The organism is Ruminobacter amylophilus (assembly GCF_900115655.1).
GTDB classification, from domain to species: Bacteria; Pseudomonadota; Gammaproteobacteria; order Enterobacterales; family Succinivibrionaceae; genus Ruminobacter; species Ruminobacter amylophilus.
The window spans coordinates 1-103,159 of record NZ_FOXF01000006.1 but is presented as its reverse complement, the minus strand read 5'-3'; the positions used below and the strand labels follow the sequence as shown (position 1 = coordinate 103,159).

General features: G+C 44.4%; 76 protein-coding genes and 2 tRNA genes. 41 read left to right on the top strand and 37 right to left on the bottom strand.

What is annotated here, in order from left to right:
• Window positions 1-671 precede the first annotated feature (671 nt).
• Both BMY80_RS03055 and BMY80_RS12535 read right to left on the bottom strand, forming a co-directional pair.
• Window positions 672-1,103: a DUF7698 family protein gene (locus BMY80_RS03055; protein ID WP_093140803.1), complete on the bottom strand. Its 432-nt coding sequence runs from the start codon at window positions 1,101-1,103 to the stop codon at window positions 672-674.
• 99 nt (window positions 1,104-1,202) lie between these two features.
• Window positions 1,203-1,550, bottom strand: a complete 348-nt coding sequence (locus BMY80_RS12535; RefSeq protein ID WP_245730027.1) for a hypothetical protein — start codon at window positions 1,548-1,550, stop codon at window positions 1,203-1,205.
• 183 nt (window positions 1,551-1,733) lie between these two features.
• Between BMY80_RS12535 and BMY80_RS03045 the strand changes: the two genes are divergently transcribed.
• The 3 genes from BMY80_RS03045 to BMY80_RS12675 all read left to right on the top strand — a co-directional run bounded on the left by BMY80_RS03045 (window position 1,734) and on the right by BMY80_RS12675 (window position 2,574).
• Complete coding sequence (locus BMY80_RS03045) at window positions 1,734-1,922, top strand: hypothetical protein (protein ID WP_143066439.1); 189 nt, start codon at window positions 1,734-1,736, stop codon at window positions 1,920-1,922.
• Between the two features lie 137 nt (window positions 1,923-2,059).
• Window positions 2,060-2,374, top strand: coding sequence for a hypothetical protein (locus BMY80_RS03040; RefSeq protein WP_093140797.1), 315 nt, complete (start codon window positions 2,060-2,062; stop codon window positions 2,372-2,374).
• 50 nt (window positions 2,375-2,424) lie between these two features.
• A complete protein-coding gene (locus BMY80_RS12675) occupies window positions 2,425-2,574 on the top strand; it encodes a flagellin (protein ID WP_281242264.1) in 150 nt (49 codons plus the stop codon).
• An 85-nt stretch (window positions 2,575-2,659) separates the two neighbouring features.
• On the opposite strand, the gene BMY80_RS03035 is transcribed toward BMY80_RS12675, so the two are convergent.
• Both BMY80_RS03035 and rlmD read right to left on the bottom strand, forming a co-directional pair.
• The gene (locus BMY80_RS03035) at window positions 2,660-3,244 is read right to left on the bottom strand and encodes a DUF1349 domain-containing protein (protein ID WP_157617815.1); all 585 of its coding nucleotides are present in this window, start codon (window positions 3,242-3,244) and stop codon (window positions 2,660-2,662) included.
• Window positions 3,245-3,565: 321 nt separating this feature from the next.
• A complete protein-coding gene (gene rlmD, locus BMY80_RS03030; RefSeq protein WP_093140795.1) occupies window positions 3,566-4,915 on the bottom strand; it encodes a 23S rRNA (uracil(1939)-C(5))-methyltransferase RlmD in 1,350 nt (449 codons plus the stop codon).
• A gap of 311 nt (window positions 4,916-5,226) precedes the next feature.
• Between rlmD and BMY80_RS03025 the strand changes: the two genes are divergently transcribed.
• Window positions 5,227-5,616, top strand: coding sequence for a (deoxy)nucleoside triphosphate pyrophosphohydrolase (locus tag BMY80_RS03025; protein WP_093140793.1), 390 nt, complete (start codon window positions 5,227-5,229; stop codon window positions 5,614-5,616).
• A gap of 110 nt (window positions 5,617-5,726) precedes the next feature.
• Here BMY80_RS03025 and BMY80_RS03020 read toward each other — a convergent pair whose 3' ends face one another.
• The gene (locus BMY80_RS03020) at window positions 5,727-7,181 is read right to left on the bottom strand and encodes an SEL1-like repeat protein (protein ID WP_093140791.1); all 1,455 of its coding nucleotides are present in this window, start codon (window positions 7,179-7,181) and stop codon (window positions 5,727-5,729) included.
• 743 nt (window positions 7,182-7,924) lie between these two features.
• On the opposite strand from BMY80_RS03020, the gene BMY80_RS03015 reads away from it, so the two are divergent.
• The 4 genes from BMY80_RS03015 (at window position 7,925) to BMY80_RS03000 (ending at window position 15,844) form a co-directional block, all read left to right on the top strand.
• Window positions 7,925-8,803, top strand: a complete 879-nt coding sequence (locus BMY80_RS03015; protein ID WP_031578013.1) for an NAD(+) kinase — start codon at window positions 7,925-7,927, stop codon at window positions 8,801-8,803.
• Between the two features lie 330 nt (window positions 8,804-9,133).
• Window positions 9,134-10,807, top strand: coding sequence for a DNA repair protein RecN (gene recN, locus BMY80_RS03010; protein WP_093140786.1), 1,674 nt, complete (start codon window positions 9,134-9,136; stop codon window positions 10,805-10,807).
• Window positions 10,808-12,875: 2,068 nt separating this feature from the next.
• Window positions 12,876-13,364: a hypothetical protein gene (locus BMY80_RS03005; protein ID WP_093140783.1), complete on the top strand. Its 489-nt coding sequence runs from the start codon at window positions 12,876-12,878 to the stop codon at window positions 13,362-13,364.
• 143 nt (window positions 13,365-13,507) lie between these two features.
• The gene (locus tag BMY80_RS03000; protein WP_143066437.1) at window positions 13,508-15,844 is read left to right on the top strand and encodes a S8 family serine peptidase; all 2,337 of its coding nucleotides are present in this window, start codon (window positions 13,508-13,510) and stop codon (window positions 15,842-15,844) included.
• A gap of 132 nt (window positions 15,845-15,976) precedes the next feature.
• Here BMY80_RS03000 and BMY80_RS02995 read toward each other — a convergent pair whose 3' ends face one another.
• The 3 genes from BMY80_RS02995 to BMY80_RS02985 form a co-directional block, all read right to left on the bottom strand.
• Window positions 15,977-17,467, bottom strand: coding sequence for a hypothetical protein (locus tag BMY80_RS02995; RefSeq protein ID WP_093140778.1), 1,491 nt, complete (start codon window positions 17,465-17,467; stop codon window positions 15,977-15,979).
• Between the two features lie 354 nt (window positions 17,468-17,821).
• Window positions 17,822-19,117, bottom strand: a complete 1,296-nt coding sequence (locus tag BMY80_RS02990; protein WP_093140775.1) for a TerB family tellurite resistance protein — start codon at window positions 19,115-19,117, stop codon at window positions 17,822-17,824.
• Between the two features lie 459 nt (window positions 19,118-19,576).
• On the bottom strand, window positions 19,577-22,516 hold the full coding sequence (locus BMY80_RS02985) for a sulfatase-like hydrolase/transferase (RefSeq protein ID WP_093140773.1): 2,940 nt from the start codon (window positions 22,514-22,516) through the stop codon (window positions 19,577-19,579).
• Between the two features lie 154 nt (window positions 22,517-22,670).
• On the opposite strand from BMY80_RS02985, the gene BMY80_RS12195 reads away from it, so the two are divergent.
• The 12 genes from BMY80_RS12195 to BMY80_RS12525 all read left to right on the top strand — a co-directional run bounded on the left by BMY80_RS12195 (window position 22,671) and on the right by BMY80_RS12525 (window position 39,287).
• On the top strand, window positions 22,671-22,817 hold the full coding sequence (locus BMY80_RS12195) for a hypothetical protein (RefSeq protein WP_177178480.1): 147 nt from the start codon (window positions 22,671-22,673) through the stop codon (window positions 22,815-22,817).
• A 610-nt stretch (window positions 22,818-23,427) separates the two neighbouring features.
• Complete coding sequence (locus BMY80_RS02980) at window positions 23,428-26,679, top strand: protein kinase domain-containing protein (protein ID WP_093140770.1); 3,252 nt, start codon at window positions 23,428-23,430, stop codon at window positions 26,677-26,679.
• 207 nt (window positions 26,680-26,886) lie between these two features.
• The gene (locus BMY80_RS02975) at window positions 26,887-28,614 is read left to right on the top strand and encodes a coiled-coil domain-containing protein (protein WP_093140768.1); all 1,728 of its coding nucleotides are present in this window, start codon (window positions 26,887-26,889) and stop codon (window positions 28,612-28,614) included.
• A 153-nt stretch (window positions 28,615-28,767) separates the two neighbouring features.
• The gene (locus BMY80_RS02970; RefSeq protein ID WP_177178479.1) at window positions 28,768-29,538 is read left to right on the top strand and encodes an FHA domain-containing protein; all 771 of its coding nucleotides are present in this window, start codon (window positions 28,768-28,770) and stop codon (window positions 29,536-29,538) included.
• The gene (locus BMY80_RS02965; protein ID WP_093140763.1) at window positions 29,535-30,143 is read left to right on the top strand and encodes a 4Fe-4S single cluster domain-containing protein; all 609 of its coding nucleotides are present in this window, start codon (window positions 29,535-29,537) and stop codon (window positions 30,141-30,143) included. The genes BMY80_RS02970 and BMY80_RS02965 overlap by 4 nt, the downstream gene beginning before the upstream one ends.
• Before the next feature lie 2 nt (window positions 30,144-30,145).
• Window positions 30,146-32,065, top strand: coding sequence for an AAA family ATPase (locus BMY80_RS02960; RefSeq protein WP_093140760.1), 1,920 nt, complete (start codon window positions 30,146-30,148; stop codon window positions 32,063-32,065).
• Window positions 32,062-32,817, top strand: coding sequence for a PP2C family protein-serine/threonine phosphatase (locus BMY80_RS02955; protein ID WP_093140757.1), 756 nt, complete (start codon window positions 32,062-32,064; stop codon window positions 32,815-32,817). The genes BMY80_RS02960 and BMY80_RS02955 overlap by 4 nt, the downstream gene beginning before the upstream one ends.
• A 301-nt stretch (window positions 32,818-33,118) precedes the next feature.
• Window positions 33,119-33,685 (top strand): hypothetical protein, encoded by a 567-nt coding sequence (locus BMY80_RS02945; protein WP_093140752.1) that lies wholly within the window; start codon window positions 33,119-33,121, stop codon window positions 33,683-33,685.
• Window positions 33,686-34,750: 1,065 nt separating this feature from the next.
• Window positions 34,751-35,347 (top strand): hypothetical protein, encoded by a 597-nt coding sequence (locus BMY80_RS02940; protein WP_093140749.1) that lies wholly within the window; start codon window positions 34,751-34,753, stop codon window positions 35,345-35,347.
• A 328-nt stretch (window positions 35,348-35,675) separates the two neighbouring features.
• Window positions 35,676-37,013 (top strand): Na+/H+ antiporter NhaC family protein, encoded by a 1,338-nt coding sequence (locus BMY80_RS02935; protein ID WP_093140747.1) that lies wholly within the window; start codon window positions 35,676-35,678, stop codon window positions 37,011-37,013.
• 593 nt (window positions 37,014-37,606) lie between these two features.
• Window positions 37,607-38,977, top strand: a complete 1,371-nt coding sequence (locus tag BMY80_RS02930) for an AAA family ATPase (protein WP_245730026.1) — start codon at window positions 37,607-37,609, stop codon at window positions 38,975-38,977.
• Between the two features lie 25 nt (window positions 38,978-39,002).
• On the top strand, window positions 39,003-39,287 hold the full coding sequence (locus tag BMY80_RS12525; protein ID WP_245730025.1) for a PD-(D/E)XK nuclease domain-containing protein: 285 nt from the start codon (window positions 39,003-39,005) through the stop codon (window positions 39,285-39,287).
• A 346-nt stretch (window positions 39,288-39,633) separates the two neighbouring features.
• Here BMY80_RS12525 and BMY80_RS02925 read toward each other — a convergent pair whose 3' ends face one another.
• The 8 genes from BMY80_RS02925 to aroG form a co-directional block, all read right to left on the bottom strand.
• Window positions 39,634-40,989, bottom strand: a complete 1,356-nt coding sequence (locus BMY80_RS02925; RefSeq protein ID WP_093140744.1) for an NAD(P)/FAD-dependent oxidoreductase — start codon at window positions 40,987-40,989, stop codon at window positions 39,634-39,636.
• Window positions 40,990-41,323: 334 nt separating this feature from the next.
• Window positions 41,324-42,640, bottom strand: coding sequence for a zinc ribbon domain-containing protein (locus tag BMY80_RS02920; RefSeq protein WP_093140742.1), 1,317 nt, complete (start codon window positions 42,638-42,640; stop codon window positions 41,324-41,326).
• A gap of 462 nt (window positions 42,641-43,102) precedes the next feature.
• Complete coding sequence (gene traN, locus BMY80_RS02915) at window positions 43,103-45,568, bottom strand: conjugal transfer protein TraN (protein ID WP_093140739.1); 2,466 nt, start codon at window positions 45,566-45,568, stop codon at window positions 43,103-43,105.
• Window positions 45,569-46,333: 765 nt separating this feature from the next.
• Entirely contained in the window at window positions 46,334-46,867 is a 534-nt protein-coding gene (locus BMY80_RS02910; RefSeq protein ID WP_093140737.1) for a flavodoxin family protein, read from the bottom strand.
• A gap of 61 nt (window positions 46,868-46,928) precedes the next feature.
• On the bottom strand, window positions 46,929-47,456 hold the full coding sequence (locus BMY80_RS02905) for an O-acetyl-ADP-ribose deacetylase (RefSeq protein WP_031578034.1): 528 nt from the start codon (window positions 47,454-47,456) through the stop codon (window positions 46,929-46,931).
• Between the two features lie 78 nt (window positions 47,457-47,534).
• Window positions 47,535-48,155, bottom strand: coding sequence for a DNA-3-methyladenine glycosylase I (locus BMY80_RS02900; RefSeq protein ID WP_093140734.1), 621 nt, complete (start codon window positions 48,153-48,155; stop codon window positions 47,535-47,537).
• 205 nt (window positions 48,156-48,360) lie between these two features.
• Entirely contained in the window at window positions 48,361-49,593 is a 1,233-nt protein-coding gene (gene serA, locus BMY80_RS02895) for a phosphoglycerate dehydrogenase (protein ID WP_093140731.1), read from the bottom strand.
• Window positions 49,594-49,689: 96 nt separating this feature from the next.
• Complete coding sequence (gene aroG / locus BMY80_RS02890; protein ID WP_093140729.1) at window positions 49,690-50,760, bottom strand: 3-deoxy-7-phosphoheptulonate synthase AroG; 1,071 nt, start codon at window positions 50,758-50,760, stop codon at window positions 49,690-49,692.
• A 731-nt stretch (window positions 50,761-51,491) separates the two neighbouring features.
• Here aroG and BMY80_RS02885 point away from each other — a divergent pair.
• Window positions 51,492-53,276 carry an ABC transporter ATP-binding protein gene (locus BMY80_RS02885; protein WP_093140726.1) on the top strand — a complete coding sequence of 595 codons (1,785 nt, stop codon included), beginning with the start codon at window positions 51,492-51,494 and terminating at the stop codon, window positions 53,274-53,276.
• Window positions 53,277-53,409: 133 nt separating this feature from the next.
• Complete coding sequence (locus BMY80_RS02880) at window positions 53,410-55,284, top strand: peptidase U32 family protein (protein ID WP_093140723.1); 1,875 nt, start codon at window positions 53,410-53,412, stop codon at window positions 55,282-55,284.
• A gap of 63 nt (window positions 55,285-55,347) precedes the next feature.
• Here BMY80_RS02880 and BMY80_RS02875 read toward each other — a convergent pair whose 3' ends face one another.
• Complete coding sequence (locus tag BMY80_RS02875; RefSeq protein ID WP_031578040.1) at window positions 55,348-55,731, bottom strand: VOC family protein; 384 nt, start codon at window positions 55,729-55,731, stop codon at window positions 55,348-55,350.
• A gap of 315 nt (window positions 55,732-56,046) precedes the next feature.
• Between BMY80_RS02875 and BMY80_RS02870 the strand changes: the two genes are divergently transcribed.
• Window positions 56,047-57,498, top strand: a complete 1,452-nt coding sequence (locus tag BMY80_RS02870; RefSeq protein ID WP_093140805.1) for an NCS2 family permease — start codon at window positions 56,047-56,049, stop codon at window positions 57,496-57,498.
• Between the two features lie 233 nt (window positions 57,499-57,731).
• On the opposite strand, the gene BMY80_RS02865 is transcribed toward BMY80_RS02870, so the two are convergent.
• Window positions 57,732-57,819, bottom strand: a tRNA-Ser gene (locus tag BMY80_RS02865).
• A 1,123-nt stretch (window positions 57,820-58,942) separates the two neighbouring features.
• Entirely contained in the window at window positions 58,943-59,770 is an 828-nt protein-coding gene (locus BMY80_RS02860) for a vWA domain-containing protein (RefSeq protein WP_245730024.1), read from the bottom strand.
• Window positions 59,771-60,172: 402 nt separating this feature from the next.
• Here BMY80_RS02860 and cmk point away from each other — a divergent pair, with 402 nt between their 5' ends.
• Window positions 60,173-60,853: a (d)CMP kinase gene (gene cmk / locus BMY80_RS02855; RefSeq protein WP_093140718.1), complete on the top strand. Its 681-nt coding sequence runs from the start codon at window positions 60,173-60,175 to the stop codon at window positions 60,851-60,853.
• A gap of 121 nt (window positions 60,854-60,974) precedes the next feature.
• Complete coding sequence (locus tag BMY80_RS02850) at window positions 60,975-61,301, top strand: TusE/DsrC/DsvC family sulfur relay protein (RefSeq protein WP_031578044.1); 327 nt, start codon at window positions 60,975-60,977, stop codon at window positions 61,299-61,301.
• A gap of 236 nt (window positions 61,302-61,537) precedes the next feature.
• On the opposite strand, the gene BMY80_RS12190 is transcribed toward BMY80_RS02850, so the two are convergent.
• The 3 genes from BMY80_RS12190 to BMY80_RS02840 all read right to left on the bottom strand — a co-directional run bounded on the left by BMY80_RS12190 (window position 61,538) and on the right by BMY80_RS02840 (window position 64,453).
• Window positions 61,538-61,678, bottom strand: coding sequence for a hypothetical protein (locus BMY80_RS12190; RefSeq protein ID WP_177178478.1), 141 nt, complete (start codon window positions 61,676-61,678; stop codon window positions 61,538-61,540).
• A gap of 204 nt (window positions 61,679-61,882) precedes the next feature.
• Window positions 61,883-64,228: a ferrous iron transport protein B gene (gene feoB / locus BMY80_RS02845; RefSeq protein WP_093140716.1), complete on the bottom strand. Its 2,346-nt coding sequence runs from the start codon at window positions 64,226-64,228 to the stop codon at window positions 61,883-61,885.
• Window positions 64,229-64,453, bottom strand: coding sequence for a FeoA family protein (locus BMY80_RS02840; protein WP_031578046.1), 225 nt, complete (start codon window positions 64,451-64,453; stop codon window positions 64,229-64,231).
• Window positions 64,454-64,999: 546 nt separating this feature from the next.
• Here BMY80_RS02840 and BMY80_RS02835 point away from each other — a divergent pair.
• A tRNA-Ser gene (locus BMY80_RS02835) sits at window positions 65,000-65,090 on the top strand.
• A gap of 633 nt (window positions 65,091-65,723) precedes the next feature.
• Here the strand turns inward: BMY80_RS02835 and pdxR are convergent.
• Window positions 65,724-67,142, bottom strand: a complete 1,419-nt coding sequence (gene pdxR / locus BMY80_RS02830) for a MocR-like pyridoxine biosynthesis transcription factor PdxR (RefSeq protein WP_093140713.1) — start codon at window positions 67,140-67,142, stop codon at window positions 65,724-65,726.
• Between the two features lie 303 nt (window positions 67,143-67,445).
• Here pdxR and pdxS point away from each other — a divergent pair, with 303 nt between their 5' ends.
• Together pdxS and pdxT are read left to right on the top strand one after the other, a co-directional pair.
• Window positions 67,446-68,351, top strand: a complete 906-nt coding sequence (gene pdxS / locus BMY80_RS02825) for a pyridoxal 5'-phosphate synthase lyase subunit PdxS (RefSeq protein WP_093140711.1) — start codon at window positions 67,446-67,448, stop codon at window positions 68,349-68,351.
• Between the two features lies 1 nt (window position 68,352).
• Window positions 68,353-68,940 (top strand): pyridoxal 5'-phosphate synthase glutaminase subunit PdxT, encoded by a 588-nt coding sequence (gene pdxT, locus BMY80_RS02820; protein ID WP_031578049.1) that lies wholly within the window; start codon window positions 68,353-68,355, stop codon window positions 68,938-68,940.
• Between the two features lie 231 nt (window positions 68,941-69,171).
• Here pdxT and BMY80_RS02815 read toward each other — a convergent pair whose 3' ends face one another.
• A complete protein-coding gene (locus tag BMY80_RS02815; protein WP_093140708.1) occupies window positions 69,172-69,690 on the bottom strand; it encodes a hypothetical protein in 519 nt (172 codons plus the stop codon).
• A 301-nt stretch (window positions 69,691-69,991) separates the two neighbouring features.
• A complete protein-coding gene (locus BMY80_RS02810) occupies window positions 69,992-70,630 on the bottom strand; it encodes a metal-dependent hydrolase (protein ID WP_031578051.1) in 639 nt (212 codons plus the stop codon).
• Window positions 70,631-70,958: 328 nt separating this feature from the next.
• On the opposite strand from BMY80_RS02810, the gene BMY80_RS02805 reads away from it, so the two are divergent.
• Both BMY80_RS02805 and BMY80_RS02800 read left to right on the top strand, forming a co-directional pair.
• Entirely contained in the window at window positions 70,959-71,531 is a 573-nt protein-coding gene (locus BMY80_RS02805; RefSeq protein WP_093140706.1) for a BspA family leucine-rich repeat surface protein, read from the top strand.
• A 155-nt stretch (window positions 71,532-71,686) separates the two neighbouring features.
• Window positions 71,687-72,970: a MalY/PatB family protein gene (locus tag BMY80_RS02800; RefSeq protein ID WP_093140703.1), complete on the top strand. Its 1,284-nt coding sequence runs from the start codon at window positions 71,687-71,689 to the stop codon at window positions 72,968-72,970.
• Window positions 72,971-73,068: 98 nt separating this feature from the next.
• On the opposite strand, the gene BMY80_RS02795 is transcribed toward BMY80_RS02800, so the two are convergent.
• From BMY80_RS02795 to BMY80_RS02775, 5 genes are all read right to left on the bottom strand, one after another.
• Window positions 73,069-73,293, bottom strand: coding sequence for a hypothetical protein (locus BMY80_RS02795; protein ID WP_093140701.1), 225 nt, complete (start codon window positions 73,291-73,293; stop codon window positions 73,069-73,071).
• A gap of 294 nt (window positions 73,294-73,587) precedes the next feature.
• Window positions 73,588-76,272: a conjugal transfer protein TraG N-terminal domain-containing protein gene (locus BMY80_RS02790; RefSeq protein WP_093140698.1), complete on the bottom strand. Its 2,685-nt coding sequence runs from the start codon at window positions 76,270-76,272 to the stop codon at window positions 73,588-73,590.
• 199 nt (window positions 76,273-76,471) lie between these two features.
• Window positions 76,472-77,560 (bottom strand): chorismate synthase, encoded by a 1,089-nt coding sequence (gene aroC, locus BMY80_RS02785; protein ID WP_031578056.1) that lies wholly within the window; start codon window positions 77,558-77,560, stop codon window positions 76,472-76,474.
• On the bottom strand, window positions 77,560-78,558 hold the full coding sequence (gene prmB, locus BMY80_RS02780) for a 50S ribosomal protein L3 N(5)-glutamine methyltransferase (RefSeq protein WP_093140696.1): 999 nt from the start codon (window positions 78,556-78,558) through the stop codon (window positions 77,560-77,562). The genes aroC and prmB overlap by 1 nt, the downstream gene beginning before the upstream one ends.
• A gap of 481 nt (window positions 78,559-79,039) precedes the next feature.
• A complete protein-coding gene (locus tag BMY80_RS02775; protein ID WP_031578058.1) occupies window positions 79,040-79,237 on the bottom strand; it encodes a DUF1107 domain-containing protein in 198 nt (65 codons plus the stop codon).
• An 835-nt stretch (window positions 79,238-80,072) separates the two neighbouring features.
• Here BMY80_RS02775 and BMY80_RS02770 point away from each other — a divergent pair.
• The 10 genes from BMY80_RS02770 (at window position 80,073) to BMY80_RS02725 (ending at window position 91,038) form a co-directional block, all read left to right on the top strand.
• Entirely contained in the window at window positions 80,073-81,032 is a 960-nt protein-coding gene (locus BMY80_RS02770) for an AAA family ATPase (RefSeq protein WP_031578060.1), read from the top strand.
• A 93-nt stretch (window positions 81,033-81,125) separates the two neighbouring features.
• Entirely contained in the window at window positions 81,126-82,019 is an 894-nt protein-coding gene (locus BMY80_RS02765) for a DUF58 domain-containing protein (protein WP_031578061.1), read from the top strand.
• A 3-nt stretch (window positions 82,020-82,022) separates the two neighbouring features.
• Window positions 82,023-82,478, top strand: coding sequence for a DUF4381 domain-containing protein (locus tag BMY80_RS02760; protein WP_093140693.1), 456 nt, complete (start codon window positions 82,023-82,025; stop codon window positions 82,476-82,478).
• On the top strand, window positions 82,466-83,461 hold the full coding sequence (locus BMY80_RS02755) for a vWA domain-containing protein (protein ID WP_093140691.1): 996 nt from the start codon (window positions 82,466-82,468) through the stop codon (window positions 83,459-83,461). The genes BMY80_RS02760 and BMY80_RS02755 overlap by 13 nt, the downstream gene beginning before the upstream one ends.
• Window positions 83,454-85,115 carry a vWA domain-containing protein gene (locus BMY80_RS02750; protein ID WP_093140688.1) on the top strand — a complete coding sequence of 554 codons (1,662 nt, stop codon included), beginning with the start codon at window positions 83,454-83,456 and terminating at the stop codon, window positions 85,113-85,115. The genes BMY80_RS02755 and BMY80_RS02750 overlap by 8 nt, the downstream gene beginning before the upstream one ends.
• Window positions 85,109-86,755: a BatD family protein gene (locus BMY80_RS02745; protein WP_093140686.1), complete on the top strand. Its 1,647-nt coding sequence runs from the start codon at window positions 85,109-85,111 to the stop codon at window positions 86,753-86,755. The genes BMY80_RS02750 and BMY80_RS02745 overlap by 7 nt, the downstream gene beginning before the upstream one ends.
• Window positions 86,756-87,093: 338 nt before the next feature.
• Window positions 87,094-87,513: an H-NS histone family protein gene (locus BMY80_RS02740; RefSeq protein WP_093140683.1), complete on the top strand. Its 420-nt coding sequence runs from the start codon at window positions 87,094-87,096 to the stop codon at window positions 87,511-87,513.
• A gap of 232 nt (window positions 87,514-87,745) precedes the next feature.
• Window positions 87,746-88,042, top strand: coding sequence for a hypothetical protein (locus tag BMY80_RS02735; protein ID WP_093140680.1), 297 nt, complete (start codon window positions 87,746-87,748; stop codon window positions 88,040-88,042).
• 526 nt (window positions 88,043-88,568) lie between these two features.
• Window positions 88,569-89,234, top strand: a complete 666-nt coding sequence (locus BMY80_RS02730; protein ID WP_093140677.1) for a rhomboid family protein — start codon at window positions 88,569-88,571, stop codon at window positions 89,232-89,234.
• Between the two features lie 187 nt (window positions 89,235-89,421).
• Entirely contained in the window at window positions 89,422-91,038 is a 1,617-nt protein-coding gene (locus BMY80_RS02725; RefSeq protein ID WP_093140675.1) for a HAMP domain-containing methyl-accepting chemotaxis protein, read from the top strand.
• A 107-nt stretch (window positions 91,039-91,145) separates the two neighbouring features.
• On the opposite strand, the gene pyrF is transcribed toward BMY80_RS02725, so the two are convergent.
• The 6 genes from pyrF to BMY80_RS02695 form a co-directional block, all read right to left on the bottom strand.
• A complete protein-coding gene (gene pyrF / locus BMY80_RS02720; protein ID WP_031578070.1) occupies window positions 91,146-91,856 on the bottom strand; it encodes an orotidine-5'-phosphate decarboxylase in 711 nt (236 codons plus the stop codon).
• Window positions 91,857-91,929: 73 nt separating this feature from the next.
• Window positions 91,930-93,144 (bottom strand): tetratricopeptide repeat protein, encoded by a 1,215-nt coding sequence (locus BMY80_RS02715; protein WP_093140672.1) that lies wholly within the window; start codon window positions 93,142-93,144, stop codon window positions 91,930-91,932.
• A 25-nt stretch (window positions 93,145-93,169) separates the two neighbouring features.
• A complete protein-coding gene (locus BMY80_RS02710; protein WP_031578073.1) occupies window positions 93,170-93,508 on the bottom strand; it encodes a lipopolysaccharide assembly protein LapA domain-containing protein in 339 nt (112 codons plus the stop codon).
• 182 nt (window positions 93,509-93,690) lie between these two features.
• On the bottom strand, window positions 93,691-95,355 hold the full coding sequence (gene rpsA / locus BMY80_RS02705; RefSeq protein WP_093140670.1) for a 30S ribosomal protein S1: 1,665 nt from the start codon (window positions 95,353-95,355) through the stop codon (window positions 93,691-93,693).
• A 269-nt stretch (window positions 95,356-95,624) separates the two neighbouring features.
• Window positions 95,625-99,560, bottom strand: coding sequence for an ATP-dependent RNA helicase HrpA (gene hrpA, locus BMY80_RS02700; protein ID WP_093140667.1), 3,936 nt, complete (start codon window positions 99,558-99,560; stop codon window positions 95,625-95,627).
• Between the two features lie 204 nt (window positions 99,561-99,764).
• Window positions 99,765-100,412 carry a flavodoxin gene (locus tag BMY80_RS02695; protein ID WP_093140665.1) on the bottom strand — a complete coding sequence of 216 codons (648 nt, stop codon included), beginning with the start codon at window positions 100,410-100,412 and terminating at the stop codon, window positions 99,765-99,767.
• Between the two features lie 414 nt (window positions 100,413-100,826).
• On the opposite strand from BMY80_RS02695, the gene BMY80_RS02690 reads away from it, so the two are divergent.
• A complete protein-coding gene (locus BMY80_RS02690; RefSeq protein WP_177178477.1) occupies window positions 100,827-102,521 on the top strand; it encodes an alpha-amylase family glycosyl hydrolase in 1,695 nt (564 codons plus the stop codon).
• Between the two features lie 64 nt (window positions 102,522-102,585).
• Here BMY80_RS02690 and BMY80_RS02685 read toward each other — a convergent pair.
• On the bottom strand, window positions 102,586-103,159 hold a 574-nt coding region (locus BMY80_RS02685), incomplete at its 5' end, for a transposase (protein WP_143066436.1).

The window sequence follows — 103,159 nt, the reverse complement described above, 5'->3', positions numbered from 1 at the left end:
AAGCAACCAAAAAATGGACCATGCCTCTAAGAAACTGGGGAGTAATCTACGGTGAATTTCAGATAATGTATGAAGGCCGATTACCAGACTGATTTCCGGTATGAACAAAAGACGGAAGCTGAAACTTCCGTCTAGGAATTATTTTGTTTTTTAATAAAAATAGTTAAATTTCAATAGAAATAATTGACTATTTTATTTATAAAACATAAATCTTGACTTATAAAAACAAACAGGTAATATTAATAACACCAAAGCAGTAACCGGAAGGTCACTGCTTTAAAAAATTCTCAGGATGTTTTTCTATTTACAGAAAGATTTTCACATACTCATTTTTTATTCCATCATATTGGTCACCTGTTATGCCATGATGTTTGCAGCGCTGATCTTCTTTGTATTTTTGGTGTTGTGGCGGTAATATGCCCTAAACATGCAAAGATATGCTTCCAAGTACTCCACTTGGTGGTCAGCACGGCTCTGCCTACCCTGGGTCATTCCGCCGGAATTTCAGAAAGAACATCTTGAACCAGTCCCACTCTGAAATCAACGTTGGAAACACCGTTTAACAGGTCATTTTTCCCTGCATTATCAATAGCCTCAGGAAACACACTCGACACCAAATACAAAAAAAAGGAGGCCGTCAGACCTCCCTGAACTCTCAATTTGCCGTCATCCTACACTCTGAAAAGGTAGCCGTGGGCTTTCTCGTGCTCATCGCTGTCCCACTTGGTGAAATGGCTGTTGATCTCAACCAGTCCCTCAAGGGTGCATCCGGCCTCCTTGAAAAGCCATGCGGTTTCCACTGCGTGACTCCATCCGGAGGAAAAGGTGAACCTTTCGATTCCGTTCTGCCTCATGGCTTCAATCAGCTTTGCCGCTTCGTTGTCCCAGACCACTTCGCTTATGTCGAGGTAATCGTTGCCGCTGTCCCGTGAAACTTCGTACTCGTTAAAAAGGCGGCAGGCAGCGTTGCCAAGTTCCTTGAGTTCATCCCATACTGCCTTGTAGGCGGATCTTGCAGCGTTCTTCTCATCCTCGTTCTTTGCTATGTCGTAGGCGTTCTTTGCATCCCTGATGCGGTTGTAAAAGTTCTCGAAAGCGTTCATGTTTAACTCCTTGAAAAATGTACCTTCGTGTTCGTTTTGTTGTGTTCATATTCGCTCTGAAGGTACACTATAGCAAGTCAATAAACCCAGTATTTTCAACTATTTACAAGGTTTTTTGCCGAGCTTTTCATGAATGATTTCGAGAACTTTTTCCTGCTCTTCGGGAGAGATTCCGATGGCTTCAAGTGACTCTCTGGTACCGCAGTCCGGGCAGATTGGAGTATTGTCATCCTTTCGGGAAAGAGCCGGAACTTCGGTGTAGGTTTTGCCGCAGAGCGGGCATACTTTCGGTTCGTTCTTATCAGTCTTCATGCTGTTATCCTTTATGATGAAATTCAAATCTTTAACCCCGGCGGTGCGGAAGTTTTGCGGCTTACCGTCATCCGCCTTACGGTGTTCATATTTGCTCTTAATGCACACCTTATCAAGCAACTTAACGAATGGCATCGGAACACTCGTTGCCAGGTTCCTAACAAACACGGTATTTTAATCAGATGTCCCGATTGTAACAAATGCTCAGCCTGTCCTTTTGGTGTAAAACCAGAAGCTAGGCAGTTAACCGTAGTCAACTATGGCGAGCCGGAAGAACTGACTGGTGGCATCTCTGAAATGGATGACATTGAAACTGGAATGGATCTAGAAGTCATCTCTAAGGAGATTAACAGTAAGGATCCTAAAGCTGGCAGAGTGTTTGATCTGTGCGCCCGCCAAGGATACTCATTGGATGACATCGCAATAATGGAAGGCTTGACTGAACGACAGATGCGCTACATCAAGAATAAGATTAAACAATTCGGGGTAAGTATGACGACCGTATAAGTTGTTCTTCCGGAATATAATTCATTCTCGAAAGTGGTGCTGCGGTTTGGAACTGCGGCACCGCTGTTTTATTAACTTGCTATACCTTCCACATAGAGCGTATATGTTAACAGCAAAACAATAGAGGATTACGCGCTATGTTCTACATTGATTTCACTACCCCGGAAGGCAAAACCTACCGTATTGATGTTTCCAAGAATCCTGTTCTCTACAAATGTCCTATCTGTGGAGAGATTTCAATCTACAAGTTTGATCCGACCAGTGAAGACTGTTGCATTCCCTGCACAAACAACAGGAAGCGTATAAAACTGGAGGAATTTAGGGAATTGGAGAAAAAGAGGGAGGAAGATGAATTTAGGAGGAAGTGGCTTCGCACCCATTCGACAAAATTACGCAATCATGGAGAGATGCACAAGGTTACCAGGATAGAAAAGCCAAAACGCCTGTCTTAGTCTCCAAGGAAAGTTTGAGAAACATCTGCGGTGTCATCACCAGCTAGCCGGTGAATCAGAATTTCAGTTTTACCCATAAAGCGGGTCTCACAGAAAATGCTGAAATGACAAGGCAGAACATTCTCCAACAGGTATCAACGAGCATTTTAGTCAATGCCAATCAAAAGAATGAGATTGTACTGTCTCTGTTGCAAAAATAAGAGTCCCTAACTTCTTCTAATTTTATAGGCTCGTAGGATCCTTATTAACTTAGTCGCAGTAAGGAACTACGGCACTGCCTTATTTTTAATCAGGCTGTTGGCCATCGTGAGCTTTCCACGCACACTCTGTTATCTGCATATTCGTAAATACTGCTTTGAAACAGGAATTCTCCGGACTGCAGGCATATATACCAAAGGAGATCTTTCCTCCTCCTTTCCACATGTGGCAGATCCTCATTTGTGAGTAATTATTGCCATCTGTAGAGCATTCGATGCAATAGTCATCCTCCCTGCGGCTGAATCTGTACCACATAGTCTTCACATCTGCAGAAATTGTCGTTGTCGCCCAATCAGAATATCCGTGATTAGTGACAACGGAGCCGAGATGCTGAAAGTTTTCATTTTCATATTCCACGGAGCCTTTCAGCCAATTCTCAGAATCAAGGTACATCACGATACCGCACTGATCAAAGCGATGTTTACTTCCTGTAAATTCTGTCTTTACGATAAATGAAAAGAACTTTTCCTCGGTCTCTACTTGAAGCACAGGTGCATTATCATTACGAAAATGATAATAGGTCTGTTGCCATAAATCCGTGTTTGGAATTGTCGTGATTTCAATTCTGTCGGATTCAATCTTGTATTCCTTCGGCTCTCTTGTCCATTTCATATTTTCTAACCGAATATCCAACACTTGCTCCTTAGGAAACTTGAACTCCGTGTTCTTAACACACCTATGCGATACCTCGTTATCTAAAGTACCGATGACAGAGACATTCGCAGTCAACTTGCTCTCCCTATCAGGAGAGTTTCACATTGTACTCCGAAAAAAGTAAAACCGTAGCCACAACCCTACCGCAATAATAAAACCGTAGCCACAACCTCTGTATCTCTTGGCTAAAGTGTATTTTCAGATACAGCCCAAAATGCCTTTTTACCCTCTTTTGTTCAAAAACACAAAACTCGCCAACCCCTTGATTTTACGGGCTTTTCAGCCGTTCTGTTTTTCCCTTGACAGTAACACCACCGTCTCGACGTGCAATGTATGCGGGAACATATCCACGGCTATAAGTTTATCGATCTTATAACCGCAGGCTGAAGCCTCCGCCATATCTCTGCACTGTGTTTTAGGATTGCATGAAATATATGCGATTCTGTCAATTCCTGCAGATGAAAGAGCTTTAAAAACCCCCGGGGCACACCCTTTTCTTGCCGGATCCAGAACGGCTTTTGTCAGTCTGTGTCCCTCTGAAATAATTTCAGGGAGTACCTTTTCTACAAGCCCCACTCTGAAATCTACATTGCTGATACCGTTGGCTTTTGCATTACTATTGGCATTGTCGATGGCTTCCTTTACACATTCCACGCCGTAAACCATGCGACATTTTCCGGCAAGATAAAGAGAAATAGTTCCTATACCGCAGTACAGATCAAGGATTTCATCATCTGTTTCAGGTTCAAGCAGATCAACGGCCAGAGTATAGAGTTTTTCAGTCTGTTCGATATTGATCTGCAGAAATGAATAAGGATTTACCACAAACTTAAGATTCAGAAGTTCGGCACTTATGCAGTCTGAACCGGACAGAACTTCCATTGAATCGCCAAGTATTCTGTTACCTGAACTGTCGTTCACGGATACCAGAACATTCCTGATTCCAATGGAATTCAGTGTATTCATCAGTATTTCAACTTCTCTGAATTTTCTGTATACCACCAGCACGGCCAGCTTTTCACCGTCATCCGTACCTCTGAAAAACACATAGCGAAGTGTTCTGTCATTCTCTTCCCCTGTCTCTCTTCTGAAAGATTCGGAATTAAGAGTGTTTCTGAGGCTGGTTCTGGCAATATTTATCCATTCAGGTTCCACGGCACATTCATTTACGGAAATAATATCATGAGAATTGCGCCTGTAGAGCCCTACCTGATATTCATCATTAATTTTTTCGACTGCATAAATCGCCTTGTTTCTGTACCTGAAAGGATTATCCATTCCGACGAATCCCTGATACATTTTTTTCTCAAAAAGATTTCCCGGCAGATTTTCATACAGATCCAGCAGTTTTTTTTCCTTAAATGATATTTCGCTTTCATACCCGATATTCGTGTACGAACATGAACCGCACTGATTTGTACAGAACGGAGTACATCTCGGCACGGTCTGTTCAACAACCTGCTGCAGTCTGCCCTGAGCATATTTTTCCTTAACGTCGTAAAGTTCAGCCTTCACGACTTCGTTCGGGTAGGCTCCCCTGATAAATACTTTCAGACCTGACGGAGAATAGGCAATACCTTCACCTTCTTCAGTAAGATCCTTTACCATAAGCTGTAAAACTTCACCCATTTCTCTTTCCGTCCTAATTCTGTCCAGGGGAAACAAAACCGTTCATGCCGTAAATAATAATGATATATGCGGAATTATTCCGGTACACCGTATTCTTTTTCCGGAAGATTATAACCTCTTTACCGATTTTTCTGAAAACATCCTGCATAATTATATATAATAACGTCGCGGATAAATGTCGGCACTCTTCAGATACGATGTCCGGCAACAGTAAATGAATACTGCGACACTTTCAGTCATTCCGCAGAATTTCCGGAACCGCGGAATCTCTCCGTAATCTCCGGAACCGATAAACACAACCGGGAATATCAATGAAAACCATTAATGTAGTGGCTGCTGTTATCATAAAGGATCACAGAATTTTTGCAACACAAAGAAGTTACGGCGAATTCAAGGATGGCTGGGAGTTCCCCGGCGGAAAAATAGAATCAGGAGAACTTCCTGAAGATGCCCTCAAACGTGAGATCAGGGAAGAACTGGAAGCGGAAATCAATATTCATAACCTGCTTGATACCGTGGAATACGACTATCCGGCATTTCATCTTTCAATGAAGACGTATATCTGCTCTCTGGCCGGAAAACATCTCTCCCTGCTTGAACACAGCGATGCCAGATGGCTGTCTCCGGATGAACTGGATTCTGTAAACTGGCTCCCCGCAGACCTGAGCCTTATTGAAAAACTGAAACAGATTTCAGTTTAATCAGATTAAACCGCGGCATCCATTAAACAACCTTTCACAGGTACTATGTACCGATTCAACAAAAAAATAAGGGAGCCTCCGGCTCCCTATGTTTTTTCATATAATGACTTTTACTTAAGATTAAGCAGCTCGCTCACCTTAGCCTTCTTTTCATTGAAGTCGGTGATACCAAGACTGTCGGCCTTGCTCTTCCAGAAAGTTGCCTTACTGTTGTCCTTGTCAACACCAATACCCTTTGAGTACATTACGGAGATTGCAACTACTGCCAGTGGATAATCATTGTAGGCAGCCTGTTCAACCCAGTAGAAAGCCTTGCTCATATCCTTGGTTTCACCGCGGCCGTTTGCCACCATAACACCGATATTGAACTGAGCCGCGGCTACATCTACATCAGCGGCTTCCTTGTACCACTGGTAAGCCTTACCGTAATCCTGCTTGACACCGAGTCCGTTTTCATAGGCGTATGCCAGAGAATTCTTTGCATCGGCACTGTCATGTTCCTCGATGGCCTTCTTGAGCCATTCGATACCTTCTTCCCTTACATCAGGGGAATTGCCGGTCTTAACATAGATTTCACCGAGCTTTGACTGAGCCTTGATATGATCATGTTCAGCGGCAAGCTTGTACAGGGTAATCGCCTTTACGTTATCCTTCGGTACACCGAGACCCTGATCATACATGGTAGCCTGAATATACTGAGCTTCCAGCATATTGGCTCCTGCAGCCTTGCTGATGTAATGGAATGCGAGATTGAAATTCTTTTCTATACCTGCGGAAGGTTCGCCGTAGAGATAGATCTTACCGAGCTCAAACTGAGCCAGATGATTGTCATTGTCTGCAGCCTTCTTCAGATTTTCAACACCCTGGGCAGGATTTCTTAAGATACCGTTGCCCTGAATTCGCATCATACCGATATAGTATTCACACTCAGGATTGCCCTGAAGCATCCCCTTTTCAAACCAGGAAAGAGCATTCTGATAATCACCCTTTTCATAAAGGAGAGTACCGTAAAGCGCCTGCCCCGGAGCATAATCAGTGAAGGCAACCTTTCTTGCAAGATTGTATCCTTCCTGCTGCTGAGAAGGATCCTTCTGATTCAGCAGCCACTTGGAATATTCATACATGCTCTTAGGATCTTCCTTTTCGGCACCGATCTGGAATTCTCTGACTTCATGGTATTTATCAAGGTAGCGGAGGGCTCTTTCCTCCTTCCATACGGCAGCCTTGTCAAAATATCTGTAGCCTTCATCGAATTTTCCCTGATTAATCAGGAACAGACCCCATTCATATTCAGCATCGGTTCTTTCAGCATCCGCCGCCATGTGCAGATAACCGAGAGATTCATCAAGAGACATGATTTCCGGATTGGTGTCACCAAGCTTGTATAATGCAAACATCGCATCATCATCCTGCTTTGATTCAACCAGCTTAACCCAGATTTCCTTTGCCTCCTCAGGCCTGCCTTCCTTCAATGCCTTTACACCTTCTTCATAGGTCTTTGAAAAACATCCTGTAAGTACAAGCGAAGACAAAAGTATTAAAGAAGCAAGAGATTTAACTTTCATTTCTACGATCCCAATCCTAAATCGTTAAATATTTTATCGTAACTATCTTATTATTCTATTTTTGCACCTGTTCCTTCTTTATCCGGATGACGTCAGGATACGCATATCCATTCTGAAACAGAAAAATCAGTATTTTGCAAAAATCAGCAGTTTTACATGAAAAACATATTAATGTAACTGTACAAAACATAAAAGAATGAATATGGCATTTTGCTACCTCATCGACATTGTTGGCTCACAAATTTCTTAAAATGCGGATTCCGTGGACAAAAAGCAACCTGTTTTTCATATTTCTGCACTGCTAAAACGTATTCTCCGTGAATGATTTGAACCTCTTCACCAGCTGAATTATTTTCTGCTGAATGATGGCTGATAAAAACATCAGTTTTTCAACCGTATTACCCTGAATATTTAGGTAAATGAGACACAATATTCAATTCACGGCAGTTTTAATGTAAAACATTATACATTTTTTTAACATTTTATAAAATTATAAAATTTTTTTTGTTTTTCTGTTAAATTCAGTTTTTATCAGGCCGCAATTTATACAATCTTCAGACATAACAGGCCATAACTCTCTGAAGGAGTGCATCCGGCCGGTAAAATTAAACAAGGTTCCGTGATTTTGTGTTAAACTACATAAGGATTGGCAGACGTCTGTTTCCTTATATATGGATGACTCTGCCGTCCGGCTGTTTTTTCTCAGCAACACCGATACCAGCATAACACGAGAGATTTTCGTCATGTCAAAAGAAATCAAATCAGTGATTATTTACAGTCGCATCAATGATGAATCTGTAGTTTTTACCCTGATAGATCTCGTAAACTTTCTTGTTGAGCAGAAAATAAACGTCATTATTGAACAGTCTACCAATGACAAGCTCAGACTGAGCATGCCTACCCTTAAATTCGCAGACATGAAGGATCAGGCGGATCTGATGATCATAGTCGGCGGTGACGGCTCCATGATCAGCGCCGGCAGAAAAATAGCCATGGTTGGCGTACCGGTTCTTGGTATCAACCGCGGACATCTGGGCTTTCTGACCGATCTTGCCCCAAAAGACATACGAAAGGCTCTTTACAGCATTCTCAAGGGAGAATACGTACTTGAAGAACGTTTTCTGCTCTCAACCACCATCAAAGGCCCCAAGTGTCAGCACGCACTGGCTCTTAACGAAGCTGTAATCCACGGTGTTAAGACGGCTCACATGATTGATTTCTCAATCTTCGTTAACAACAAGTTCATGTATTCCCAGAAAGCCGACGGACTTATCGTAAGTACCCCTACCGGTTCAACGGCATACAACCTTTCCGCAGGCGGTCCGATTATCGAACCGTCTCTCAATGTTCTTTCCCTGGTACCGATGTTTCCTCATTCCATGAATCTCAGACCATGCATTCTTAGCGGTGACAGCAGCATAAAAATCTGCTTCAGAAGCAGAATCACTCCCGAGGAAATCACGGTAAGCTGCGACGGTCAGATTATCATGACTGCGGATGACCGCTGTGAAATCTGCATCGAAAAGAATGAAGTACCAATTAAAATATGTCATCCTCATACCTATGACTATTTCAAGGTACTCAGATCAAAGCTCGGCTTCGGTTCAAAACTCGTGGACTAACGTTCTGAAAGACTGACGGCCGTCCGTCATTCATTTCAATGTTTTTCACTCCCGCTCGCGACATGTTCCTTATACCTATATATATAACCGAACATCTTCACGAATAATGCGTAAAGCCTGAGATAAATCATGTCATGACGAAAGCCGCGTAACCTGCAGTGCCGTCCGTAACCGGATTCACTGAACCAAAATAACACATATAGTAATTATTTTTACCTTGTCTGATGATATTCGGAAAATTAATTGTATAATTCTCCTTAAACAGCGGCGAAAAAAACAAACGCCGGATAATCAGTATATATGTCTGAACTAATGAATTTGGGTGATTAAATGCTTGAGTCTCTCTCAATAGAAAACTATGCCGTAGTCAAGAAAGCCACTCTGGACCTTCACAGGGGAATGAGTGCCATTACAGGTGAGACCGGTGCCGGTAAATCCATTTCGGTTGACGCGCTTGAACTGGTCATGGGAGGCAGGGCCGACAGCAAATCAGTACGCAACGGTGCCAATGCCACCACCATCTGCGCCACCTTCGACCTTTCAGATTCTCCTAGAGCCCTGGGACTGCTGAAGGAATACGAACTGCTTTCCGAAGACAACGAACTGTGCATCATCAGAAGAACGATTACCAGAGACGGACGCTCAAAAGCATTTGTCAACGACATACACGTGAACACCAATATTCTCAGGGAACTTTCCGCCAGACTCCTGAACATTCATGGTCAGCACGACGGACAGCTGCTGCTCAAAAGCGAACATCAGATAGAATATCTGGACGCCTTTGCGGAGCTCGGAGATCTGCTGAGTGAGGTTGAGTCCCTGTACTACACCTATTCAAACGGGAGAGACGAGGTTAACCGTCTCGGTGAACTGCAGAAGGACATGGTTTCTGAATACAAGCTTACCATGTACCAGACGGCTGAACTCAGCAGACTTGCTCCTAAAGAAAATGAATTTGCGGAACTGTCAAATGAATATGACAGATTAAGCAATGTCCATACCCTTCTGCAGAACAGCATGAACATTCACGGACAGCTTACAGATGATGAAAACGGCATTCTGACATCCCTGAACACTCTCGTAAACAGCATGAGCGGACTGGTAAAAATGGACAGAAGTCTGAGTCCCCTGCTTCAGAATATTGAAAATGCCAGAATCCAGCTGGAAGACGCCGCCGGAGAAATCAGTCAGTACAGTTCCACTCTCGAAGCGGATCCTGAAAGACTTTCCTTTATTAATGAACGCATGACTCTTTACACCGACATGGCTCATAAATATTCCGTGACTCCGGATGAACTGTATAAGGTTCTGGAGGAGCTTCACGACAAATCCACCAGATTCACCTCCATAAAGGATGAGATTCAGGCAAGAACCGCGGAAGTTGTGGCCGCCAAGAAAGCTTTTATGGAAAAAGCTCATGAGCTGAGTGACAGACGCAGGGAAATGTCCGTGGAATTCTGCAGAAAGATCACTGAAATGCTTCATGAACTGTCCATGCCAAACGCCATGTTTGAAGTTGAGTTTTCCGAAACACAGCCTCATCCAAACGGAATTGACAGTGTATGCTTCAAATTCAATGCCAATGCCGGCATGACTCCGGATCTAATCTCCAAAACAGCCTCCGGCGGTGAAATCAGCCGTATTGCCCTGGCCATTCTGGTTCTGACCGCAAACAAGATATCGGCTCCGACTCTGATTTTTGATGAAATTGATACCGGCATAAGCGGTTTTACCGCGGCCACCACCGGCAAGCTTCTGCGCCGGCTTGCAAAGACATCACAGGTAATAACGGTTACCCACCTGCCGCAGGTTGCGGCATCAGCGCACAATCAGTACGAAGTACTCAAGAAGGATATCGATAACGAGACCTTTACTTCCATAACTGAACTTGACGACGAAGGACGTGTTCAGGAAATTGCCCGTCTTCTCGGAGGTTCGGCTATCTCTGATTCTGCTCTCGCCAACGCCAGGGAACTGCTCAGCACTCAGTCGGCTGAACAGTAATGTAACAGAGGCGGTCCGTCCGCCTTTTTCCATGAATACAGAGCCTGTTTCCGACATATTTTATCCATCAGGCAAGCCCGTTTCAGAGCATGATTTCCATCTTTTTCATTCGCACCGCTTTTTTCAGCCGCAAAAATACATTCATCCCTTATTTTTTTGTATGTATATATAGTGATTTATATCACATTATCTTGTGTTTTTATGTAATTTAATTACATGTTAATTTGATGTAAATCAAATATTATTTTTTACAATTAAACATAATCAGTATTTCTGTATACTATTTCACAGTTCAAGCAGTAACCTGACAACGTTTTCATACACATGAAAATATTTTCATGTAATTTTTTTAGGATTTTTTCAAAAAAATCTTGTATAAAATATCATCGGTAACTATCATGAGCTCCGTGAACAGGGAAATATACAGTTCACATTCAAACAAGAATAAATAATCATTAACATTTTAAGGAAAAAATAAAAATGAGATATTTTATAAAGAAAGCAAGTAACGCTACTTTAGCTCCAGTAACCCGTGAATATAACTTCAGTTACGTTAAGCAGAACTACTAATTCATCAACTTTAATTAACTGATGACTGAATTTTAATAATCCACACACACATAAAATTCATTCAATTGGTTGGCTCAAAAATTTAAACTACTCAAAACAGATTTTTAAGCAATTAGTATTTTACAAGGACGTAAACAATGAAGTATTTCATCAGGAAATCAGATTTCAGAGCTCTGGCTCCGGTAACCCGTGAATACCACTTCAGCTACGTTAAGTAACTGCAGAGGTTAAGCGATAAGGAACAGACAGTTCTCTAATCGAAAACACATTTAGGCTGTTGCAGACACCATATTGACATAAAAGGATAACTCCCCCCGGGGAGCATAATAAAAAAACAATTGATCAAACAGAAAAACGGTCTGCAATCATCAACATAACACAGAGGATAAAACTTATGACCAGTTCAATCAGTTAACCATCAGCACGCCGATGTTGTTAACCGCACTGAATAACTGAAGACGGGGAACCGGAAAGGATGCCGGTTACGGTTTTTGAGTCAATGCGGGAAATCGGTAACTTCAGGTCCTGCCTACTTATTTACCGCTGTAGACAACCGGACCTCGCATAACCCAGACGGCACACGGGCACATTGCCAGCTTTTTAATATTTCCTTCATGGGATGTGTTCTCCGTGAGATGACAATCCGGAACGCCGTTAAAAGTCCTCAAACCATTTATGCGAAGACCGTGGAATCTATTCGTTAAAGAGTCTCTGCCTCATTTCCGGACATCCTCAAGGTCCGTTAATCAGGCGGAGAGGTATGCAGGTTTTCATTAACATCAGGCTGTGCCGTACGGCAGTAAAAGGATTTACGCCTGCCGCACAGCCGCAGAGGATTATTAAGATGATACTCCCGGAAAATAACAAACTCAGAAGACCGGAGATTCCGCTGCCAAAGCACTCTCCGAACGGTACGGGTGCCCATAACATTTAACGTTAACCGTTGAATAAGGGGGTTTTCCCAGAAAACATCTTACCTTAAAACTTTATTATTTCTAAATTAGCACTTTTTTCTAAAACTCAGTTTTTTAGCTTGTGGCTGAGTTTTAGTTTTTTGCCGCTGTTATCCGGTATCTCCTTTTCCGGAAAATACGCTCCGCACAGACCTTCCATTCATGGAATGCCAACCTGTCTCTCCAGGCTTTGATAATAAAAGTCCCGCAGTCATTTATCCATTAAAAAATTATTATAATTGTTCGCATTTTTAATAATTTCAGATATAAACATCATAAAAATGTTGTGTTTTTAGACAATTTTTCAGTTATTCCTGATGAAGATTTAATCATTTTTTTGATACAGTTCTAAAAAACAGCGGAAGACACATCTCAATCTGTATCAATAACGGTCAACTTATTTTAAACTCGGTCACGTTGTCTGTAATCATCAACATTACTGATAACTAAGTTGAATATTTCATTCAGGGACGCATGCATTTTCATGCCTGCGTCAATATATTGAACATATTCATTTACAATAAATATTAAGAGAATTATGAAAAATGAAAAATAAATTAATCTCAGCTTTATCAGTGGCATCAGTACTTGCCTGTGCAGGTGCATATGCTGATGAGTTTGAAAGTAACGGACTCACCATTATTACTGATAACTTCAAAGTCGAAGATAATTTAGCCTCCAGCGGCGATAAAACAGATCAATCATTACTTATTGTCAGAGCAGAAAATGAAATAGCCTCACTCGGCGACAAAAAGGTTGTTTACGGAGAAAAGAATCCGGAACACCTGGCTTTCGTAAAAGATGAGAATGATCATAACTACATCATCACCAATAAACTTCTCGTTCAGTGCAACAAAGATGTTTACTGCATTCCTGCAGGTCTTGAAGTTTCACAAATCAGCAGCAGTATCTACGAGATTACCGTAAGAGATTACGAACAGTGGTCTGCTCTCAGGGAAGAACTGGGTAATACTGCAGGTGTCCGCAGTGTTTCACCTTCCTATGATTACGGTCTTGAACCTTCATTGAAATAGTCAGGCTCATTCCGGAATCATCCTTAACTTCAATTATTTAATATCCGGGCTTTACCAGACGGCCTTTTCTGCTGAATTATTTCAACGGAAGACCTTTTGTGCTGATAAATTCCGGAATAACAGAACAGGATTCATGTAAACAAATGAAAAATATTAAACCGAAACTCTATTTAACTTTTTTCAATGCACTGCTCATAAGTTCCCTGGCGACACTGACAGCCTGCGGCGGCAGTTCCGGCTCTGATTCAGGTTCACCAGTCAGCGATACCCAGGCCGGTGATTCATCAGCAAATGACGGCTCAGCCGGAGACGATACCGGTTCATCAGAAAATCAGAATGATGAGATTGAACTGGAACTCGGAAAGAACGATGCGGTTTCCGACACAAAGGCTGCGGCATCAGACAGTTTCACGCTGTCCCTTCTTGAATACGGAGACATGTTCACCGGAAAACCGTACATTCTGAAATACACGGTAACATCGTCTAACGGCTCAAATGTCGCCTCCGATAATTTCAGCATCACCGCCCAGTACGGTCGGTTCAGCAGAATTCATCCGCAGACCGGCAGGACCGCACCGTCCGGCCAGATCTACTATTACGTACCGGAAAGCGTACTCGGTACCACCGATAACTATTATTACTTCACCGAAAGCATCTCTCTGACGACTTCAGCGGGAAAGACTCAGAAATACCGTATGAGCGTGGGTGCAAACACTGCGGCAGGAGACACGCTGTTTACCGATCAGTGGCACATCAAAAACATCGGACAGAATCCGTTCAGCGTCAGACGCGCCCCGGTTGCCGGTATAGATCTCAATGTTATCCCCGCCTGGCATCTTACTGACAGCAGCAGCGAGCTGATTTCCGGCAGGAACGTAAAAGTCGCTGTCTGGGATACCACTGTTGATTTCAACCATGAGGATCTCGCCTCCAGGAAATACGCCCCGTCCTCAAAAGCATCATTCATTAACGGCACTCTGTCCCTCAGTGAGGTCAGACAGGACAGCGGCATTCTGCACGGAACCATGGTTTCAGGTATTATCGGTGCTGAAGCAGCAAACGGCAAAGGCGTAAGAGGTATCGCATATAACTCGAAACTTGCCTCCTACGAAGCAAACAGAACCAATGTTGCCTACCTTGCCAGAAAGAACGACCTGGATATCGCCAATGCAAGTCTCGGTCTTGACAACAGTTACGCCTACGAACCGACTCTGGAAATGTACTACCAGAGTATGTTCGAAAACGGCATTCCTCTCATCAAGGCTGCAGGGAATGAATTCGGCCGCGTAACTTTCAGTAACAGCTCCTATTACCCGCAGAAGTGCGTGAATCTGGGAATCAGCTGTCAGCTTAACCAGACATCTTCATTCAACCGCGGCAGATATCTCATCAACGTAGGCGCCATAAACTCCCTTGGTAAAAAATCCTCATATTCAACCATTGGTGCACACCTGTGGGTTTCAGGCACCGGCGGTGAATTCGGTTATACAGGTACAAGTGATTCCTCAGCGGCAATCGTAACCACCAAGTACAGCTACGATCCTTCAGACTACGACGAAGGATTCGAAAGCAGGACTCCGTGGAGGACCGCCGGCAGCACCTACAACGCCAGAAAGAACTACACTCACGTGATGAACGGTACCTCTTCAGCCACTCCATCCGTTACCGGCGTATCCTCTCTGGTTATTCAGGCCAAGCCGGACATCTCCGTTCCACAGCTGAGATATATTCTGGCCACCACCGCCAGCAACGACACCACATCCGGCTGGAGTACCCTGAAGTATTCTCCGGTTAAGGGCAGCGTAAGTGAATACGGTCAGCAGATAACCTTTGACAACGGCTGGCACTCAAATGCCGCAGGCTTAAGATTCTCAAACTACTACGGTTTCGGTGTGGTTGACGCTTATAAAGCGGTACAGAAGGCTCTGGCTTGTGATCAGGATGATTCATGTCTGAAGAGAGCCGTGCTTCCTGAAGACTATATGAGTTCCGGTTCAAATCCATGCTCTTCATCAGACGGCGGCAAAAACGTTACCTGCGTATTCACCGGATTTGTGAATACCGATAACGCCAATGACAGAAATTCATACATTGATATCGAAAACACCTCTCTGAATCTGTCATCCTTCACCTATGCCAGCGATACATCAAACAGCTACTGCAGAGCGGCATATCAGGGAAACACTCAGGGCATTGCCTATGCAAACAATCTTCTGCAGATAGAAGTTACCTCTCCTAACGGAACCAGAGCCCTGCTCAAGCCTGTATATGCAAACTGGGATTTTGACGGCAAAACCATGAGAAAGATGCTTGGTCTGTCAAACTACCGTTATGACTTCAGACTCAACATATCTGAATTCTTTACGGAAGTGGTATCAGCAAGAAGCAGCTTTACCGTTAACTTCAAGAGCAAATGCGCAATTGACGTGAACACTCTCAACCAGAACATTTACATGCTTCTCGGCGGTTACTCCAACTAGCATTCTGTTTATATAAAACAGATTCGGTCAAAACATTATTGTTCCGTACTCCGGACAATAATGTTTTTTTGCTTTCTTACGATGAATCCGGTAAAGAACAGAAAAGGCTTCCGCCGGAAGCCTTTCATCTCTCTAATCATTCTGCCGTAACTGCGCCGCAATGGCATCCTGTCTCTTCTTTTCCCTTGCAATCATTTCCGAGGTCTGGTTCTCATGGAAACCGAAGCCAAGACCTATCTGGGCAAATATGAGCTGTTCCCTTTCGGAAATCTCTCCGTCGACATAAATCATGCGCAGAAGCTTAAGCAACAGAAGCTTGATTTCATCAGGATCCTCCTGCTGGTATTTTTCCCTGAATCCCGCGATGTCATCATACGGAGCGTATTTGACTGAAGCTCCGGCCCTGAATGCTCTGATTCCTTCTTCATCTTCAGGCATGCCGACAGAATCCATCATTCTGAGCAGAAGCTCGTGTCTTTCCTCATCAATCTCGCCGAAACTTGCAAGAATATAGCCTAAAAGAGTCATCAGCAGACGGTCAGCTTCAGCATTGCGGTATTTCTGCACGGTCTCGGAATTCATTTCTCCAAACACTCCGGACTGTCTTTCACTCTTTTCGGACAGATTACCGGCTGAAGATTTTACAGGCTTCTTTCGAAGGATGATTCTGTATTTTCCCCCGGTATGGTATTTCAGGGAAAGATTGATTTCCTTTTCATTCAGACGGAGGGCCTCGCCGAATCTGCCTATAAATTCGAGTGTTCTGTCGTTAACGGCTCCCCCCGCATAAACAATCTTAATCAGCCAGTTTAAATAATCCTTGCGTCTGAATATTTCTGCAGGAGCAAGTTCTTCAAGACGCTGCAGATAATCTTCCTGTTCCGTCATTTCACCCGTTCCGGCATTAAAGCAGTTCACAAGCTTCTTTCTCTGGGCGGAATCAAGCAGGCGGATGCACTGACAGAAAACCTTCTTGCTCTTCGGACTGCCGCCGTTGATTTCAGTGGCATATCCGCAGATGCGGGCAACCGTTTCGTTCAGATCGTTTTCTGAATTCTGAGGAAAATCGGCATAAAGACTGAATACCTGCTGTTCTGATTTCTGCAGGGCGCTGTTCTCAATCATGGCCCTGACGAGATTAATCACCGTAATCTGATTTCTGTCGATTCCGGAAGGCATTCCGTCAGCCACGAACTCTCTGCAGCGGACGTCACTTAAACAGGCTCTCACGTACTTCACGCAGAGAACGGGAATACCCAGCAGAGCTCTGCCCATATTAAGAAGTTCAATAATGATATAAAGGTTGTTGCGTCTGTGAAGGATCATCGCGAAATACAGTGCAATCACCATGACTATGATAATCCATATGAGAATCGGCAGGCCGAAACCTTCCTTGTGCGCAAAATATAGGGTGTCATCAATGATTCCCGAATACCAGACCACCGCAAAGGGAATGCAGAACAGAATACAGATGAATAAAGGTACAAAAAGCAGATAGAGATTGTAAAACAGACTGGCGGTAAAGAGAGTCCCTGCCGTTTTATGAATAGTTCCGTCATCATAAGCAGAGGAACCGCCTGAATTCTCCGCGGTTTCCGATTTGTCATGATGCATATCAGTCATTTAAAGCGCCCTGTCAGATATAGATAAAATGTTCAGCCTAAATTCATTCAGTCCATCTCACATGCTGTTTTATTTTCTGTTATTTTCTTTTTATGAAGCTATGTTTTTATTTTACCGATAATTATCAAATAATCAATTTTTGATACGTCCGTCACTATAAATTAATCATTGTGCATACATAAATTTAACCCGTTTTTAACATAATATTCAATTCTCTGAAACATCTGCCGTTTTATTCATCGTTATTCATCGGAATTACCTGATGAATTCTCTGACAGAATTCCTTCATCACATAAAAAAACAGGAAACAGACTCAGCATCCGTTTCCTGTCTCCGATAAATTCCGGCTCGATATCAGCTCCTTAAGGTATTATCTCTGTAGAATTCGGAACTTTTCAGTTTCGCGCTTTCAACAGGAGGAGCCTTTTTGCCGAACTTACCTCCGGAAACCTCAAAAAGAATGGCCTGTACAGCCTGCTCCTGAATATCGAGAAGAGAGGCAATGGCTAAGATTCTGGCATATTCCGCCTCACTGACGTCTCCGTCGGCATAAGCCATTTTTATAACCAGAGTAAGCAGTTCCCTGTATTTCATCAGATCGTCGCCGTATTTCTGCCGGAAAAGGGAAATGTCCTGACGAGGATTGTACTTTCTGGAAGTTCCTCTGTAAAAACGTTTGGTGTATTCCTCTTCGTAGCGGGCCTCCATCTTTTCCATCATCCCAATGAAGCATTCATGTTCGTCTAAAGAAACCTCGTGATCGGCGGATGCCACATATCCCATCAGAGTCAGGGCAAAAATTTCCACGGTACCGTACCTGACATCGTACTCAAATCTTTCCTGTTCCTCTCTGGTCATCTCGTCCATATCATAGTGAACGCCGTACTGTCCGTTGGTTCTGGTGCTGAGAATACGGTTGAGAACCTTGTTGTTAATCTCAATCTTGCTGCTTACCTCACGGATGAATTTGAATTTTTCAACGCTGATATTTCCGTCCACGTAACTCAGAGCCACCAGCATGTCAAGAAGCTTAATCTTCTCGTCGTACATGTCTGCCGCCTTCATCTTGAACATGGAAATGTCATTCTCAAAATTATATCTGCTGCTCACTCCCTCGTAGAAGCACTTTCTGTACAGAGCCTGCTTGTTCGGATTATCACTGCTGATAATTGAATTCAGGGAATTTATGCAGTCGGTATCAATGCCTCCTCCGAGAGATGCCAGATACCCCGCAATTCTGTAGGCGATGTTGTCGGGCTCGTTTTCAATAACCAGATGCTGATACCTGTTTCCTTCGGAACCGCTTATGTTTTCGTAATTCCACATTCTGCTGTGGAAATCATCATAGATTGATTTTATCTCCGCTCTGGTTCCTTCAACGCCGAAACGGCATAACATGCTTATCATGGTAAGTACCACGGCGGCCGGGATGGAAAAGATCAGCAGAAAGAGGTAAACTTTGCCGAATCTGTAGCCGGTAGCAGAAATCATGAAGGAAATAACGAAAAATATCGTTGACATGCTTATACGCACGAAACTGTTATCACGGAGATAACTTAACACGGCCGCTCCGAACATCCATACCCGGACCAGCGGAATCCATATCATCTGTTTAAGGGCGTTTTCGTTTTTCTTTGGAATACGGTTCATCTACTATATCCTGAATTTGTGCATCAATATCAGCACAGGCTGAATGCCGTGCAGCAACGTTTATCCTGCACTGCCTGTATCTCCGGCATAATCGTATCGTATACGTCACCTGCCGCTTGCAGTAATCACATCCGCTCTTTCAATCTTTTGATATATGTGAGCTTTATCTTAAGGCATCAGAGATAACACCTGATCTACATCATTATTATACTGTTTCATCATATCACAGTCATCAGATTACCATTACAAATTCCTCTCTTTAATTTGACGGATTACACGAGGCCGTTGCAAAACATCCGGAAATCAGTATATAACGCATCGACTGTCATTGCCATTAAAACACGTGCGGTAGTGTTTCAGGCTTCAGGATATTCAGATCGGAATAACTGTATCCGAAGCCAAAATAAAAGCGGAATCATCACTGATTCCGCTTCCGGTTACTGTTCGGCAGTTTATTTATCAGTTGCCGTTCTTCATCTGTTCGGCATGAGCCTTGGCCTCTTCAGCCTTCTTTCTGGCAGCTTCCGCATCAGCCTTAAGCTTTTCGGCTCTTTCCTTGGCGGCTGCAGCTTCAGCCTTGGCTCTGGCAGCCTCTTCCTTTATCTGCTTCAGCTTTTCCTGATGAGCCTTCAGAAGAGCGGCTCTGGCTTCAGCATCGGCATCGACGGTTTCAGGCTGCTGAATTTCCTGATGAGCTTCCTCTGGTTCCTTGACCTGTTCTGAATCAGAAGAAACAGACACGTCCTGTTCTTCCTGTACGACAGTCTGTATTTCCTCGGCAGGAGCCTGAATTTCCTCAGCCTTAGGCTGCTCTGCAGGAACTTCGACTCTGGCTCGTTCAGGTGCAGCGTCGTCATCAATTCTGTCTGAGGAAGTGTCGGAAGATGCCTTCCCTTGGTTTCTGTGACTCAGCATTGCCACGATATCGGTGAAAATCACATCCTTGTTGCGGAGATTACCGCTGATGTGAGATTTGTTGCCGGTAATGGCGAACTCACCGTAAGTGTCACCGTTCTTCAGAAGAATGGTGTTTCTAGGAGAAAGCTGCTGATAGATAATTACTTCGTTCTCATCCTCAACAAAAGGATTAACTCTCATGGAGCTGGACTGATATCTGTTGAGAGCAAGGTATTCAATCATTTCACCTACGGAAATTGAAGAAATATCATTTTCATACATTCTTGACTTCTGATGCTTGTCGACGACAATCAGAGGCACACGGGTGATACCGAGCTGACCGTAGAGATCGTATTCTCTCTTGGACAGAGTCAGCGGAGCACGGTGATTGCCCACGATAACCAGAATACCGTTGTTGAAGAAGTTCATCTTTTCAAGTTCTTCAACAAAATCACCGATTGCCTCGTCGGTAAACTTGGTTACGGTTGCGAAATCATATTCAACCTTGGTAGGGTCAAGACGCTTTTCTACCGGTACAACGTAAGGAGCCGCACCTGAAGAAGTAAGGATTTCCACAAAGAACTTATCCTTGCTGTACTTGTTGTTTGACCAGAAACGAATGTTCTTGGCTGCTTCCTGAAGGAGAACCTTGTCATCCAGGGCACCGTGATCATAACGAGGCGCGGTATCAGGATAGTTAGGATGCATGTAGTCAAACAGATTATCAAATCCCGCCTTGTCGAACTGGGTTCTTTCGGCATCGGTAGGCTTTGATGAATACATTACGATGGTCTTGTAGCCGGCCTTCTTGAAATCACGCGGAAGAGTTGACTTGTAGAGCGCCGGATCCGCAACATTGGATCCGTTGTGAAGGAACGGACGCATGGTAAGCAGAGCATAGTTGGCCACGTCAGAATCATATCCTGATGAATATGAGTTCTTGAACCAGATGTTGTTTGAAGCTATACGGTCGAGATTCGGAGTCAGATCCAGTTTTTCTTCATAAAGCTTGCTGGAGAAGCTTGAAAGTGATTCAACCACCAGAAGAACAACGTTGCAGTTGTAGCCCAGCCCCTTGCGTTCGGTAATGACTTCATTCGATGAAGATACGGATATACGGCTGAAATCGAGATTTTCAATACCTCTGTTTACGTCAACCATATTGTAGAATTTGTTGTTGAACACACTGTCCGTACCGATGTTTACAAAGTAAACACCTACTGACATGGCGAGAAGAACCACAAATGAACAGAACTTAACCCATGTGAATTTAAGTCTGTTGTTGCAGAATATAAAGGCACATATACAGATAACCGTGGTAATTACGGCTGCGGTAAGAACCCCCTGACCGGTAGACATGTAGTGGTTGATGGCATTCGGCACTTCACGCAGATTCTGATAGCTGAATGTATCAAGACCGATTCTGGAAAAAATCAGACGATCTGACTTTTCGGTATTCATGATGTAGTCGAGGAACATCAGGAAACCAGAAACAGCCGCTACGGAAGTGAATGTAATCTTTAAAGCTCTGGTCTGCACGAAAATCGCGGTGGCAAACAGTAGCACGATTGCCATGTCAAACGGGAAGTCCTGCTTGACGATGTGCAGATATCCCATGAATTCACTGCGGTAAACGATACCGACATTGTTGCGGAATACACAGTAACGGACCAGCATCATGAGAACAAGGAGCAGCAGAGAGAAGCAGGCATACTTGTGATTTACAATGGTTCTGAAGAAGGTTACCAGTACTCTGGCCACCAGAACACCGCCGATGAGAAGCATAAGGTTTGAGTTATGGAGTACATATGCCCTCATCACCTCGTTGAGCGCGAAGAGACTTACGAATTCAACGATGGCGACAAAAATCAGGAACGAAGCGTAATCAGTGATACGGGCTCTGCGGTAGCGGCGTTCAAACAATGCGACCATGAGTTCCCATGCCAGTGAAATAAGACAGGCTACGGCGATAAAATAAAGCACCTGCCACTTGTTGAAGGTCTCAACGGATGTCTGTTCAACAACGTCTCCTGTCAGGAAATAAGGCTTTTCGTGAGAAGCTTCGAAATCATTCTTTTTAATGTTGAAACACAGTTCTTCCGGAGTGTTTTCCACCGGTTCTATGCCTTCAAAAGCAAAACGTTCGGTAACAAGTTCATGGGTACCGGTTCTGCCGGAAATGGTGAAACCCTTGAAGCAGACTTCCGAATCATGGGAATCATCCAGTTCGAATTTAAGCTGTTCCAGACGATTGGTATTATTGAGAGGGATGGTTACCTTTTCAAAATCCTCGGAACTTGAAATCAGGTAGCCGGAGCTGAAACGCTCGTTGTATTCCTTTCGACCGTCACCGAGTGAATATACCCTGGTGTCGGTGGAATACTTTGCCTTAACCTCGTAAGAGAACTCTATCGGGTTTGTAAATCCCGCCCCCATCAGATTGATTGCAACTGTAAGAACAGCTGCAACCAGACAGATAATAATCGTACGTAAGAACGCCATAACTCAAAATCCATTTATCATTCATGATCGACCCATATACCAAAGTACCACAAAGCCGCTGAAATCACACAGGTGACATGCAGGTATTGTTATACAGATATCAATCATTAAATCAACGTTGATACACAAGTATTAAACGGCTGAATCAGACTGAATGAAAAAAGACGGGCAGTCCCCTGCTCCGAAAAGAACCAGATACCGTAAAAAAACAGCAGGCTTCGTGTCTCTGAACATCTCACGTGTTGTTCACCCTTCAGGGTACGGTACTTTTTCTCTATTTATGGAATTCCCTGACGCTTAACATCGGGAACCGGGTAACATCACCGGGGCATGCAGCAATGCCAGGAAGAACCTGAAACTGCGGAACATGACCTCTGATCGTCCCTAATAATCAGTCATATCCAGTTTCCATTCCTCAATTCTTCAGACATATCCGACATCCGTCATTGACGTCAGAGACATGCAGAAAAGAAGACAAATGAAAAAACGAATTAATTCAGTGCAATAATTTATCAGAATTCGTCATATAATAAACGACATCACATAAAAACAATTGTTTTAATTAAGCATGATCATGTTTTTTTGAACTGTTTGACCATTTTTTAATCTTTTATTTACACCGTTTTAACATTTTATTATTCTTTTTTACAAAAATCCCATAAATTTCCAACATTTTGTTTTTCCCGTCGGCAAATTCCTTGTTAAATCCTGAATTTTATGGATCCGCGCCTCATTATTTTCAGTAACGGAAAGCCGTATAAAGCCATATTCACCGGCCGGAACACTCCGCTTTTTCAACGGCACACGCAAAAAGAACCGAATTCTGCCGATTTTTACGTTCTTTCTGTCTTTTTTATGTAGAATACACAGGTATCAGATTAAACATTACATTCATACACCAGAACAGCATAATGAACGACAATACTGAAATCAGTCGGAAACAGACGATAATAAATGAAGCACAGGAAAGCAGCGGCGGCAGCAGTACCAAGCTGAATCTGATGAACAGAATACATACTGCCGTCAACGTCACTCCGCATGAAAAGGTTCCGAGTCTGATAAATACGCTGATTGACGGAAAATACAGGGTTACGGACGTACTGCTGGAAAAGCAGACCGGCGAGGCCAATCTGTACATCGCAGAGGACGAAGAAAAGAACATCTTCATGGTGAAGCACTACCGCAGAAAGAATGCCGTAAAGGAGGAGGTGATTAAGAAGCTGTCCGCCATCGACTCCCCTTACATTGCCAGAATCGTCAGCTACGGCACCATTGAAGGTTTTCAGTATGTGGTAATGCCGTACTACCACGGCAACAGTCTTGATAAAATCATTCACAGCGGCGTCACCCTTTCAGAGGAAGAAATACGAACCGTAATTCTCCCTCCGCTCAATGAAGCGGTCAGAACCGTTCATGAAGCCGGAATCATCCATAAGGACATCAAACCGGCCAACATCATTCTATCCAGGGACGGAACGGGACTGACTCTCATAGACTTCGGCATCAGCTCTGACACCGACGGGCAGACCGCGGTGGTAACACATACCGGCAACACTCCGTTCTATGCCGCTCCGGAAACATATACAGGTCTGTTCCTGTCCGAGTCAGACTACTATTCACTCGGTATCAGCATTTATGAAATGGTAACCGGAAAAATCCCCTTCCAGTCTGATTCAGCAGATCCCGAGGTAATCGCCAGATTTGCCCAGATCCAGAAAATCCCCTATCCCGACGGCGTGCCTGAAAGTCTGAGAAATCTCATTGACGGTCTGACATACAAGGACATATCCAACAGACACGACCCCTCCAACCCGAACAGAAGATGGGGATATGAGGAAATAAGCCGCTGGCTGAAAAGAGAGCCGGTGGCGGTTCCCGGCAGCCATGCGGATCCGAACCGTGATTCTGAAGATAATGACGAAAGAAACGGGTTCAGGGTTCCCTACGTATTCAAGGGCAGAAGAATCTCCGGAAACCATGAGCTTGTAATTTCACTTTTAGGCGACTGGAACGGCGGTATTAAGGAATTCCGTCGAGGCGTTCTCACTCGTCATTACGAAACCAACGGCATGACTGAAGAGGCGGAAAAATGCAGAGCGGCCGACAGACTTATGGCAGAGTATGATCAGAACGGAACCGGAAAGAATATCGATACCGTTTATTTCGAGCTGATGTACAGTCTTGACAGATCCGTTACCTATCTGTACTGGAAGGAATTCTATTTTGAAGGACTTCAGGACTACGGAAACGCCCTGATAAAGGCCATTTACTCAACCCCGGAGGAAGCCACCTATGAAAAAATCAGACTTATCGGCAGAAAGTCATTTACTACACTCCGGGATACGGGAACCCCGTCCATGCTTTACTCGTTTACCCGAGACGACACGCTGAGATTTTCCGATGCTGACAGAAGACTTATCGATACCGCACGCACCCTGGTGGAAAACGACATTCTGAAATTCTTTCTGGAAAACAGCGAAGATGAAAAACAGAAAATCTACATCGAACTGGTGGATACGGTCAAAAAAGCCATGCTTGCCGAACCTTTTTCCGGCGACTATTCAACAGAACTCAGACTGGCTCTCCGACTCGGTCATCTCATCGGCGGAAACAGAAGCTTCTGCATCGGACCGCTGCTTTTTGAAAGTCTTGATTTCTTTGAACAGGTGTTCCGCGAACTTAAGGAAAAAGACATAGTCTCCTACATCAATTTCATGCGCATAAGCCGGTCGGATACTGATGAAGTACAGAAATTTCTTTCCGCAGAGGACTGCAGAAGATTCAGGGACTGTCTTCTCCCTGAAAAAGGCTGCATAATTCTCAGAGACGATTCTCTGCTGTTCCGCAGTTCAGCAGAACTTTTCCGCTATGCAGACGAACTGTGGAGTGAAGGTCAGCTTGCGGAGTTTTACGATCTCGTGACCGAAGTGCGCAGATCATATGCTGATTCTGATCTGGAAAAAACTCTTCAGAATGACAGTCCGGAAGAATTTCAGATTATTCGCCGCAATTTCGACAACATGCTGAAAATTGACAACCTTTACTACCGCGACTCGAAGGATTTTATTGAACAGCTCACTGAAATTACCGGTAATTCCACAAGACTTAACGAGTATTTTGAACAGCATAAAACACCTCTGAAAAAGCTGTTCCGCTTCATAGAGGGGAAATCATCACCGACTCTCGAAAAGTTCCTTGCCGACACATTCGGTTTCAGAAGCACCAGTGTTCAGGGAACTCCGGAGGTCGGAGGGACGGTACGTTTCGGCTCATACTATCAGGAATGCCCTGCGGAAAAACTTCTGTACGGACTCAGATGCTTTACCTGGAGACTGGCCAGAATCAACAGGATGCTTTCAGACAGCATCGTGGATTTAACCAGCAGCATGGGACATGCGGCCAGAGGTCTGACGCCTCCGGGAAGAATGTACGACAGATATACGGATACACTCATCCGAATGAGAATTATCAGACGTGGTCAGGTTATCACTCAGTTTGCCCTTGGACTTCTGTGTCTTATCTCAGAACTGTCGATTCTGTATATTTTAATTCTGGCTGTCATGATAATTGTGATCACTGCCATCATAGTACTTCTGTGCATTCCGAGACTCATTCTCTGGATCACCGCAGAGATAATCAGGCTGTCTGGACACAGAACTCCGATTGAGTGGCTGGTGGCATCCATCGATGAACACGGTGCCCTTCTTATATCCGAAAAGGCTCTGGATGCACGATGCTTCTGCGCCGATCCCAAAAGACAGGAGGACTGGACGCACAGCGAACTCTGTTCATGGTGCAACACCTCTTTTTACAATACCGCTTTCAGTGAAACCGAAAAAACGGAAATAGTCACCGTTGAAATACAATCATCCGGTAACATCCTCAAGAACAAAGTATTCATTCCAAACGAGGTACAGTATCTCAAGTACCTGTGTCTTAACCGCAGTCAGGACACTCCAAGACAGGGAATGTACGAAGGGGTACCTACACTCCGCACGCGCAGACTTCTCGGTATAAGGCCTCAGGATGAGTACTGCGCATGGCTTCTGAGAAACTGCACTCCCGGCAGAAACGTAAAAACCGTTGAATCTGACGGAACAGTCGGCAGAAGAGACTTCGTTACGGTTATGCCGGTAAGAGTCGCCGTTTACATAAGCTACTGACGGAATCTGCGTCACGCATGAAAACAAGGCATGAACGCCTCTGATGAATTTTTTGTTAACTCAATCGGATTATTATGTATAATATCTGGTATATTTTTTTATTCTGTAATAAACTTGTTTTATACAGCATCTCCGTACTGACGGTGAGTAATCACAGGGTAACGGAGACAGACGTTCCAGACAGCATGGTTTAAGGAGAATACGGGAATGAGCGGTCCAAAAGACGTGAACATATACAATCTGAATTCTGAAGCAATAGCCCGCATGGAGGCGGAAAGAAACAGACAGAAGCTCATAAGAAGCTTCAACAGTAAAAAAAACAGTGTGCTTTCACTTCTTCCGGAAATCATGAACCAGCTTGATAAATTAACCACAATTTCCGCAAAATCCGGTTTCAAAACCTGTATCTCCTGTGAGAAATTCAGGCAGTCTGCCGAGGAACTCCAAAAAACGGTATACAGCATAAAGGTTGCAAACAGTGCCCCCGTCTCCACTGTTGAAAGCCGCAGGAGAGAGCTTGATTCCGCAGCCGACAGCATAAGACAGGTCTGGAAGCAGGTTGCCGATGAACAGAGCCGCATAAATCATCTTTACGAACAGAAGCTCCTCAGAATCAGCAATCTGAGAAAATGCGTCGGTGAAATCAAAGTTCAGATCGATGAAGAGCTTAAGAAGCATGCAGACCTTCTGGAGGAAGTCATGAACAGAATGCAGGAGTACGGCATCAGCTCCAGCAGTCTGGTTAACGATATCTACGAGTTCCACATGCAGAGCATGCAGACTGCTCCGCAGCTGTGCAAATCTCTGGGAACAGATGCAAGGAAAGACGAGGAACAGTATCTTGCCGATTCTCTCAGTCTGTACCGCGGCTTTAAGGAGAAGATCGATACCTTCCCATCCAGGTGTGAGGAGGTAAAGGAACAGCTCAAGGCTCAGTATCTTAACACACTGTCTGATGAAATCTCCGGTCTTCTGCAGCAGATCCGTGAAAAAGAAAAACAGGAAGCGGCAAAAAGAAAGGCCGAAGCCGACAGACAGGAACAGGAAAGAAAACAACAGCTAGAAGAACGTGAGAAGATCCTTGCCGAACTGCATGAGCGCGTAACCGGAAAATTCGATGCCCTGGAACAGTCCGGAAGCATGCAGGACAAGACCAGGGAGAAGCTAGCGGATCTCAGAAGCATGTGGCAGGAAAACATGGAAGCAAACATAGACAACCTCGAATACATGCGTCAGTTCTACGCTCTTTCCATAGATCCGAAGATTAAACAGCTTAAGGATGAAATCGAAGACTATCAGGATCTTCTGAAGCGGTACAATGAAGCCTATGACCAGTATGTTGTTCTCTGCAACGAGCTCAACGAGGTGCCCGGGAATTTTGCCATGTCTGAAGAAGGCATCAACCACATATACGCACAAATGTTCCGACTGGAGGATTATCTGTACAATGACTACAACAACAGATATATCAGCAGATCCATCGACGAAGTCATGAAGGAAATGGGATATGACGTTATCGGCTACAGCGTTGAACATGAACGCGGATACGGACACGAAGCGCTGTACCGTTTCAACGACAGCTCAGCCATCAGCGTATGCATGACGGATAACTACCTTACGATAGAGCTCGGCGGTATCGACGATACGGATCGCGAACCTGATGAGGCTGAAGCCCGTGAACAGGTTGAAGACATGAAGAAATTCTGCAGTGACTACAAAATCATTCAGGAAAAGCTGAAATCAAAAGGCCTTGAACTGAAGGACGGTCACGATCTTCCTCCTGATCTCGAATACGGTCAGATCCATAATCTCCGTGATTATGACATTGATGATGAAACCATTGAGGATCTGCTGAACAGGGCTCATGCCGGCCGCAGGACTCATGCCGGACAGGCGGCTGCGGAAGAACAGAAGCACCTCACCGCAGATGAATAACCTCCCTGCTTAAAATTCCGCCTGAGTGTAATGCTCTGTCGCATTTTACAGGCATTATCAGGCGGAATACGGTATTCTTTCTGTATAATAACGGATAAGAGCGGTAAATCAGCTTTTACCGAAAAAAAACATCAACCCGGGACAAAAACAATCATGGCAAGAATAAGAATCTGTCCAAACATCAACTGTCAGACCGAAAATCCGGCAACAGCCACTGAATGTGAAGCATGCGGCTACGATCTTACAAACGTTAAACCGACGCTGAAACAGGAAACTCCGCCTGAAGCGGCAGTTTCACCGGAGGTGACGTCCGCAGAAAAAGAAGCCGTACCGCGGAAACCGGCCGCATCAGCTTCAGAAAACACTCCTTTTTCAGCAGCGGACGCATCCCCTGCAGCTCATAATTCCGAAGCAGGAAATGATGACGGTACGGAATTCGTAAAAATCTGTCCTGAATGCGGTCAGAAAAACCGCGGTGTTGCCAAAATCTGCACCAAATGCAAAGCCTCCTTAAAGAGCATCAGAGGAGTTCATTTACCGAAGGACGCACCGGCGGCCGCTCCCTCAGCCAGACCGGAACCGCGCCGTGTCATGGCAGTACCTGAAATCAGACTGATGTCTTCAGACGGACAGGAAATCTTCAGAGTCACCGAATCAAATCCGGTATTCAGTATAGGCAGAGAGCAGGTTCTCAGCGGTTTTCTGAGAAACTGCGATTATGTAAGCCGCCGTCATGCGGAAATCTCCCTCATTCAGTCAACGCTGACCATCATGGACCTTAACAGCACCAACGGCACCTTCGTCAACGACTGCAAACTTGAACAGGGACGCAAAAGACCGCTTGAAAACGGGGACAGGGTATCACTCGGAGGCTTCTGGGGAACTGAAAAAACCGGATGCTTCACCGTAGAGTACCGCAGATGAACATAGCCAGACTGCTTTATCCCGTCAGAGTTCTGGGACCTGGAAACAGAATGGGAATATGGTTTGCCGGTTGCACTCACGGATGCCGGGGATGCAGTAATCCGGAACTGTGGCAGATGCAGAAGAAATACGAGACTACCGCAGAGCATATTCTCGAAATAGTCAGGTCGGTAGCCGCAAGTTCTCCCATTGACGGATTTACCATCACCGGCGGAGATCCCTTTCTGCAGAAGGACGCACTGCGCATACTGCTGCCGAAGCTTGCGGAAATATCGGAAGACATTCTGGTATATACGGGTTTTGACTACGAGGAAATCAACACCGGGGAAAACAGGGACATTCTTGACTTCATCACCGTACTGATTGACGGGAAATACATCGAGGAGCGCAACAACAACTGTTTTCTGAGAGGTTCTGACAATCAGAGAATACATATTCTGCAGAAGAACCTTGAGAAATTTTATCTAAACTACCTCAGCTCCGGCCGGAATCAGATACAGAACTTCCGGACGTCTGACGGTTTTATTTCCGTGGGAATCCACAACCCCGACTACAGTCGGGAACTACACGAACGTCTGCTGAAAAAAGGAATTATAAGGGTGTAAACATGGATAATAATGAGCTGCCTAAATGGCATCAGGAACTGACCATATTCAACCGCATAAAGCCTCAGATTATCATCGAGGGCAATATCATGGATAAATATGTCTATCCGGAGGAAAACGATTATCAGTCCAAAGGAGTCATTCTTAATCTTAAGGATTATCTGAATGCGTTCTTCCGTAATCTCGGTTACCACCACGTGATTTTTTACGATCATCTTAAGGGCTTCTATAACGACAGCTGTGACGACGGAAAGAAAGCCATTGATGATTTTGCTGCTCTGGTGAGCAAGGATGTTACCGAAGACCACATTGAAGCGCCGTTCAGCGGACGCGGGGCAAATGCCGCGGAGATCATAGACCTTGCTCTCGGTCAGAAGGAGGAATCGGTGGCTGTTATCATGGATTTTGTATCCAGATACATCGTAAGCCCTACCCAGCTTTCACCTGACGACGTGCTGAGCTTCACCCGTCTGCAGAAAGCGGTACTTGGAAGCAGCGAAGTGGTTGAGAGCAGCGGCGTTCATCTTAAAAACACCGTAATCCTTCTCACCCAGAAGGTCAACGACCTGCCGGTATGGTTCTATCTGGACAATCCGCTCAGCAAAACCATCAACATACAGCCACCTACCAAGGAAGAACGATTCAGTTTCGTGGACACCCAGTTCAAATCTTTTTTCGACAGGGAAATCTATCAGGCGGAAATAGGTAGATACGAGGATGAGTCCGGTCGCGGGGAGCTTAAGAAATTCAAGGAAAAATTCACCGGCATTACCGACGGTTTTTCCTACACCACCCTCAACGATCTGCGCATTCTCTGCAAAAATCAGAAATTCCATCTGAACGAACTCACCAAGGTGGTGGATCTTTACCGTTACGGCGTAAAGGACAATCCATGGGAAAAACTGGATTTTAAAGATTTTGAACACGCCGAGCAGGAATTCTACCAGCGTGTGAAGGGGCAGGATTACGCCATTGCCAAAACTCTTGATGTGGTAAAGCGAGCCATGACGGGAATGAACGGTCTGCAGCATTCCTCCCACACCAAACCGAAGGGCGTGCTGTTTTTTGCCGGCCCTACCGGTACCGGTAAAACAGAGACTGCCAAAACTCTGTCACAGAAGATCTTCGGCGATGAAAGCAGATGCATAAGATTCGACATGAGTGAATACAGCCAGTCGCACAGTGACCAGAAGCTGCTGGGTGCTCCTCCGGGATACGTGGGATACGAACGCGGCGGTCAGCTTACCAATGCGGTAAAGAACAATCCGTTCTCCATCCTGCTGTTCGACGAAATCGAAAAGGCATCCCCTACCATTCTGGACAAATTCCTGCAGATTCTCGAAGACGGCAGAATGACTGACGGTCAGGGCAATACGGTTTATTTCTCCGAATGCATCATCATATTCACCAGTAACCTGGGAATCTATGTGGACGAGGAAGATCCCGAAACCTACCAGATCCGCAAGATACAGAACGTCACTCCGGACGAAGACTATGAAACCATCCGCAAAAAGGTAGGCGGAGCCATTGAGCATTTCTTCAAGTACCAGCTCAACAGACCGGAAATTCTGAACCGTATCGGTGAAAACATTGTGGTATTCGACTTCATACGTCCGGAAACCGCCGACAGAATCACTGATGCACTGATTAACAAAATCATACGTGAGCTTCTCGAAAGCAAGAATATCACTCTGTCCCTCAGCGATAAAGCCACGGATAACCTCCGGAAGCTTGCCGCAGGGAATCTGGAGAACGGCGGTCGAGGTATCGGCAACATCATTGAAGAATATCTGATAAATCCGCTGTCGAGATACATGTTTGACAACGGAATCCGCAGTAACACGGGCATCACAATCAACGACATAGTCACGGACAATGGTTCCGTCAGTCTGAACTGCACACTTACCGAGGGTAATCCATGAAAGCTGTTTGTCATATCGTAAAGGGACCTTATCATAAGGAATGCGAGGACAGCGCTCTTATCATGGGAGCCGGCAGGAGTCCGATGATTTTTCATGAAAACAGAACCGAAACGGAAATATCCTCGCCGGTTCTTATTGCCGCGGCAGACGGCGTGGGAGGTCTCCCCGGGGGCAGAAAGGCATCTGAGTTTGCCGTCAGGACTCTCAGTACCATGAACGTCTCCGGAGACGAAACCACATATGCCGAAACACTTAAGGAGATCAACCGAAGGCTCATAGACTATGCCGCCACGTTTCCCGGACAGAATACCATGGCCACAACCCTGAGCATGGTCTACCTTGACGGTGATACGTTTAAAATCGCGCACACCGGCAATACCAGAATCCAGACACTTAACGGCGGTTATTTAAGACAGGTTTCCACCGACCATACAACCTATCAGATGCTTATGGATCGGGGGATGCCTGAAGAAGCCGAAAAAGCGCCTAAAAACGAAATCATAAGCTGTCTCGGAGGCGGTAATGAAAAGCAGCTATACAGGATTCAGGTGAACAGTCTGAAGGTCTCACCAAACCAGAAGATGATTATTCTGACCAGTGACGGCATCCACGACTACGTTGATATTGATTTTATGGAAGACACGTTCAACCGGGACGACCTCTCACTTGGAGAAAAGGCTGATCTCCTGATCCTTCAGGCACTGAAACTGGAGTCGGAGGACGATAAAACCGTACTTATAGTCGAGCTGTAGAAAATAGCATTAAATCACGTATATCCCGAACGGTTCTTACCATGCCTGCCGTCCGGGATTTTTTTATTTTTTCTGGCGGAAGCAGGCATAGTTACGCACCTGTAACATTCAGCGGCAGTAAAAATGTCTGGATAGCCGCAGGAAAAAAGGAGCTGAGTACCACCTGAAACATTAAATTCATAAACCGCATTCAGTTTCTGCAGTGCTGCACTTATCAAATCATGAGTTATAAATGACTGAAATCAGGATTTCAGGATATAATGACCGAACTGTTTAAATCACATCACAAGGAATATTTACCATGTACAATGGCAGCGAGAACAATAACAGTTCAAACAACGGATACACAACAGCCCCAGACGGAAACTACAACAGAGACGATTCGGGCAACGGATACAGAACCAATACCGATAACTATATGAGCAGCGGCTACATGAGAACGGATATGAAGCTTCGAAATGAAGCCTCATCCTGCCGTAAATGGATGATTATTGCGATGGCATTACATGCGTCTGCCATGCTTCTTTCCATTATGGGACTTCCGGCGGCCATAGTTACTTTTATTACAATGACAAGGGTAATGAGTTTCTTTGACAAAGCCAGAATGTACGGAGATCGTACATGGGTTTCGGTAGCTCTGTGGACATACGGTATTTATATGGTTGGCTGTGTCGTAACAGGCTTCCTTGCAGGCTTCAGTCTTGCGTTGAAACATAAAGATGAAATACAGTCAAGTGAAGCAATGGTTAACGAATTTTTACAGGAGCATAATGTGGCTTTTCTGATGTTTTCACTCATTTCCGTCGTGCTCGTCCTGTATCTGCTGGCTGTCTGGATTAAAGCATTTGTAGCTCTGAAGAAGTACTGAGACTCACTCATGCAACAGCCTAAAGGATGTCTGTATTTACGGATATCTTACGCACTTATTTAAAACAGCTGTTCTATGCCTGCATTCTTTTCATCTGCGGGCATTTCTCTTCTAAAAAATGGCATGCCTTAGTCTCTGTGTGAACCTCTGTACGAAACATGCTTAGTCTCATTCTACGGAAAATCGTCTCCGGCCTCATCATCATAAAGAACAGACTTTATTAAGGAATGGCTGAAACAGCAGTGTTATCCTGATGATTTTTCAGTACGTTTTTACATTAAAATAAATCAACTGTTTTCTAAAATATCCAGATTTATCCGGCGCGAAAATTTTTCAGTTCCGCAGATTATGTCTTCCACGGTAAAGTAATCTGATCACGGCTCCCTCCACAGATTTCGGTAGTCACCAGAACATCATGTTACTTATAAAGTGACATTATTTTAGGATTCTTCTTAATATAACAGCCCGAAAAATTCCGGCAGGGGATATGACTTATCAGATTAATTTTAATTTCAACATGATTGATTATCACGATTAATGCAGATTAATTATGGAGCCTTAAAATTAATCTTCATTAATCAATATATTTCTGTCACCTAATCATATAAATTAATATTATACCCCATGTTTTTCAGAAATCATGTACTGGAAACAGAAAATTACATGAATCCATATTGAGAACAGGATGGATTATCCGACTGCGGCCATCATAACTTTTTTCTCTGTATATGTTGAAAGCAGTCTGCACTATATCCGTTCTGAAAAACACTCATTAAGCCCCCTGCCGTTAAAGATTTTTAATATTAAATTTTATCAATAATCATAAATAAGCATCCCCTACTTATCCGTCAGTTTTTTACCGTAATTATTCTTAAGGATTCATCATTCTCTTTCAGCTGCGAAACAATAATTATGTTAATTCTCTCCGCAGATATATAAATTCATGATCACTATTTCTTATTTTTCACGTATAATAATGATATTGACATTTTGGCATTAATTTATTCACGGCAGGATACCGTCAGACTCTGATGTATTCAGAATTTTAAACAGGAGATTTTGAATATGCGTTTTTTGATGTGGACATTACTCGGTTTTATACTGTTTTCCGTATCCACCGTTGTCATTCAAGAAAACAGTATAAGACCGGAGAGCAGTTTCCTCAGAATGATTATGGCACTGATACAGTTATCCATGCTGTTTCTGTATTTCAGTCGCCATCTGTATGTGCGCATTTTCAGATTATTCGTCAACCCCGAAGACAGTTTCTTGACACTGTTAAAAAAAGCCTTTTTTGGATTCCTGGCCTTTATGTATCTCACGGGGCTCAAAACGTTATACGACGACGGATATACTGGAAGCGTGATTTTTCTTTCACTGCCTCCTGTCATTTATTTACTCACCCGCAGGTTCACTAATCAGACCCAGCGCTCAAGAATCAGCGGAATCATTCTTGATTTTGCGGCATGGACCCTAATCGGATGCTGCATGGCAATTTTTTCATTTAAGGTTCTGACTGATTTCGATGAACTGCACGACGGTCATTTCACGTTTTTTCAAGCCATTGTTTCATTTGCCGTCATCATCATGAACTTCTCCTTTATCTTTCTGTACTGGACAAGACACCTGTACCTTAAACTCTACAGATATATCATATCCTGACCTCTCCGCAGGAGGCTCTTCCACACTGTTCATTCATTGATAATTATAATTTTGGTCCCTTTCATTTCAGGGATATTCCTTATCTAATATCCTAGTATACCTAAAGGAATAATAAACTTTTTCACTTTTTAAACAAAAAGAATCTTGTTACATGCCGTGGTTATGTATAAAATCACAGTACGAATCCTTTTATGAATCAGACATCGTCCGCCTGTGACGCTCCTTATTTCGTAAAAGCATTCGTTTCATCAGATATCACAGACACTCCGGAACCTTCCCGTCACATACAATACAACGGTCCGGAATACATAATAAAGGTAACAAAAAAATGCTAAACAATAACAACTCAGAAAACGGCTATCAGGACGGCATCAGACCGAAGCCGAACATCAAGGCTCTGTTTCCGATTCTTATTTTTCTGGTCTTCTACCTCGGAAACGGCATTTACTATGAGTACATAAGTCCCATCGATGGCAAAATGGGCTTCTACATCACTTCTGTGGTGGTATCCTTCGGCATTGCCCTGATTGCCGCCTTCATACAGAACCGCAAACTCAATTTTGAAGAAAAAATAAACATCTGCAGTAAAGGCATAGGTGACAGCAACATCACCATCATGCTGCTTATATTCCTGCTGGCAGGTGCCTTCAGCGGACTTGCTTCCGTTACCGGCGGTGCCGTCAGCACGGCAAACATGCTGTTAAACATCATCCCGGCAAATTTTGCGATACTCGGTCTGTTTGTCATCGCCTGTCTTATTTCCATGTCCATGGGCACCAGCGTCGGTACCATCAGTGTTCTGGCTCCGATAGCCCTGGTAGTTGCCCGAAACGGCGGTATTTCCGTTCCTCTCTGTGCGGGAACCGTCGTCAGCGGAGCCATGTTCGGTGATAACCTGTCCTTCATATCCGACACCACCATAGCCGCCACCAAAACCCAGGGCGTGCAGATGAAGGAAAAGTTTCTGGCAAATATAAAGCTGGCGCTGCCCGCAGCCGCACTGACCGTTGTGGTACTTACCTTCATATCTCTGAGCACCGGTACGGAAACCGTCGGCGAATACGATTTCAAATTCCTGCTGGCCCTGCCTTATTTCATTGTTTTTATTCTGGCACTCGCCGGAATCAACGTGTTTGTGGTACTGATAATCGGCATAATACTGTTTCTTGCCTTCGGTTTCGGTCTTGATACCATCAGTTATGCGTCAGCATTCGAAGCCATGGGCAAAGGCACATCATCCATGTTTGAAACCATGATTGTTACCATTCTGGTTGCCTCTATTTCCGCTCTGATTAAAGCCAACGGCGGCTTCGAAGCCATCCTCGGATATATCAGAAATCACTTTAACGACAAAAGAGGAGGAATGTTCGGCATTGCGGTTCTGACCTCATTCATGGATATAGCCACTGCCAACAATACCGTAGCCATAGTGGCTGCAGGCCCTATTGCCAGGGACATCAGCCGTGAATTCGGAGTATCAGGCAGAATTACAGCCTCCCTGCTCGATACCTGCTCATGCATACTGCAGGGTATTATTCCGTATGGAGCTCAGCTTCTCGTTGCGGCCAGCATCATGGGGATCAGCAGCATAACCATCGTACCGTGGCTGTTCTATCAGTTTATTCTGGCGATATTCGTAGCCATAGTCATCATCAGAGCCAGATAATTTCAGATTATCAGGCCATATAAAAACAGGCTCTGCATTTTCTGCAGAGCCTGTTTAGTCAGAAGACCCGCACAGGTGTACGTGTCCGTCAGATACCTTTACTTCTCTGTTGTCGGTTCTTTATGATCGTCATGACCGTAAAGCTCTCAGGGTATCCTCAATATTCTTCATCACCTTGCTCTGAGTAGAACGCAGAATCATGCGGTTTGACTGAGCATAGGTGAAATTTCTTATCAGCTACAGCAAAGGAAACGGACATGATGCATCACCCAAACAGGCAGAAGCGCAAATGCTTCTGTTCACGAGCCTAATGACTGCGTTAAGACCGCGACGTGTTCTATTCAACAGCCATAAAGATCAATACATGTTTAAAAAACACCTGAATCACCGGTATTAAGGATACGTCATATTTATTCACTAAAAATTATGCAGGAATCATAACTGTTGAATTATTTGCTGATACTGTTTAAATTACTGACAGATGAGCTGTATGGATAATTGTTCAAAGGAAGTTCCATCCTGTATCACGGATAAAAATTCAGTGCTGTGATAAAACGACAGCAGATGATGTTGAGTTTTGGGAAGTTAAAGTTATGGGAAATATTCTGAACCCTGATAAAGATAACAGCTTTATCAGGCTGGTTAAATTCAAAGATTCTGAAATTTTTGTGGATAAGACAGATTTTATAGGAAAGATATCCGCAAAGATCAGTGCCGATAAGCGTTTCTTTGCCATAACCCGCCCCCGCAGATTCGGTAAAACAGTAACTGCTGACATGCTTTCAGCTTATTATTCCAAAGGATATGCAGGACAAAAAATTTTTGACAATCTGAAAATTTCCAAAGAAAAAAATTATGAAGACCACCTGAATAAATACAATGTCATATACATCGATATGAACTCCATAAAGGATAAGTATATTTCGTATACGTCAGACAAATCCCTTTATATCGAAGATATCGATGACATCGTAGATTTTCTGCAGTACCTGGTTATTCTGGATCTGAAAGAAAACAAAAACTACGCAGAACAAATAAATAAAGCACCCCTGGTTGGAAAGAAATCTTTATCTTCAGCATTGGATGTTATATGCAGATACACTGGTGAACCATTTATTTTAATTATGGATGAATGGGATCTGATATACAGAGAGTACAAAAATGAAACGGTATTACAGGAAAAGTTTATAGAGTTTCTGCGAGGTTTATTTAAATCAAAAGATGGTCAGGATTGCTTTGCTTTAGCTTATCTTACCGGTATTCTTCCTATCAAGAAATATAACTCTCAATCAGCTTTAAACGGCTTTAAAGAATACAATATGCTCGCCCCCGAACCATTTGAGACATATTTTGGTTTCACCGAAGATGAGGTTGCCGAAATTGTAAAATCACCTGACTGCACATTATCACATCAGGAACTGAAAAAATGGTATGAAGGATATAAACTCAATGGCATTGATATTTATAACCCCAACTCTGTTGTTTCTGCTGTCAGCGATGGTAAGTGCAAAAGCTATTGGAGCGGAACTTCATCAAACGAAGAATTTGTACGCCTCATCAATACTGATTTTCAAGGCATAAAGGAAGACATCATCAACTTAATCGAAGGTGATGAAGTTACTTTCAGCTGTGCAAATTTCCAGAATGATATGGTAAACATCAAAGATAAAAATGATGTATTCAGTCTTCTGGTATGTCTCGGTTACCTTGGATGTGCAGAAACAAAAAATCAATATCGTAAAGTTGCCTATGTTCCGAATGCTGAAATCAAAGCAGTGCTGATGGATATTGTCAGAGAGCAGAACTGGTACGAGCGAATGGAAACAATAAAACGTTCAGAAAGCCTGCTAAAAGCAATAAAGGAACTTGATGGAGCAACCGTAGCTACACTTATTCAGGAAATCCACAATTCTTCGGCTGTAACTCTGCTCGACTTCGGCTGTAACTCTGCTCGACTACAATGACGAGGAATCACTCACTTATTGTGTAATGACCGGACTTTTATGGTCAACTCTTGACGATTACAGCTGTCACAGTGAAGATCAGTCAGGCAAAGGACGAGTTGATTTAGTGTATGAACCAATAACAAGGAGACAGCCACTAATCCTGATTGAGTTTAAGTATGACGGTTCTGCTGAAGAAGCCATTGCTCAGATTAAAAAACAGGAATACTGCAAACGCTACACCGGACAGTTCAAAAACATCATAATTGTAGGAATAAATTACAGCACAAAGACTAAAGATCACCAGTGCCTTATTGAAAAACTTGATTAAGCAGACGCATATTTCAGCGGATACTAAAATCCAGACCTATAATCAATGGAAATCGTTTTAATGCAGAAACATAACGTTGAGGCTTATTCAAAATTCGCTTAATAACTGTATCCTTGATATAAAAACATACAGCTTATTCTTCAGAATGTTTTTCGCAGAGTGCTTTGTTGAAAGTAGTCATCCGTTTTACATTTTGATTTTGATGTTCAGTATTCGGTTTCAACTGAACGTGTTGATGAGCCTATAGAAATCATGCCTGCCGAGCATACAAAAACAGGCTCTGCATTTTCTGCAGAGCCTGTTTAGTCAGAAGACCCGCACAGGTGTACGTGTCAGTCAGATACCTTTACTTCTCTGTTGTCTGTTCTTTATGATCGTCATGGCCGTGAAGCTCTCTCAGGGTATCCTCAATATTCTTCATCACCTTGCTCTGAGTAGAACGCAGAATCATACGGTTTGACTGATCATAGGTGAAATAACTCCAGATCCAGTCCATAAACACGAAGAACTTGTTTTTAACACCGAGAATTGAAACCAGGTGTACGGCCATCCAGAGTATCCATGCGAAAAATCCGCCCAGCCTGCACCCTGCAATTTCAGCCACGGCCTTGTTCTTACCGATTGTAGCCATACAGCCGAGATCCTTGTACACAAATCCTTTCAAAGGCTTCCCCTTCTCCAGGGCAATAATGTTTCTGGCCAAAAGCTCACCCTGCTGAATTGAAGGCTGAGCCATCTGAGGATGTCCGTTAGGGAAATTAGGATCACCTTCCATAAGAGAAATATCGCCGATGGCAAAGATATTATCAAAGCCTTTAACCCTGCTGTAGTTATCGACCATGATACGTCTGCCGCGTCCGAGAGCACTGTCAGGAATACCGTTTACCTGATTTGCCGTTACACCGCCTACCCAGATAAGATTTCTGGTACCTATGGCGGAGCCGTCATTCATCCTGACCTTGTGATCCTCATAATCGGTTACAAAGGTATTGAGCTTCACCTCGACATTCATGCTCTGAAGGAACTTCAGAGCCTTTTCCGAAGATTCTTCCGACATGCCTGCCAGAAGTCTCTTTCCGCCTTCGATAAGATAAATGTGAACCTTTGAGGTATCCATGTCCGGATAATCCTTCGGCAGAACATAACGTCTCATTTCCGCAATGGCGCCGGCGATTTCCACACCTGAAGGACCGCCGCCTACAATAACAATGTTCAGGAATTCATCCCTTTCCTGTTCATTGGAACAGGTTATGGATCTTTCAAAGCTTGCCAGAAGAGTGTTTCTGAGTCCCATGGCCTCAGGCACGGTCTTCATCGGTATCGCCCATTCCTCAACGTTCTTGTTGTTGAAGAAGTTGGTCTTTGTACCGTTTGCCAGTACCAGATAGTCATAGTCAATCTTACCTATTGAAGTCTGAATGTAGTTACCTTCAGGATAGATACAGGTAAGCTCCGCCATACGGAAAAAATAGTCCTTGCGATCCTCAAACAGCTTGCGGAAAGGGAAGGAAATGGAGCTTGGATTGAGACCTGCCGTGGCAATCTGATAAATCAGCGGCGGGAACTGATGGTAATTGTTCTTATCGACAAGAATCACCTGAAAATTTGATTTCTTCAGCCCCTGGGCCAGCCTTAATCCTCCGAAACCGCCCCCTATGATAACCACTCTTTTTTTGCCGTTACGTTCAATATTGAAACTCATACAAACCTCAAAACACAAAATTCTTATTATGTAGTAAATACTGATAATGTTATCTTTTTATGCGGAACATCTTCTGACAGGCGGACGTTCTCTTCTGTTTATGATCAGCACCGGCACCGAAATGCAGCCGTCAGTTTCATTTTTATGCAGCCATAAATTACCGCAACATGAAAACTCAATGAAATCAGGCACTGAAACCACTTTTTAAGGATTATAGCACGACTTGTTTATACAGAATGAAACACAGCTCGGAAATACTGCAAGATGAATAAAAAATCTCCGGCCAGGGAAACCGAACCGGAGACGAAATCATAAAAAAGTAAAAATATATCCGTTATGCCGCCATAACCGCAGACAGAATGACAATAACGAAAACCACGCCTGCTGCGACATAATTGATGACGTCTGAATAGTTTTTCTTTGGCTTGTTGCCTGAAGCCAGCTCATCAAAAATCTTGTTAGTCACCGCAAATCTTGCAGCACACACGCCTGACACAGCAAAACCGCCGGCCATGGCGAACATGGAAAGCAGAGTTACATACTTGGCGCCGTAATCATGATCGCACCATTCTAGAATCATGGCAACGAGAAGAAGTGCCATGCCTGCTCCCACCGGAATAACCGCGGTCTTCATGTATTTACTGATTTCATTTACGTATTCAATGAAATAATATCCCTCTCCCTTGACCAGAGCATTCACGGTAGCCTCAATAACCTTCGGAGCAACGTAGAAGGCATAACCGAAACAGCCGGCTCCGAGGAGAGCCATAAGCACCTTGATAAAATCAGTCGTTACCACTGCAAGCACCAGAAGAACCAGCGCACCGACGGCACAGCCGAGAAACGCATTTATCTGTCTCTCTGCCGACCCTGCAAGATAGGTAAAGGTTCCGGCGATGTCATCATCACCTTCATTATTTTCTCCGTTGCCTGCGTTTTCTTCCTTCTTTTGCTGATCTTCGGTTCCCTTAGCGGTGGTATCAGCCTTTTCTTCCGTCATGGAAGTCTGCTGAACATTGCCATGGTCAGGAGTTTCCTGTACTGCATCCGGAGACTCGGATGAAGCACCGTCGGTTCCGGCGTTGCTCATGGCCTTCTGAATCATGGCGGCAATACCGCCGGTTTCGGCAGTTGCAGAGGATGAATTCACCTGCACTTCAGGAGTAATCAGCTCTTCGGCTGAAGAGGTTTCTGCGGAAAAATCCAGCGTATCGTCAGCCGTAACTGATGTGTCAGTGGAAAGATCCACGGTAACAGGATCTTCAGTTCCTGAATTTTCTCCGGAAAGATCCAGGGTAATCTCACTGTCTGAAGACTGAACAGCCGGAGCTTCCTCTGCCTCAACGGAAATATCATCAACGACAGGAGCCTGCTGTGTCTGAACCGGCTCAGACTTGTCGATTACGATGTTGGCCACGTCGTCTTCAATGGTTTTGGCATCAAAAACAACACTGTTGTTGGCGTCAGTGCTCTTGCCTTTATTTGTACTGCTGTAGAAACCTCCGGAAGTCCCCTCGGCTGCCGCTGCAGGTCTGTTCTTGGAAAAATGAAGTTTGCTTGCAATGCTGTTATCCTTTGATATTCTTGCACCGCATTTTTCGCAGAACAGCACGTCATCATCAAGTTCAGCGTTACATTCCTGACATCTCATAGAAAAATCCCCGTACCGACCGGTTTCATGCAAAACTGACCGGCTAAAACCTCTTATTTTATTATAACTGTTGATTGATCCCCGTCGTCATACGACACTCAGTATCATACAGCCTCCAAAGCATACAGAGTGACTGAACCGGTGACCATAGAAACGGATAGTTTTATTTTAAAGGTAAAATCCTTACCAGACTACCTTTTATACTTTTATCATGGTTAATTATGAATACAGCTAACATATTTATCAATATCTATAACAATTATTAGCTAAAATCTCACACAAATTAACATTTAAGGCTTACAAAAACGGATGTTTTTCCGGACTGTAAAGATATTTTTACAGACTTATTGTCGGGAAAAACGCATCTGTCCGAGGGGATTTTTTCTTATTTCTCACACTTTAAGAACAATGTACAAAAATTTGCCGAAAAAATCATGTACAGCTGGCTTCAGGACTTGGATTTCAAGGCTTTGCCCCCTTCTGCAGACGTTCAGCATTTCTCTGTCTGCTATCACTCCTTCCGCTCACGTTTAAAACACTGCCGCTGCCGGTAAGTCCGTCCACGGACATTCTGCTTACATCCAGAAGATCGGTGTTTTCCACGTATCTGAGCCACTCAGACAGATCAATCTTTTTAAAATCGACCTCTGATAATAGGGAAAGAGGAATACCTCCGCATACTCCGTCCGGAAAGTCAAAGCCGGATTCCGGGAGCTGTTCCATGACTATTCTGGCCAGAGGAGAACTGAAACAGCAGTATCTCTGTTCGTAAACCACGCATTTTCCCAGAACCTTTTCAGTGCACGATCTCCCGGTATACATACAGGAATCAAGCTTAAGCTTCATGGAGGTTTCTATCTCGTTCGGCCTGCATGACGTGGCTATCTCCTCCAGGGTTTTAGCCAGCTGATAAGCCACATATGCGGCCATGACTCCCTGCATTGCCCCGATCACTGCGGGATTCATCTGAATCATGCTTATTCCCTCCTCACTTACGGTTTCCGTAAACAGCGCCTCTTTTGCGGCTTCCCCCATGGTGTTCTCAACAATTTCGGCAAGCCTTGCCGTTATGGCCTGCATGAACTCCTCTCTCGCCTTCTCGACCGCCGTATCCATGACACTGCCGATAACGCTGTCGGCAGTCCCGGATATCAGCCCCTGAGAACCGGTCATCTGTGTTCCTCCCGCCCAGGATCCCATGGCTGAAGATGTGTTTTCGAGTGAGGCATATGCGGTTTTAAGTGCCGCCATATATGTAATCATACGGATATAGGTTCCGGCATCCGCGGTATTTGGCGCATTACAGCAGTCCATTCTGCCGAAATAACCTTTTCTGCAGGTATCGGCCGTTCCCTTAAAGACACTGCATGAACGTTCGGAACTCTGTTCGCCGGTACAGACAACGTCACTCTGCATGTACTGAAGAGTCTGCAGAAGAAGAGCCGCCTCTTCTACCCCTTCGTTATTCTCATCCGGCACGTCGTAGGCAGCCATAATGCCGGCGTCAGGTTCCGGGAAACCGTCGGACAGCTGCTGAACACGTTCATCCACGGGAACCTTTTTACCGGATTCCGACGCAAGCATTTTCCGCAGTCTGTCACCTCTGACACTGCCTTCTGCTTCAGGTCTGTCATCAGATAAATCATTCTCCCGCTCATAAACATCAAGTCTCCGGCAGAAAGGATCCCACAGTCCGGCAAGTCTTCCGTCTCTTAAAAAGAAATCCGGCATTCTGAAGGCATCGGAACAGAGCCTTATCCCCGACCTTACAATGCATTCATAATCTCCTGAATCATTGCCGTTCACATCTGATTCGTCTCCTGAAATACGTTCAAGACACTTTCCGCCAAGTACAGCTCGGGGGTTTCCGGCGAATAACCCGGTACATTCGGAATTTCCCCAGTAATCCTTTTCGACAAGATTTCCGGTATCGTACAGAATACGGAAATTCATGTATCCCTCGCCGCCTCCGGTAACGGACACCCGTTCCCTGATTTTCAGATTAAGCACCCTGCCTGCAGACTCCTCGCGGGAAACGGATGCAGCCTTCAGGATCATCGGCCAGATGTCCGTCTCAAGACGGGTGATTTCACTTCTGTTAAGTTCACACCTGCCTCCCGTCTCCGGCGGAAAATCATCATTCGGCAGATTGATGAGTTTAACCCAGAGATTTTCACCGTTCCCCGATTCATCATCATTTCCGGTTTTTTCTCCCTCGACTTCCGCTTTTACCCAGAGCTGAATATAATCATCATAATAAACGGTATCCAGGATAAGAGCCCTTATCACCTCCGGACGTTCAACGGTAAGACCGATTTCCTTTTCAAAAACGGTACAGCTGCCGCTTAGTGAATTGTCTCTGGTGTCTCCCAGCCAGAACTCCGTGCATCCGTGTTCATCCCTGCAGACGCCGTAATTAAAGGTTCCGAAGAAAGATACCGGCGGAACGGCCTTAAAATCATGCGTAAGCAGGCAGTGACGACCATTGCCGTCTCCCGCGTTTATCCCTGTATCATCCGTGGCCGCCTCTCCGCCGTCAGCACTTTCTCCTTCAAATCGGCATTTTACGGTTCCCCGTGCGGAGAGCCGCAGCATATCCCCGAAACTGCAGTCTCCGGAATCACTGTTTTCCGAAATTCCGGTGATATCCGCTGTTCTTTCCTTTTCCATGATTTCAGTGAGTTCACCGTGAGTAGAAACAATATCACCGGCATAAAGCTGCTCCATATCGGAGAGTCCCTGTGCCGAAGATAAGGAGTCAATGATGCCTGAAGTATAAACGTCATCGGTCATGCTCTCGGCAAGAGTCTGACGCAGTCCAGTACCGAAATCCCTTTCCGACGGTATGTCAGCGGAAACGGCCGCGGCACTTAAAAAGAACGGAATTATGCAGAAATGCTGAAGGCTGGATATTTTTTCAGAAAACATATGCTTGATGTCAGTGCGTAGAATAAAAACGGTTCATAGAGAAAAGGGCAGAGGCCCTACAGGCCTGTTTTTATCGCACGTGTGGATGATTCACCGGATAAAAAGCCTTAAAAAACAGAATGTCCAGTATCAGAAAACAGTCTGATTCCCGGCAGGTTATCCGTTCTTCCTGAAGAAAAATATAATCATGTCAGCAGTTTCATCCGTATCTTCTTTCGATACGCATATAAAATGCGACATTATATTTTGCACATTGAGTGATACTGTCTGTAACATACCGATTACTGACACATCCTTACCTGATAATGAGACAGAACGCGTGTTAAATTTTTAACACATATATTTATTTATATAAATATTGTTAAAAATTTTAAAAACCATCTATATTTATGTGATATTGTATATATATCTTTAATAAAAATTCTGCATATCCATATTTAGTCGTATATGTCTCACTTTTTCGGTCATGTCTTAATTAAAATATAAATTACCCTCTCTTAGAGGAAAAGAACAGCACCGACTTCGGACATTCTCCTCTTTCTGACACCGAGCGTTTTCCTCCTTTAAGCTCGTGTAATCGATGTCGGTGCATTTTCTCTTCATGTAACGTTCAGCTGGTTCAGACGGACCGGCTTTTTATTTTTCCGGCCGGTACAGAACCGTTTCAGAGATTCAGGTATTTATGATTTGCCTCCGTATCATTCCGTTATAAAAAAACGCTCTGTTCTGAACAGAGCGTTTACATGACTTGAAAAAGGCGGACTGCTAGACATTTGCCCCCATCATATAGGCAGTATTAAGAATTTCCTTTCCTTCAACATCCCCCTTGCGCCAGTTGCCGCCTCCGTAGAGCTTGCCTCTTATCTCGGCATTCTCAATGCAGTCGGTAAAACCTTCCAGGGCCTGCATGGTTCTTTCAATCATGGTGTCGTTGTCAGCGGCTGCCGTAATGAAATAAAATTCCCTGCCCCTCAGTTCAGGATAGACCGGCATCAGTCTGTCTATGAAGGTTTTCATCTGACCGCTCATACTGTAAAAATACACGGGAGTTGAAAGCACTATGACGTCGGCATCAAGCAGTTTGTCAACCAGGCGCTCCATATCATCCTTAATCACGCAGTGATGGGTTGATGAACACACTTCACATCCGCGACAGAACTCTATTTTGCAGTCACGCAGATAGATTTTTTCAGTACGATGCATGGCATCACGCGCACCTTTTAAAAAGCTTTCCACCATCATATCGGTGTTGCCGTTTTTTCTGGGACTGCTGACAATCGCCAAAACCTTTTTTCCCATATCCACCTCCTGCCGCACTTGTCGGTTTTATGCGGGAATAATTCAGAATTTCCGCCTGATTCTATGCCTTCTCGCAGAATACAGCCACATTTCTGGTCAGGGCATCATACACATCGTCATTAAAGCAGACGAAATACACTTCTATCTCATAATCAGAATTCTCAGACAGCCAGTCAAACACGGTTTCCACGGCTATGCGTGAAGCCCTGTCTATCGGATACCCGTAAACACCGCATGATATGGCACTGAACGCAATCGATTTCAGGTTATGCTCTCTGGCGATATCCATCGAGTTGCGGTAGCATCCTGAAAGCTTCACCGGATCGGAAGGTCTGTCGTGATATACGGGACCGACGGTATGAATGACGTATTTTGCCGGAAGTCTGTACCCGCGGGTGATTTTGGCCTCGCCGGTTTCACAGCCGCCCAGAGTTCTGCATTCAGCCAGCAGCTCAGGGCCTGCGGCACGATGAATTGCTCCGTCAACCCCGCCACCGCCTAACAGCGTTTTATTGGCGGCATTGACAATGGCATCCACGCTTAGTGTAGTTATATCCGCTTTAATCACCTTGATTTTATCGAAAATCATTACTGTTCCATCCGTTTGTTTCATAATCTGCGGGAATCAGGCAAAAACACTTTGATTCCTGTCTATATATTAATTTTACTATCGATAACAGATAACTTCTGTATCGCCTTCACATTTTTTTACCGTAGTTGGGAAGTCCGACACAATTCTTCTGAAACAAGGACAGTCCCTGTCATGATCATTGATAATCCCCGCGGCCTGCAGATACGCATATACGGTAACCGGCCCCAGATACTTCAGTCCCCTCTTTCTGAGATCCCTGCTGATATCTTCGGAAAGCGCGTTTGATGAAGGAATCCGACCTTCATCATGCCCATCGTATATGACTGTCACATTATCCGTATACCTCCAGATGTATTCTGAAAAGCTTCCGAATTCATCCGCTATTTTCTGAAAACATCTGGCATTATGAATTATCGCTTCAACCTTTCTGCGGGAACGGATCATGCCTTCGGTGTTCAGAATTCTTTCGATATCGGCTTCAGTATAGGCCGCCACCTTCACATAATCAAAATCGTCAAAACAGGCTCTGACAGTATCTCTTTTTCTGATGATGATTGACCAGCTGAGACCGCACTGCAGTGCTTCCAGCATCAGACATTCAAAATGCCTGCTGTCGTCATGCACGGGGATGCCCCATTCTTTATCATGGTATGCCTGATTTTCAGGGGAGGTGTTTTTCCAGTCACAGTAAGCCATATCTATCCTTCAGTGTATATCGGTATATCTGCCATTATGCCACATAATTGGGTTATACATGCATATATAATCAGCATGTATCGTAAACTTTATGCAATCTTGTCTGAACATTTTTCAGACAAAAAAACTCCGCGCCGGAAAAGACGCAGAGTTTTTCGTTAACAGTCATCGGAATTCCGGCATGTCCGGAACTCAGAATATCGGACTAGAGCAGTACACGTGCCTTTAAGGTACCGTCGATAGCCTTGAGCTCGTGAAGAACTTCTTCAGGCTTGTCGCTGTGGATTTCCATTACAACATAACCGATTTCAGGGGTGGTCTGAAGGTACTGTGCTGCAACATTGATACCGCGGTCTGCAAACACCTGGTTAATCTTGTTGATTACGCCAGGATTGTTCTTGTGGATGTGAAGCAGGCGGCTTACGCTGTTACCCTGGGTTGGAAGAGAAACTTCAGGGAAGTTTACTGCAGTCAGGGTTGAACCGTTATCTGAGTATAATGCAAGCTTGTTGGCTACTTCGATACCGATGTTCTTCTGAGCTTCAAGGGTTGAAGCACCGATGTGCGGAGTAAGAATCACGTTATCGAACTTGGTTAATACGCAGTCAAACGGATCGCCGTTCTTTGCAGGTTCTACAGGATAAACATCACATGCGGCACCTGCAACCTTGCCTGATTCAAGAGCATCAGCGAGAGCATTGATGTCAACTACGGTACCTCTTGAAGCATTCAGGAAGATAACGCCGTCCTTCATCTTGGCAAATGCGGCTGCATTGATCATGTTCTTGGTGGTTGGGCTTTCAGGAACATGCATGGTCACAACGTCTGCTCTTGCAAACAGTTCATCAATGGTTTCAACCTGATGAGCATTACCAAGGGCAAGCTTGTTTTCAATATCATAGAAAATAACGTTAAGACCGAGGGCTTCGGCGATGATACCTACCTGAGTACCGATATGACCGTAGCCGATGATACCGATGGTCTTGCCGCGGGCTTCATAGCAGCCCTTTGCATTCTTGTCCCAGCCGCCGCGATGTAAAAGAGCGTTCTTGGCAGGAACGGTTCTGAACAGCTGAAGGTATTCACCGGTAACAAGCTCTGCAACCGAACGGGTATTGGAGTAAGGTGCGTTGAATACTGGAATACCGCGGTTTCTTGCGGCTTCAAGATCAACCTGGTTGGTACCGATACAGAAACAGCCTACAGCACAGAGCTTGTGGGCATGTTCAAAAATTTCATCGGTAAGGAAGGTACGAGAACGGATACCAAGGAAATGAACATCCTTGATCTTTTCAATCAGTTCTTCCTTGTCCAATGCCTTTTTGAGATACTCAACGTTGGTATAACCAGCTTTGTTAAAGGTCTCTACAGCACTTGGGTCCACGCCTTCAAGTAATAAAACCTTAATCTTATCCTTATCAAGAGAATAACGACTCATCTCTTCTCCTTATTTTTCCCTAATATTTCCGGCTACACGATAATAAAAATAAAACAGTCCCGCTGTAAAACAAGGGACTGTCTGCTAAATTCAAACTTACTTGTTTACAGCTCTGCGGCTCTTAACTGCGTTAGAAAGCATTTCAAGAACGAGTTCGGTATCTTCCCAGCCGATACAAGCGTCAGTGATACTCTGACCGTACTTGAGCTTGTCTGCACAGCCTTCAACCAGATCCTGTCTGCCTTCAACCAGATGACTTTCAATCATAACACCGAAGATGCCCTTCACGCCGGAAGCGATCTGCTGACTTACGTTTTCGGCAACTTCAACCTGCTTCTTGAACTGCTTTGAACTGTTTGCATGGCTGAAGTCAATCATTACTACAGGATCAAGACCGGCCTTGCTGAGATCTTCAACAGCCTTGTTTACATGTTCGGCTGAGTAGTTTGGTCCCTTGCTGCCGCCGCGGAGAATGATGTGACAGTCTTCGTTACCGAGGGTCTTCACGATGGCGCTGTGACCGAACTTGGTTACTGAAAGGAAGGTATGTTCTGAAGCTGCTGACTTGAGAGCATCCATTGCAATCTTAACAGTACCGTCGGTACCGTTCTTGAAGCCTACAGGAGCGGAAGTACCTGAAGCAAGTTCACGGTGAACCTGTGATTCAGTGGTTCTTGCGCCGATTGCAACCCATGAAATGAATTCATCAAGGTACTGCGGAGTAAGAACGTCAAGGTATTCGGTAGCGATAGGCATGCCCAGTTCATTGATATCAAGAAGAAGCTTGCGGCCAATCTTGAGACCTGCATTGATATCGTATGAATTATCCATGAACGGGTCATTGATTAAGCCCTTCCAGCCTACTGTTGTACGAGGCTTTTCAAAATAAACACGCATTACGACTTCAAGGGTGTCGGCATACTTTTCACGGAGCTTGAGCAGACGTGATGCATATTCCATGGCAGACTTGACATCGTGAATTGAGCACGGACCGGTGATGACAACCAGACGATCGTCCTTGCCCTTCATGATGTTGTGAATGTTTTCTCTGCCTTTGATTACGGTAGCGGCTGCGGTATCAGTTATAGGATACTTTTCGCTGAGAGCCACTGGAGGTAATAAATTGGTAATCTCTTTGATTCTTAAATTGTAAATTTTTTCGTTCATTTTTTTAGTCTTATAATTCTGTAAGGATCCTTTGATGTACCTGATTTCCGTCAATACGTCTTGAACGGACGGATAAAAAGGCGGTTACGGATCACAAAAACCGGGTAAAGCAAAAAACTTTGTCTCATTGTAAAGGTACATCCGACAATAGTCAAATCTTAAAATCCCCTGTTCGACTATTTATATTGACTGTTACCGATAACTTTTCAAAGAATGTGATCTGAAAACACATAACCGGTATGCGGTTCTGCAGAGAATTAAAGCATCCGGAGGCTTCAGTTCCGGTTTTCTGCTTTATTCTACGCCTTTTTCACTATGGGAAAATGAGAAAATTTCTATGATAAACCCCATAACTGTACGTATTTTAACCGTTTTCTGAAAATTTCAGCGTCCCTGTCAGAGTATCGTCTGCGTGCGGTACGCCAGCCTCATGAAAATCCTTATGATACGCAGCTGTAAAACTTTCTGAAAACGGCTTTCCTCCGATGTTTCGGCATTCTGAAACACAGACCGGGATGCATACCGTCTGATCCATAAGGACTTTTTGCGCACAATCTGTTCTTTTCGGGCGCCTATTTGAACTTTTTACCAACAAAGACAGATTATTTACAGTGCTTTTTCTGTATAATATAGGAATATCTTCATGAGAAGGGTTCGTTTCCTCCGGACACGCGTTCTGCGTGCGGAACAGGAAAACTTTTTCGGATTTACATAATAAGACAGTCTGATTTATGGCTAAAGAAACATTAGAAAACGTTAGTCTGATAGATACTTACAAAAAAATCTATCCATACATCAAACCTTATATCGCCGTAGCCCTGCTGGGTATTGCACTCACGGTTCCGGTAGGCGCGCTTGATGCCGTAATCGCCTACTTCCTGAAGCCTTTTATGGATGAAGTTCTGGTAAACAAGGAGGAAAACTTCACCTCCTACGTACCTTTCATCATTATTGCCTTCACTCTGGTTCAGGGAATCTTCATTTACCTTTCAGCCATTGTTAACGGATATGTCGGCAACAAAATCACCCTGAATCTCAGAAGAGACCTGTACAACAAGCTGATTTACATGGACAGCGCCTATTTCAAGGACAACAACTCCGGCAACATCATCTACAGATACTACAATGACGCCGAAATGGCCTCCAGCGGTCTGATTAACAACCTGAAACTCGGTCTTACCAGATTCTTCTCATCCGTATCCCTTATCGGTGTTCTTCTTTACAACTCATGGCAGCTCAGCATCATTGCCGTGGGCGTGCTCGTTGTTCTGTTCCTGCCTCTGAGAATAGTCCGCAAGACCATCAAGAAGATCATGAACAAGACGTATACCGAAAGCGCATCACTTCTGTCTCTTTATAACGAAACATCAAGTGGCGAGAACGTAATCAAGTGCTACAACCTTCAGAAGCGCATGAAGGACAATTTTGAAACCGGAGCCTCTCAGTTATTCAGTCTGGCCATGCGTCTTATCAGAAACACCAACTGGCTCTCACCTACAATGCATCTCGTGGCAGCCTGCGGTGTGGCCATTGTAATCGCCTTCGGCGGCAAGCTGATTATCAACAAGACCATCACCAGCGGTGAATTCGTTTCATTCATCGCCTCTCTCATCATGCTCTACACTCCGCTCAAGGCCATCGGCAACAACTTCATCGAACTGCAGAAATCAGCCATCGCCCTGGCCCGAATTTATGAGATTTTCTCATACAAGCCGGTTGAGGAAGTGGAAAACGCCATGAACAAGCCTGAACTCAAAGGCATCAGTGAATCCGTTGAATTCAGGAACGTTTCCTTCAGCTACAATTCTTCCAGAAAGGTGCTGAACAACGTAAGCCTGAAGGTCGGCAAGTCTCAGACCGTAGCCTTTGTAGGCAATTCAGGCGGCGGAAAGTCAACCATCTGTTCCCTGATACCGCGCCTTTATGAATGGCAGGAAGGCGACATCCTGATTGACGGCGTAAGCACCAGAAACTACGACATCAACTCCCTGCGTGAAAACATTTCTTATGTTTTCCAGGACAACTTCCTTTTTGATGACACCATCAGAAACAATATCATCATGGGCAAGTCAAACGCCACCGAGGAAGAAATCAGACAGGCCGTAAAGAATGCCTGCCTGGAAGATTTTATCGCCAATCTTCCTGAAGGTCTTGACACCAGAATCGGCGAACGTGGCACTCTGCTCTCAGGCGGCCAGAAACAGCGTATAGCCATCGCCAGAGCCTTTATCAAGAATGCGCCTATCGTTATTCTTGACGAAGCAACCAGCGCTCTGGACAACAAATCCGAAAAGGTGGTGCAGGAAGCTCTGGACAATCTGATGAAGGATCGTACCGTGTTTGTTATCGCCCATCGTCTTACCACCATCCAGAACGCCGACCAGATTATCGTGGTCAACGAAGGCAATATCGTGGAAAAAGGTACTCACGACGAGCTTCTCGCGCTCAACGGTTTCTACAGCGGTCTCTACAACACCAAGCTGCGTACTGCCGAAAACGAAGAAAACGGAAAGTAGCAACATACCGGCTGACGTCTTTATCGGTCTGACGCCGGCCGCATTGAATCACAGATGCAAAAAACCTGCCGCGGCAGGTTTTTTGATAAACGGCGGATAGTTTAGTTTTTTACATGATTTACAGGAATTTCAGATGAGAAGCATTGAACTCTTGGCTCCGGCAAAGGACCTTAAATGCGGCATGACCGCCATTCTGAGCGGCGCCGATGCCGTATATATAGGAGGCCCGTCATACGGCGCCCGCGTCAATGCCCCGAATACTCTTGAGGATATCCGGGAACTGTGTGACTTTGCCCACCAGTACGGCGCCAGAATTCACGTGGCATTAAACACCATTCTGAACAACCGCGAACTTGATGAAGCCAGGGAACTGGCATTTGAACTTTACGATGCCGGAGCCGACGCCCTGATTATTCAGGATCTCGGTCTCCTTAACGGCAGTCTGCCTCCGATTGAACTGCATGCCAGCACTCAGCAGGACAACAGCTCCCCCGACAAAATCAGATTTCTTGAAGACGCGGGGTTCTCTCAGGCCGTGCTTGCCAGAGAACTCAGTATTAAGGAAATCAGGGACATCAGAGCAGCCGCAAAAGACATAAAGCTTGAAGCCTTTGTACACGGAGCTCTGTGTGTGGGCATGAGCGGAAGGTGCTATCTCAGTGCCGCAGTGACCGGCAGAAGCGCCAACCGCGGTGAATGCGCCCAGCTGTGCCGTGTGGCCCAGTCCCTCTATGACGAAAACGGCAGGATTCTCGCAAGAGACAGATTTCTTCTGTCACTCAAGGATCTTAATCAGACTGCAAATCTGCGGGAACTGATTGATGCCGGCATATCATCCTTCAAGATCGAAGGTCGTCTGAAGGACGAGGGATATGTACGCAACATTACCGCCTGGTATCGTGAAAAACTGGATCTTATCATTGATGAACGTCCGGATCTCTGCCGCAGTTCATTCGGCAGAACCGAAACCTCATTCACTCCGAATCCCGCCAAGAGCTTCAACCGCGGTTTCACGGAATACAACACCCATGAGGGAAAGGATAATTATGCCAATTTCAACGCTCCCGGCTATGTGGGGGAAAAGATTGGCAGACTTACAGGCGTTACCGGTCACGTACTGCACTTTAATCTTTTCAAGGGAGTCACGCTGCATAACGGGGACTCTCTCAACTACTATAAGAGCGAGGCCGAGCTTGCAGGATTCAGAATCAGCAGGGTCATAAATGACACTCAGGCTGAAATATTTCAGGATCTGCCGTTCATCAGACCGGGAACCATGTTCTACCGCAGCAAGGATGCGGAATTTGAAGGTCAGCTTACCGACAGCTCCTCAGTAAGAACACTGAAGCTAAGACTGGAATATTTTGAAACGGATACAGGTATCGGCCTGAAAGGTTCCGACGAGGTCACCGAAGGACATGAAATTACCGTAACCGCCGACCTGCCTGAATGCAATGAAGCCAGAGATCACCGGAAGCTTACCGACAACATCACCGGTAAAATCGGCCGTCTCGGAGGCACCTGCTATGAGCTTGAGAATCTCGGACTGAATCTTACACATCACTGGTTCGTGCCTCAGAGCATGCTGAATGATCTCCGCCGTTCCTTTATCGAAAAGCTCAGAATCACCAAAAACGCCCTGATGAAAAAAGTGACCGTTCATGAACCGGAAAAACTGAAGGACGTTCGTATAGCCGAATCCGAAATGAATCTGGGATTCAGGGCGAATATTTTCAATGACAGAGCCAATGAATTCTATCTGACTCACGGAGTCCAGAACACTGTTCCGGCCTACGAAAAGGATCAGGGGGATACACCGAGGGAAGTACTTGTATCCAAGCACTGTCTCCACTACTGTTTCGGTCTCTGTCCTTTAAGACACGGGGCTCCGAAGCAGGATCTCTACCTGAAAATCGGCAAAACCTTCTTTAAAGTCAGCAACAGATGTGCAAAATGCAGAATGGTGCTGGAAGGACCGGTGGCAAAACCTGACTGCATCAGAGACTAGCATCATGAGGGACTGCATAACGCGGTCCCACACAGCATTCCGGCAGCCGTGAAACCAGGGCTGTTATACGGTTATTTCGACCAGCAGATTCTCAACTGCGACCACACAGGATTCGTAATAACCGTCACCGGTGGTTCTCGGACCTGAGGATACGGTGTAACCGTCGTTTTTCAGTCTTTCGGTAAGTTCATCCACCGCGGCGGCAGAACCGACACTGAAAGCAAGATGAGCGTAACCTGTCCTGTACGGATTCGGCTGTTCGGTCTTCACCTCAGGTCTTGTCATAATCTCAAGTCTTGCCCCGTCGGTAAATGACAGAAAATATGATCTGAAATCAGTGGTCCGGTTGTGATACTGAACTCCTGCCGTGGCCTCAAAATATCTGCAGAAAAATTCTCTGGTCTTCTCAAGATCCTGTACATATACGGCCGCATGCTCAATTCTCATATTCATTTCTCCGTAATAATTTCTGAATCCGATTAAACACATTCGGATCTGTACCTGATACAGAATAAAACCTTTTTCCATATCTTCTTCATATTAAAGCATTGTACAGGAATGAGCAACGGCTCACGCAACTGCAGAAAAACCGTTATTACCCGTGTCCGTAATTACAAAAAACCCGTATTCACAACATTTTTTTTGAATCACCAAAGATACAATGAGAAAAATGATGATTATTTTTACGGCAGGAACCGTTTCATTCAGTACATCATGCACCGGTCTGCCTCTCCCGGTCAGAAATTCCGGAAGGAGTACCCCATGTCTTCTCAGTTTTTCAATCTTGATAAAAGATTCGGTCTTACGGCCAATAAGACGAATGTCAGAACGGAGCTGCTTGCAGGTCTGTCCACATTTCTGACCATGGGATACATAGTGGCCCTCAACCCAAACATTCTTACCGGCTTCCAGACAGGAACTCCTCTGTGGAACGCCATATTCATCTCCACCTGCCTGTGTTCCGCCCTGGGCACGTTCTGCATGGCTCTGATGGCCAACAAACCGTTCGCCATGGCTCCCGGCATGGGGATGAACACCTTTTTCGCCACCATTGTCGGCAACATAGCCGTTGCCACCTCAGTTCCCTATGAAACGGCTTATCACGCCGGCATCATAATCATTCTCTTTGAAGGTCTGATTTTCCTGATTATGGGGCTGCTCAATCTGAGACACCGCATAGCCGACAACATTCCCGACTGCATAAAAATAGCCATCAGCCCCGCCATCGGCATGATGCTGATATACATAGGTTTCGGCAGCAATGTAAGCATCTATGCCGAAGGCAACAACTATACCGAACCGTTCTACATCATGAAGGACTTCTTCGGGGCCATGACCCCGACCTTTCTGAAAACCAGTATGGGAAAAGAATACTCCCAGATGATAGTTTCGGTCGTCACCATATTCCTGGGACTTTTTGTAATACTGCATTTTCATAAAAAGAGAAGTGCAGCCTCTGTTATTTTCGGAATAATCTCATCATCCGTGTTCTACTGGCTGGCTGATTACTTTATTCTGGGGAACAATCCTTTCAGGGCCGCTCACAGCATGAGCTTCATTCCCGATTTCGGAAATCTCTATGAACAGACACTTCTTAACTTCGATTTCCATACCTTTTTCAATATCGGAGCCTACACCATTGTCATGGTTCTGATAACCTTCTGCATCATTGATATGTTCGGTACCATCGGCAGTCTTGTCGGTATGGCCGCCAATGCAGGTTTTCTGGATAAAAACGGCAAGCTTCCGAAAATCAAGGAAGCACTGATGTCTGATGCCATCGGTACGGTAACGGGAGCCTGCACGGGCAGTTCAACAGTGGTTACCTTTGCCGAATCCGCCTCAGGCATCCAGGTCGGCGGTAAAACTGGACTCACCTCATTCACCACAGCCACCCTTCTGGCATCCTGCATATTCATTGCCCCGCTGGTATCGGTAATTCCTCCGGCCGCAACCTCCACGGCTCTTATCTACATCGGTCTCGTGATGATGCAGGGACTTGCCAATATCGACTTCAGGAACATTGAACAGGTAACTCCGGTATTTATCATGATTCTCGCCATTGCGATATCGGGTTCCGTGGGTAACGGCATAGGTCTGGCATTAATCTGCTACACCGTAATTAAAATGATGTCCTTCAAGTTCAGGGAGGTTACTCCCCTTACCTATGTTGTTTCCGGGATTTTCATGATTAAATTCTTTGTGGCCGTATAATCCTGACGGAACAGGAATGTTACAGGTTGCCGGAAGGCTTAAGGAAATCACGGAAGTAAATCAGCCGTTCCGGTCTGAACGTTTCATACCGAAATTTTTCTGAAAGCAGAACCGGAAATCAGTGATTCAGATAAGATACAAAAACACCGGAATACAATAACAGAAAAGCCTGTTCTGAAATTTATCAAAGGGTTTTAAAAGGATTTAAAAGACAGGTTTAAGAACCTTTAGAATGGCGGACAGACTGAGATTCGAACTCAGGAACGCTTTCGCGTCGCCGGTTTTCAAGACCGGTGCATTCAACCGCTCTGCCATCTGTCCGCTGTGTATGTGTTGTATTATATAGATTTTTAAAAGCTTGTAAACACCTAATTTGAAAAAAATTCCAATATTTTGTTCGAATGAATATTTTGTAAACAAAAATGCATTGAACGCCTAAAAAACGCTCTATCTGTTCAGATAAACCTGAATATCATATCACCTGATGCTGCCTGCCACAGAGTCTATCCTTACTGAAAAACCGGATTGACATAACCGGATATTTTCGAAAGAGCCTTATTAATTATCTTCATAATCAGGAACTAAAACAGCACTATCGGGAAATCATCCATGCTGTCACAGCCTCCACAGAAAAAATTAATGACGAAGCGATAATCATTCCGAAAAAACTTTAGACTGTTTCGTTTTCAGGTTCCAGACATTCCACAATCCATTTTGCGACCAGGACATTACTCATCTGTACGGTATGAACTTTAAACCGCAAAACCATGAAGATGATTCCGTCCGTTCACCGCACAGAAATAAGAACATTCAAATGCGCAGCCATTTACCGAAAAAATGAAAGGAGCGTAATATAGTCACCGGAGAATACAGAAACTCCATGCAGGGCATCATTTCAAAATCAGACAATTAAATAAAATAAAGAAACACAAAAGCACTAAAACATACTTAAGGATTCGGAAACTTCAGGGATTTAAATGATTTCGCAGTATCTGCGAGGGAGAATGTTTGTTGGCTCGCTTTCGCGTCGCCGGTTTTCAAGACCGGTGCATTCAACCGCTCTGCCATCTGTCCGCTGTGTATGTGTGTATTATATGGTTTCAAAAAAACTTGTAAAGTAAAAAATGCTATTTTTTTGTAAAAAGCATTCTGTTTGCCTACTAATCATACAAAAACAGCATAAATGCCTTATTTTTAAGCAGTTTTATAATATTTTATTTTTCTGTAAGCTTTCTGAAAATCAGTATTTTTCTGCCACAGAAGAACAACAAAAGACAAAAAACAATTAAAATCCACGGAATGCTCTGGTATGATGACCGTTACCATCTGTTACGAAACATTTCCGTTATTTTAATCATGAACCGGATATGTATCCTAAGTCCCAAAAAAAGAAACTGCCCCAGAAGCAGTTTCTTTGAATTTACAGATCTTTCCGGAAGCGCCGTTATTTCACGCCCCTGAGACTTTTTTCAGGAGCTCCGGTTTTCGGTGCGGATTCAGGAGCCGTGCTTTCAGGAGTATCATCCTTTTCCACGCTGTCCTTCCAGCTTCCCTTCATACTGCCTGAAGCGGGAGCCTCCATTGCTTCAACCGTAAAATTAACCACGGCATCATAATTTGAACGCACTGCTGAACCTGTATTCCTGTATTTTACGGCATTGTTTGTATCTATACCAAGTGAGCCTGCTTCAGATACGGCATCAATGTTCGCACCGAGAAACATGAACTTCCAGCCTTTCTTCTGCATGTCTTCAATAATGTTCTTTACGGTGGACTTCTTGTATTCCTTACTGCTGTTTTCCTGACCGTCGGTAATAATGACCACTACCACCTGAGTATCCTTGCCCTCCTTTACGTCAGGCACCTCAGAAAGTCTGGTAATACTCTGACCGAGAGCATCAAGCAGAGCTGTGGTACCTGATGCAGTGTAGTCATCTCCGGTAAGTTCCCTGACGGTGTTTATATCCTGTCTGTCGTGGAGAACCTTAGATTTGTCGTTAAAAAGTACGGTGGTAACGCGTACCGGAAGCTTCATGTCACGATACTTCTGTATCATGGAATTGAAACCGCCGATGGTATCATTAGTCATGTCATACATTGATCCGCTCTTGTCAAGAACCATCAGCACTTCAGCCCTTGATGCGGTAATTTTTTCAACCTTACCGTCATTGCCCTCAGGTGCGGGAGCAGGCGCAACATCAGCAAAAGCGGAAGCCCCGCAAAGTCCCATGCCGAGTCCAAGTGCCAGCAGAAAATGTTTTACTGTCTTCATGATATAAGATTCCTCCATTGTCAGGAAAATACCGAATAAGCACTTATTTAAATCTTAACAGAACGCTCATGTTACCTGTACTAAACATCTCCGTTACTTATCGTAAATGATGAAACGGTCATATTTTGCACGGCTGTTTTCTGTACAGAAATAAGACAGTTCAATATTCCGGTCGTTCAATAAAATTTTCAAATATTTTAAACGGCACACAGGACGTTCCTGAGAACATCAAAAATAAAGCTTTAATCTTGTAAAATTCCCCTTCTTAATCTATGATGAAGTTCTTTTAATTCACGACATCACAAGTAAGATTTTCCTTTCAGACAGGACATCCGGTTCAGATTGCCGAAAACACAGAAACAGCCTGCCACATTAAAAAGGAAATCATAACGGAGAAGAATAATGCAGAATAATGTTCCCGTAATAGCGGTTGACGGTCCGGGAGGGGCCGGCAAGGGAGAACTGTGCCTCAGACTGAGCAAGAAATACGGTTTTGCCATTCTTGATTCTGGAGCCATTTACAGAGTTTTAGCCTATGCGGCCCTTAAGAAGGGGCTCGCTCTTGATGCTGAAGAAGAACTCAGTGCTCTGGCATCAGGTCTCAACCTTTCATTCAAAGAAGTGAACAATGCTGTTGCCGTTATCCTTGACGGCGAAGACGTATCATCATTTATCAGAACCGAAGAAACCGGAGGAGCCGCTTCAAAGGTTGCAGTACTGCCTAAGGTTCGCGCAGCCCTGCTTCAGAGACAGCGTGATTTTGCCGTTAATCCGGGACTTATCGCCGACGGCAGGGATATGGGGACCGTCGTATTCCCTGACGCCTCAGCCAAAATCTTCCTTGATGCCAGTGCTGAAGAAAGAGCCCGCCGTCGCGTAGCTCAGCTGGAATCACGCGGAGTTGCTGCCGATTACGACAAAATCCTTAAGGAAATTGCCGACCGCGACTACAGAGACCGCAACAGAGCCACTGCCCCGCTTAAGCCTGCCGATGATGCTCTGGTACTTGATTCAACCACCCTGTCAATTCAGGAAGTTGTCGATACTGCGGTTAAATTCATCGAAACCAAGCTTGGAAGATAAATCCGGCTTCGCAGTTTCATGATCTCATGAAAGAATCTCCGGCCATGCAGCTAAACATAAAAAGACCGGTTTTTTATTACTGATTATCTATGCCGGGATTCCGGAGACAGGAGCTCAAATAATGGAAGTTAACGGAAAAATTATTGAAACCGATGATAACGGTTATCTTAAGAATTTTTCAGACTGGGATATGGATGTTGCACGCCACATAGCTGAAGCTGAAGGTCTTGAACTCAACGAGGAAAGGACTGAAGTGATTCTTTTTGTGAGAGCTTTCTACGAAAAATACAATACATCCCCTGCCATCAGAGCTCTGGTCAAGGCAATGGAAAAGGAATTCGGCCCGGAAAAAGGATCAAGCCGTTATCTGTACAGGCTTTTTCCTGACGGACCGGCTCTGATTGCCACCAAAATTGCAGGACTGCCGCGTCCGGTAAAATGCATTTGATTGATATTAAAATTTCAAAACTGAAAGTGGAAAAGACATGTGTCAGGCATGTCTTTTTCCACTTTCAGGCCTTACCGTAATTCGAACTGCCGCAATCCGTGATGAGCCACATCAACAATATCTGATATTTATCAGTTTCAACTTATCGTCCTGTAATCACCGTGCAAATCATCGCTGCAGAAACATCTGCACTGATGTTTTAGTCTGTATGCTGATGCATTCGGTTCTCAATTTCATCAGAGGTCTGGAACGAGCTTTGCCTTTGAAGTATTTTCTTCAAAAATTATTTTTATAAAACAGATTTTATCAACATGGTAACTGCTGTCTGCAATTAATTCGTGGAATAATTCCGCTACGATACCTATAAACTTCAGCATCACGTTCCTACTCTGAATCGACTGTTCACGTCTGGAAAAATACTTTCCATGGTTCGCTGTTCATAAAATGATTGAAGCACAGAAAGGCGCTGTCATCGTTATTATCCCACGACACAGTTTATTTCAGCAGACGAAAAAAAGAAGAACCTCCAAAGAGGTTCTTCTTTTCAAAATTACTGCTTACTGAACAGCGTCTCTAAGGAATTATTCCTTAATAAACTCAAAACTGATTGCTTCTTGAGTCTGTGGAGCCTTCTTGATAAAGAGTATATAGGCAATCACCAGCAGCAAAGCAATCGCAACACCTGTCCATAAGGTAAACGGTTCACCTATGCACAGCAGTCCGAACTGGTATACCGCAAGAGCGACGCCATAGCTTAAACCGATCTGGTAGACAATTGCAAGCCAGAAGAGCTTCTGACTGCCTATTTCCTTCTTAAGTACACCTACTGCGGCAACACACGGAATGGTAAACAGGTTGAATATTACGAAAGCCAGAGCTCCAAGCAGTCCCTTTGTACCGAGTTCATCAATATGGAACATATTGTTTCTGATGGCGGTATAGAAGGCATTCTGCTGTTCTTCATTTTCAGCAACATCTTCTGATGAAGCATCATCTTCAAGTTCCTCAGGTTCATCAACCCCGACAAACACGGCCATGGTACTTATAATGGATTCCTTGGCGATAAGACCGGTTATAACTGATACAGAGGCTCTGTAGTCATCAAATCCCAAAGGAGCAAACACTCCAGATACCGGTTTAACGATATCGGCAACCAGACTTGATTCGGTATCTGAATCGTCCAGCATGACAAACTTGTTATCGTTGCCGTCATAACCGATATGAGAAATCAGCCACAGAACTGTCACGCAAGGGAATATTACCCTGCCCGCCTTCAGCACATATCCCTTCACACGCTGCCAGATGGAGAGAAGTATTACTCTCAGCATCGGAATATGATATGAAGGAAGTTCCAGCATCAGAGAGGAGGCTGAATGTCTGAACTGACCGAACTTGCTCAGGATAAAGGCTGACAGTATAACCATAAACACAGCTGACAGATACATTACCGGAGCAAAGAGTCTTACCTCTGAACCGAAAAGATTGAACACCAGCGTGTCATTGAATACGGCACCGGCCATGGTAATGATAACCGGAAGCTTGGCGCTGCACGGAATCATTGTAGTGGTCAGCAGAGTTATTCTTCTTTCACTTTCAGATCCGAGTGTTCTTGCGGTCATCAGAGCCGGAACACCGCAGCCAGAACCGATAAGATATGGAATAAAGGCACGTCCGCTCATACCGAACAGATTGAATATTCTGTCGAGAATAAACGCCGCCCTGGTCATGTAGCCGCATTCCTCGAGAACAGATAAGAGAAAGAAAAGGATAATCATCTGCGGTACAAAACCAAGGACGGCACCCACGCCACCGACGACACCGTCACTGACGAGAGAGGTGAGCCATTCAGAAGCACCTCGAGAACTCAGCAAATCCCTTACAAAAGGAATCACCTGATCACCGAACAGTGAATCATTGGCCCAGTCTGTCGCAATACTTCCAAGCCAGCTTACGGAAATATAGTAAACAGCACACATAATCAGAATAAAAATAGGGAAAGCCAGGAATCTGTCCAGAACAATATTGTCTACGGCCTCGGTAAGGGTTCTTTTCTTCTTTTTGGAAGTTTCCGCTTTTCCGCCTGAAACACATTCACTGATAATCGTATCAATATAGGCGTATCTGTCTGCGGCAAAGGCATGATAAACGGAATCGTATCCGCTAGCGATGGCATTTCTTGCCTGTTCAACGGCGGCGCACCATTCAGGCACTTTGTTGAGAGCTTCAGGATAGGTATCACCTATAACGGCACTCTTTGCAAAAAAGAGACTGTGTCCCTTGTAAAGATTCGGAGTAACGTCAACTACCTTGCGAAGCTCTGAAACGATTCTGTCAGATCCGAGGTATTCAGGTTCCTCAAGTCCCCACTTCACATTACGCATACAGTCTTCAAGAGCATCAATGCCTTCACCGGTGGCGGCACTGACGGTCAGAATTTCTGCATCCAGGAATTTTGAGAGTTTATCGAGGTCAATTGACATATTGCGTTTTTTGACCTCATCCCACATGTTCAGGACGATCATCATAGGTACACCGAGCATCTTCAGCTCAAGGGTGAGATAAAGACTTCTTTCCAGAGATGTGGCGTCAATGACGTTGATGATAAGTTCGGCATCATTATCCAGCAGTTCAAGACTTGCAACAAGTTCATCTGTTGAGGCGCTGCTTAATGAATATATGCCGGGAAGATCTATAAGCTGAATGTCGTCACCGTATGAACCGACGTGACGGGTTACGGTTACACCAGGATAATTACCTGTACGGACATGCAGATTACAGAGACGGTTGAACAGAGTACTTTTACCGCAGTTAGGGTTACCTGCAAGCATGATATGTCTCAGGTCGGCCTTCTTTTCCTGAGTCTTTGGCGAAATACTTCCGGAAACTCTGTCTGAACCGGTAGCACAGCATCCACGAAATTCTTTCATTTATATTGTCTCCACTTCAACCTTTCGGGCATCATCAATACCTACAATTATTTCATAACCTCTAACGGCAATTGCCATTGGAGAGCCGAGCGGAGCACAGTGTGTTACGGTAAACTCGGTTCCGGGGATAAAACCCATTTCACAGAGACGGCGGTTGTATGTTCCCTCTGAATGCAGTTTGATTATCCTGCCTCTCTGACCTACCTTCATATCTTTAAGTATCATTTTTTTCTCTTATAGCCGACAGCGGTTCGCAGCATTCCTTCGGACAAAAGGCTGAACTTTTGTTTTCTGCGGCTCAATCGCAGACATATTCATCCCCTGCCCGACATCAGCACATTCGTACCACTGTCCTTTAATAACGTTCAACAGCTTCATTAACCTATGATTACATTGTATTCCGGAATATCAGTCTGTGATTCCGGACCTGTTTGAGCAGTCAGACATCACTCTGTTTTCCAATGCAGTCACATGTCTATTATTATCCGGAGGTTCTTGTTTGCCTCCTTAATCATCAAATTATGTTAGCATTACCTAACAAATTTTGTTACGCTATGCTAACACAACACATATTCGTTAGCAATACCTAACACAAATTTTTTTCAAAAAAAAAAAATTAGCAATACCAAAAAGTCTGCTCAAATTTTCGGTCACAAAAGATACGGAATGACTATAAAGCGTGCAAAACACACATTTTTCAGACAATCAGCTGAAGTTTTTTACTTTTTTTCTTGCAATCATGAAAAAAAAAGATAAAATTACTCGTGCTTTGGTGAGGTGTCCGAGTGGCTGAAGGAGCACGCCTGGAAAGCGTGTATACGTTCATAGCGTATCAAGGGTTCAAATCCCTTCCTCACCGCCATTAGATTTCAGATCTTCTTTTAAATCCCTTGATTTCATATTATTTATCAGAAAACAATCTTTGCAGGTATACCCTGAATAATGTGTTTCTTCTGTCATTTTTACCTTAATAACACGATTATCAGACATTTTTGATTAAATATTTTTTTCAACCGCAAAAATACCGAAAAACAGTGGAGATTAGGATTTGTGAAAAGCCTTTGTTTTTAAAGTTTTTTCGGTTGCGTGAATATTTTTTATATGGTAACTTAAAAATATCAGAACAGAGGTTAGGGAAAAAGAACCTGCCTCATCTCCGTTCTCTAAGATTCCGGGAGCGTACTGCTGCATAGCACGCCACTCGTCAGGAAGATTGAAACACAGGAGGCTACAGTGGGATGTTTATTTGATTTTTTGATAATTATTCTTATCCTGTTCATTATATCGTGATAATTGCGGGAGCCTCATCACGACTGAATTTACCAATAAATTGAATTAAACTTTCTTTTTGTGCAGAAAAAGAGCACTCCACCGTAATTACCTGCAGAATCACAGGAATGTCTGTTCTTTCCGGATTATGTCAGTTATCGGCTGACAGAAAACACCTCTCCAATAATATCCATTAGTCCGTAAGATATTTAAGGAAATTGGAACACTACTCTTCTGTTTTTTCCGTCAGAACCTGATATATGGCATCTAGAGCTTTATTGATTTTATCAGTAGTCAGATTGGAGTAATTTACCAGAAACAGATGCAGATCCCTGGTTACACCTTCACAGAAATATTCAGACAGGGCATTTATATTTATCCCCTTCCGATTTAGTCTCTGCTTCATTTCTCTGTCTCCAAGCTGCGTACGGATTCTCAGCAGAAAATGCAGACCGCTGTCATTTTCAATAATTTCACAGCTTTCTGATACAGGATGTTTTCTGATGCAGGATACGACATCACGATGAACTCTGGAGTACAGAAGTCTCATTCTGTTTATATGCTTTTCAAAAAACTGCCCGCTGATAAAACCGGCAAGAGCGTACTGTTCAAAGTTCGATACGGTACAGGAATAGAATGAAAGGTTTCTGTAAAAAAGATTAGCCAGTTTTTTCGGAAGAATCATGTAGCTGATACGTATGGTCGATGCCAGTGTTTTGGAAAAAGTGTTTATATAGATAACCTTCTCGCAGCCGTCCAGACTGATTAGAGGAGGTATCGGTCTGCCGTTGATTCTGAATTCGCTGTCATAATCATCCTCGATGATGTAACGTTCCGCCTTTTCATTTGCCCAGGAAAGCAGTTCATATCTTCTGCTTACAGGCATGGTCACGCCTGTCGGAAAATGATGTGTCGGGCTTACATGAACAATGTCCGCCCCGCTTTTACGCAGTTCATCTATTATAAGTCCCTCCTTGTCCATTCCAGCATGACAGCAGGAAACACCGTTATTGGTATAAATCTTTTCAGACTTGTTGTACCCGGGGTTTTCCAGACAGATTTTCTTATTTCTGCACATAAGCTGAATCAGCAGAGTGTACAGATACTCGGTACCGGCACCCACGATAATCTGATTCGGATCCACCAGCATGCCTCTGAATGATTTCAGGTATTCGGATATGGCGGCACGAAGTTCCGGCACCCCGCCGGTAAGAGAAGGTTTCATCAGCACATCGTACTTATGTGTGATCACCTCCCGCATTACCCTGCTCCATACGGAAAAAGGGAAATTATCAGGATTGGTACTGTTATCAGACAGATCAACCTCCGTATGTTCCCGGTCTTTGTTCCGGGGAAGCTCTATATCAAGACACACGGAACCTTTTTTCGGGCTGGAGGGTATCATGGAAATATCGGCAACAAAGTACCCTTTTCTGGGAAGAGCATAGACAAAGCCTTCACTCATCAGCTGTTCGTAGGCATTTTCAATGGTAATTGTACTGATGCCGTTGTTCTTGGCAAAAGTCCTTTTTGACGGAAGTTTAGTCCCCGCCGGAAGAGTTCCGTTCTGAATGTCCTCCTTGATACGCGTATACACGTATTCGTATAAAGGAACATCTATATCGGTATAATCGTAAGTAAGCATAACCTATCCAAACACTGATGATCTTAAACTGGTCATATGTTTTTCAGAACAGACTGACCATATGAAGTAAGTCTTAAATTCTTTTTTATTATATCCGCATCACATATTCTACCATTGCCGGCATCAGTATCCTACTGATTTTGTAGGTTTTACCTGAATCTCGGCATCCTCATGTGACGCATTCTTAAAAACTGATGTATTTTACAGCAAACTGGCATCTAAAATTTAATTAATTTGAACATTTTAATAATACCACCTCACCTGTACCATTTAAAGCACTTGATAACTAAGAGGTACATAAACATGAGTGAAGTAAACAACAGCAGAAAAGATGATTTCAACAACCGTTACGGTCTTAACAAAGGTCTTGCACAGATGCTCAAGGGTGGCGTTATTATGGACGTTACCACTCCGGAACAGGCCAGAATAGCAGAAGCCGCAGGTGCGTGTGCGGTTATGGCTCTTGAAAGAATTCCTGCAGACATCAGAGCCGCAGGCGGTGTTTCAAGAATGAGTGATCCTAAGATGATTAAGGGTATTCAGGAAGCCGTAAGCATTCCTGTTATGGCAAAGTGCCGTATCGGTCATTTTGTTGAAGCACGTATTCTTGAAGCCATTGAAATCGACTATATTGACGAATCAGAAGTTCTTACTCCTGCTGATGACGTATACCATATCAACAAGAGAGATTTCAGTGTTCCTTTCGTGTGCGGTGCAAGAGACCTCGGCGAAGCTCTCCGTCGTATCAACGAAGGCGCTTCAATGATCAGAACCAAGGGTGAACCAGGCACCGGTGACGTGGTTCAGGCAGTAAGACACATCCGCAAGATGAATTCAGAAATCCGCAGAATCAGTTCCTTAAACAGCGACGAACTTTACGAAGCGGCCAAGCAGCTTCAGGTTCCTTACGAACTGGTTGAATATGTTCATGACAACAGGAAGCTTCCTGTAGTTAACTTTGCAGCCGGCGGCGTGGCAACTCCTGCCGATGCGGCCCTCATGATGCAGCTCGGTGCTGAAGGCGTGTTCGTAGGTTCAGGTATCTTCAAGTCAGGAGATCCCGCAAAGAGAGCAAGAGCCATCGTTCAGGCCGTAACCAACTACAATGATTCAAAGCTTATTGCCGAACTTTCAGAAGATCTCGGTGAAGCCATGGTTGGCATCAACGCTTCCGAAATCAAGCTCATCATGGAAGAAAGAGGTAAGTAACATGAAAATCGGGGTACTCGCACTTCAGGGCGCCTTTTATGAGCACAGAAAAATGATTGAGCAGCTGGGAGCGGAGTGTATTGAAATCAGACAGTTGAGCGATCTCACCTCAAACAGGTTTGACGGTCTCATGCTTCCAGGCGGCGAAAGCACTGTTCAGGGAAAGCTGCTTGCTGAACTCGGAATTACCGAACCTCTTAGAAATCTGATTAATGCCGGTACCCCGGTACTGGCCACCTGTGCCGGACTTATTCTTCTGGCAGAGGAAATCGAGGGAGGCGAAAAACCATATCTTGGAACCCTGCCTGTAGCCGTTAAAAGAAACGCATTCGGCAGACAGCTCGGCAGCTTTGAATACACCGGCAGCGTTGGAGATCTGAAGGATTTCAAGATGACCTTTATCAGAGCTCCTATAATTACCGCCGGCCACAGCGACGAGGTTCAGACCACAGCCGTGTTTGAAGACAAAATCGTAGCTGTGAAATACAGAAATCAGATTGGTCTGGCATTTCATCCTGAACTTGATCAGGACACCAGAATACATGAAGAATTTCTGGAGCTGTGCAAAAGCTTCAGTCTGAATAAATAACAGGCTTTGGGGTCTATCGGGGTAGCCTGAAATAAATCACACACCTGTATAGTAAGGTGAACAACAGCCCCCTTTCTGACAATAAATAACTGCACGAACACCGTTCGGTTCATTACTGAACGGTGTTTCGCTTCATTAAATCATTACTGTAGGGATATAACGGAACAATCAGGGAACACATCATTTTCATGACGAAAAACAGTATTCCCCCATGTATGGAACCGGAAGTGACTATTTGTTGGCAGCCAGGGAAAAATCCAGCTGTTCAAGATCTATTCTGTCTTCCAGAGAGTCATCAACAATAATCATGTTCTTTTCACAGAACTGTTCGAAAAACTCGTCAATACGGGTACCGCCTACCGCATGCTTAAGTACGGAACGCAGATCCTCATAGCTTTCTATGGCCACAAAATGCTCTCCGTTGCTGGTTTTAATGAAGAAATCTCCTTCACTTACCAGAACACTGGCCTGCTCGGCACTGAGATCAAGATAATTTTCCTCACACCTCAGACAGCCGATGGCGCTGTACAGACATTCAAGCACTTCGTCCCTGCTGTAGATCTCATTCCCGGTTCTGCTTTTGTAAAACATTGACCAGGCCTGAATTCTGCATACGGGAATTCCCTTAAGCGTTTTTACGTTCTGTACTCTTTCTGAAACGGCAACCTTGCGTCCACGAATATCAACGATATTTTCTTCAAACTCACCTGCAGCTGTTTCACCAGTGTAAAGATCTTCTGTTTCGTTCATAGGAATAACTCCTTATCAGTACGTTTCCTGAAAATTATTTTCCTGAAACATATGAATTAAAGGAAGAACCTACTTTAACTATAGCATTAAACCGGCTATTTTTGTCAAATAAGCCCATAATACAGGCTGTTTTTTGACCGTTTTCAAATAAATAAAAAAAATATCCTAGCAAATGAGTCTGAATATAAATTAATTCAGAACCGATAATTTAATATTTTTATACCGCCAGTGCAGAAAAAATCTGAATCAAATCAGCCGTAAAAGAACTTTCAGGACAGATGATGACACGGAAAACTTAATTTTATCTGACACTGGCAAGCCAGCTGAACAGTCCCAGAATATCTGCAGGAATGAGAACCATAAGCCATATGCTGAGTGCGGTACACAGCATAAACAGAACACGATCCGCAAATCCGTCATCCTCAGCCAGTCTCAGACAGTATTTACAGAAGGAAAAAGGATAAAAGAAATAAATATCGTAGCTGTTGAGAAAATCCAGAAATATATGAGTCAGAAAAGCTATTTCAAAAAAAGGCAGTGCCCGGGGTTCAATAAGAAAGACACAGAATGACAGAGAAATCATTCCGAAAAAGGAATGCATGAAAGCCCTGTGCTTTATATTCATCCCGAGAGCACAGATAAGCACGAAGCCTATGCTTCCGCGAACAACATCAGAAAGATGTTCGTTTCCGGTTATGGTACGGTAAAGATCAAGGTTATACTCACCGTCTATGACCACAAAGGCAATTACCGCCAGAAATACCAGAGCTATAAGCAGAGTCGCCCTGCCGTGAGGCCTGGAAAGTCTGGAATCTATGTCGGACACGGTTCCCCCGATGACGGAGGCGATAATGCCTGTCACAAAGGTCTGCCAGTCTCCGGGATGAACCAGCAGCAGGGAAGCTGACAGCCCTGCCACCAGATGTGTTCTGCCTTTCATGTTATTCAGCGACAATTAAAATCAAAAATAAAAAATATATCTGTTAATTTTCAGAAAATACTATCACAAATACTAATTAATACAAGCAATATAATCGATATTTTCTCCTTTTTTGTCCGAATGCTCAAGTAATATGCAAGACTGTCCTTCCTTCAGTTTCTTCAGGATGTTTATCCGGGCATCAACCTGATTCGGCTTATGTTTCTGCCTCCATATATATAGTTCTCTTCAGGGCATCGCAATCAAGTGAAGATGACGAATCAAATATGTGATTTTATTAAAAACTCCAGCAAGTGAGTTTTATAAGATATCAGTTTAAGAAAGAATTATGCGGAACATTCGCAGCAACGGTCTTGAATCTTTGACAATAAATTACGATTTTACCTCATGCACCTCCAGGTATTATACCAATCCATTCTATAAAACCGAAAGAGAATCAGCCCGTTATATCAGACGACTGGATTTTGAAATAATCTTAACAGACAAGGTACACTCTCTTGAATGTGCCTTTAGCGGAATGCCAAAACTTGAATACGTAAATCTAAAAGATACTTCGCGTATCGAAAGCATGAAAGAAATATTCAGTGAATTCAACCAGTCAATCAACCGCAGGGACACGACCAGCGTAACCGACATGAGTGAAATGTTTTGTGATGCAGATTCCTTCAATCAGCCGACTAATACATGGAAAATCACCGGACTCAGGTCAAAATACGACAGTTTCTGTAACGCCAGAGCTTTCAGACCCCTGCAGACATTGAATTGTTCAGCTGAAATCCTACATGATTCATCTGAAATTTTCGGTTTAATCAGACGGCAGAACAACCTGCCGTTTCCTGTACACGCAGTGTCCATCATCCTTATTTTCGCCGCTCAGTCTGCAAATATTAATATTTTTTAAATTTCCGGTTGACAGTCGCCGACTTAAATGCAACAATAATTCATACATAACCGATATGATTTAAGATAATTAAAAAAACAGCTAAACAATAAACACCGGCCTGATACTTAATATAACAATAAACTGCCGGAATTCACGACCGTAAGGAGATAAACATGATTTCTGAAAATAATCAGCAGAACAGTCTCAGTGACGTTACCTATCCGCTGTATGAAAACGGGTATTCCTATACCGGAGTCAATGGAAACATCCGCGACAGGCTTCCAGTTTTTGACGACATTCTTTCACTTAAATGGCAGAGAAGTCTGGCCGACCGTAATGGTGATACCAGAAAGCTTCTCCCTTTATGGATAGCGGACATGGATTTCGAGACCGTGCCGACGGTAAAGGAAGCTCTTCAGAAAAGAATCTCCACCGGAATCTACGGATATTCGTATATTCCTGAAAGCTACAAGGAAGCCGTGGCCGACTGGTTTAAAAACAGATTTCACCACAGTCTGCTGAGTCGTGAAATCATTCCTTTTACCGGCGTTATTCCTGCAATAAACGCTGCCATATACGCTTTTACCAGACCGAGAGCAAACGTTCTGCTTCAGACACCTGTGTATCATCCTTTTTTTAAGGCCATAGCCTCTACCGGCAGAACTCTGCTTAAAAGTCCGCTTGTGCGAAAGAACAACCGCTACGAAATAGATTTCGTGGGCTTTGAGAAGGTTATTCGGGAACAGAGACCGGAACTTTTTGTTCTCTGCAACCCCCAGAATCCGACAGGACGAGTGTTCTCCAGGGAAGAACTTCAGAGACTCACCGATATCTGCCTCAGATACAGAGTGTTCATAGTGGCTGATGAGATTCATTCCGATATTGTCTTTAAGCCGACAGAATTTACCTCCACCCTGAATCTTAACAATGAGGAACTCAGCAGACATCTTATCGTCTGCACCTCCACCAGCAAGACGTTCAACCTGGCGGGTCTCGCCTCCGCAAACATCTTCATAAAGGACACGCTGGTAAGAAAAAGATTTCTGGAAACGGTGGAAAAGCTTGGACAGCAGGGTCACGGTCCGGGTTTTATTCAGACCATCGCCGCCGAAACAGCCTACAGAACCGGTAAGTACTGGCTGAGGGAAACCCTGTCATATATTCAGGAGAATTTTGCTTACGCATACAAAAGACTGGACGAGGAACTTCCGCACGTATGGCATTCCGAAAAACCTGAAGGTACATACTTCCTGTGGCTTGATTTCAGCAGATACGGTTTCAGTAACAGAGAACTGGAAAACCTGCTGCTGGTCAGATGCCGCATTCAGGCAAATCAGGGCTATATTTTCGGAGAGGAAGGCAGCGGTTTTGTAAGAATAAATATTGCCTGCCCTAGAAGCATTTTAAAGGAAGCTCTTGACCGACTGGTCGAAGAACTCAAAAACTATCGTGTATAAACACTGAAACGAGCCACGATAAAACTGATCATACCTGATAACTGAATATATAAATAAAAAAGATAAAAACAGAAAAGAACATTTGAGGAAACTGAGATTTAACGGAGGGAAAAAAGAAAATCAGAAAGGCAAAAAAAATCGCCGTGGACATTGCCGTCACACGGCGAAATTCTGTTCTTGTGCTTTGCATAACCCGCCTTCATCTTCTTCTTGCGGTCATCGTAGACTCTGGCATGGTTGAATTTCAGGTCGTAACGGCACACAAAGTTAATCACCTGAGGGATGTTTTCAGCAGTCCCCTGCTTCTTTTTGTTCTTACTCATTTCTTTCTCCGTCTGTTATGAACAGTATTACTTTTCCGTTTTTATTATCACCGCGGTAAAATAAATATTTTTCAGAAAACAAAATATATTATTATTTGATTATCTTATACCATTAATAGAAAGATTTTTCTGAACAATCATTGTTTTCCATATCTTTCTTTAAATGTGAAGAACAATTTTATACCTATTTTCACAGAATGCAACTGATTTTGGTAAAAAATTACTGAAAATCATAAATCCATACACAACACCAAACCACACGGCCTTTTTTGGTAAAGCCGTTATTGTGAACGGCTATCTATCTGCTGAAACATCTTTCGGAGCCGCTCCTTCATACGCCTCATGAACACGACTGCGGTTTTTCAGAAAGTCGGAATAATACCCGGTCTCACTGCTGATATCATCAGACTCATTACTTTTCAGCCGTTCGGTATCGGAGAGACGGGAAAAATCCCGAGTTCCGTTAATCTCTGCACCGCCATGAAATATTCCGTTATCCGAACCGGAAAGGTCGCGGACGCTCATCCCGGATGAATCCTTTCCCCTGACGTCATAGGCATCCCTGATTATTTCCAACGCCTTTAACGGATTCTTTTCCATCAGAGCTCTCAGACCTCCGGCGATTTTCGCCTGTTCGGAATCAGGAAGGACACTTTCCATTAAAGGACGCAGCTGATTGGCTCTTGATGTCAGAGCGTAATTATTCCTCATTTCCTCGGTCAGACGATTATATGCCTTCGGACTCTGCAGCACGGCTCTTGATGCCGAAATGCCATCAAACGTATAGCCGCCGCTTAATGATGATTCCGCTGATTTCAGTCTGTTCACCTCCTCCCTCCTGCTTGCCGCCCTGCTTGCGGATCTGCTTAATTCGCCCGATCTGCCTACGCTGTCAGTATATGTATCAGATGAAACCCGTCCGGTACTGATGTCCCTGGCCAGAGTTCTGCTGAACTGAGCCTGCAGAGATTCATCCGCTGCAAGTTTTGACAGCTCACTCTGAAGTTTAGATACACTGCTGCGCGAGCTGTTTGCTCCCGCCGCCTCTGCTATGGTGCTGAGTCCGACCTTTTCATTATTCAGATCAAGATCCAGATCTTTTCGATCCCTCGCCCCCAGTCTGTCAACCACTTCCCAGGTTTCATCATCAATCATTTCCTCCTCCGTTATTCCCTTTTCCTTTCTCTGCCCTGTTTCTCCGCTCAGAATCATTCCTATGGCACCTCTCAGAGATGACTCGTCAGTACTGCTGAGCCCCGTGCTTGCACTAATGCTTCTGGCAAGACCGTTAACCATGGAATATGATTCCGAACTTCCGCTGGACAGTCTTTTCCCCATCGATTCCAGACTGTTATGGGTAATCCCCTGACTTGAAGAAACGGAACTGCTTTCACGAAGCATTCTTCCGAAGCTTTCCTCCGCGCTTCTTGCTTCACTTTCAGCATTGGACAAAGCTTCCCGAAAACCTTCCTTAAGAGAAACGGAAGGCATCATGGACACTGCTCCGGTTTTGCTGATGCCTGTAAGAGGAGCTCCTGAAAACAGTGAACCGTGACTTACCACGGCCTGTTTCTGTTCGAGTGTCGGGTAAGGCGTTTTATCGGACGAAGTCCCCGTAAAGCTCCCGCCGGTTCCGGCAATGGAGTTCACCGCGGAAACACTGCCGTAAAGAACAAGCATGGCGAGAGCCGGAACCGAAGCGGAAAGATAGCCTCCGAGAGCGATATAGGATTCCAGCCGGTGACTGATACTTATGATTCCGTTAAAACTCTGAGGAGGAATCTGCATTTCGGAAAAACTTCCTGAAGCAGCATATGTCAGATAGAAATTTACCAGAATAAGAAGAGGCTGCCACAGTTCCACCCATACGGTTACTCCGAGATATCTGGCCACAAGCTTCAGTCCGTTGTCGGTTCCCATGAGAATCAGCGGCATGAACGGAGTCAGCATAAACAGCAGAGACTCAAAAAAGGTCATCAGCGGCCGAAGCATGGTAAAAAACAGACTCTGCTTCAGGGATGATGCAGTACTGATGCTGTTTACGGTCTGATTCAGTGTCAGAGCGGAGCCCAGGGCATGTTCATCCAGATATTTGCTTTTGGCTGCCCTGACATACACGGGGAGCAGGACGGATGAAAGAACATAATCCTCCATTCCGGTATTGATTAGACCAAGGGAGCTTACGGCACTGTTTACCGTTTCCCTATAGCTTCTGCCGTCTCTGAATCCGGCGTTTTCCCTGACGAAAGAATCTTCAAATGCACTGAAAAGAGCCTCGGAGAAAACTCCCTTCGTATAAGATACCAGTTTTCCATGAGCTTCACTGCATGTAAGCAGTTCATCATGACCATCCGTATTTATCAGGGTACCGTAGGTTGATGATGAAAAAACCGATTCTCTTACAATGTCTTCGGCACTGAAAATATAATCCTCGCTGAATGTTCCCAGATCAATGCCTGTATGAGTGCATTCCCTGAAATAGTTTGTCCATGATTTTTCAAAATTTCCTCCTCCTGCTCCGTTCACCGTCGAAAGTACGGAGATTTCAGAAGTTTTCCGGCGCAGGTCATTCATAATCACAATGGCAGAGGCAAAACCGTTATCCGATCCGTCCGTACCGGAGAAGGCTGTTCTGACGTATTTTGACACTCCGTATCCCATGGTGGAAATAACCGATGCTGAAACGGCAGGTCCCAGGGGAACACCGGATACGTTAACCGACTGACCGGTATAACAGTCCTCAATATTTACACTTGTTTTGGGAACCATCATGGTAAGATACAGCAGCGCTGTCATTAGAATTCTGCCGAAAGAAATCCCGTCACCTGACATGCTTCCCCTGAATCCCTGATACAGCACACCTATGATAAGACCTATTCCGGCCAGAGTATTCGGAATACTGCTGCTAAAGAACAGTGCCGAAGCGCGAAGCACTGAGGCCAGAAAAGAGCTGTCTCCCACCGAGTAGATGTTCCACATATGATGTCACCTCGATTTTTACGGAATGTAAGATAAACCACAGACGGAGCATCATATGAAAACCGAGGTTGATGCGTCCTGCAGAAAGCCTTTAGCGGCGGTAGTACACAGATAACCGCGGATGTTCGGAAAACCAATACAAAAAAACAGAGCCGGCACTGTCGCCCGGCTCTGTTTTATGAAAACGCCAAATCAGATATTAAGCGATTTTTGGAGTACTGCAGACAACATCGGCACACTGTGCGCGGTTGCGCAGGAAATGATCCATAAGAGTAAGAGCCAGCATCGCTTCGGCAATAGGTACGGCTCTGATGCCTACGCAAGGGTCATGTCTGCCCTTGGTAACAACGTCGGTTACCTCGCCCTGCAGATTTATGGTCTTACCAGGAATAGTGATGCTTGAAGTAGGCTTAAGAGCTATTTTAACCACAATATCCTGACCTGTGCTGATACCGCCAAGGATGCCGCCGGCATGATTGGTGGTAAATCCGTCAGGAGTAAGCACGTCACGGTGATAAGAGCCCTTCTGTGAAGCTACGGCCATGCCGTCGCCGATTTCAACGCCCTTCACGGCATTGATGCCCATCATCGCATAGGCGATTTCAGCATCAAGACGATCAAAAACAGGTTCGCCGAGACCTACCGGAACACCGGTTGCCACAACTTCAACTGAAGCGCCGATGGAATCATGCTCCTTCAGCAGATCACACATAAACTCTCTGACTGCTTCGGTCTTGTCAGGATCGCAGAAAAAGAATTCATTGTTTTCCCTTTCGTCTACAATGCACTTTTCCGCCTTAACCGGACCGATGGCAGTGGTATAGCCCTTGATTTCGATGCCAAGCTTTTCCTTGAGGTATTTCTTGGCAATGGCACCTGCGGCCACGCGCATTGCAGTTTCACGGGCAGAAGATCTTCCGCCGCCGCGATAATCCCTGATACCGTACTTCTGCAGATATGTATAATCCGCATGTCCCGGTCTGAACATCTGGGAAATGGCAGTATAGTCGGAAGAATGCTGGTCAACGTTTTCAATTACCAGCCCGATAGGAGTACCGGTAGTCTTTCCTTCGAATACGCCTGAGATAATCTTTACCTGGTCAGGTTCCCTTCTTAAAGTGGTGAACTTGGAGGTTCCCGGACGTCTTCTGTCAAGATCCGCCTGAAGATCCGCCTCAGACAGTTCAAGCCCCGGAGGACAGCCGTCCACGATTGCCGCAAGGGCCAGACCGTGACTTTCACCACAGGTAGTTACGGTAAACAGTTTACCAAAGGTATTGCCTGCCATTATTCTTCTCTCCTGTACTGCTCAAAATATGGAGCATATTCAATTAAATCATCATAGGTCATGACGAACACGCCGTCACCACCGTTCTTAAATTCCACCCAGTTGAACTGCACTTCAGGGAATTCCTCTTCAAGTGCCAGACGACTGTTGCCGACTTCCACAAAAATAACACCGTCATCTGACAGATAATAAGAAGCTTCTGCCAGAATAACCTTAACAAGATCAAGACCGTCATCACCGGCAGCCAGTGCAAGTTCCGGTTCAGCATGATATTCCTCAGGCATGTCTTCCATGTCAGCGGCGTCGACATAAGGAGGATTGCATACGATTAAATCATACTTGTCCTGTTCATTAAGAGAATCAAAGAGATCACTCTTGATTGGAATTACCACGTCTTCAAGTCCGTAGTTGTATATGTTTCTCATGCAGACATCAAGAGCGTCTTCACTGATGTCAACGGCGTCAATGGTGGTATCACCGTTGAACTTGTTGGCGCAGGCGAGAGCAATGCAGCCTGAACCGGTGCACAGGTCAAGAATGCGTGAAGGAGTCTTTTTGAGATATGGTGCGAATGAATTGTTAATCAGTTCGCCAATCGGAGAACGAGGAATGATTACTCTCTCGTCGACATAAAATTCAATACCGCAGAACCAGGCTCTGTTTGTAAGATAAGCGGTAGGTACTCTGTCTCTTACTCTGATGGTCAGGGCTCTGGCGATGTTTCTCTTTTCCCTGTCGGTAAGCTTGGCATTCATTGTTTCAGGATCTCCCGGCGGATCCAGATTGATAAGGCAGAGAACGAGATAAAGAGCCTCGTCCCAGTAGCTTTCTGTACCATGCCCCAGATACACGTTGTTTTCGATCAGATAACTGGTAACATAACGAACAACATCATTAATTGTTTCAAGTTCACTGACAATTTCAGCTTCTACATCTTCGGGAAAATTCTCTTTGTGGAACTTCTTGCTTTCAACTTCATTTTCAATAATGTCATTCATAAATATCTTCCGATGTCATCCGTAAGGAATAACGGCAGGACTCACCTTCCGTCTCCTGATTCTGAATTTCTACATATATTTAAAACCGAGGTAAACACATTCTTTAATGTTACAGGCAAAACACGAGTCAGACAAAAGACTTTTTACTCTGATAACATTTACTGAGATATTTACCTTAATTTCCGCAGGCATGACCGGACTGAAAGACAGTAACGGCTGCGATACCGTTACGGCATCTGCGGACAGTTGTATTAGTATATACTGCTTGACATTGTTTGCAATAAGAATATTGCCGGAATCCTTACATACGGCAGTTATAGACAGCTCTGACCAGGAAACTGAGATACGTTAATTCTGACATTGAAACTGAATCGTTACAGTCTCATTTCATTATTAATGACAGTAAAACAAAAAAGGAACCTCTTTATACAGAGATTCCTTTTTGCTGTAGTACTGCACGCAGGTGAACGATAACGTTCAGTTAGCTCTTGCTTGTTTCGATGTAGCTGTTGAGTTCCCTTACGGTATCACGATGCTTATCATCAGCTCCCAGAGGCATCAGCACTGACCCCTTATCAAATTCATATGCTCCACGTCCGTGTATATACAGTCTTCCCTTAAAAAAAGTACGCACATACCTTGCAATCATTGCCGGGGTATATTTCTTGAAAATTCTCATGTTGTTATAGTCCTTTAAAAAAGGCTGAAATATTATAATTGTTGTCTCTTATTGTTATTATGCAGCCTGTCATACAACGGCCACTCACAATCAAGTGTCAAAGCCGTTCCTATCCCTTTAAGTATAACAATTATGATACGGCAAAATTGAGATCCGTATTTTATTTTGATCCCCATGTAAATTTATCAGACGTTTTTGTGATGAAAATATTACATCCCTCGTATATTTGTTTCTTTTTTAATCAAAAAACCAGGATAAATTATTAAAAAAGAGGAGTTTTTAAACGACTGTATAAAACCGATGCAAGAATATGAATCAGGCAGATGATGAAATTCGGTTTCTTATGTTTATCAAAGGCTTGAACGCCACAGTATGAAACAGATGATAAAAGAACGGAATTTACCGCTTTACCGTGATTCCGGAAATAACATAATGTTTTATTTTTACTACCTGTTTTTTTCTCTGATTATTCCGCATAGATTACACCTGATTCAGTCCAAATACTGAAATCATTCTCATGACAGAGCATCTTCCGGTACCGATCAGCGACAAAGAAAGCTTAATAATCGATTAAAAAAACAGCAACACCAAAAAATATTAACCAAACCTCGTTATAAAACAATACAGACTACACATTTTTGGATAAATCTATTCTTAAATAAAGAATGATGTATGCTATATTCTATTAAAATTTTAGTCTCCTGAAGTAACGCATTACATTTATGCCGAACAATTCGGCAGGAGAAGAAAAACAGAGTTTTGAATAAATAATACTACCATTAAAAACAGCTTGTTTCTAAAGGTAAAATACAACTCAGAAAAGGGATAATAGCAAATGTCCAATGAAGCTATCATAAAGGTTCGTGACTATATGAACAAAAATATAGTCGGTCAGCCGGAACTGGTTGACGGTCTTTTAACCGCATTACTGGCGGACGGTCATATTCTTGTTGAAGGTCCTCCAGGACTTGCAAAAACAAGAGCAATCAAGCTTTTGTCTGAATGTATCGAGGGTAGATTCCACCGTATTCAGTTTACCCCTGACCTGTTACCTGCAGACTTGACCGGTACTGATATTTACAGACCGCAGGATGGTACTTTCGTATTCCAGCCTGGTCCTCTGTTCCATCACTTACTGTTGGCCGATGAAATCAACCGTGCTCCTGCAAAAGTACAGTCAGCATTGCTCGAAGCGATGGCAGAACGTCAGATAACCATTGGTCGTAAGACTTACCAGTTACCTGATCTGTTCCTTGTAATGGCAACTCAGAACCCTCTGGAACAGGAAGGTACCTATCCGCTTCCTGAAGCACAGCTCGACCGTTTCATCATGCATCTGCAGTTAAACTACCCTGACCAGGGTACCGAATTACAGATTCTGAGATTGAATCACCTCGAGTCTAAGCACGCAGCAAAGGAACAGCCTCCTGTAATCACTCAGGTAGAACTGTTTGAAGCCCGCAAGGATGTATTATCCGTAACCATTCCGGATATTCTTGAAAGCTATATCATCAACCTGACCATGGCTACAAGACGTCCTTACAGCTACGACTCAACCGACCTGGCTCGCTGGATCAGCTGCGGTGTTTCACCTCGTGCTACCATGGCGCTCGCTAACTGCTCACGCGTTAAAGCATGGCTTGACGGTCGTAATTACGTTGCTCCTGAAGATATTCAGTACTGTGTATATCCAGTATTCAGACATCGTATCTTCCTCTCAATGGAAGCAGAAGCAGACCGCGTTGATGCAAACCGCGTAATTGAGCTCTTAACCAAGAAGGTTGTTGTAGGTTAAGTCCATTATTTCAGGCCGGGGGGAACCCCTGCCTGATTTTATGGGCTCTGCTGCTTTAACCTGGACTATAACAACAATAAAAGGATAAACTCAATGCCTAATGGGATTGAACTTACATTCGAAGAACTTATTCAGGTTCCTCCACTGACTCAGCTGCTACCTAATACAATGGTGGCAAGTCAGAGATATGGTATTCTGCGTTCAATGAGTAAGGGACGCGGTATGGAATTTTCAGAAGTTCGTGCCTATCTTCCTGGCGATGATATCAGAAACATCGACTGGCGTATAACGGCAAGAACAGGAAGACCATATACAAAAATGTTCCGAGAGGAACGCGATCGTAACGTATACATCATTCTTGATCTCGACCCGGCCATGTACTTCGGCTCACAGGGACAGCTCAAGGCCCGTCTCGGTGCCCTGATTGCAGCATCCTGTGCCTGGCAGGCTCTGGAAATGAAGGATAAGGTTGCCGGCATGATTATTCTCGGTAACACTCCTATCAGGCACCAGCCCGGTGGCATGCGTAAGGATGTTCTGGCATTCATTCAGAAGATTTACGACGCCTACCAGATAGGTTTAAGAAGAAAAAGTTTTGATTTTAACATCGGCGACGGTTTAAAGTTGCTGGTTAATCATGCAAGACCAGGCAGTGTGTTCCACATCATCAGCGATTTCTACAGATTAGACGACAACTCAATGCTTTACCTGAGACGTCTGAACAAATCTCATACTGTAAGAACCTACCAGCTGTATGACAGAATTGAAGTAAACATCGAAGGGTCAGGTACAATCGGTATTGATACCGGCTCAAGTCAGGGCTTCATCAGCTCTCTCGACAGTAACTTCGTAGAAAATTACCGCCGTATAGGCTTACACAGAATACATCACATTGACCGTATTCTCTCAGAAACATCACAGCGCAACATCTGTATCGATGTATCTGAAGCATTATCAAAGGCTAATAAAAACCAGGATAGGGAATAAGTCATGGAATTTGATTTTTCTTTACTTAGAGATATCCATGAGGGCGAACCGCCGGTAGATTTCTCATACGGATTTCTATGGTGGATTGTTCTTATTGTCATTTTGGCGGTTATCTTTTACTCCGTCTACAGACTTTTACCGCTCTTTGCAGCTATTAAACGCCTGAACAGAATCGATCTCAATAACGAAGCTTTCATTCCTTTAATCAACTACTGGTTAAAGGAAACTGCGCTTATTATGTATCCTAGAGACGTTGTGGCACCGTTATACGGTCTCAACTGGCTCAGATTTCTGGATCAGACAGGCAACACCAACTTTGAAGCATTCACAAATGCCTGGGAAGAAGTTATCTACGACTGGCAGAACATTGAAGTTCCAATCAGTGAAAAGAAAATGTTGGTTAAAGAATGTAAGAAATGGATTTATTCTAATATAAGGAGAAGAATATGGGGGCGCTAGGAATTGGTTCTTTCTGGTGGGTATTTCTGATCCTTGCCTTTTTGCCAATCTTAATCCGCTTTTTGCCGGGCAGAAGCAAGAAGGATGAATTCATTTACATCACCTCATTACCAAAAATTCTTGATTCCGAACCAAAGAACAGAGTTCACATGATTTTCGGTATTGCCTATGCCGCATGGGTTTTCCTTATGATTGCCCTGATGAGACCTATCTATTACGATACTCCAATCGTAATTGAACAGCCTCACCGCGACATTATTCTGGCTGTTGACCTCTCAGATTCCATGAGATATATGGACATGCTTGATTCCGCAAACAAGCCGGTTCAGCGTATCGATATCGTAAAGGAACAGGTTCATGAATTCATCCTTTCACGTATCAAGGGTAATTCAAACGACCGTATCGGCATTATCCTTTTCTCTGATCAGGCTCAGGTGCTGTCTCCTCTCACTTTTGACAAGGGACTTCTCCTCAAGCTTGCTGATGAAATTGATCTTAAGCTGTCAACCGGTCCTCTTACCAACATCTCAGGTGCCATCAACATGGCAATTAACAGATTTGAGGAAGCAGGCACCAACAAGAAGATTCTTGTTCTTCTTACCGACGGCAAGAATACCGTTACCGGCATGACTCCTGTTCAGGCTGCACAGATCGCCAACGAACACGATATGAAGATCTACACCATCGGTTTCGGCTCAGACAACACCTCTGACGGTATGGATGACGATGCTGAAGGTGCAGCGGCAGACAAGATTGACGAATTTACTCTCGGCGAAATTGCCAAAATCACACATGGCAGCTATTATCGTGCAAGAGACGGCAAACAGCTTCACAACAAATATCAGGAAATCAACTTCAACGAAGCTTCAGAAGAAGCCCCACGTTCATATCAGCCTGAAGTGGAACTTTACCACTGGCCACTGTTAATTTCCCTGATTTTATCAATCTGCACCGGCATCGTAGTAAGGAGAATAAATGGCTGATTTCGTATTATTACGTCCATGGTGGCTGATATTACTGTTACTACCGTTAATATTTGTATACGTGGACTTTGCAAAGCATTACAAGCTGCAGAACTTCATCAATGAAGACATTATTAACTACCTCAAGCCTAAGAAGAACATCAAGAATGATTTTGATGACGACGAGGATGAGAACATCAACGCTGCCGTAACATCAGAAGAGCAGAAGATGCTTATCAGCAAGCCAAAGCTCTGGAAAAAGTTCGGATGGCTGGTTATTCCTTACTTCTTTGCAGTTGTAGCGTTATGCGGTCCTGCAATTCCGCAGGACGGAGAAGGTTTCCAGAACGATGAAAACTGGATCTGGGTTGTTGACTCATCACTTTCAATGCTTGCCACCGACCTGAAGCCGAACCGTTTCCAGCGTGCAAGATTCAGTCTCATTGAACTTCTCCACGCCTCAAAGGATCACCGTCACATCGGTATCGTGGCATTTACCAACGAAAGTTATGTTGTTGCCCCTCCTACCGATGACGCATCAAGCCTGCTCTACCTTCTGCAGGAACTTGATCCGGCAATCATGCCAAGAGAAGCTCAGGGTTCAAATCCTCTTGAAGGCTTAAAGGAAGCCCGCAAGATTCTGGACCAGGACCACAAGACTCCGGGTAACATTCTGCTGGTTCTTGATGACGTAAAGACAACTCCTGAAGAAGTTGCCGACCTCATCGCCTATATAAAGGAATGTCCTTACCCTGTATACATTTATGCTATCGGAACACCATCAGGTTCTCCGATTCCCGTAAACGAAACCTTTGTCCGTGACAAGAATGGCAACACCGTTATGGCTCAGTCAAACTTCGAACTGATTCACAAAATTGCCAAGGATACAGGTTCACAGGTTTACTTTGAAATGAATGATCAGGCTCCTTTACTGGAAAAGATCTACAGCTATAAGCATTCAAAGTACAAAGTTACCGAAAAGAGTAAATATACACATAGGGACATAGGTTACTTCTTTATGCTAGCATGTCTGATCACCGCCGTGTGCTTTATCAGAAACTACTTCTTTGTTATCGCACTTGCGTTCACCCTCTTCACTTCATCCGTCATGTACCCTCAGGATGCCATGGCAGCTGATGAAGAAGTGAGCCCGCACTACATTGCAAGTCACCCTAATGAATACGGCCATCAGCTCTACATGGAAGGCAAGTACGAGGAAGCTCTCAAGTACCTGACCGATCATTTCTGGAGAGGCAATGCCTACTACAGACTCGGTCGTTACGACAAGGCTCTTCCTGAATATGAAGCCATGGGTAACGATGCAGAAGCGAAGTACAATATCGGAAACTGTTTTGCCCATATGCAGTCAACCAACGCTGCATCTCTTGATAACGCAATCCTTGCGTACGATCAGGCTCTCGAACTCAACCCTGAGCATGCGGATGCCAGCATGAACAAGACAGTAATTATCGAATATCTGCGCAAACTGAACGAACTCGCAAGAGCCCGTCAGGAAGCCCAGATTAAGGAAGCAAGGCTTAACGGTCTGACCTCCGCAAGCAATGACATGGGTTACGCCCCGCTCCCTACCACCACCACCGGTACACTGTTACAGCGCAGAATGGCGTTACAGCAGAGTAAGAAAACTTATAAGATTACGGAGCAGAAATGGTAAAGCTAAGTTTATTCTTTAAATTACTGGTACTTGTTTTACTCTGCACTTTCAGTACCGCACTGGTTTCAACTGCAGAAGCAAAAGAAGAGAATACCACCATAAAGATTTCCACTGATAAGGAAATCTTCTCTGGAAAGTCTTTTAACATCAGAGTTACGGTAATTACCAACGTTAAGCTTACCGCAAGCAGCATTCAGTACGAACATCTGAAGAACAAGTTCCAGATCGGCAACCTTAGGTTCACTCAGAATCCGGCTGAAAACAACAAGGATCTCACCGTATACAAGTGGGACATCCCGCTGTTTACCAATGGATCTGGCATTATCAGCATTGAACCGTTCAGTTTCAGCGGTCTGAGCAAGGCTTCATCCCCTAGTCAGATCAATGTGATAAAGCGTACTTCAAAGACATACGCAAAGAATTTCATCAAGACTCTTCTGCGTAATCCTAATGCCATTGAAGGTCAGCTTGTGATGTATCGTGTGGAAACTGATATTCTTCCTAACGTGAAGATTCAGACCTACACTCCGCCTACGGCTGAAGACGCAACCATTGAACTTTATCAGGAAAAGGTAATCAGTCGTGTAAGTAAGGAAAATTCCATTAATCAGCCTATTTACAAGACGCAGATTCGTGAATACAAGATTATCTTCAACAAGCCTGGCGCAAAGGTAATTGAAGGTCCAACCATTGAGGGTTTCGTCAAGTCTAACGGCAGCAACAATACTTTCACCCAGAAAGGTGAAATTCAGAAGATTAACGTAAAGCCGAATCCTGACAAGCATCTTGTATCAGAAAACATCACCGTGGCTGTACAGTGGACTCCTGATGAAAAGGAAGTATCTGTAGGTCAGGCCATCACCCGCTCAATCACTATTCGCGGTACTGATAACGCCCTGTCCCAGTTCCCTGCAATAGAACTTCCGGATTTACCTGATTATGATGTGTATGTTGAAAAAACCAAAGAATCAGAAAAACTGATGAAGAACAAAAAGTTCGTTTCAACACTCACCCTGAAGCAGGTATTTGTTCCAAAGAAGAACCACACCACCTTCAACATTCCTGATGTTAAGTTCACCTGGCTGAACCCTAACAACGGGGAAAAGAAGGAAGCAACCATTACCGGCGCAACATATGAAGTTTCAGGTTTCAGTTTCAATGACTATATTCCTAGAGACCCTAGATATGCTCACTGGCTGTTTGCAGGCGTGGCCTTTATTCTGATCTTCGGCGTATTCACCTACTACAGCATCATCTGGTATCGTGATCGTGTAGGCATCTACGGAAAATTGCACAAATATTTCGATTACCAGGGATACTGGAAACAGATGCGCAAGTCATGGTCAAAGAACGATCCTTTCCAGACCAGAAACGCTATTCTGGAATGGGCTCAGAAGAGATGGCCTGGTCAGACAATTGTCGGTCTGAATGACATTCCGTTCTATACTGCAAACAAAGAGGCCTTTGACAATCTGTCAGCTGCATGCTGGGCACCTGATCATCAGGCATGGAGCGATTCAGAAATCAAAAAGGTTGTTTCAAAGAACAAGAACTACAGAAGACCGAAAGCTAAACACGGTATTAACCCATACGGTCTTAACGGTGAAATTTACGAAACCGTTACTCAGAAGCTGAAGTAATTCGGATTATTACTGCAAAAAGGGAGCTGAAGCTCCCTTTTTTATTCACCGCTTTAATAAATTTTCCATTCACGATTCCAGCGCTTATTCATTTAATTATTTATGGTATTTAAATAAGGATACAACTATTTCTGATTAACATCTGTTAGCATCAGCCGTAAATTCATGTGTTCTACGCTTTATTTTTATCAAAACAGGATATTCATCTGTAGTTTTAATTTTCTTTTTTATTTAAAATTATTCAAAAGCAGGTTAAATAAAATTTAAATAAGCTTCATTTATTCCTCTTTTATTCATCGGCTTATTCGTGATTATCATCAGGTCTTAAGGAGTCAATAATGGATTTTCTTTCTGTTCTTACCAATGGAAGACTGCTTAAAAGCGCGGTTGCGGATCTCACCTCCTCCGAAATACAGGATATAATCCAGAAGCTCCAGAAAATACATGATGAAAAAAAGATTGACGAAGAGCTGAGTGAAAAAGTGCGCAAAGAGAGACAGGAAGCCCTCAATGCCATTAAAGCCATCATGGCTCAGAACAACATCAGCGCTACCGACCTTTCCATGCTTGCCGAGTCAGCCGAATCCGAAAAACAGATTCGCCGAAGAGTCGTACCTCCTAAATACAAATTTACCGATGAGAACGGCAATGTACTTACCTGGACCGGTCAGGGTAGAACCCCCCTTTCATTCAGAGAATGTATCAAAAGAGAAGGCAAAAGCATGGACGACTATCTCATAAATCACAATAACGACTGATTTCAGCTTTTCCACTCCGGATAATCCAGCCCTCAGATGCAGAAGGTTCATGAATGAGGCTGCAGTTCTTAAACATGACCTCTGCCGCTTCTCATCAGACATTGTCTTTGTTTTTCTGTCAGAAAAACAGATTGTACGTTTTTAGAAAAAATCAGTCTGTCTCCCCTCTATATAATTAACACGTCAATCAGAGAGAAAAACATAGATACAACAAATGATAAGGAGAAACAGCATGAGAATTTTATCACCCGTACAAAGACGCGAATTCAACGAACTGGTAAAGGAAATCGAATCAAAAAATTTCACTTACTCTTCCGAGGTTTCACACTACATAACCAGTAATCACCTCGGCAGCAGATATCCAAATATCTCCGGAATATCCACTTTCAAACGGGGATGTGACACCTGGACAATGGAAGGAGGCTTTCCCTGTGACATATACGCAATGCTCTGTCAGAGACTTCACCTTTCAGGTAAAAACACCTCAGCCGTAGCAGTGGCGTTTACACCGTACAGTATGATGAAATAACGGACTGATGTTTAGTTCGGAACACATTAGATCTTCAGTTCCGTACTAAACGACCATTTTTAGTATCGGGTATCATTTTTATCACATAACCTATATTTTTTATTCCCAAATTTAAAAAACATGCTATAATGACAATATATCAGGCACGTAAATTAAATTCTGTGTCTGACGGTACGAACAGTATCGATGTTTGTATATTATAAGGTGAGGCATAGCCGTTAGCTCCTGTACGGCAATGCCGAAGCCGCAGAATAAAGCTCCTTGACGATCGGTCATTGGCTGTTGTCTCCTTGCGGTCAGTGTCCGACTCGCCGGTCATTAAGATTTTTCCATAGCACCTCCTAGGACAAAGTGCCGGAACAGTATCCGGCACGGAGTCTGATTCATCAGTCGGTAACCTGTCGCTTTTCCGCCAATATTCTGACGCACTCTATGATTTATCACCAATAAAGATAGCCTGAATATATGATCTGACATAAAATATTAAAAACTACTATTCAATACTTTAAGCATTGCGAGGATTTATATGAAAAATCAAGTACTCAGTATTATTCTGTTTCTGCTCGCTGCGGGAACGTGTATTTACTGTTCCGTAATCTACGCTCATCCGGCCGATCTGATGTGGACCAGATACGATCATGATCTGCTTCACTATCTCTCTTTTCTTACCGCAAACTTCACTCATTTTGACAATGTTCATCTGACTGAAAATCTTATAGGTCTCGCCATCATATGGTTCCTTTTCTACAGCCCAAACGTCAATACCTACCCTGACAAGGTGGCAAGCCTGCTGGTTTCAGCCATTGCGGTAACATGCGGCATAGCCTTCGTTAACCACACCATAGGCACCTACTCCGGACTGAGCGGAGCCCTTCACGGAATGTTTGCCTACGCCGCCATATTAAGATATTTCAAAGACGGAGACGTAAAGGGAATAATCCTCATCATCGGTCTGATTATCAAGCTCTATGTCGATTTTAACTGGCCAGAACTTACATTCAATGAACTGGCTCAAAAGGTCTACGGTGAAACAATCACCATTGAGAAGCAGATAAATCCCGATGCAGATTTCAGCTACAAAACATGTGGTGAAGCACATCTCTATGGAGCCATTGCAGGTTCTGTTCTGGCTTTAATCAGAGGACTTTTCTTTGGTAAAAGCAGCATGATTGTAGGTCGTTCAGTCCACTAAACAAAAACTTTATAATTCAAACCATCCAAATAAAAACAGGATCGTATTATCAATATTGAAAATACGATCCTGTTTTGATTTTATATTGTATACAGATCACTGACGTCAGCTTTTTCACGTGTAATAATCTTAAAAGTACACTCAGTACTTAGGATAAATATATTCATCACTCATAGCAGGCATAACAATGTTGAACAATCTAACTGTATCCAGCAAGCTGAAGCTGATGTCAGTATACATTCTGATTACATTCGCCATAGTAATCACGATATCTCTGTACAAAATGAATGCTGCTACAAAACAGCTACCGGATCTTCGCACCTGCATCACATTTGTTGATGCGGCAAGAAACGCAGAAGCTCTCTTTAAGGAACTCCGTATAAGTGCCATCAAAGCTCCCATGACCATTGATGACAACGAGCTTAATTCCTTCAACGAGGCTTATCAGAGAAACAGAGAGAACTTCAACAACGTTATTTCCGTAATCCATTCAGGGTGCAAACACGACGAAGACTGCCTCGAAATCGTTGATCAGATGGAAAAAAACCTTAAAAACTATGATAAGGCAAAGGAAGATGTATTCCGTCTGACCAAGGAAGGCAACAAACGCGATGCATTCCTTGCCATTGAAGAGCATCTGGTTCCTATCGGGGCAAGTATTGATAATGAGGTAAACAAACTCATCGGCTTTGCCAACAAATTCACTGAAGACATTGTTGTTGATGTTAAAAAATCAACCAACCCGCTATCACTTCTGATTGTTGCAATTATTGCCCTGCTCTCCATAATTATTTACATGTACTTACTCGGCAGATCAATTATCTCACCTATAAGAACTCTGGCCAAGGATGCACACATTCTGTCTGAAGGGGATCTCAGAACCTTTGTATCACTTGATTCAGATGATGAAATCGGCACTCTTGCCAATTCATTCAATCAGATGGTTGATTACCTGAGAAATATCATTTCAGCCATCAGATCAAACTCAAATGAGCTGAACAAGAACACTCAGAAAATGAAAGAGACCAACATGTCTGTTTACGACAGTAATGAAAAGATTTTTGAAAAGGCAACTTCCGTTTCAGAAGCCTGTACTGAAATGGCAAAAACCTTTACTGAAATTGCCCAGAACTGTTCAGAAGCATTCAATAATTCCTCCAAGGCTCATCAGACCGTAATATCCAGCATGGATATCACCAGGGAAGCAGTGGAAGAAATCAAACAGCACAGCTCAAGAACTCACGAAAACTCAGTAAAAATCAAGGCTTTCGGTGAAAAAACAAAGGATATCGGCTTCATTATCAATTCCATCAGAGACATTGCCGAACAGACCAATCTGCTGGCACTTAACGCCGCAATTGAAGCTGCCAGGGCCGGTTCAAACGGTCGCGGCTTTGCGGTTGTTGCCGATGAAGTGCGTTCCCTTGCATCAAGAACAGCTGAATCAACCAAGGAAATCACTGACATGATTAACACCATTCAGGAAATGGCTGACAGCATCTCCGAAGCAATGGAATCCCATCTGGAGGATATCGTAAAAATCGAAGGACGCTCCCATGAACTTGAGCAGAGTCTTCATGACATAAATACCACGGTAGACACCGTGTACCAGCAACTGACTCATATTTCCGCGGCAACCCATCAGCAGGATATTACCTGCAGTGAAATCGACTCCCTGATTCACGTGATAACGGACGCAACCAGAAAGACGGCAAATACCGCCCGTGACGCCCAGTCATCATCTGAGCTGGTTGATGATATTTCACTGAAGATGTCCGACAATATCAATAAGTTTAAACTCTGATATACCGTACTGACAGCCCAATAAAGTACAAAACCCCGTTATTCAACTGACTGATAACGGGGTTTTAATATGAAGTTTACTTATGAAAACAAACGGAATACCGGCTGTCAGTCGATATTTCTGATTGACTCATTAATGGCTCTTAGTGCTTCCAGAGGATTTTCCGCTCTGGTGATAGGTCTTCCGATAACAAGATAGCTTGAGCCGTTCTTTAGGGCATCCTCAGGAGTCACGATTCTAATCTGATCACCGGCATCAGCAGTCTTAGGACGGATTCCCGGAGTTACCAGCTTGAATTCACTGCCAAGAGAACTTCTCAGCATTGCAGCCTCTCTTGCGGAACATACCACGCCGTCCAGACCGCAGTCACGGGCCAGGGTAGCAAGTCTTGAAACCTGCTGATTAACATCAACGGTAATACCGATGCTTCTCAGCTGTTCCTCATCCATGCTGGTAAGCACGGTTACCCCGGTAAGAAGAGGTCTGTCACTGCCGAAGCTTTCCAGAGACTTTACGGCAGCCTCCATCATCTTCGGACCGCCTGAGGTATGAACGTTAACCATCCATACGCCGAGATCGGCGGCAGCGGCAACAGCTCTAGCCACGGTATTAGGAATGTCATGGAACTTGAGATCCAGGAATACTTCAAAGCCCATGTTGTTCAGACGGGTAACGAACTGAGGTCCGAAACGGGTAAACATTTCCTTGCCGACTTTAAGACGGCATTCTCCGGCAGCAAGACCGGAAACAAGATTCATGGCTTCAGCCTCTTTTTCAAAATCCAGAGCTACAATAACCTTTGGATCCACATTACTCATATATAACCTCAGCTGTAATAATTTTCGATTAAAAGAATTGTTTTATACAAAAAGCCGTTATGCCGGCGGTGTGTCAACCGTCCTTTTCAGGCTTTTCCACTGCGACCGTTCTTACGCCGCCTGCCCCCCATTCACTTATCTGATGAGGTTTCATCTGTTCCCAGCGGTGACAGCTCGGACACTGCCAGAACAGAACGGACGATTTGAAACCGCAGTGTTTGCAGATATAACGGTAATTACCTGCAAGATGAGCATCCATAATGGATTTAAGCACGGCAAAACGTTCCTGATTCTTCGGATCAAGACCTTCGTAAAGATTTCCGAGGATGTAACTGAACAGTTCAAAACTCGGAGACTTTTTGAGGAGTCGCATTACAAAGGCTTCAGCCTCTTCAGGAGTTTTGTTGGCCATAATCAGATCAGCCACGGCCATGACAAGCTGCGGACTGTCAGACAACTGCAGCCATGAATTCAGAACCTCGAGATGCTGCAGCTCCTGTCCGGGATAAAAGCACTTTGCCAGTGATTTGAGGCAGATAGGAATCATCTCAGGATCAGATTTCACGGCTTCCTGAATATAGGTCAGGGCATTTTTGGTCTGCCCTATTTCAATCATGATCTTAGCCATGTTGAGATAAGCTCTCACACAGCCTTTATTAACGATGGAGGCCTTTTTGAAATAATCATTGGCCTTTGCATAATTTTTGCGGGAATAAGATTCATTTCCCAGCTCGCAGTAAAATTCAGACTGTCTTTTCAGAATTCCCTCATCGGCAAACTGTTTGAATGAATCTATAAGATCTATGGCTCTCTGCCACTCCTTCTCCTGTTCGTAGAGAGTTACCAGAAGTCTTACTGAGGCTTTCTTGGCGGAGTTATAACTGATAAGTTCCCTTAAGATGTCTTCCGCCTTATCCAGAAGACCTGAGCTCATGAAATCCCTGGCCAGCTCAAGCAGAACGGCCGTACGCTGAACCGGTTCAATTTTAGCGGTGGTCAGAAGATTATTATGGAAACGAATGGCTTTTTCGAGATCCCCTCTTTCGCGTAAGAGTGTTCCCAGAGCAAGCCCCTCTTCGAAACTGTGTTCACCATCGGAGTCATAGTACCTTATGAATTCATCAACGGCTTTTTCCTTATCTCTGTAAAGGAAATAGTTGATTCCCTTCGTCAGAAAGCCGATCTTTCTGGTCTTCTCCGATTGCTGTGATTTATTAGCCTGTCTGCTTCCCATTACGTAACCGTAGAACACGGCTACAGGCAGCAGCAGAAACAACAGTTCGAACATAACTCAAGAAATTCCTCAGTCAGGATTAGTCCTTATTATCACCATAATCTATAAGCAGCTTATCCTGGGCACTCTCTAGCTCATCGGCACATTCAGAATACTTCTTTTCAAGTCTTCTTATGGTGAGCCTGTAGGCATAACATTTAAACCAGAGTTTAACTATAACCCAGCCGAAAACGAGTGCTGAAAGACAGACACCGGCAAGAAGAGATATCGCACTGATGGTACTTACTGTCATTTCAGTCTTTACAAAGAGAACATTGAATTCAGCAACGGCTGAATTTGAAACCCCGATGGTTAAAGCAAGAACGGCAACAAAACATAAAAGCAGTACATAAACAACGGTAAGAATTTTCTTTAACATAAACGAGGTCCGAACAAATAAAAAACAAATCTAACGGATGTTAATATTATACATTATTGAACAACATTGATCTAACAACATATATCAAGATATTGCTTAATTTGTACACTAAAAACAGAAACGGCACCATGAAGGTGCCGTTTGCTTTAAGAGATTTTAACCTTGCGGTTAAAAATCAGCTATTACTGCTTAGCATTCTTGAATGCTTCAGCCATAGCGTTGCTTCCCTTTTCAACTTCGCTGTTAGACTTCTTGATAGCTTCGATAGCAGCTCTGTCTTCAGCTTCGTCCTTAGCACGGATTGATAAAGAGATTACGCCGTTCTTGCGGTCAATACCTACTCTCTTAGCTTCAACGGTATCGCCAACCTTGAATGCAGCAGCTAAGTCATCGATACGATCTGATGAAGCGTCAGAAGCGCGGATGATACCCTTGATGCCGTCGCCGAGGTCAACAACGAGCTTGTTGCTTTCAACTTCAGAGATAGTACCAGAGAGGATGCTTTCCTTGTGAGCATCAAGGAACTTGGAAATAGCGTCTTCTTCAAGCTGCTTAACGCCTAAAGAAATACGTTCTCTTTCTGGATCTACGTTAAGAACTACAGCAGTAACTTCTTCACCGCGGGTGTACTTGTGAGCAGCATCGCTGCCAGCTTCGTGGCTTAAGTCAGTGGTGTGAACGAGACCGTCAATACCGCCTTCAAGACCGATGAAGATACCGAAATCGGTGATGCTCTTAACCTTACCAACAACCTTGTCACCCTTAGCGTGGTTTTCGCTGAAGAGCTGCCATGGATTTGGCTTGCACTGCTTGAGGCCTAAAGAAATACGACGACCTGATTCGCTGATTTCGAGAACCTTAACCTTAACCTTTTCACCGATGTTTACAACTGATGAAGGCTGTACGTTCTTGTTGGTCCAGTCCATTTCAGATACGTGAACGAGACCTTCAACGCCTGGTTCGAGTTCAACGAAGCAGCCGTAGTCAGCGATGTTGGTAACAACGCCTGGGAATTCTTCTCCCTTAGGGAAGCGCTTATCAACATCAGTCCATGGGTCAGCGGTTAACTGCTTGAGACCTAAAGATACGCGTGAACGTTCCTTTTCGTACTTAAGAACCTTAACTTCGATTTCATCACCAACGGTAACAACTTCACCTGGGTTCTTAACACGCTTCCAAGCCATATCGGTGATATGGAGGAGACCGTCAACACCGGCGCCGAGATCAACGAATGCACCGTAATCGGTAAGATTCTTAACCTTACCCTTAACAATCTTGCCTTCTTCAAGGCTTGCAAGTACGGTTTCACGATCAGCTGAATCGTCATCTTCAGAAACTGCGCGACGTGAAACAACAACATTGTTACGAACCTGATCGAGCTTGATTACTCTGAATTCAAGTTCCTTACCTTCAAGCTGTTCGTTCTGTAAACGAGCGTCTACGAGAGAACCAGGAAGGAATGCACGGATATTATCGATAGCAACGGTGAAACCACCCTTAACCTTACCGTCAACAATACCCTTAACGATTTCTTTTTCTTCGTAAGCCTTTTCAAGCTTAGTCCAAGATTCAAGACGCTTGGCCTTTTCACGAGAAAGGATGGTCTTACCATCACCGTCTTCGATGCTTTCAAGTACTACGTCAACCTGATCGCCAACCTTAACGTCTAATTCATTGTTAGCATTCTTGAATTCAGAAACAGGGATCTGACCTTCAGACTTGAAACCAGCGTCAACCCATACAAAATCGCTTTCGATTCTAACAACGATACCGTGGATTAACTGACCTAAAACACTCTTCTTGAATGAAGAAGTATTTGCGCCTTCGAATAATTCTGCAAAACTCATATTTTATAACTGTATATTTAAATAAAAAAACGCCCTAACATCCTGTAGAGACGGTCAACAAATATATTCAATCCTTCCATGGACCGAATTCCAATACGAACACGATCAGCATAAACCGTATTCAGCATTGCGGATTATAACCAATACTGAACAAATTTGATACTGTTTTTTTAATTTTTTTGAGATATAAGGCCGGAACCGGCCTTATAGATAAAATTTTTCATTTCCGGGGTGTTCCGCTCATGCGAGAACTGCCTGCGGATACCGGTCTATCTGCGGTAAAGTCCTCTCAGTCTGTCGATTTCGACATTCAGACGTTTGTCGGAAACCGGACTGATTGTTCTCAGACTCTGGGCAAAATACGAAACTCTGAGTTCCTCAAGCATGTATCTTACACGATGCACGTCTGCAGGCACGGTTCTGCCGGCAAAGAGCCCCATGAGCGAATTGTAGTTGTCCTCAACGGATTTAAACTTGTTGAGCATCACCGTGTCACGGTTGGGATCAATCTGAACCTTTTCAATTCTGTTCAGCATCGCATCAAGATAAACCTCGAGTCTCGGGAAGAATTCCATTGTTGACTCGGTGGCGAATCCCTTGTGTATCAGAGCGGTAAGCTGCCCGCCCATGTCACTGTAGGCGTATGCGGTACGGAAATCCATTTTCCCCTTCAGCTTCTTGCGGACATCATTGGCCTTGACCAGAATTCTTTCGCATATGAGTGAAAGCCGGTGCACTGTATCGTAAATCTCCTCCTTGGCGGCGTTTACCAGTCTGTTGAAGTCCGCCGTCGTCGAGGCCACGCCACCGGCACGGCTCATGATATCGTCAAGAGCCAGGGATTCCAGATCGTCAATCAGGATTCTGACGTTGCCCACCATATTGAAGTACATCGCCAGCTTGGCTCTGTTCGGAAGTGATTTCTCAAGGTAGCTTATCGGATCGGGAATCGTAAGCATAATCAGTCGCTTCTGTCCCTGCCACATCTGTCTGTCGGCCTCTTCAGCCGTTTCAAACAGTTCCAGGCTTACGCTGTCCTTGCGGTCACGCAGTGCGGGATATGCCACGATTTCCATTCCGCCGACCATACGGCTCTGGGTTTTAGGCAGAGTGTCGAAATTCCAGCTTTTTATTCCCTCCTGCTTAGGCATTTCCTTTACGACCTCGGCAAGAGATGCCTTAACCTCGTCTCTCAGAGTATGTCTGATGTGTTCAAGATCCCTGCCTTCCATCAGAACCTTCTTTCTGATGTCGGTAACCTTGAAGTTGAATGTCAGGTGTCTCGGGAGCTGGCTTATGTCGAAATCGTCCCAGGTAACCTGCTGACCGCTGAGTGAGGTCATCTTGCGGCAGATGGCATCCCTGAAGCTTCCCATTGACGGATCCAGAGCCTCGAACAGTATATTGCCGTAATCAGGTGCCGGAACAAAGCATTTTCTCAGTGCTTTCGGAAGAATTCTGATCATGGTTGTAAAGAGTTCAAGTCTTAGTCCCGGAATCAGCCATTCGAACACGTCGGAAGGAATCTGATTAAGAACGCTTACCGGAATCACGGCGGTGACGCCGTCGTTCTCCGCGGTAGGATCAAAATTATATTCCAGTCTGAGCTTATACTTGCCGACGGTCAGATGATCCGGGTACTTGTCCGCTGACACCATGGAGGTATCCTGCTGCTTGAGCATTTCAAGATTGAAATTAAGGTATTCCGGATCCTGCTTCTTCCTCCCCTTCCACCAGTAACTGAAAGTTCTTACGTCACCGATATCCTCAGGTATTCTCTCATCATAGAAGGCAAACAGGGTATCGTCGTTAACCAGAAGATCTCTGCGGCGTGATTTTTCCTCCAGCTCAACCACCTCGCTTATCAGGCGGCGGTTGTTGGCGAAGAAGGCTTCGTCGGTAATCATTTCTCCGCCGACCAGTCCCTCCCTGATGAACATTTCGTGACAGAGAGGAGGATTGATGGAGGTATAGTTGACCTTGCGGCCGTTAATTACGGCAAGACCGTACAGAATTCCCTTCTGCAGGGCTATGACCGCCCCCTGCTTTTTGCTCCAGTGTTCATCACTGTACGAGAATTTAATGAGATCCTTTGCGTAATGCTCAACCCACAGAGGATCTATTTCAGCCACCATACGGGCAAAAAGACGGCTGGTTTCCGTAAGTTCCGCGGCCATTACCCACTTGATGTTCTTTCTTGCAAGTCCGGAGCCCGGGAAAATCATGAATCTGTTTGAGCGGGTCCCCATATATTCACTGCCTTCAGGACTGCGCATGCCGATCATGCTTAAAAGACCGCTTAAGAGTGATTTATGAATTTCCTCATAAGTGGCCGGAGCCTCATTGAACTTAAGTCCGAGATCTTTCACCGCATCCTTAAGCTGGGCATAAATGTCCAGCCATTCCCTCATGCGCATGTATGACAGAAATTCCCTGCGCATCTTCTTTCTCAGGGCACTGCCGCTGAGCTCATCCATCTGCTGTTTCAGATAATTGTACAGATTGATGATTCCCATGAAATCGGAACGGTCGTCATCAAAACGGCGGTGATATTCCTGGCTGGCGTTTCTGGCCGTAAGCGGACGTTCACGAACCTCCTGACTGCTGAGGTTTGAGGCGATTATCAGAACTTCGGACAGCGCCCCCTGTTTTCCTGCCTCCACCATCATTCTGCCGAGACGAGGGTCACACGGCAGAGCCGCCATCTGCCTGCCGGTTTCGGTAAGTCTCAGTTCCCCGTTGCGATCCCTGTAAACCGCACTCAGTTCCTCAAGCAGCTTGATGCCGTCATTTATCTGACGCTGTTCCGGGCGATCAAGCAGAGGAAATGTTTCAATACTGCCGAGACGCAGACTGATCATGCGCAGAATAACCGCGGCCAGATTGGTGCGGAGGATTTCCGGATCCGTAAATTCAGGCCTTGCCATAAAATCCGCTTCACTGTACAGACGGATGCAGATACCTGAGGATACACGGCCGCATCGCCCCTTTCTCTGATTTGCGCTGGCCTGTGACACCGGCTCAATCGGCAGACGCTGCACCTTGTTGCGGTAACTGTATCTGCTGATTCTGGCGGTTCCCGGATCTATCACGTATCTGATGCCGGGAACGGTTACGGAGGTTTCGGCCACGTTTGTGGCGAGAACAATGCGTCTCAGTCCGTGGGGAGCAAAAATCTTGTTCTGTTCCGCAACGCCGAGTCTTGAATACAGCGGAAGCACTTCAGTTGAACGTAGGTTTGCCCTGCGCAGATAATCAGCCGCTTCGGCAATATCGCGTTCACCGTTCATGAAGACGAGGATATCTCCCATCATTTCCTCATCAAGAGATTTCACCGCTCTGAGAATACCGGTAAGTAGCACGTCCTCGTCAATTTCCTCGTTTTCGTCATCAAGGAGATCATCAAGAGGTTCATAACGGACTTCCACGGGATAGGTTCTGCCTTCCACCAGCTTAACCGGAGCATTACCGAAATGTCTGCTGAAGCTTTCGGGATCAATGGTGGCGGAGGTGATAATTACCTTCAGGTCCTTTCTCTTTTCCAGAAGACCTTTCAGAAAACCCAGAATAAAATCGATATTGAGACTGCGTTCATGCGCTTCGTCGATAATGATGACTTCATATTCATTAAGGAAGCGATCCTGCTCAAGTTCGGTAAGCAGAATACCGTCCGTCATCAGCTTGATGACGGTATCGTCTGAGGTCTTGTCCCCGAATCGAACCTTATAACCCACGACAGTGCCCAGCTCGCATTTGAGTTCCTGACTGATGCGGTCGGCCACGGTTCTTGCGGCAAGTCTTCGCGGCTGGGTGTGACCTATCTTGCCGCGACGGCCGAAACCTGCTTCAAGACAGATTTTAGGAAGCTGAGTGGTTTTGCCTGAACCGGTGTCGCCGGCAACAATAACCACCTGATTTTCCTTAATCAGTCTGATGATGTCATCCTTTTCCCTGCTTACCGGAAGCTGTTCGGGATAAGTTATTTCCGGTATCTTTTCAGCACGTTTCTGAGCAGATTCAACCGCAGCCGCGGCCTCAAGGGCTAGCTCGGTCACCTTTTCCTCATCAGGCTCGGCAACAGGCCTCTGTCTGGTTCCGAAAACCTTGCGGGCCTTCGCCAGTATGCGGTTACGGTCTCTTATAAGAGCATCTTCAAGAACTTTGGCTATTCTGCTGTAGGTTATTTTGGTTGAAGCTGTATTCATATGTAGTTATTGTCTTTCGGGGATTAAAAATAAAATATCCGCAGATAACGGCCGGCAGCACGTGCTACCGGCCTGAAAGTAATGTAATTTCCGAGGCTGATTATACGGATATTACGGCGTTTATTCAATATATCCGCCATATGAGTCAATAAGGAGAACGGCCGTCATCATGCGTAAAACGGCCGAAAATCTGAACACGAAGGATTATTCCGACTTAATCCAGTTTCTTACCTTGAACGGCAGTTTATGAGTTTCATTCTGGGCCTCCTTTCCCTGAATTGAGAGAACTCCAGTTACCGACGCACCTGGAACGGCTTTTCCGATTTTAACGTCAAATCCGGAGCTTCCGCTTCCCTCGTGAGTGTTGAACGGTCTTACCGTCTTGCCTGAAAAATCACCGCTTTCCAGAAAAGTGTAGACTGCCATCGGCAGATCCCCGTGCCAAACCGGAGCTCCGAGATAGATTACGTCATATGGAGAAACATCTATGTTTTCAGCAAGTTCCGGTCTTGTGTTCGCTTCCTTTTCTTCTCTTGCCTTCTTTACGCATTCACCGTAATCGGCAGGGTAGCTGTAGGCGGTTCTGATTTCAAAAAGTCTGCCTCCGGTCTGTTCGGCAATTTCTTTTGCGACAAGATATGTATTGCCTGAGGAGATACTGCCTACGGCATAGTTTTCACCGGTTCTGGAAAAATAGGCCACAAGAACCCTGTTCTGAGAACCTTCAGTTCCAGCCGCCACGCTATCAGACTGAACTGCCGCCAGAACCGGACTGCAGAAAGAAAAAGATGCGAGAATCACCGCTGCAGCACCGGCAGCATTTCTCAGACATGAACACTTCATAAACTTCATAATATTTAGGCCTCCCGACCGGAACTGAAACCATGCATCCGTCAACAGGATAAAGAATGCTTCTTAACCATATTCCAAGGTTTATTATCCATTCATTCTTTCAGGGAATGTAAAATAACATTTCCTGATTTTGTACTAAAACAGTCATTTTTCAGCTATTTATACAATTCGTTAAAATTAAACTCCGTCAAATCACACATTTGTTTAACATGCTTCTAACAATTACAAATAAATTTATGCAAAACAGTATTTTTTTTATATAAAAGCTCTAAAAATTGCTATACTCATCAACACGGAGTCAGATAGACTGACACAATAAAAAACAAAACATCACGTTTTGTTTTTATTTGTTTTAAAAATTAAAAAATCATCAACAATAAGATAACAGGGAATTTTAGTTATATGAAATCCACCATGAACAAATTATATTTGGCAATCATGTCAACCCTTCTTGCAACCTCACTCACAGCCTGCGGAAGCAGCAGCAGCGAAGAAGGCGGCGAAATCACTGTTGTGGACGCAACCCTCAAGGAAGCATCAACATACAAGAATAATCTGTTCTGTAACAATCCAAGCACCGCCGTTGAAGACATCTGTAACATCCGCATGTATCAGATTATGGTGGAAGCATTCAACAACGGTGACAACAACATTAACTATGACGTCGGCTACGGCACCAGCAATCACAAGGGTGATATACAGGGTGTTATTGATCAGCTTGACTACATCAAGGGCCTCGGCATCAATGCAATCTGGTTAACTCCTGTATTCCAGAGTGCCGATACCTCAACTCCTGTTACTCCTCTTGACGCCACCGGTTATTTCGGTGAAGACTACTACAAGATTGATCCTCATTTCGGCAGTGAAGACACCTTCAGAACTCTGGTTGACGCTGCTCACGCCAAAGGAATGTACGTATTCCTTGACGGTGTATTCGGTCACTTCAAGTCAACCATTTCAAGGACCTCTCCGTCATACATCTCTCTCGTTTCAACCGACGTATGTCAGGGTCTGGGCTCAACCTACACTGCCGGAGAAGGCACTCTCTGTGCGGATCATTCTCAGGAAGCAACCCTTGATTTCTACAAGGAACTTGCTGCCCACTATATTACTGAATACAAGATCGACGGCTGGAGACTCGACCAGGCTTATCAGGTTCCTGTAAAGAACTGGAAGGAAATCAGAGAAGCTGTTGAAGAAGCCGCAAAGAACACCACCTACACCAGAAACGGAGAAACCGTTCATCCTCTCGGCTACATGGTCGGTGAAATCTGGTCAGGCGACAGCCAGATTACACAGTACGGTTACGGTTCCGACTCACTCCCGGGTCTTAAGTCAAACTTTGCCTTCAATACCCGTTACGGTATCGTAAAAGCTCTGGCAGTTGAAGAATCTTCAGCATACAATCACAAGGGCACCACAATCCAGAACGAACTCGTTAACGCTGAAAACACCTATCCTGATTTTGCAGTACCTAACTACTTCATCTCAAATCACGACCTCGTACGTTTCGGCGACCTGCTTCAGAGAGGCGTAAAGAAGAAGGCTCTCTCTTCAGGCAACTACGATTCCGATAAATACTGGAAGCGTTACAGACTGGCACATACCGTTATCGCCTCATTAAGCGGTCCTATCACCATCTTCTACGGCGATGAATGGGGTCAGGAAGTCCCTAACTTTGACGTTCAGAAGAATGAAATGGGTTACTATGACGACCATGTTGCACGTGTAACCGGTCAGTTCAGAGGTTTCAGCTCAGATCAGGAAAACCTCAAGAACTACGTATCTGAAATGCTGAAGATCCGTAACAATTCAAAGGCTCTTTCAATGGGTACCATGACCGATATCGGTACTGACAGCAATCTCTTTGCAGTCAAGAAGACCTACGGTGATTCCGAAGTAATCGTGGTAATGAACATTCAGGAAGACAAGCAGATCAACGTAACATTTGAAAACAGCCTCTTCTCTGATGAATCAGCCGCAATCTCTCTGAAGTACATGGATCTCTCAAAGGCATCCTGTTCAGAAGAAGAAGTTTATCCTGCAGGCACCACCTACAGCTTTACTCTCGAACCTCTCGGAGCTGCTGTATTCTTCAACAAGCTCTAAGCTGAAACAGTCCGGTATCCGGAGTTTATGAGAATAAAATCCGGTACATAAAAAATAAGGCTCTTCACGGAATTGTTGGGAATCCGAGAGAGGACTGGTATCGAATTAGAGTAAAGAAATAGTCCTCATCTCTGTAGCCGTATGCAATTCTTTTAGCCACTTTATTTTTATTGTTCATACCTTCTAATTTTCCGGTGCTGATAGGATGAGTAGCGTGAGCTACCAATCCTCTCAGACGCCGCTCCTTCAACTCTGCAAATTTCTGAAGTTGCGGTATTCCACTTTCCTTCGCTGCCATAAACCGTTTCATCCATCCGTAGTAGGCTTCTTCTTTGTCTCGTAATTCAAAGAGACGGTTCATTTCTTCTTTCATGGCATAACAGGTGGCAAGATCATTGTGCGTATTAAGAATTTCATTTAAGAATTCTTCTCCTGCTTCACTAAGATTCCGGCTGTCGGTTAACACGGACCAGCGGGCTCTTTTCAGTCTGGTGTACCGCTGACTTTCATCCCGAATATTCTGTTTAAGTTCCCTCAGGACTTCTTTATCTTTAACAGTTTTAACCTGTTTTTTGAATTCTCGGGCTTTGTCCTGATGCCTTCTGGCTTCTTCCAGTCTGACGGAACCTAAAACATCC

What these genes read in the sequence shown, in the direction of transcription:
- BMY80_RS12535 (WP_245730027.1), bottom strand. Translation starts at nt 1,550, where the DNA reads ATGCCATTCGTTAAGTTGCTTGATAAGGTGTGCATTAAGAGCAAATAT.
- cmk (WP_093140718.1), top strand. Translation starts at nt 60,173, where the DNA reads ATGCAGAATAATGTTCCCGTAATAGCGGTTGACGGTCCGGGAGGGGCC.
- BMY80_RS02985 (WP_093140773.1), bottom strand. Translation starts at nt 22,516, where the DNA reads ATGGCGTTCTTACGTACGATTATTATCTGTCTGGTTGCAGCTGTTCTT.
- BMY80_RS02695 (WP_093140665.1), bottom strand. Translation starts at nt 100,412, where the DNA reads ATGAAGTTTATGAAGTGTTCATGTCTGAGAAATGCTGCCGGTGCTGCA.
- BMY80_RS02880 (WP_093140723.1), top strand. Translation starts at nt 53,410, where the DNA reads ATGAGAAGCATTGAACTCTTGGCTCCGGCAAAGGACCTTAAATGCGGC.
- pyrF (WP_031578070.1), bottom strand. Translation starts at nt 91,856, where the DNA reads ATGAGTAATGTGGATCCAAAGGTTATTGTAGCTCTGGATTTTGAAAAA.
- BMY80_RS12190 (WP_177178478.1), bottom strand. Translation starts at nt 61,678, where the DNA reads ATGCTGAAGTTTATAGGTATCGTAGCGGAATTATTCCACGAATTAATT.
- BMY80_RS02740 (WP_093140683.1), top strand. Translation starts at nt 87,094, where the DNA reads ATGGATTTTCTTTCTGTTCTTACCAATGGAAGACTGCTTAAAAGCGCG.
- BMY80_RS02960 (WP_093140760.1), top strand. Translation starts at nt 30,146, where the DNA reads ATGGATAATAATGAGCTGCCTAAATGGCATCAGGAACTGACCATATTC.
- BMY80_RS02975 (WP_093140768.1), top strand. Translation starts at nt 26,887, where the DNA reads ATGAGCGGTCCAAAAGACGTGAACATATACAATCTGAATTCTGAAGCA.
- BMY80_RS02965 (WP_093140763.1), top strand. Translation starts at nt 29,535, where the DNA reads ATGAACATAGCCAGACTGCTTTATCCCGTCAGAGTTCTGGGACCTGGA.
- BMY80_RS02725 (WP_093140675.1), top strand. Translation starts at nt 89,422, where the DNA reads ATGTTGAACAATCTAACTGTATCCAGCAAGCTGAAGCTGATGTCAGTA.
- BMY80_RS12525 (WP_245730025.1), top strand. Translation starts at nt 39,003, where the DNA reads ATGACCGGACTTTTATGGTCAACTCTTGACGATTACAGCTGTCACAGT.
- BMY80_RS03025 (WP_093140793.1), top strand. Translation starts at nt 5,227, where the DNA reads ATGAAAACCATTAATGTAGTGGCTGCTGTTATCATAAAGGATCACAGA.
- BMY80_RS02790 (WP_093140698.1), bottom strand. Translation starts at nt 76,272, where the DNA reads ATGTGGAACATCTACTCGGTGGGAGACAGCTCTTTTCTGGCCTCAGTG.
- BMY80_RS02875 (WP_031578040.1), bottom strand. Translation starts at nt 55,731, where the DNA reads ATGAGAATTGAGCATGCGGCCGTATATGTACAGGATCTTGAGAAGACC.
- BMY80_RS02815 (WP_093140708.1), bottom strand. Translation starts at nt 69,690, where the DNA reads ATGAACGAAACAGAAGATCTTTACACTGGTGAAACAGCTGCAGGTGAG.
- aroC (WP_031578056.1), bottom strand. Translation starts at nt 77,560, where the DNA reads ATGGCAGGCAATACCTTTGGTAAACTGTTTACCGTAACTACCTGTGGT.
- BMY80_RS02770 (WP_031578060.1), top strand. Translation starts at nt 80,073, where the DNA reads ATGTCCAATGAAGCTATCATAAAGGTTCGTGACTATATGAACAAAAAT.
- BMY80_RS02930 (WP_245730026.1), top strand. Translation starts at nt 37,607, where the DNA reads ATGGGAAATATTCTGAACCCTGATAAAGATAACAGCTTTATCAGGCTG.
- pdxR (WP_093140713.1), bottom strand. Translation starts at nt 67,142, where the DNA reads ATGCTTACTTACGATTATACCGATATAGATGTTCCTTTATACGAATAC.
- BMY80_RS02690 (WP_177178477.1), top strand. Translation starts at nt 100,827, where the DNA reads ATGAACAAATTATATTTGGCAATCATGTCAACCCTTCTTGCAACCTCA.
- BMY80_RS03040 (WP_093140797.1), top strand. Translation starts at nt 2,060, where the DNA reads ATGTTCTACATTGATTTCACTACCCCGGAAGGCAAAACCTACCGTATT.
- BMY80_RS02760 (WP_093140693.1), top strand. Translation starts at nt 82,023, where the DNA reads ATGGAATTTGATTTTTCTTTACTTAGAGATATCCATGAGGGCGAACCG.
- BMY80_RS02885 (WP_093140726.1), top strand. Translation starts at nt 51,492, where the DNA reads ATGGCTAAAGAAACATTAGAAAACGTTAGTCTGATAGATACTTACAAA.
- BMY80_RS03015 (WP_031578013.1), top strand. Translation starts at nt 7,925, where the DNA reads ATGTCAAAAGAAATCAAATCAGTGATTATTTACAGTCGCATCAATGAT.
- pdxS (WP_093140711.1), top strand. Translation starts at nt 67,446, where the DNA reads ATGAGTGAAGTAAACAACAGCAGAAAAGATGATTTCAACAACCGTTAC.
- BMY80_RS02715 (WP_093140672.1), bottom strand. Translation starts at nt 93,144, where the DNA reads ATGTTCGAACTGTTGTTTCTGCTGCTGCCTGTAGCCGTGTTCTACGGT.
- rpsA (WP_093140670.1), bottom strand. Translation starts at nt 95,355, where the DNA reads ATGAGTTTTGCAGAATTATTCGAAGGCGCAAATACTTCTTCATTCAAG.
- BMY80_RS02995 (WP_093140778.1), bottom strand. Translation starts at nt 17,467, where the DNA reads ATGACTGATATGCATCATGACAAATCGGAAACCGCGGAGAATTCAGGC.
- BMY80_RS02935 (WP_093140747.1), top strand. Translation starts at nt 35,676, where the DNA reads ATGCTAAACAATAACAACTCAGAAAACGGCTATCAGGACGGCATCAGA.
- BMY80_RS03020 (WP_093140791.1), bottom strand. Translation starts at nt 7,181, where the DNA reads ATGAAAGTTAAATCTCTTGCTTCTTTAATACTTTTGTCTTCGCTTGTA.
- BMY80_RS02750 (WP_093140688.1), top strand. Translation starts at nt 83,454, where the DNA reads ATGGCTGATTTCGTATTATTACGTCCATGGTGGCTGATATTACTGTTA.
- BMY80_RS02920 (WP_093140742.1), bottom strand. Translation starts at nt 42,640, where the DNA reads ATGAGATGTCAGGAATGTAACGCTGAACTTGATGATGACGTGCTGTTC.
- BMY80_RS03035 (WP_157617815.1), bottom strand. Translation starts at nt 3,244, where the DNA reads ATGAAATGGACAAGAGAGCCGAAGGAATACAAGATTGAATCCGACAGA.
- hrpA (WP_093140667.1), bottom strand. Translation starts at nt 99,560, where the DNA reads ATGAATACAGCTTCAACCAAAATAACCTACAGCAGAATAGCCAAAGTT.
- BMY80_RS03055 (WP_093140803.1), bottom strand. Translation starts at nt 1,103, where the DNA reads ATGAACGCTTTCGAGAACTTTTACAACCGCATCAGGGATGCAAAGAAC.
- BMY80_RS02980 (WP_093140770.1), top strand. Translation starts at nt 23,428, where the DNA reads ATGAACGACAATACTGAAATCAGTCGGAAACAGACGATAATAAATGAA.
- BMY80_RS02945 (WP_093140752.1), top strand. Translation starts at nt 33,119, where the DNA reads ATGTACAATGGCAGCGAGAACAATAACAGTTCAAACAACGGATACACA.
- BMY80_RS02710 (WP_031578073.1), bottom strand. Translation starts at nt 93,508, where the DNA reads ATGTTAAAGAAAATTCTTACCGTTGTTTATGTACTGCTTTTATGTTTT.
- BMY80_RS02900 (WP_093140734.1), bottom strand. Translation starts at nt 48,155, where the DNA reads ATGGCTTACTGTGACTGGAAAAACACCTCCCCTGAAAATCAGGCATAC.
- traN (WP_093140739.1), bottom strand. Translation starts at nt 45,568, where the DNA reads ATGTTTTCTGAAAAAATATCCAGCCTTCAGCATTTCTGCATAATTCCG.
- BMY80_RS02800 (WP_093140703.1), top strand. Translation starts at nt 71,687, where the DNA reads ATGATTTCTGAAAATAATCAGCAGAACAGTCTCAGTGACGTTACCTAT.
- BMY80_RS02795 (WP_093140701.1), bottom strand. Translation starts at nt 73,293, where the DNA reads ATGAGTAAGAACAAAAAGAAGCAGGGGACTGCTGAAAACATCCCTCAG.
- BMY80_RS02775 (WP_031578058.1), bottom strand. Translation starts at nt 79,237, where the DNA reads ATGAGAATTTTCAAGAAATATACCCCGGCAATGATTGCAAGGTATGTG.
- BMY80_RS02955 (WP_093140757.1), top strand. Translation starts at nt 32,062, where the DNA reads ATGAAAGCTGTTTGTCATATCGTAAAGGGACCTTATCATAAGGAATGC.
- BMY80_RS03005 (WP_093140783.1), top strand. Translation starts at nt 12,876, where the DNA reads ATGAAAAATAAATTAATCTCAGCTTTATCAGTGGCATCAGTACTTGCC.
- BMY80_RS02810 (WP_031578051.1), bottom strand. Translation starts at nt 70,630, where the DNA reads ATGAAAGGCAGAACACATCTGGTGGCAGGGCTGTCAGCTTCCCTGCTG.
- prmB (WP_093140696.1), bottom strand. Translation starts at nt 78,558, where the DNA reads ATGAATGACATTATTGAAAATGAAGTTGAAAGCAAGAAGTTCCACAAA.
- BMY80_RS02735 (WP_093140680.1), top strand. Translation starts at nt 87,746, where the DNA reads ATGAGAATTTTATCACCCGTACAAAGACGCGAATTCAACGAACTGGTA.
- feoB (WP_093140716.1), bottom strand. Translation starts at nt 64,228, where the DNA reads ATGAAAGAATTTCGTGGATGCTGTGCTACCGGTTCAGACAGAGTTTCC.
- BMY80_RS02745 (WP_093140686.1), top strand. Translation starts at nt 85,109, where the DNA reads ATGGTAAAGCTAAGTTTATTCTTTAAATTACTGGTACTTGTTTTACTC.
- recN (WP_093140786.1), top strand. Translation starts at nt 9,134, where the DNA reads ATGCTTGAGTCTCTCTCAATAGAAAACTATGCCGTAGTCAAGAAAGCC.
- BMY80_RS02805 (WP_093140706.1), top strand. Translation starts at nt 70,959, where the DNA reads ATGCGGAACATTCGCAGCAACGGTCTTGAATCTTTGACAATAAATTAC.
- aroG (WP_093140729.1), bottom strand. Translation starts at nt 50,760, where the DNA reads ATGAACGAAAAAATTTACAATTTAAGAATCAAAGAGATTACCAATTTA.
- BMY80_RS02940 (WP_093140749.1), top strand. Translation starts at nt 34,751, where the DNA reads ATGCGTTTTTTGATGTGGACATTACTCGGTTTTATACTGTTTTCCGTA.
- BMY80_RS02990 (WP_093140775.1), bottom strand. Translation starts at nt 19,117, where the DNA reads ATGAACCGTATTCCAAAGAAAAACGAAAACGCCCTTAAACAGATGATA.
- BMY80_RS02970 (WP_177178479.1), top strand. Translation starts at nt 28,768, where the DNA reads ATGGCAAGAATAAGAATCTGTCCAAACATCAACTGTCAGACCGAAAAT.
- serA (WP_093140731.1), bottom strand. Translation starts at nt 49,593, where the DNA reads ATGAGTCGTTATTCTCTTGATAAGGATAAGATTAAGGTTTTATTACTT.
- BMY80_RS02870 (WP_093140805.1), top strand. Translation starts at nt 56,047, where the DNA reads ATGTCTTCTCAGTTTTTCAATCTTGATAAAAGATTCGGTCTTACGGCC.
- BMY80_RS02730 (WP_093140677.1), top strand. Translation starts at nt 88,569, where the DNA reads ATGAAAAATCAAGTACTCAGTATTATTCTGTTTCTGCTCGCTGCGGGA.
- pdxT (WP_031578049.1), top strand. Translation starts at nt 68,353, where the DNA reads ATGAAAATCGGGGTACTCGCACTTCAGGGCGCCTTTTATGAGCACAGA.
- BMY80_RS02860 (WP_245730024.1), bottom strand. Translation starts at nt 59,770, where the DNA reads ATGAAGACAGTAAAACATTTTCTGCTGGCACTTGGACTCGGCATGGGA.
- rlmD (WP_093140795.1), bottom strand. Translation starts at nt 4,915, where the DNA reads ATGGGTGAAGTTTTACAGCTTATGGTAAAGGATCTTACTGAAGAAGGT.
- BMY80_RS02905 (WP_031578034.1), bottom strand. Translation starts at nt 47,456, where the DNA reads ATGATTTTCGATAAAATCAAGGTGATTAAAGCGGATATAACTACACTA.
- BMY80_RS02765 (WP_031578061.1), top strand. Translation starts at nt 81,126, where the DNA reads ATGCCTAATGGGATTGAACTTACATTCGAAGAACTTATTCAGGTTCCT.
- BMY80_RS12195 (WP_177178480.1), top strand. Translation starts at nt 22,671, where the DNA reads ATGAAAAAAGACGGGCAGTCCCCTGCTCCGAAAAGAACCAGATACCGT.
- BMY80_RS02925 (WP_093140744.1), bottom strand. Translation starts at nt 40,989, where the DNA reads ATGAGTTTCAATATTGAACGTAACGGCAAAAAAAGAGTGGTTATCATA.
- BMY80_RS02755 (WP_093140691.1), top strand. Translation starts at nt 82,466, where the DNA reads ATGGGGGCGCTAGGAATTGGTTCTTTCTGGTGGGTATTTCTGATCCTT.
- BMY80_RS02840 (WP_031578046.1), bottom strand. Translation starts at nt 64,453, where the DNA reads ATGATACTTAAAGATATGAAGGTAGGTCAGAGAGGCAGGATAATCAAA.
- BMY80_RS03045 (WP_143066439.1), top strand. Translation starts at nt 1,734, where the DNA reads ATGGATCTAGAAGTCATCTCTAAGGAGATTAACAGTAAGGATCCTAAA.
- BMY80_RS02910 (WP_093140737.1), bottom strand. Translation starts at nt 46,867, where the DNA reads ATGGGAAAAAAGGTTTTGGCGATTGTCAGCAGTCCCAGAAAAAACGGC.
- BMY80_RS03000 (WP_143066437.1), top strand. Translation starts at nt 13,508, where the DNA reads ATGAAAAATATTAAACCGAAACTCTATTTAACTTTTTTCAATGCACTG.
- BMY80_RS02850 (WP_031578044.1), top strand. Translation starts at nt 60,975, where the DNA reads ATGGAAGTTAACGGAAAAATTATTGAAACCGATGATAACGGTTATCTT.